The 115,343-nt window shown below is 61.1% G+C and carries 89 protein-coding genes and 5 tRNA genes (1 of these 94 running past the window's edge); 50 read left to right on the top strand and 44 right to left on the bottom strand.

Features of this window, described 5'->3' with window-relative positions:
• Window positions 1–156, bottom strand: the 5' end (the start) of a protein-coding gene (locus ACQRBR_RS08945; RefSeq protein WP_427812807.1) for a polysaccharide deacetylase family protein. 840 nt of this gene lie to the left of the window's left edge; only the first 156 of its 996 coding nucleotides appear in the window; it begins with the start codon at window positions 154–156; the stop codon falls past the left edge of the window.
• An 84-nt stretch (window positions 157–240) separates the two neighbouring features.
• Here ACQRBR_RS08945 and ACQRBR_RS08940 point away from each other — a divergent pair, with 84 nt between their 5' ends.
• The 6 genes from ACQRBR_RS08940 (at window position 241) to ACQRBR_RS08915 (ending at window position 7,293) form a co-directional block, all read left to right on the top strand.
• Window positions 241–1,323, top strand: a complete 1,083-nt coding sequence (locus ACQRBR_RS08940; RefSeq protein ID WP_427812806.1) for a glycosyltransferase family 4 protein — start codon at window positions 241–243, stop codon at window positions 1,321–1,323.
• On the top strand, window positions 1,320–1,760 hold the full coding sequence (locus tag ACQRBR_RS08935) for a hypothetical protein (RefSeq protein ID WP_427812805.1): 441 nt from the start codon (window positions 1,320–1,322) through the stop codon (window positions 1,758–1,760). Before ACQRBR_RS08940 ends, ACQRBR_RS08935 begins: the two co-directional genes overlap by 4 nt.
• Window positions 1,761–1,767: 7 nt before the next feature.
• The gene (locus tag ACQRBR_RS08930; protein ID WP_321127914.1) at window positions 1,768–2,928 is read left to right on the top strand and encodes a glycosyltransferase family 2 protein; all 1,161 of its coding nucleotides are present in this window, start codon (window positions 1,768–1,770) and stop codon (window positions 2,926–2,928) included.
• Between the two features lie 66 nt (window positions 2,929–2,994).
• Window positions 2,995–4,185 carry an ABC transporter permease gene (locus ACQRBR_RS08925; RefSeq protein WP_303879073.1) on the top strand — a complete coding sequence of 397 codons (1,191 nt, stop codon included), beginning with the start codon at window positions 2,995–2,997 and terminating at the stop codon, window positions 4,183–4,185.
• 7 nt (window positions 4,186–4,192) lie between these two features.
• Window positions 4,193–6,142, top strand: a complete 1,950-nt coding sequence (locus ACQRBR_RS08920; protein ID WP_427812804.1) for an ATP-binding cassette domain-containing protein — start codon at window positions 4,193–4,195, stop codon at window positions 6,140–6,142.
• A 143-nt stretch (window positions 6,143–6,285) separates the two neighbouring features.
• On the top strand, window positions 6,286–7,293 hold the full coding sequence (locus ACQRBR_RS08915) for a GNAT family N-acetyltransferase (RefSeq protein WP_321127909.1): 1,008 nt from the start codon (window positions 6,286–6,288) through the stop codon (window positions 7,291–7,293).
• Between the two features lie 126 nt (window positions 7,294–7,419).
• Here ACQRBR_RS08915 and glgP read toward each other — a convergent pair whose 3' ends face one another.
• The 6 genes from glgP to ACQRBR_RS08885 form a co-directional block, all read right to left on the bottom strand.
• On the bottom strand, window positions 7,420–11,667 hold the full coding sequence (glgP, locus tag ACQRBR_RS08910) for an alpha-glucan family phosphorylase (RefSeq protein WP_427812803.1): 4,248 nt from the start codon (window positions 11,665–11,667) through the stop codon (window positions 7,420–7,422).
• 98 nt (window positions 11,668–11,765) lie between these two features.
• The gene (locus tag ACQRBR_RS08905; RefSeq protein WP_303879080.1) at window positions 11,766–12,977 is read right to left on the bottom strand and encodes a glycoside hydrolase family 57 protein; all 1,212 of its coding nucleotides are present in this window, start codon (window positions 12,975–12,977) and stop codon (window positions 11,766–11,768) included.
• A gap of 1 nt (window position 12,978) precedes the next feature.
• A complete protein-coding gene (locus tag ACQRBR_RS08900) occupies window positions 12,979–14,442 on the bottom strand; it encodes a glycosyltransferase (RefSeq protein ID WP_427812802.1) in 1,464 nt (487 codons plus the stop codon).
• A complete protein-coding gene (locus ACQRBR_RS08895) occupies window positions 14,442–16,490 on the bottom strand; it encodes an amylo-alpha-1,6-glucosidase (protein WP_427812801.1) in 2,049 nt (682 codons plus the stop codon). Before ACQRBR_RS08895 ends, ACQRBR_RS08900 begins: the two co-directional genes overlap by 1 nt.
• Before the next feature lie 265 nt (window positions 16,491–16,755).
• A complete protein-coding gene (locus ACQRBR_RS08890; RefSeq protein ID WP_427812800.1) occupies window positions 16,756–18,843 on the bottom strand; it encodes an HD domain-containing phosphohydrolase in 2,088 nt (695 codons plus the stop codon).
• A 3-nt stretch (window positions 18,844–18,846) separates the two neighbouring features.
• Window positions 18,847–19,332: a transglutaminase-like cysteine peptidase gene (locus tag ACQRBR_RS08885; RefSeq protein ID WP_303740349.1), complete on the bottom strand. Its 486-nt coding sequence runs from the start codon at window positions 19,330–19,332 to the stop codon at window positions 18,847–18,849.
• Window positions 19,333–19,891: 559 nt separating this feature from the next.
• On the opposite strand from ACQRBR_RS08885, the gene ACQRBR_RS08880 reads away from it, so the two are divergent.
• The 4 genes from ACQRBR_RS08880 (at window position 19,892) to ACQRBR_RS08865 (ending at window position 27,503) form a co-directional block, all read left to right on the top strand.
• Complete coding sequence (locus ACQRBR_RS08880) at window positions 19,892–21,307, top strand: TolC family outer membrane protein (protein ID WP_427812799.1); 1,416 nt, start codon at window positions 19,892–19,894, stop codon at window positions 21,305–21,307.
• Between the two features lie 147 nt (window positions 21,308–21,454).
• A complete protein-coding gene (locus tag ACQRBR_RS08875) occupies window positions 21,455–23,752 on the top strand; it encodes a type I secretion system permease/ATPase (RefSeq protein WP_427812798.1) in 2,298 nt (765 codons plus the stop codon).
• A gap of 115 nt (window positions 23,753–23,867) precedes the next feature.
• Window positions 23,868–25,412 carry an HlyD family type I secretion periplasmic adaptor subunit gene (locus ACQRBR_RS08870; protein WP_427812797.1) on the top strand — a complete coding sequence of 515 codons (1,545 nt, stop codon included), beginning with the start codon at window positions 23,868–23,870 and terminating at the stop codon, window positions 25,410–25,412.
• 21 nt (window positions 25,413–25,433) lie between these two features.
• Window positions 25,434–27,503, top strand: a complete 2,070-nt coding sequence (locus tag ACQRBR_RS08865; RefSeq protein WP_303879090.1) for an HD-GYP domain-containing protein — start codon at window positions 25,434–25,436, stop codon at window positions 27,501–27,503.
• 80 nt (window positions 27,504–27,583) lie between these two features.
• Here ACQRBR_RS08865 and ACQRBR_RS08860 read toward each other — a convergent pair whose 3' ends face one another.
• On the bottom strand, window positions 27,584–28,180 hold the full coding sequence (locus tag ACQRBR_RS08860) for a hypothetical protein (protein ID WP_427812796.1): 597 nt from the start codon (window positions 28,178–28,180) through the stop codon (window positions 27,584–27,586).
• Window positions 28,181–28,376: 196 nt separating this feature from the next.
• Here ACQRBR_RS08860 and fdhF point away from each other — a divergent pair, with 196 nt between their 5' ends.
• Both fdhF and ACQRBR_RS08850 read left to right on the top strand, forming a co-directional pair.
• A complete protein-coding gene (gene fdhF / locus ACQRBR_RS08855) occupies window positions 28,377–30,407 on the top strand; it encodes a formate dehydrogenase subunit alpha (RefSeq protein ID WP_427812795.1) in 2,031 nt (676 codons plus the stop codon).
• Between the two features lie 2 nt (window positions 30,408–30,409).
• Complete coding sequence (locus ACQRBR_RS08850) at window positions 30,410–32,329, top strand: 4Fe-4S dicluster domain-containing protein (RefSeq protein WP_427812794.1); 1,920 nt, start codon at window positions 30,410–30,412, stop codon at window positions 32,327–32,329.
• 293 nt (window positions 32,330–32,622) lie between these two features.
• Here the strand turns inward: ACQRBR_RS08850 and ACQRBR_RS08845 are convergent, their stop codons facing one another.
• The 4 genes from ACQRBR_RS08845 to ACQRBR_RS08830 form a co-directional block, all read right to left on the bottom strand.
• Window positions 32,623–33,477 (bottom strand): EamA family transporter, encoded by an 855-nt coding sequence (locus ACQRBR_RS08845; RefSeq protein ID WP_427812793.1) that lies wholly within the window; start codon window positions 33,475–33,477, stop codon window positions 32,623–32,625.
• A 112-nt stretch (window positions 33,478–33,589) separates the two neighbouring features.
• The gene (locus ACQRBR_RS08840; RefSeq protein WP_006005256.1) at window positions 33,590–33,829 is read right to left on the bottom strand and encodes a hypothetical protein; all 240 of its coding nucleotides are present in this window, start codon (window positions 33,827–33,829) and stop codon (window positions 33,590–33,592) included.
• 82 nt (window positions 33,830–33,911) lie between these two features.
• Entirely contained in the window at window positions 33,912–34,076 is a 165-nt protein-coding gene (locus ACQRBR_RS08835) for a hypothetical protein (protein ID WP_006005257.1), read from the bottom strand.
• 14 nt (window positions 34,077–34,090) lie between these two features.
• A complete protein-coding gene (locus tag ACQRBR_RS08830; protein WP_168935947.1) occupies window positions 34,091–35,530 on the bottom strand; it encodes a putative sulfate exporter family transporter in 1,440 nt (479 codons plus the stop codon).
• 445 nt (window positions 35,531–35,975) lie between these two features.
• Between ACQRBR_RS08830 and ACQRBR_RS08825 the strand changes: the two genes are divergently transcribed.
• The 3 genes from ACQRBR_RS08825 to ACQRBR_RS08815 all read left to right on the top strand — a co-directional run bounded on the left by ACQRBR_RS08825 (window position 35,976) and on the right by ACQRBR_RS08815 (window position 37,521).
• A tRNA-Pro gene (locus ACQRBR_RS08825) sits at window positions 35,976–36,052 on the top strand.
• 465 nt (window positions 36,053–36,517) lie between these two features.
• A tRNA-Pro gene (locus ACQRBR_RS08820) sits at window positions 36,518–36,594 on the top strand.
• 192 nt (window positions 36,595–36,786) lie between these two features.
• The gene (locus tag ACQRBR_RS08815) at window positions 36,787–37,521 is read left to right on the top strand and encodes a DUF4851 domain-containing protein (RefSeq protein ID WP_427812792.1); all 735 of its coding nucleotides are present in this window, start codon (window positions 36,787–36,789) and stop codon (window positions 37,519–37,521) included.
• A 334-nt stretch (window positions 37,522–37,855) separates the two neighbouring features.
• Here the strand turns inward: ACQRBR_RS08815 and ACQRBR_RS08810 are convergent.
• The 12 genes from ACQRBR_RS08810 to ACQRBR_RS08755 all read right to left on the bottom strand — a co-directional run bounded on the left by ACQRBR_RS08810 (window position 37,856) and on the right by ACQRBR_RS08755 (window position 54,992).
• A tRNA-Pro gene (locus ACQRBR_RS08810) sits at window positions 37,856–37,932 on the bottom strand.
• Between the two features lie 231 nt (window positions 37,933–38,163).
• On the bottom strand, window positions 38,164–39,066 hold the full coding sequence (locus ACQRBR_RS08805) for an NAD(P)-dependent oxidoreductase (protein WP_427812791.1): 903 nt from the start codon (window positions 39,064–39,066) through the stop codon (window positions 38,164–38,166).
• A gap of 65 nt (window positions 39,067–39,131) precedes the next feature.
• Entirely contained in the window at window positions 39,132–40,802 is a 1,671-nt protein-coding gene (locus ACQRBR_RS08800) for a formylglycine-generating enzyme family protein (RefSeq protein ID WP_427812790.1), read from the bottom strand.
• A complete protein-coding gene (locus ACQRBR_RS08795; RefSeq protein WP_427812789.1) occupies window positions 40,792–42,069 on the bottom strand; it encodes an ABC transporter permease in 1,278 nt (425 codons plus the stop codon). Before ACQRBR_RS08795 ends, ACQRBR_RS08800 begins: the two co-directional genes overlap by 11 nt.
• Before the next feature lie 4 nt (window positions 42,070–42,073).
• Window positions 42,074–42,811 (bottom strand): ABC transporter ATP-binding protein, encoded by a 738-nt coding sequence (locus ACQRBR_RS08790; RefSeq protein WP_427812788.1) that lies wholly within the window; start codon window positions 42,809–42,811, stop codon window positions 42,074–42,076.
• A 12-nt stretch (window positions 42,812–42,823) separates the two neighbouring features.
• Window positions 42,824–44,755 (bottom strand): vWA domain-containing protein, encoded by a 1,932-nt coding sequence (locus ACQRBR_RS08785; protein WP_300706145.1) that lies wholly within the window; start codon window positions 44,753–44,755, stop codon window positions 42,824–42,826.
• 10 nt (window positions 44,756–44,765) lie between these two features.
• Window positions 44,766–45,869 (bottom strand): sel1 repeat family protein, encoded by a 1,104-nt coding sequence (locus ACQRBR_RS08780; RefSeq protein ID WP_427812787.1) that lies wholly within the window; start codon window positions 45,867–45,869, stop codon window positions 44,766–44,768.
• A gap of 2 nt (window positions 45,870–45,871) precedes the next feature.
• On the bottom strand, window positions 45,872–48,505 hold the full coding sequence (locus ACQRBR_RS08775; protein WP_427812786.1) for a virulence factor SrfC family protein: 2,634 nt from the start codon (window positions 48,503–48,505) through the stop codon (window positions 45,872–45,874).
• 24 nt (window positions 48,506–48,529) lie between these two features.
• Window positions 48,530–51,652: a virulence factor SrfB gene (locus tag ACQRBR_RS08770; protein WP_427812785.1), complete on the bottom strand. Its 3,123-nt coding sequence runs from the start codon at window positions 51,650–51,652 to the stop codon at window positions 48,530–48,532.
• A 2-nt stretch (window positions 51,653–51,654) separates the two neighbouring features.
• Window positions 51,655–52,971: an SrfA family protein gene (locus tag ACQRBR_RS08765; protein ID WP_321031054.1), complete on the bottom strand. Its 1,317-nt coding sequence runs from the start codon at window positions 52,969–52,971 to the stop codon at window positions 51,655–51,657.
• The gene (locus ACQRBR_RS08760) at window positions 52,968–54,155 is read right to left on the bottom strand and encodes a S1 family peptidase (protein ID WP_427812784.1); all 1,188 of its coding nucleotides are present in this window, start codon (window positions 54,153–54,155) and stop codon (window positions 52,968–52,970) included. The genes ACQRBR_RS08765 and ACQRBR_RS08760 overlap by 4 nt, the downstream gene beginning before the upstream one ends.
• Before the next feature lie 57 nt (window positions 54,156–54,212).
• Window positions 54,213–54,992 (bottom strand): glycine zipper domain-containing protein, encoded by a 780-nt coding sequence (locus ACQRBR_RS08755; protein WP_303879110.1) that lies wholly within the window; start codon window positions 54,990–54,992, stop codon window positions 54,213–54,215.
• A 180-nt stretch (window positions 54,993–55,172) separates the two neighbouring features.
• On the opposite strand from ACQRBR_RS08755, the gene ACQRBR_RS08750 reads away from it, so the two are divergent.
• The 6 genes from ACQRBR_RS08750 to ACQRBR_RS08725 all read left to right on the top strand — a co-directional run bounded on the left by ACQRBR_RS08750 (window position 55,173) and on the right by ACQRBR_RS08725 (window position 61,987).
• Window positions 55,173–56,126 carry a TAXI family TRAP transporter solute-binding subunit gene (locus ACQRBR_RS08750; protein ID WP_204674880.1) on the top strand — a complete coding sequence of 318 codons (954 nt, stop codon included), beginning with the start codon at window positions 55,173–55,175 and terminating at the stop codon, window positions 56,124–56,126.
• A 43-nt stretch (window positions 56,127–56,169) separates the two neighbouring features.
• On the top strand, window positions 56,170–56,679 hold the full coding sequence (locus tag ACQRBR_RS08745) for a DUF1850 domain-containing protein (RefSeq protein ID WP_303740096.1): 510 nt from the start codon (window positions 56,170–56,172) through the stop codon (window positions 56,677–56,679).
• A gap of 88 nt (window positions 56,680–56,767) precedes the next feature.
• Complete coding sequence (locus tag ACQRBR_RS08740; protein WP_303879111.1) at window positions 56,768–58,834, top strand: TRAP transporter permease; 2,067 nt, start codon at window positions 56,768–56,770, stop codon at window positions 58,832–58,834.
• Between the two features lie 633 nt (window positions 58,835–59,467).
• Window positions 59,468–60,778: an ATP-dependent protease ATPase subunit HslU gene (gene hslU, locus ACQRBR_RS08735; RefSeq protein WP_204674871.1), complete on the top strand. Its 1,311-nt coding sequence runs from the start codon at window positions 59,468–59,470 to the stop codon at window positions 60,776–60,778.
• A 301-nt stretch (window positions 60,779–61,079) separates the two neighbouring features.
• The gene (locus ACQRBR_RS08730; protein ID WP_427812783.1) at window positions 61,080–61,808 is read left to right on the top strand and encodes an endonuclease; all 729 of its coding nucleotides are present in this window, start codon (window positions 61,080–61,082) and stop codon (window positions 61,806–61,808) included.
• Window positions 61,809–61,900: 92 nt separating this feature from the next.
• Window positions 61,901–61,987: transfer RNA gene (locus ACQRBR_RS08725), tRNA-Leu, on the top strand.
• Between the two features lie 1,104 nt (window positions 61,988–63,091).
• Here the strand turns inward: ACQRBR_RS08725 and ACQRBR_RS08720 are convergent.
• On the bottom strand, window positions 63,092–63,574 hold the full coding sequence (locus ACQRBR_RS08720) for a hypothetical protein (RefSeq protein ID WP_427812782.1): 483 nt from the start codon (window positions 63,572–63,574) through the stop codon (window positions 63,092–63,094).
• Window positions 63,575–64,172: 598 nt separating this feature from the next.
• Between ACQRBR_RS08720 and fdnG the strand changes: the two genes are divergently transcribed.
• The 9 genes from fdnG (at window position 64,173) to ACQRBR_RS08675 (ending at window position 74,543) form a co-directional block, all read left to right on the top strand.
• Window positions 64,173–67,214, top strand: a complete 3,042-nt coding sequence (fdnG, locus tag ACQRBR_RS08715; protein WP_303879123.1) for a formate dehydrogenase-N subunit alpha — start codon at window positions 64,173–64,175, stop codon at window positions 67,212–67,214.
• A gap of 48 nt (window positions 67,215–67,262) precedes the next feature.
• Window positions 67,263–67,922, top strand: a complete 660-nt coding sequence (locus ACQRBR_RS08710; protein WP_303879124.1) for a 4Fe-4S dicluster domain-containing protein — start codon at window positions 67,263–67,265, stop codon at window positions 67,920–67,922.
• Window positions 67,923–67,990: 68 nt separating this feature from the next.
• A complete protein-coding gene (locus tag ACQRBR_RS08705) occupies window positions 67,991–68,950 on the top strand; it encodes a formate dehydrogenase accessory protein FdhE (protein WP_303740098.1) in 960 nt (319 codons plus the stop codon).
• A 77-nt stretch (window positions 68,951–69,027) separates the two neighbouring features.
• Window positions 69,028–69,408 (top strand): cytochrome c3 family protein, encoded by a 381-nt coding sequence (locus tag ACQRBR_RS08700; protein ID WP_168936419.1) that lies wholly within the window; start codon window positions 69,028–69,030, stop codon window positions 69,406–69,408.
• 313 nt (window positions 69,409–69,721) lie between these two features.
• Window positions 69,722–70,297: an FmdE family protein gene (locus ACQRBR_RS08695; RefSeq protein ID WP_239465054.1), complete on the top strand. Its 576-nt coding sequence runs from the start codon at window positions 69,722–69,724 to the stop codon at window positions 70,295–70,297.
• Between the two features lie 65 nt (window positions 70,298–70,362).
• Window positions 70,363–71,700 (top strand): glycerate kinase type-2 family protein, encoded by a 1,338-nt coding sequence (locus ACQRBR_RS08690; protein ID WP_427812828.1) that lies wholly within the window; start codon window positions 70,363–70,365, stop codon window positions 71,698–71,700.
• A gap of 76 nt (window positions 71,701–71,776) precedes the next feature.
• On the top strand, window positions 71,777–72,178 hold the full coding sequence (locus tag ACQRBR_RS08685; protein WP_040369377.1) for a Fur family transcriptional regulator: 402 nt from the start codon (window positions 71,777–71,779) through the stop codon (window positions 72,176–72,178).
• A 54-nt stretch (window positions 72,179–72,232) separates the two neighbouring features.
• Window positions 72,233–72,421 (top strand): rubredoxin, encoded by a 189-nt coding sequence (locus tag ACQRBR_RS08680; RefSeq protein WP_168936417.1) that lies wholly within the window; start codon window positions 72,233–72,235, stop codon window positions 72,419–72,421.
• 385 nt (window positions 72,422–72,806) lie between these two features.
• Window positions 72,807–74,543, top strand: coding sequence for a potassium channel family protein (locus ACQRBR_RS08675; protein ID WP_168936289.1), 1,737 nt, complete (start codon window positions 72,807–72,809; stop codon window positions 74,541–74,543).
• 231 nt (window positions 74,544–74,774) lie between these two features.
• On the opposite strand, the gene ACQRBR_RS08670 is transcribed toward ACQRBR_RS08675, so the two are convergent.
• The gene (locus ACQRBR_RS08670; protein WP_321031242.1) at window positions 74,775–75,215 is read right to left on the bottom strand and encodes an acyl-CoA thioesterase; all 441 of its coding nucleotides are present in this window, start codon (window positions 75,213–75,215) and stop codon (window positions 74,775–74,777) included.
• 236 nt (window positions 75,216–75,451) lie between these two features.
• On the opposite strand from ACQRBR_RS08670, the gene ACQRBR_RS08665 reads away from it, so the two are divergent.
• Window positions 75,452–76,477: a CapA family protein gene (locus ACQRBR_RS08665; RefSeq protein WP_427812781.1), complete on the top strand. Its 1,026-nt coding sequence runs from the start codon at window positions 75,452–75,454 to the stop codon at window positions 76,475–76,477.
• Window positions 76,478–76,744: 267 nt separating this feature from the next.
• Here ACQRBR_RS08665 and ACQRBR_RS08660 read toward each other — a convergent pair whose 3' ends face one another.
• The 5 genes from ACQRBR_RS08660 to ACQRBR_RS08640 all read right to left on the bottom strand — a co-directional run bounded on the left by ACQRBR_RS08660 (window position 76,745) and on the right by ACQRBR_RS08640 (window position 83,870).
• Window positions 76,745–78,466, bottom strand: coding sequence for an FAD-binding protein (locus ACQRBR_RS08660; protein WP_427812780.1), 1,722 nt, complete (start codon window positions 78,464–78,466; stop codon window positions 76,745–76,747).
• Between the two features lies 1 nt (window position 78,467).
• Entirely contained in the window at window positions 78,468–78,710 is a 243-nt protein-coding gene (locus ACQRBR_RS08655; protein WP_006005330.1) for a 4Fe-4S dicluster domain-containing protein, read from the bottom strand.
• 62 nt (window positions 78,711–78,772) lie between these two features.
• Complete coding sequence (locus tag ACQRBR_RS08650) at window positions 78,773–80,308, bottom strand: outer membrane homotrimeric porin (protein ID WP_303880983.1); 1,536 nt, start codon at window positions 80,306–80,308, stop codon at window positions 78,773–78,775.
• Between the two features lie 145 nt (window positions 80,309–80,453).
• Window positions 80,454–82,154, bottom strand: coding sequence for an FAD-dependent oxidoreductase (locus tag ACQRBR_RS08645; protein ID WP_427812779.1), 1,701 nt, complete (start codon window positions 82,152–82,154; stop codon window positions 80,454–80,456).
• A 42-nt stretch (window positions 82,155–82,196) separates the two neighbouring features.
• Entirely contained in the window at window positions 82,197–83,870 is a 1,674-nt protein-coding gene (locus ACQRBR_RS08640; protein WP_303880987.1) for an FAD-binding protein, read from the bottom strand.
• Window positions 83,871–84,038: 168 nt separating this feature from the next.
• Here ACQRBR_RS08640 and ACQRBR_RS08635 point away from each other — a divergent pair, with 168 nt between their 5' ends.
• On the top strand, window positions 84,039–85,067 hold the full coding sequence (locus ACQRBR_RS08635) for a LysR family transcriptional regulator (RefSeq protein WP_427812778.1): 1,029 nt from the start codon (window positions 84,039–84,041) through the stop codon (window positions 85,065–85,067).
• Here the strand turns inward: ACQRBR_RS08635 and ACQRBR_RS08630 are convergent.
• Window positions 85,064–86,527 carry an SLC13 family permease gene (locus ACQRBR_RS08630; RefSeq protein WP_427812777.1) on the bottom strand — a complete coding sequence of 488 codons (1,464 nt, stop codon included), beginning with the start codon at window positions 86,525–86,527 and terminating at the stop codon, window positions 85,064–85,066. The genes ACQRBR_RS08635 and ACQRBR_RS08630 overlap by 4 nt on opposite strands.
• Window positions 86,528–87,077: 550 nt before the next feature.
• Here ACQRBR_RS08630 and ACQRBR_RS08625 point away from each other — a divergent pair.
• Entirely contained in the window at window positions 87,078–87,281 is a 204-nt protein-coding gene (locus ACQRBR_RS08625; RefSeq protein WP_303880992.1) for a dual CXXC motif small (seleno)protein, read from the top strand.
• Between the two features lie 207 nt (window positions 87,282–87,488).
• Here the strand turns inward: ACQRBR_RS08625 and ACQRBR_RS08620 are convergent, their stop codons facing one another.
• The 3 genes from ACQRBR_RS08620 to ACQRBR_RS08610 are packed head-to-tail and all read right to left on the bottom strand — an operon-like array spanning window position 87,489 to window position 90,047.
• Entirely contained in the window at window positions 87,489–89,039 is a 1,551-nt protein-coding gene (locus tag ACQRBR_RS08620; RefSeq protein WP_427812776.1) for a polysaccharide biosynthesis/export family protein, read from the bottom strand.
• Window positions 89,040–89,055: 16 nt separating this feature from the next.
• Window positions 89,056–89,439: a DVU3141 family protein gene (locus ACQRBR_RS08615; protein WP_303880995.1), complete on the bottom strand. Its 384-nt coding sequence runs from the start codon at window positions 89,437–89,439 to the stop codon at window positions 89,056–89,058.
• A gap of 41 nt (window positions 89,440–89,480) precedes the next feature.
• Window positions 89,481–90,047 carry a hypothetical protein gene (locus ACQRBR_RS08610; protein WP_427812775.1) on the bottom strand — a complete coding sequence of 189 codons (567 nt, stop codon included), beginning with the start codon at window positions 90,045–90,047 and terminating at the stop codon, window positions 89,481–89,483.
• Window positions 90,048–90,237: 190 nt separating this feature from the next.
• Here ACQRBR_RS08610 and ACQRBR_RS08605 point away from each other — a divergent pair.
• Window positions 90,238–90,324, top strand: a tRNA-Leu gene (locus ACQRBR_RS08605).
• Between the two features lie 293 nt (window positions 90,325–90,617).
• Here ACQRBR_RS08605 and ACQRBR_RS08600 read toward each other — a convergent pair.
• The 8 genes from ACQRBR_RS08600 to ACQRBR_RS08565 form a co-directional block, all read right to left on the bottom strand.
• A complete protein-coding gene (locus ACQRBR_RS08600) occupies window positions 90,618–91,736 on the bottom strand; it encodes a hypothetical protein (RefSeq protein ID WP_427812774.1) in 1,119 nt (372 codons plus the stop codon).
• Between the two features lie 294 nt (window positions 91,737–92,030).
• Window positions 92,031–92,828 carry a MetQ/NlpA family ABC transporter substrate-binding protein gene (locus ACQRBR_RS08595; RefSeq protein ID WP_303880999.1) on the bottom strand — a complete coding sequence of 266 codons (798 nt, stop codon included), beginning with the start codon at window positions 92,826–92,828 and terminating at the stop codon, window positions 92,031–92,033.
• A gap of 38 nt (window positions 92,829–92,866) precedes the next feature.
• The gene (locus ACQRBR_RS08590) at window positions 92,867–93,529 is read right to left on the bottom strand and encodes a methionine ABC transporter permease (protein WP_168935775.1); all 663 of its coding nucleotides are present in this window, start codon (window positions 93,527–93,529) and stop codon (window positions 92,867–92,869) included.
• A complete protein-coding gene (locus tag ACQRBR_RS08585) occupies window positions 93,522–94,526 on the bottom strand; it encodes a methionine ABC transporter ATP-binding protein (RefSeq protein WP_303881001.1) in 1,005 nt (334 codons plus the stop codon). The genes ACQRBR_RS08590 and ACQRBR_RS08585 overlap by 8 nt, the downstream gene beginning before the upstream one ends.
• Window positions 94,527–94,773: 247 nt before the next feature.
• Window positions 94,774–95,916, bottom strand: a complete 1,143-nt coding sequence (locus tag ACQRBR_RS08580) for a pyridoxal phosphate-dependent aminotransferase (protein ID WP_300645681.1) — start codon at window positions 95,914–95,916, stop codon at window positions 94,774–94,776.
• 161 nt (window positions 95,917–96,077) lie between these two features.
• Window positions 96,078–96,809, bottom strand: a complete 732-nt coding sequence (locus tag ACQRBR_RS08575) for an SDR family NAD(P)-dependent oxidoreductase (RefSeq protein ID WP_427812773.1) — start codon at window positions 96,807–96,809, stop codon at window positions 96,078–96,080.
• Window positions 96,810–96,958: 149 nt separating this feature from the next.
• Complete coding sequence (ndk, locus tag ACQRBR_RS08570) at window positions 96,959–97,375, bottom strand: nucleoside-diphosphate kinase (protein ID WP_006005360.1); 417 nt, start codon at window positions 97,373–97,375, stop codon at window positions 96,959–96,961.
• A 147-nt stretch (window positions 97,376–97,522) separates the two neighbouring features.
• Entirely contained in the window at window positions 97,523–98,839 is a 1,317-nt protein-coding gene (locus ACQRBR_RS08565) for a M23 family metallopeptidase (protein WP_303881007.1), read from the bottom strand.
• Between the two features lie 155 nt (window positions 98,840–98,994).
• Between ACQRBR_RS08565 and ACQRBR_RS08560 the strand changes: the two genes are divergently transcribed.
• From ACQRBR_RS08560 to ACQRBR_RS08500, 13 genes are all read left to right on the top strand, one after another.
• Entirely contained in the window at window positions 98,995–99,633 is a 639-nt protein-coding gene (locus ACQRBR_RS08560; RefSeq protein WP_427812772.1) for a protein-L-isoaspartate(D-aspartate) O-methyltransferase, read from the top strand.
• A gap of 35 nt (window positions 99,634–99,668) precedes the next feature.
• Window positions 99,669–100,577 (top strand): Mrp/NBP35 family ATP-binding protein, encoded by a 909-nt coding sequence (locus ACQRBR_RS08555; RefSeq protein ID WP_040369252.1) that lies wholly within the window; start codon window positions 99,669–99,671, stop codon window positions 100,575–100,577.
• A gap of 119 nt (window positions 100,578–100,696) precedes the next feature.
• On the top strand, window positions 100,697–101,251 hold the full coding sequence (pgsA, locus tag ACQRBR_RS08550) for a CDP-diacylglycerol--glycerol-3-phosphate 3-phosphatidyltransferase (protein ID WP_006005365.1): 555 nt from the start codon (window positions 100,697–100,699) through the stop codon (window positions 101,249–101,251).
• A 1-nt stretch (window position 101,252) separates the two neighbouring features.
• Window positions 101,253–101,507 (top strand): hypothetical protein, encoded by a 255-nt coding sequence (locus tag ACQRBR_RS08545; RefSeq protein ID WP_006005367.1) that lies wholly within the window; start codon window positions 101,253–101,255, stop codon window positions 101,505–101,507.
• A gap of 1 nt (window position 101,508) precedes the next feature.
• Window positions 101,509–101,838 (top strand): FtsB family cell division protein, encoded by a 330-nt coding sequence (locus ACQRBR_RS08540; protein WP_006005369.1) that lies wholly within the window; start codon window positions 101,509–101,511, stop codon window positions 101,836–101,838.
• Window positions 101,822–102,715 (top strand): tetratricopeptide repeat protein, encoded by an 894-nt coding sequence (locus ACQRBR_RS08535; RefSeq protein WP_427812771.1) that lies wholly within the window; start codon window positions 101,822–101,824, stop codon window positions 102,713–102,715. Before ACQRBR_RS08540 ends, ACQRBR_RS08535 begins: the two co-directional genes overlap by 17 nt.
• A 16-nt stretch (window positions 102,716–102,731) precedes the next feature.
• Window positions 102,732–104,192, top strand: coding sequence for a hypothetical protein (locus ACQRBR_RS08530; protein WP_427812770.1), 1,461 nt, complete (start codon window positions 102,732–102,734; stop codon window positions 104,190–104,192).
• Window positions 104,193–104,268: 76 nt separating this feature from the next.
• A complete protein-coding gene (fbp, locus tag ACQRBR_RS08525; RefSeq protein WP_303881014.1) occupies window positions 104,269–105,273 on the top strand; it encodes a class 1 fructose-bisphosphatase in 1,005 nt (334 codons plus the stop codon).
• A gap of 18 nt (window positions 105,274–105,291) precedes the next feature.
• Window positions 105,292–106,353, top strand: coding sequence for a tRNA (adenosine(37)-N6)-threonylcarbamoyltransferase complex transferase subunit TsaD (tsaD, locus tag ACQRBR_RS08520; RefSeq protein ID WP_168935784.1), 1,062 nt, complete (start codon window positions 105,292–105,294; stop codon window positions 106,351–106,353).
• A 142-nt stretch (window positions 106,354–106,495) separates the two neighbouring features.
• Window positions 106,496–106,819, top strand: coding sequence for a thioredoxin (gene trxA / locus ACQRBR_RS08515; protein WP_427812769.1), 324 nt, complete (start codon window positions 106,496–106,498; stop codon window positions 106,817–106,819).
• A complete protein-coding gene (trxB, locus tag ACQRBR_RS08510) occupies window positions 106,816–107,742 on the top strand; it encodes a thioredoxin-disulfide reductase (protein ID WP_427812768.1) in 927 nt (308 codons plus the stop codon). Before trxA ends, trxB begins: the two co-directional genes overlap by 4 nt.
• Window positions 107,735–108,466, top strand: a complete 732-nt coding sequence (locus ACQRBR_RS08505) for an outer membrane protein assembly factor BamD (protein WP_204625564.1) — start codon at window positions 107,735–107,737, stop codon at window positions 108,464–108,466. Before trxB ends, ACQRBR_RS08505 begins: the two co-directional genes overlap by 8 nt.
• A 98-nt stretch (window positions 108,467–108,564) precedes the next feature.
• Window positions 108,565–110,076 carry a cation diffusion facilitator family transporter gene (locus tag ACQRBR_RS08500; RefSeq protein WP_427812767.1) on the top strand — a complete coding sequence of 504 codons (1,512 nt, stop codon included), beginning with the start codon at window positions 108,565–108,567 and terminating at the stop codon, window positions 110,074–110,076.
• Window positions 110,077–110,271: 195 nt separating this feature from the next.
• Here the strand turns inward: ACQRBR_RS08500 and yihA are convergent, their stop codons facing one another.
• Window positions 110,272–110,940, bottom strand: coding sequence for a ribosome biogenesis GTP-binding protein YihA/YsxC (gene yihA / locus ACQRBR_RS08495; RefSeq protein WP_303881020.1), 669 nt, complete (start codon window positions 110,938–110,940; stop codon window positions 110,272–110,274).
• A gap of 138 nt (window positions 110,941–111,078) precedes the next feature.
• Between yihA and efp the strand changes: the two genes are divergently transcribed.
• From efp to lolA, 3 genes are all read left to right on the top strand, one after another.
• Window positions 111,079–111,636, top strand: a complete 558-nt coding sequence (gene efp / locus ACQRBR_RS08490; protein ID WP_006005390.1) for an elongation factor P — start codon at window positions 111,079–111,081, stop codon at window positions 111,634–111,636.
• Between the two features lie 94 nt (window positions 111,637–111,730).
• Complete coding sequence (locus ACQRBR_RS08485; protein ID WP_427812766.1) at window positions 111,731–114,205, top strand: DNA translocase FtsK; 2,475 nt, start codon at window positions 111,731–111,733, stop codon at window positions 114,203–114,205.
• A gap of 9 nt (window positions 114,206–114,214) precedes the next feature.
• Window positions 114,215–114,886, top strand: a complete 672-nt coding sequence (gene lolA / locus ACQRBR_RS08480; protein WP_168935789.1) for an outer membrane lipoprotein chaperone LolA — start codon at window positions 114,215–114,217, stop codon at window positions 114,884–114,886.
• The last annotated feature ends 457 nt before the right edge of the window (window positions 114,887–115,343 follow it).

Below are 115,343 nucleotides of genomic sequence, written 5' to 3'. Positions count from 1 at the left end.
CCTGCTCAGCGGCGCGAGCCTAGGCAGGAGGGAAACGTTGGAAACGCCACAACCGCTGGTGGCATAATGGCCGGAAAACAGGCCTTCTTCTTCGACATCGAGACTGACGACCACCCGCAGGGGGCTGTCGGATGTATGGGGATGGGGGGTACTCATAAAAAAGACGATACGCCCAAGGCGCGCGCAAGGCAATGCGGCTACGGACTTGCAAATTTGCCCGGAATACATGAGGATGCACCCATGTCTGATAAAATACATGTGCTCTTCGTCATGGAAGATCTCTGTTTTGGCGGTACCCAGCGCCAGATGGTCGAGCTGGCCTGCCGTCTGGACAGGACGCGCTTCCATGTCTCCATGCTGGTCCTTACAGGCAGGACGGACCTTGATGCACAGGTCGAACAGGCCGGTATCCGCGTGGAATATCTGGGGCGCAGCCGCAAGGTAAACCCCTTTTTCTTTGCGCTCATGCCGGCGGCCCTCAAACGCCTGGCACCTGATGTCCTCGTCCCCTGCACGGCCCTGCCCAACATCTGGGGCCGTCTCTGGGGACGGCTGCTGGGTATCCCCATCGTGGGCACGGTGCGTGGCGGTGGAGCGCCGCGCAGGCAGCATGAGCGTTTTCTCTGGCGTCTGACGGACCACATGGTCTGCAATTCCGAGGCGCTCGCGGATGTCCTTTCCGGCCTGGGCGTCCCGGCCGCACGGCTGACCTATGTGCCCAACGGGGTGGACACGGAGCGTTTCGCGCCTGCGCAGCCCGCGCCTTCGGAGCGTCCGCCGCTCATCGTCTGTGTGGCCCGTCTGGCCGAAGATAAAGATCATCTGACCCTGCTGAAAGGCTTCGCTCTGCTGCGTGAACGGCATTCCGGCGTCCGCCTGCGTCTCGTGGGCGACGGCCCGCGGGAAAAGGAACTTAAGGCCTGGGTCGCGGAGCATCTGCCGGACGGGGGCGTGGAGTTCTGTCCCGGCTCCCCGGATGTGCGCGCCCATTACGCGGCTGCCCGCATTTTTGCGCTGACTTCCGTGCGTGAGGGCCAGCCCAATGTGATCCTGGAAGCCATGGCAGCCGGTCTGCCTGTGTGTGCCACGGAGACCGGAGGCATCCCCCGGCTCGTGACCCAGGGGGAGAGCGGCCTGCTTTCGCCGGTGGGTGACAGTGCCGCCTTTGCCGACAACTGTGCCGCGCTGCTGGCTGATCCCGCGCAGGGCGACAGGTTTGGCAGGGCCGGACGGCAGCGGGTGGAGCAGAGTTTTTCGTTTGACGCCATGGTGGCGGCGCATGAAGCCATTTTTATGCGTCTGGCGGCACGGGAGCGGGTATGAAGTATCTTTTGGCCTGCCTGTGTTTGTGCTGCCTGTGCGCATCTCCGCTCTGGAGTCTTGCTGCCGAACCTGCCGGTAGTCCCGGGACCTATGAAGTGACGGAACTCTGGACAGGCGATGTCCTGACAGCCAGTTTCCGCATGGGCATGTGTTTTGCTGCCGATGGCAAGCTGCGTGGGGTCGTCCTGCTCCGTTCCTCCAACGGCCAGGTCGATGTCTATCATGTGTATGGTTCCGTGCAGAACAACACCTTTTCTGCCACGCATGGTTCCGGGCACAAGATCACTGGGCGTTTTTTGTCCGGTGATGATGTCGAGGTCAAGATCCGTCTGGGGAACGGCATGCGCTTTACGACAGTGGCCAGGCGTTCCCGGGATGTCCCGCTGACGGACGACTGTGCGCCCCTGCCTGAAACATCAACGCATCAACAAAATTGAGGTCGTTATGGGGACTACCTTCTTTGTTCTGGCGCTGTTGCAGTGTGCCCTGCTTTTTTTCCTGTCCCGGGTGGGCAGCAGGCTTGACCGTGAAGAACGCAAGCCTGCGCCCCAGCGGACGCACTGGCCCCGCACCGGCCTGATCGTGCCTGCCGGGGGGAACCATCCGCGTATGCGGGAGGCCCTGGAGAGCCTGCTCAAGCAGGATTACCCCGCCCTGTACCCCGTGATCGTCACGGCCACCGCTGATGAACCGGCAGCCGATATCGCGCGTGAGCTGCAGGCCCGCTATCCGCAGCTGCGGCATGTGGTGGCCGGTTTCGCCAAGGGCTGCGGCCAGAAGAACCATAACAGCCTCAAGGGCGTGGAGGCCGTGGAGGATGAAGTCGAGCTGCTGGCCTTCTGCGACAGCACGCACATTGCTCCCCGTGATTTCATTCGCCGTCTGGTGGCCCCTGTGGTGGACGGTGAGGATTTCAGCACCGGCTACCACAAGGTCGTGGCGCGGGATACGGGCATCGTCACCATGGCCTATGCCCTGTGTGTCCAGCTGATGCGCTACCTGCAGGGCATCTCGAGCTTCACCCAGCTGTGGGGCGGCGCCATGTGTTTCCGCCTGTCGGCCTTCCGCCGTTACGGCGTACGCGAGTTCTGGATGACCAATGTGGTGGACGACTGTTCCCTGGCTGACCGGCTTATCCGTCTGGGGGCCCGCATCCGTCTGAGCGGCGACGCCGTTTTGATGACCGAGGCCCGGGAGCATGACCTGGGGGTCTGGCATCATTGGATGGACCGGCAGATCCTGTTCCTCAAGTTCTGTATTCCCTACCAGTGGGTCCTGCTGGGCGTACTGGCCTGCCTTATGCTGCTGCCCGTGCTCTGGGCCGTGTTCGCCGTGCTGGGCGTGCTGGTGGGCAAGCTCTCCTTCGGCTGGCTTGCTGGTGTGCTGGTCTATGCCGCGGCCCTGGCGCTGGTGCTGCGCAGCTGGGCCCATTTCCAGGAAGCTGTTTTTCCTGTCTGGCGCTGGATGGTCGCTTTTTGCGCCAGTGCCTGCATGTTCGTCTGGGTTTATCTGGGTACCATCCTCGCGGAAGGCGTCCTGTGGCAGGGCATCTGGTATGAGGTCGGCCATCAGGGCCGCGTCATCAGGATGCGCCGCCAGAAGTAGGACCTTTTCGCTGACGGTATCTGTTCAGCTATCTACAATCAGGATGCAAGTCCTTATGGTGACAGCATGATTGCAATGTCGGACCTTTTTCGCGTGAGCTTGCGACAGGTCGTCCGCCAGCGTGGCTTTGGCGTGATCCTGTCCATTGCTCTGGGCATCATGGCCTTTATCGCCCTGTCCGTACTGGGGCAGGAGATCCGCTACAAAGTGGGTCAGGACATGGTGCTTATGGGCGGGGTGAACATCATCCGCGTCTACATGGATGATGCGCAATACCCCGGCCAGCCGCGACGCGATTTCTCTCCCCGTACGGTGGAAGCGCTGCGTAAGATCCCCGGTGTGGGTATGATCAGCGAAAACATCCGTAACGGGGTCACGTTCAGCCTGCGTGCCAGTGGGGAACGAACGCTGGGGGTCCACTTTATCGGTGTGGACCAGTATTTTGCGGAGACCTATTCCCTGGAGCTCGTGGCCGGCCGGATGATGTCCGAGGAAGACGTGCGTGGCCACCGGCGTGTCTGTATGCTGGGCCGGGAGGCCGCTACCAACCTGTACGGGGATCCTACCCAGGCCGTAGGCAAGCTGCTTTTTCTGGGCAAGGACGTCATCGAGGTCGTGGGCGTGGTGACCGGCGTCATGCTGGGTGAGTGGAACCAGGGCGGCTTTTTGCCGACCACGGTCATGGAGGACAGAAACTGGGGCTCCGGCAAGATCACCCGGTTGTTCGTCCGTGCCATCGGCTGGGAAGACGTGGCCCCGGTGGTCCGCCAGATTCCTTCTGTGGTCCGTGCCAACCAGGACGCGCCGTATCTGGTCATCTCCACGCAGGATGACCAGCTCGACCGCATCAAAACGACCTTCATGTGGGTCGAGGCACTGCTCTGGCTGGGTATCGTGGCCTCCCTCATGCTGGGCGGATTCGGTATCTGGTACGGTACCTTCGCGGCTGTGCGGGCCCGCACGCGCGAAGTGGGCCTGAAAAAGGCCATGGGCGGTTCGGACAAGGACATCCTGGCCCAGTTCCTGGCCGAGGCCCTGTGCAAATCCGTGGCCGGCGGCCTGCTGGGCATTCTGGTGGGTACCCTTAGTGTCGAGATAGGGGCCTGGTCTCTGGGCACCTCCATCTCGTATCCGCTGCTCGCGGCCAGCAGTGCCGGCAGTATTCTTTTCTCCGCCATCATTGGGGTGGCCGGCGGCCTGTATCCTGCCATTCAGGCCAGTCGCATGGATGTCGTTTCCGCCTTGCGTTTCGAGTAGGTGAACTATGGCGCCGGTTATCATTGCCAAAGATCTGTACAAGTGCTACGCGGGCTTTTCGCCTGTTTTGCGTGGCGTCAACATTGAGGTGGAAGCGGGGGAACTCGTGGCCATCATGGGCCCGTCCGGGTGCGGCAAGTCGACCATGCTGCACGTGTTGGGCATGCTGCATGCGCCTGATTCCGGTACGCTGGAGATCCTGGGGACCAATGTCCTGGAATTCAACCGGGAGCAGACTGCGGCTTTCCGACGGGGCAACATGGGCTTCGTGATGCAGTCGAGCAATATGTTCGACCACTCCACCGTGTTCGAGAATGTGGAATTCCCCCTTATCTATGAGAACGTGCCCCCCGCGGAACGCTGGGAGCGTGTCATCCGGGCCCTGGAGCTGGTGCGGCTCTCCGCCCGCGTCCATTACCGCAGCAACCGCCTTTCCGGTGGTGAGCAGCAGCGTGTGGCCATTGCCCGCGCCATGGTGAACAATCCCCGCATTCTGCTGGCGGACGAACCCACCGGGGCCCTGGATGCCCGTACCAGCCGTGTGGTCATGGACAACTTCCGCACCCTTTGCCACAAGGGCGGAGTCGCCATGATCATGGTGACCCACGACCCCAAGATGGCTGAGTTCTGCGACAGCATCTACACGTTGGAAGACGGCATCCTGGTCTGCAAAAAGCACGAGCCCGTGCCCGTCAGCCCGGATCAGCAGCAGAACCTGCTGGCGGCCCCCACGCCCATTCTTCGTGGGGCACTGGTAGCGGAAAAATTCCCTGAAGCTTCGGGCCGCTGTCTGATGGAAGAGGCCCACCGCATGCATGCGGCCGGTCTGCTTTCCCGCATCTACGCCATCGAGGGGGCCAGCTTCCTCAACAGCGATTCGCAGGGCTACGCCCTACCGCTGCCGGTGCGGCATATCAGCTCGTGGCGCTTCTTCTCCGTCATGCGTATGCTGTTCTCGCACTTGCGCGGCACCTCCGCCACTGCCTGGGAACTGTGGAAGTCCATCCCCTCCGGGAAGGGGAGCTTTTTCCATAATCTCTGGCTCATGGGCTGCGGGGCGCTGCTGGCCCGCTGGTGCCTGGAAGAGAAGATCGAGTTCCTGTACGCCTCGGGCGCCCATGCCCCGGCCTCTGCGGCCTGGGTGGCGGCCCGCATGTTGCAGATCCCCTTTGCCTTTGCCGTACGTACGGCGGACCTTGCCTCGCCGGCCAAGGACTGGCTGGTGAAGGCCGAACAGGCGGCCTTCGTACGCTGCGATACGGAGGCCACGCGCAAGGCTGTCTGCGAATTGCTGCCTTCCGTGGATCCGCGGCGCATCGTGCTCCTGCGTGATGCCCTGACCTTGACCCCGCCGGACGAAGACGTCTCCATGCCGCCGTCCAATGTGCCGGAGCCGCTGCAGCTTCTGGCCGTGGGGACCATGACCAGCCGCAAAGGCTACGATACCCTGCTGCAGGCCTGCCTGGCCCTGCAGAAAGCCGGGATCGATTTCCGTCTGACCTTGGTAGGGACCGGCCCTTGGCGTCTGCGCCTGCGGCTGCTTGCCTGGCGCCTTGGCCTGCGCAAGCTCGTTTCCTTCCCCGGCCAGCTGCCGCACGAGGCCATGACCGACCTGTACCGCCGTACGGATATCTTCATTGCTCCCGGTCATATGACCCGAGGCGGTGATATGGACGGGTTGCCGTCGGCCCTGACCGAAGCCATGGCCTTTGGAGTGGCCGTGGTGGTGAGCGATCTTCCCGGTCAGCTGGAGGTTGTCCAGAACGGCCGCAACGGCATCGTCGTGCCGCAGAATGACGTCACGGCCCTGTCCCAGGCCTTGCTGGATCTGTCCGCCAGTGCGGAAAAGCGCCGCCATCTGGGGGCGGAAGCCTGGAAGCGCATCCGGGAAGTGCTGGACGAAGAGGCCACGGAAGCACGGCTGACCTCGCTGTTCAAGGCGGCCTGCCGCCGCTGAGAGCGTGCTTTTTCCTTTTGACATGGAAACGGCCGGTCCTGTTACGGATCGGCCGTTTTGCCATATCCTGCTGTCAGGGCGACAGGGCAGCAGCATTGCTCCGGGGCCCAAGGCCGATCTTGTCCGGAGCCGCAGAGAACGGCATGGAACTGGAATATATTACTGAAGAAGAGTCTCCCTGGCGGCCTGAGCTGTGCCGCATCTGGGAGCAGAGCGTCGATCTGGCTACACAGCCGGATCCTTTTTGTTGTGCTCCCATTTGGCAGTTGTCCGCGCACAGGGCTTTCGCCCCGGGGCGTCGTGTACTGGCACAGCACACGGAGGACAGCGTCCTTGTTTTGGCGGAAGCCTTCCTGTCTTCCGGGCAGCCCCTCCTGACATCGCTGGAGGCTCACTGGCTCTTTGGGTGTCCTCTGCTGGGGCCGGATGCGATCGGGCTGCTGGCTGAGGCGCTGGCCGTCATGTCGCACAGTTACGGGCATCTTCCGGCGCTTCTTCTGGGAGGGATAGTGCCGGGGAGCAGGAGGGCACGGGAGCTCTATGCCTGCTGTGAGTCCCTGTTCACCATTTATCTGGCCGGTGAGTGCATCCAGGCTGGAGCGTCGCTGGAAGGAGGGCTGGACGGCTTTTTGAGCCGCCGTTCCGCCAATCTGCGCAGCAAGTGGCGCAAATCTTTCCGTAGGGCCGCTGACAGAGGCGTCACGTTCGAGCGCTCCTGTCCTGCCGATACGGCCGGGGCCGACGCCGTCTATGCCCGGATGCTGGCCGTGGAGCAGCGCAGCTGGAAGGGCGTGGGGCACTGCGGCATGACGGAATCCCCGGCCCGGGAGTTCTATGCCGACATGATCCGCCGCCTTGCCGCGCAGGGCACGGCGCGCGTCATGTTTGCCCGGCATGAAGGCCAGGACATCGGTTTCATTTTCGGCGGGATGCTGGGGCCATGTTACCGAGGACAGCAGTTCAGCTATGATGCCGCCTGGAAGGATCTTTCCATCGGCAACCTTTTGCAGGTGGAACAGGTCCGCTGGCTGTGCGAGGAAGGGGCGGTCCGCTACGATATGGGCACGGCCTCCGGGGAGCCCATGGCCTACAAGTTGCACTGGACGGAAGCGCATCCGACTTCGCAGACGTGGTTTTTGCAGCCGCGTTAGGAGGATGCGGCCACGGGCGTGGATATTTCACGGGAAATACCGATAGTGTTTTCCTGCCCGCAAGAACAGGAAAGGGGGATGTCGCAAGCGGCATCCCCCTTTTTGTCATGGCTTGGCCGTGGAGTCCTAGCCCCACAAAACGAGGCGCGTCTCCAGAGGCGAGGACAGGCCTTCGGTGCAGGGCATGACGCGCACACCGTACACATGTATCCCGCTGCGGGAAGGCGTGTAGGTGCAGACAAAGGTCATGGTCCCGTCCACCCCTTCGCTTTCCGGCTGCATCTCCACCACATCGGGCGTTTCCGTGAAGGTGGAGCCGTCGCCGGGGCCGGCCACCAGCTGGACCAGAAGCTCGTCGAGCTTCATGCTGCCGGGATGCACAGTCACGGCCACATGCAGGGACTGGCCGTCCAGCAGGCTGTCTTCCTTGATGCCTTCGATACGGATGGTATCCATCTGCACGGAGCTGAAGCGCACGTTGACGTCCTGTTTCCAGTGGGTCAGATGGCGGGCCAGGGCGTAATGGTTGCTGCGGATCTCCTGATGGCTGGTGGCCGCCGGAATATAGTAGTCGCTGAGGTAATCGCGCAGCATGCGGTGCGAGCTGTACTGGGCGATGAGGGTCTGCATGGCCTTGCGGACGCGCAGCAGCCAGTTGTGGGGCCGGTTGTCCGCATCGCGCTCGAAGTACAGCGGGATCACCTTGTCTTCCAGCAGGGAATACAGGGAGGCCGCATCGTCATAGTCGCTCTGTTCGGGGCCCAGGCTGCCCTTGGCCACCAGGGGGCCGATGGTCCAGCCGTTGGTGCCGTTGTAGCCTTCGCACCACCAGCCGTCGGCCACGCTGAGATTGAGACCGCCGTTGACCGCCACTTTCTGGCCGCTGGTGCCGCAGGCCTCATAGGGGCGGCGGGGATTGTTGAGCCAGACATCGCAGCCCTGCACCATCAGGCGGGAGACCGCCAGGCTGTAATCTTCGATGAAGAAGATCTTGCCGAAGAAGCGGGGCGACAGCATGTGCTGGAAGACTTCCCGGATCAGGCCGATGCCTTGGCCATCGGCAGGATGGGCCTTGCCGGCAAAGACGAAGATGACGGGCTGTCCGTTCTTTTCCAGGATGCGGGCCAGACGGTCCACATCGGCAAAGAGCAGGGTCGCACGCTTGTACGGTGCAAAGCGGCGGGCAAAGCCGATCACCAGGGTCTCGGGAGTCAGCCGGGACGTCATCTCCTGCTGCTTTTCGTAGGGGATGGCGAATTTTTTGAAGAACTCCGGCAAGCTGGAGCGGATGGCTTCCAGCAGGTGCTTTTTCTGGGTCTGGCGGGCCGTCCAGAGATCGGCATCGGGGATGTCCGCGATGCGGGTCCACTTCTGGTCGTCGGGCGTCAGTTCCTGCCAGCCTTCGCCCAGATGCTTTTGCAGCAGGGGGCGCATGGCCGGACCGGCGTAGGAAGGCACATGGATGCCGTTGGTCACGGAGAAGATGGGGATCTCCGCCACCGGGACCCCCTGCCAGCCTTCCTGCCACATATGGCGGGAGACCACACCGTGCAGGGCGCTGACGCCGTTGGCCTTCATGGAATACTTGAGTGCCAGGACGGTCATCTCGAAGACGTTGCGCTCGCTGCCTTCGAAACGGCCCATATTGACCAGGGTCTGCCAGCTGATGCCCACGGTCTGGATGTAGGGCTTGAAGTAGGCTTCCATGCTTTCCAGCGAGAAGCGTTCATTGCCGGCATCCACGGGTGTATGGGTCGTGAACAGGGTGCTGCCGCGCACCACTTCGCCCGCTTCTTCGAAGGACAGGCCGTTCTCCTGCATGAGCAGACGGATGCGTTCGAAGATGAGGAAGGCCGAATGCCCTTCGTTCATGTGATAGGCGGCGGGGCGGATATCCAGGGCGCGCAGCATGCTTACGCCGCCCCGGCCCAGCAGGATCTCCTGCCGCAGGCGGATGTCGCGGTCGGCTTCATACAGGCGGGCCGTGATCTTGCGGTCCTCTGCCGTATTGGAGGGCAGATTGGTGTCCAGAAGGTAGAGGTTGATCCGTCCCACGCGCACCAGCCAGATCTGGACGTGCAGGCGGCGGCCCGGCATCTGGAGGTAGATCTCGCGGGGTTTGCCGTCCTGATCCTTGACCTGCTCTATGGGCAGGGTGGAGAAATCGTTTTCGGGATAGACAGGGGTCTGGTCGCCGTTCTTGTCGATGATCTGGCGGAAGTAGCCGTTCTTGTACAGCAGGCCCACGGCCACCAGCGGGATATTCAGGTCACTGGCGGATTTCAGGTGGTCGCCGGAAAGGACGCCCAGACCGCCGGAGTAGATGGGCAGGCATTCGCTCAGGCCGTATTCTGTGGAGAAATAGGCCAGAGGCTGCTGCGGGGTCAGGGGGCCGAAGCTTTGCGGCGCCTCGGCCATATAGGCATCGAAAGCCGCCATGGTCTGGTTGTACAGCCGCAGGTAGCTCTGCTCGTGGGCTACGATGATCAGCCGTGCCCGGGTGGCTTTTTCCAGCGTGGCGATGGGATTGTGGTTGCTGCGTTCCCATTCTTCTTCGTTGAGGGCCGAGAACAGATAGTGGCATTCGGGATGCCAGCTCCACCAGAGGTTGTGGGCCAGCTCACGCAGGCGGCCGATGGCCGGGGGCAGTGAGGTCAGGGCCGTGAAGCTGTGCAGGTTGGGCGTGGTGGACATGGTGGCCGCCAGCACACGGGTCAGGGTCGTGCTGCCGCCGGCAGGCTGTGAGCTGCGCTGGCGTGCCTTGTCCAGGGCCAGACCGTAGGCTTGTACATAGTAGGGGAAGAACTGCTCCCAGGAGCAGCCTTCGGCCACATGGCGCACCATGTGCCGGTGTTCCTGCATCTGCTCTTCGGGCAGGGAGGCATACTGCAGGAGCACGTCGCGCAGGCTGGCCGCGGTCTCTTCATACGAGGTCTGGCGGCGGCAGATGATGGTCACGCCGTTCTTCTCGCGCTGGCTGGAGCGCACCCACATGCCGAAGCCGGAAAGGTCGGTGGTGACCGTGGGCACGGCATGGGCGGCGCTTTCCTGCGGGGTATAGCCCCAGGGTTCGTACCAGGAGGGGAACACGCCCAGGTCGCAGGCGGCCAGCACCTCTTCATAGCGCATGTTCAGGAAGCCGTCCTTGCCGTCGAGCAGGGCAGGATCGAAGATGACCTGCACATGGTTCTCCGGCCTGTTGTCCAGGCCCAGGCGCTGGCAGGCATTGAGGATGGGGTCGTTGGGCTGATTGTAGACGTGATGGCTGCTGATCCAGAAGCCGCCCTGGCCGGGGAGTTTGGCCGGGTCGCCGCTGACGGCATCGGCATTGACCCCGCTGTGTCCGCCCATGACCGCGCACAGGGCCAGCACATTGGACTGGGACTGGCTGAGGGCCGTATTGACCATGCCGAGGGCATCAAGGAACACGTCGATGCCCTTGTTGTGATACTCATAGCGGCCGGACACGAGGAAGATGCGGGTATCCTCGGGCAGCCGGCGGCGCAGCAGACGGCCGGCGGCCTCCAGCAGCCGCTGCCGGGAAGCCGCGGCCAGGCTCCTGTCCCGGCTGTAGTCGGGGATGACGCGCAAGTCCAGACCGTTGAGGGTCAGCACATCGGGGGTACGTCCCAGGAAAACGCCCGCCTCGTCGGCCGTGATGCGGCTGACGGTGGTGAAGCAGTCGGCTTCGCGTGCCGAGGCCGTCTCCATGGAGCATTTGGCCGTGATGTTGTAGGCCCCGGCCTCATGCTTGGGGTTGATCTGGTGCATCTGCTTGTAGATGTCGAAGCCGGAACCGGCCATGGAGCGCCCCAGCATGGTGGCGTGCGTGGTGAAGACCGTGCCCACATAGGGGGCGTTGGTCTTGAGGTAGAGCAGGCCGCCGCCGCACATCCATTCGTGGAAGTGGGCCAGGGCCGGGCCGTCGGCAGGGATGTGCAGCGCCTTGCAGGCGGCCTCGATCACTTCGCCGCAGGCCGTGCTGAACATGACCGGTTCCACATAGTCCCAGCCGCCGGAGATGGAGTCCACGCCGTAGCGGTTCCAGAGCGAGAACAGCAGCTGGCTCTGGTCGTAACGGTCACGGTATCCGACCAGGATGACTTTGGGGCGGCCGGGGATGTTCCAGCGGCCGAAGCGGCAGCTCAGGTTGCGCCGGTCGGTCTCTTGGCGCAGCTCCTGCCAGCAGGGCTCGTCGGTCTCTTCAAAGTCGGGATTGTTGCCCAGGTCGGGCCCCAGAAGGAAATAATTTTCTCCAAAGGCAGCCAGGGCTTCCAGGATCTTGCTGCTGACGACGGCATAGATGCCGCCGACCTTGTTGCAGACCTCCCAGCTGACTTCGAAGAGGGTCGCGTTTGACAGATCTTGTGACATTGAGACGGATCTCCTTGCATTCATGAAAGCCCCGGGTCTGTCCGGGCCATGCCTTCGCGCAGGGCATGATCCGTCAGGCAGGCCGTGCCGGGAGTGCGTTAACTGCGGGACACTCCGGCAGCGGGCAGGGGGGCATCCAGGGTCAGGCCGAAGTCGGCCAGTACGTTCATGTAGTTGATGTAGGCATCATAGGGGGTGCCGTACGGATTGAAATAGCTGTGCACGTCACCGTCGGCGAACCACTTGGTGCACATATAGTAAAAATGGTCGGATGTCTGCAGGCGTCGCCAGGTGCGCAGCAGGTCCTCGTTGCCGCTGGCCTTCACCTTTTCTTCCAGACGATAGACAGCCGTGATGGCGTCCTGCTGCATGTCATTGCCCAGCCAGGCGGTCAGGTCGCGTTCGGCGTCGGCCCAGGACATGAAATTGTGTACGTCGAGACTGGCCACAGGCTGGAACATGGCCGCCGCTTCGGTGGGCGTCACGAAGCTGAAGCCCGGCAGGGAAAGCAGGACGTCCGGCAGGGCCTCCATGAACTGGAAGATGCCCGTGGATTCCCACTGGTGTTCGCCAAAGGTCTCGTAGTCCATGAACAGGTTGATGATGTCCCCTGCGGCCCCGGAGGCCTGGGCCCAGCTGGCGAATTTTTCCGCCGTCAGCGGGAATTCCGGCCATTCGTGGTTGGAGAAGCGGAAGGCGATGTCGTCGGAAAGGCGGTAGTTCTTGAGCAGCAAGCGCAGGGAGTCGCACCCCGACGGCTTGTAGACGAAGTTGGGGCTGCGCCAGCCCAGCACATGGTCGGCGCCTTCCGCCAGGATGGCCTTGTAGCCCATTTCCTCCACAGTACGGGCCAGAGCGTTGTTGTAGATGAGCTCGGTATTGCGGAACGAGGTGGGCCGCACTCCGAACAACTCTTCGATGCGGTCATCGTGCAGGCGGACCTGCTCCCGGAACTCGTCAGGCGAGTAGAGGAAGGCCAGGGAGTGGTTGTAGGTCTCGGAAAGCAGCTCCACGCAGCCGGTGGCCACCAGCTCCCGGTAGCTCTGGATGACTTCCGGGGCGTAGGTCTCGAACTGGTCCAGGGCCGTGCCGGAGATGGAGAAACTTACCTTGAACTGCCCCTCATGGCGCCGGATGAGCTTGAGCAGCAGGGCGTTCATGGGCAGATAGCATTTGCGCGCCACCTTGAGGAGGATGCCGCAGTTGGCGTTCTCGTCCTCGTACCAGGAATTGGCGCCGATATCGAAGAAGGTGTAGTGGCGCAGACGGTACGGCTGGTGTACCTGAAAATAGAAACAGATGGCGGACATGCTATCTCCTCCCCGCAACAAGCTGGTCGTAGATGGCGCGCAGCTTGGTAGCGGCATTCTCCCAGCGGATGTTCTTCAGTTCTTCACGGCAATTGCGGACTTCTTCGGCGGCCAGCAGGGGATAGGCCAGCAGGGCGCAGATCTTGTTGGCCATTTCCCGCACATCCCAGAAATCGACCTTGATGGCGTTGCGTACCACTTCCGCCACGCCGGACTGGCGCGAGATGAGGACGGGGACGTCGTAGGCCATGGCTTCCAGCGGCGCGATGCCGAAGGGCTCGGAAACGCTGGGCATGACGTAAAGGTCGCTCATGGCGTACATGCGATCCACTTCGCCGTTGCGCAAAAAGCCCGTGAAATGGAATCGGTCCCCGATGCGCAGATGGGCCACACGGCGCACCATGTTGGGCAGCATGTCGCCGCTGCCGGCCATGATGAAGCGTGTGTTGGGCAGGCGGTCCAGTACCAGCTTGGCGGCTTCGACAAAATAGTCGGGGCCCTTCTGGTAGGTGACGCGGCCCATGAACAGGACCCGCTTCTCATGACGGCAGCGTTCGGGGATGACCACGCTCTTGTGGATGTCATTGCGGGAGACGGCGTTATGGACCACGGAGATCTTGTCTTCGGGGATGCCGTACTGCGCCATGACTTCCTGCTTGGTGTAGTGGCTCACGGCCACGACGCGGTCGGCGGCCTCCATGCCTGCCTTTTCGATGTCGGCCACGGTCTGGTTGAGATTGTCGCCGCTGCGGTCATGCTCCAGGGCATGGATATGGGCCACCAGCGGTTTGCCCGTCAGCTGCTTGACCAGCATCCCCGCCGGGTAGGTCATCCAGTCATGGACATGGATGACGTCGAACTCCAGGCGCCCGGCGATGACGGCCGCGGCGCAGGCATAACGGTAGACTTCGCTCATGAGGTCTTCGCCGTAACCGCCGTGCAGTGTCAGGGTCTCGTACTGTTCCCGGGTCTCTGCGATCTCGTGCAGGAGGTGCTCCCGCTCCGGGCCTTCATGCTGCAAGACGGTCCGCAGGGTCGGGTCGGCCAGACGTTTTTCGGAAAGCAGGCGCTGGAGCTCCCGGTGCTCTTTCAGATAGCTGCCGCTGTTCAGATAGGGGCGCAGCGGCGAGTCGATATATTCCAGATGCAGCTTCTCGCGCCAGATCTCTTCGATCTCGTCCCGGAAGCCGGGGACGAGCTCCGTGTACTGACGGTCATGCCATATCTCGCGCACATCTTCTTTGCGGCGGAGACGGGTGCTGCGGGTGCAGACCCTGGTGCCCGAGGCGGAAAACATGGTCAGGCCGTCCTGCAGATGGACGGGACGGTCACTTTCGGCACGGGGCAGGACAAAGAAGATCTCCGTGCCTTTCTTGGCCAGTGCCGTGGCCATGCCCTGGCAGGCTGTGCCCAGCCCGCCGCTCTTGAAGGGGGGGAATTCCCAGCCGAACATGAGGACGCGCATTACCTGTCTCCTTGCAGCAGGGTGTTTTCCCACTGCGCATAGGCCTGGGGAGCCACCTTTTCCAGCCTGTTCAACAGGCGCAGGCATTCGGCCACGCTCCAGGCCTGGGCGATGCAGCCGTTGGGCAGATGCGGCGGGTCTCCGTCAAATATCTCAGAGATGCTCCCGATACCGGCGCCGCCCAGATGGCTGCCGAAGAGGGGCGTCAGGGTATGCAGCAGGTCGCGCGCCGCGCCTTCCTCATCCCAGGCCGCCCGCAGCAGGGCATCGCCGTAAGCGCCCAGAAGCCAGGGCCAGACCGTGCCTTGATGGTAGGCTTTGTCACGCTCTCCGGGCCCGCCTTCATAAAGGGAGCAGTACTCGTTGGCGCTGGGGGCCAGCGTGCGCAGTCCGCAGGGGGTCAGCAGGCACTGGCGTACGCGTGAGACCACGGAGGCGTAGTTGTCTTCTTCGAGGATGGGGAAGGGCAGGGAAACGGCAAACAGCTGGTTGGGACGCACGCGGAAGTCCCGCTCACCATCCCGCCAGACGTCGGCCAGATAGTCGCCCCGGTAATCTTTGATCCAGTGCCGGTGGACGAAGACGGCGCGCATGCGGTCCCGCTGGTCGATGGAATCCTGCCAGTGAGGTTCGTCGAAGCGCCGGGCCAGATGATCGGCAAAGGCCAGAGCATTGTACCACAGGGCGCTGATCTCCACCGGCTGGCCGTGCCGCGGCGTGACGGGCCTGCCGTCGACCACGGCGTCCATCCAGGTGAGCTGGGTCTGTTCGTCGCCCACGTCAAGGAAACCTTCCTCGTCGGCACGGACGAACGGAACCTGTCCCCCGGCATAGGCCCGGAGGATCTCCTTGATGGCGGGCCAGCAGTGTTCTTTCACAAAGCCCATGCGCTGCGGATCGACCTGGAGCAGCATCTGCACGGCCCAGACATACCAGAGGGAAGCGTCCACAGAGTTGTAGGCATGACGGCCGTCGGCGGAAAAAACGTTGGGGATGAGGCCGTCACGCACGGCGGCGCCCATGTTGGCAAGGATCTGTTCGCCCAGAGCCTGGCGACCGGCAAAAAACGTCAGGCCGGGCAGGGCGATCATGGTGTCGCGCCCCCAGGAGCCGAACCAGTGGTACCCGGCCACGATGCTGTCGATCCGGCCGGTAGTGCTGCCGGGCGTGGTGATGAGGAAACGTTTGCCTTCCCGGGCCAGATGCTTTTGCAGGCTGTCCGTCTCGGCTTCTTCCTCGATCCGGCGCCGGCTCTCTTCCTGCCACAGACGTTCGAAGTCATGCCGGCTGTGTTCCTTTTGCAGGCTCTCCGTGGAGACGGTGAGATAGACGGCATGACCGGGAGCCAGGTCCACTTCGAAAATCCCTGGCATGAACAGGTCTTCCTGGAAGGGAAAGCCCCGCTCCTGCTCCACAAGATATTCGATGTTGTAGTACCAGTCCTGGGCCGTCTGCCAGGAGGCAGGGCCGTCCATCTGCAAAAAAAGTTCGGGCAGCTGGGGATCCGGGCGCACGGAAGCTCCGTACAGGGTCGGGGAGACGCTGCTGTCGATGGCTTTGTCGGCGCGGATGACCGTGTGCATGTTGCGGCAGGCCAGCAGGGGCTTGATGCGCAGGCGCAGGGGCGGGGTCTCGGGACTGGCGATACTGGCCTTGTAGCGTATGAGGAGAACGTGCCGTCCCGGCAGCAGCATGAGCTCGCGGGTCAGCGTCACGTCACCGAAACGATAGCGGAAGGAAGGCCAGAGCCCGGCAGAGGCGGCCTGCATGTATTCATGCCCGCGCGGGAAGTACACGCCCGGATGCTTGCGGCAGGAGAAGAAAAACTCTTTGCCTGCCATGAGCAGGGATTCCTCAAGCGTGGAGAGCAGCACATGGCGGCCTGCGGGTCGGGCCAGCTCGGTGACGAACAGGCCGTGGTATTTGCGCGTATTGCAGCATACCAGCGAGCTGGAGGCATAGTCGCCAAGACCGTTGGTCTCCAGCCACTCCTTGCGGAGGGCCTTGCGCAGGTTCTGGCAGGCAGGACGGTCAAACTGGAATTTCATGTATCCTCCTCAACCGGAAAGGATGGACATATCCGCGGAGACCGTGGAGAGGGGCGGGCCGCTGCATCCGCGAAAGTGCAGGGCAGGGAAAGGCAAAGCGGCGTCTTTCCGGGGCTGACGGCCGCTTCATGTTTGGTTTCAATATACGTCAGCTCTTGCGGGGATGTCAAAACAGCTTTCCGGGACAAAGGATACGCACGCTTCCGGCAGAGAGTATGACAAGGGGACGGCGTTTTCACGTCGTCCCCTTGGGTGATCTTTCTGGCTAGGCCTGGGAAGAGTCGTCCTCCCCGGCCAGGGCAGCGCGCAGGTCCTCTGCGGGGATCTCCCGCAATGCCAGCACGATGGCGGGGTCGAAGGCCGGGCTGGACGACATGATGTCCAGGGCCTGGCTGATGGGCATCCCCTGTCTGTAGGCCCGGTCGCTGACCATGGAGCAGAAGGCGTTGACCACGGCCAGCAGGCGGGCATGGGGGTTGATCTGCTCTCCCTTCAAGGCCCGCGGGCCGCTGCCGTCGAACTTTTCGTTCATGTCGTGCAGGGCTTCGGGAACAGGCAGCCCGAAGTTGATCCCGTACAGGACGCGGAAGGCATATTCCGAAGACTGCAGCACGGCCTGCTGCTCCTCGGGGGTGAGCTTGCCGCTTTTGCGCAGCAGGTGGTGCGGTACGAAGATCTTGCCGATCTGCGAAAGCTGGGAGGCCATGCGCAGGGTCAGGACAGCCGTATTGTCCAGCTCCATGTGCTTGGCCAGCAGCTCCGCCACATGCCGCATCTTCCGGGTATGCCCCACCAGGTTGGGGTCCACATATTCCACGGCGCGCACCAGGGCTTCCATAAGATGCTGCTGGCGTTCCTGGGCTTTCTGGGCCTGCCTGCGGAAGCGGGTGATGTCCTTGAAGATGGCCACGACGCTTCCGGGAAGAGCCGCTGCTTTGGCGGCGTCCTGCTCCTGCCTGTCCAGAAAAACGTAGAGGGAGACCCTGTAAAGGTGTTCCTTGCCGTCAGTACCGGGCAGGGCCAACTCCACGCCGTCGAAGGACGGTTCCTTGATCTTGCGCTCGATGCCTGCCTGCAATTTGAGGGCGGCTTCCTGGGGGAAGAGATCCCTGGGGGACTTGCCGGCCAGTTCCTCCTGCGGGATGCCGCCGCAGATCTTGGCAAATTCGGGATTGAAGATGCGGACGCCGTCCGTGGCACTGAACAGGACCAGCCCCAGGCGCATGGAATCGTTGACGCTGTCCAGCACCTGTTTCTGATCACGGATGACCGTGTACAGGGCCTTGAAGTAGGCGGCCGATGCCCGGTGGGCCCGCCCCACCAGGCAGGAGACCCCGAAGGCCAGCAGCAGGCCGATCCCCAGGCTGGTCAGCAGGCCGACGGCATAGATCTGCATGGATTTGTGGAGGATCTCCCGGTCGATGTCCGCAGCGGGCAGGGAGGCCACCAGCATCAGCGTATTGGGCAGCGAGGAGATGAAGGCCAGGGAATAGACGTCACCCCCTCCGGCCATGGCAGGACGCTTTTTGAAGTCCAGCGAGTGGGCGCCGGCCACGCCTGCACGGAGGGGGAGCTGTTGCAGGGCGTCCTCCCGCAGCAGGAAGACGCTGCTCCTGCCCGGGAAAAGGTCCACCAGCTTGAGCTGGCTTTCCTTATCCTGAAGGATGTTCGTCAGGGCAGCGTCCATGGGGAAGCACAGGAGCAGGCAGCCGACGACACGGGGCCTGTCCTTGCCGCTGATCTCGAACAGGGGGGCACCGGCCTGCAGGGCGAAACGGTCCCCATGCTTGTGGATGGCCCCAAAGGAAAGCGTCCTCGATGTGGTGGCCTGCCGGACGAGAAGATCGTCGTCGTGATTGTCGGCAGCGTCAGAGGAGCTGTCCACAATCTTGCGGCCATCGGGCAGAAACATGCGGATGCGGTCAAGATCGTTCTGATAGGCGATGTCCGCCAGCAACTGCTGCATGTATTCGCGCTGGTCCAGCAGGGACAGCTGGTCGCTGTCGGATCCGGGATCGGCAGTGCGGGAGTTTTTGTCCAGCAGGTCAGAGGGTAGGGCGGCCATGTCCGCGGCGAACAGGCGGACGCTCTCCGAAAGGGCCAGCGTGTTGGTCTGCTCCAGCATGGTCCGCCGCCAGTCTTGCAGGCGGATCTGCATGGTATCGATTTTGGACAGGAGGAAGCGGTTCTTGTCCGCCAGGATGGCCTGGGTGCTCCGGTCGACCTGCAGGGAACACAGGGCATAGGAGAGCAGCAGGACCAGCACGAAAAGCACGAGGCTGATACTGATGCTCAGCCGTTTGCTCATGAAGTGATGCGGCTTGGCAGGGAGGTCGGGATCGGGAGTGTACATGGGCTACTCGTTTGTTTTTTTGCCTCGCATGTGGGCCCAGCGTGACTTCTCGTTGAACGAGAACTGCGGAACATAATGTCGCAGGCGCCCCTGGGGCAGGATGGCATTACTGATGTTGTCCAGGATGACGATGTCATTGTCCATGTAGACGGCCAGAACGGCATGGGACAGACGGCGCAGTGTATCGCGCAGGACGACGATACGCAGTTTATCCGTGTCCATGCCCAGCTCTTTGAGCGTGAAATATTTGACGATGGCGTAATCTTCGCAGTCGCCTGATTTTTTAAGGAACAGATTGGGCCAGACCCAGTAGTCGGCCTTACCCCAGTTGGTGATGTCCTCACGATAGGGAAAGCGGTTCCAGAACGTGTTGACATAGCGCAGCAGCTCCATGCCGCTCTTGCCCTGGGCTCCCTGTTTGAAGGAGTCCCAGGTGGCGGTCCGGGTGAAGACCTTGCCGCTGACGAAGATGGGCTCCAGCTCGTTCATGCGGCGGACCTCAGCCCAGGCGGGCAGGCTGTCGAGAGGGCGCCGGAACTCCACGGTCCCGAACAGGGGGATGGAGGCGGCCTGCGCCGGGAGGATGCTGAACAGACAGACTAGAAAAACGGCAAGGCAGGCGGAGATGCATGCGATCCGGTGCGGGCGTATGACCGGAGATCGGAGGGGAGACCGGGCCGGGCAGGATACGGGAACAGAGCGCACAGGAAGCATGGAAAAACCGCCGGAAGGCTGATGTCTGGGAATATGGGGATGCGTTTTTGTACTGCGGGGGACGATCCTTGTCGAGAGATACCGGGAAGGCTCTTTTGCCGGCAAAAGAGCAAGGATTTTATTTTTTAGGAGTAATGTATTAAAATTGCTATATAATATTTTATAGAAGATTTTATGGTAAAATAGAGGGGCGGGATCATTCGCGAAATCAGTGCGTTATAATTTTTTTAGAGATTTTCATAAATTGGCAAAAAAGATCGAAATATTGACTAAATATATCATGCCTGCATAATAGGAGTGCATCTCAAAAAACTGTGAGAGAGGATGAAACATTATGGCAACTCGCAAAACGTGGGGAGCGATAATCGTCGCTGCATGCTGTCTGCTGGCCGGAGGGACGGATACGGCATGGACCCGGGATACTCCGGCACAGGGGAACAGCGCGGCGCATATCACAGTAAACGATACCGTGTACGGTGTGCTGCACAACCATCGCAGCCTGATGAGCATCAAGGAGAACCGTGCGGTCCTGGAGCATGAGCTCAACAAGGCCCGTGCCGGCTTCGGTCCGCGTGTGGACGTCACGGGGGAGATCGGCGTGGGTGTCCTGAGCGACACCACGTCCCGCGGTCTGAACCTTGATGACCAGTGGTTGAGCGTGGGCAGTGTCTCCGCCAAGCTGGTACAGCCCATCTGGGACGGCTTTGCTACGCGCAGCCGCGTGCGTGCCGCCCAGGCAACCCTGGATTCCGTCAAGGCCAGGATCTTCGACACGGCCACGTCCCTTTCCCTGGATGGCATCATCGCCCATATCGACCTGCTGCGCCGTATCAAGCTGGTGGAACTGGCCCGCAACAATGTGGCCCGGCATGAATCCATCCTGGCCCAGGCCCGTGACCGTGCCAGCATGGGGGCGGATACCCAGGCCGATGTGACGCAGGCGGAATCGCGTCTGCAGCGTGCGCATTCCGCCCTGGCCGAGGCGGAAGACGCCCTGCGCGTGGCCTACGCCACCTATTCCCGCCTGACCGGCATCTATACGGTCGGCAAGCTGGATGCGGTGCCCATGCCGGTCGAGATGCCCGATACGGCAGCGGCCTTTATCCAGATGGCAGAAAAGCACAATCCCAAGCTGGCTGCCTACCTGCAGGACATCCGTGCTGCCAAGGGTGAGAAGGAGCTGGCCCAGTCCGCCATGTATCCGACCTTCCAGCTGGAAGCCGGGCCGGAGTACAGCGACCGCGGCGGTGACCGTGACCGCTGGGTCTACAGCTTCGACGTCCTGGCCACAATGCGCTGGAACGTGTTCAACAGCGGTGCCGACGTGGAAGGCATCCGTGCGGCCTCGGCGCGGGAACGCGAGGCCCGGCAGAACCTGTACGATTACATGGATACCCTGCGTTTGGATATGGAGTCCACCTGGAGCAACTATCTGGCGGCCAAGGAGCAGTACAAGTTCTACACCAAGGCCGTGGAAAACAATACCTATACCCGGCAGGCCTACCATGACCAGTTCCTGCTGGGGACGCGCAGCCTGCTGGACGTGCTGGATTCGGAGAACGAACTCTACAATTCCGCCAGTCAGGCCGAGACCGCCCGCGGCAATATCCTCGTAGGGGCTTACCGTATGTGCGCTCTGGCCGGTGATCTGCTGCCCCGTATGGGGGTCCCGGCGGAAGAGATCAAGTCGGGCCCCAAGGAGGCTCAGCCCGTCCAGGGCGAAGATTTTGAAATGGGCTGGTTCAAGTAACCGGGGAGCCCTTGCTTTCCGGGTAGCCCATGACAGCTCCGGCAGTCTGATCTGCCGGGAGGGTTTCGATGCGACAACAGGCAGAGCTCCTCTGCCTGTTGTTTTGCGACAGGACGTCTACAGGATGGACGTCAAAGGATTGTTCATATGTCGGAAAACGGATCCGGGGAAACACGCGGCCCGGAAATGGCAGCCGGAGGCCTGCGGCCTTCCGATGTCGATTTCATGCCGCCTTTGCTGCGCAGTCTTTCCTCCTTGTGCCGTCTCCGGGGCAAGGCCTTGTCTCCCCAGTTCCTGCTGGCCGGGCTTTCGGGCAGTACCGTCTCGGCCCAGGCGTGCCTGCGGGTCGCCCGCAAGGCGGGCCTGACGGGCAGCGTATTGTATCGTCCCCGGCTGGCTGACCTCTCCAACCTGACCTTGCCCTGCATCCTGCTGCTGTCCGGCAACCGCAGCTGTGTCCTGACCCGGCTGGTGCCGGGAGCTCCGGCGGGGGCAGAGGCGGGCGAGACCGGATCCGAGACGGCGCAGGCCGAAGTCATTTTCCCGGAGACGGAAAGCGCCAGCCAGCTGGTGCCCCTGGACGCGCTGCAGGAGGAATATACCGGCTATGCCCTGTATGTGGCCGTTCCCGGCCGTCCCCAGGAGCATGTGGAAAAGCTGCGTCTGGCCAAGGGAAAACGCTGGTTCTGGGACGTGCTGCGCTATTATGCGCCCATCTACCGGCATGTGGCGCTGGCCAGCGTCATCATCAACCTCATCGCGCTGGCCAGTCCCCTGTTCGCCATGAATGTCTATGACCGGGTCGTGCCCAACAATGCCATAGAGACGTTGTGGGTCCTGGCTTCCGGTGTCATCATCATCTACCTGTTCGACTTTTTGTTGCGGGCCCTGCGCACGCACTTCGTGGACGTGGCCGGGCGCAATGCGGACATCGTGCTCTCCAGCAATCTGGTGGACAAGGTCCTCACCATGCGGCTGGAAAGCAAGCCGGAATCTACGGGCTCGCTGGTCAACAACTTGCGTGAATTCGAGCAGTTGCGCGAATTCTTCAGTTCGTCCTCGCTGCTGGCCTGCATCGACGTCCCCTTCCTGGTCATCTTCCTGCTGCTGATCGCCTTCATCGCCGGGCCCATGGTCTTCCTGCCGCTGGCGGCCATGCCCATCCTCATCGGGCTGGGGCTCTTCCTCCAGACCGCGGCACGCCGCTGCGCCGAGCAGAGCTACAAGCAGAACATGCAGAAGAACGCCCTGCTCGTGGAGATGGTCAACGGCCTGGAGACCATCAAGGCCTGCCAGGCCGAGAGCCGGATGCAGCGCCTGTGGGAGGCCGTGGTGGGGCTTTCCGCCAAATCGACGGCGGAGTCGCGCCGGTACAGCAGTCTGGCCGTGACGGCCTCCACCCTGGTGACCCATATGGTCACGGTAAGCATGATCATCTGGGGCGTCTACCGGATCTCGGAAGGCCTGATGACCATGGGGGCCCTCATCGGCTGCAACATCCTTGTGGGCCGGGCCATGGCGCCGCTGATGCAGCTGGCCTCCCTGCTGACCCGCCTGCAGAATTCCCGTGTTGCCCTGCAGGCCCTCGATCTGCTCATGGAGCTGCCTTCCGAGAACCAGTCGGAAAGTTCCTGCATGGATTTTGGCGAGTTGCAGCCCTCCTTCACCGTGGAGAATGTTTCGTTCGCCTATCCCAATTCCATGCGTCTGGCCCTTGAGGACGTGAGCCTGCGCATCAATCCCGGCGACCGGATCGGTATCATCGGGGCCATGGGCTCGGGCAAAAGCACCCTGGCCAAGCTCCTGACAGGTTTTTACCAGCCGCAGAAGGGCAGCATCAAATTCGGGGACGTGGATCTGCGCCAACTGCCGACCACGGAGCTGCGCGGGCGCATCGGCGTGTTGCCGCAGGACGTGGTCCTGTTTTATGGCAGCATCCGCGAGAACATCGTCCTGGGGGACCCCACCATCAATGACCATCTGGTGTTCCGGGCCGCGGCCCTTGCCGGGGTGACGGATTTTGTCCGCAACAATCCCGCCGGTTTCGCGGCCCAGGTCGGCGAGCAGGGCAAGGCCCTGTCCGGTGGGCAGCGGCAGGCGGTGGCCCTTGCCCGTGCGCTGGTCCGCGATCCTGAGGTGCTGATCCTGGACGAGCCCACCAGCAATATGGACACGGATTCCGAGCAGCGCCTGCAGCAGCGGCTGGCAGCCGTTTCGCAGGGGCGGACCCTGATCCTTGTGACCCATCGCCTGAGCATGCTGCGCATGGTGAACAAGCTGGCTGTCATGGAGAACGGCAGGCTGCGGATGTTCGGGCCGCGTGATGCCATCCTGAAGCGCTTGCGCGACAGCGCTGCCGCAGCCAGGAAGCCTGCCCCGGAAAAAGGGCAGGGGGCTCCCGCGGGAGCCGCTGCCGTGAAGGAGGGGAAGGATGGACGCCCGTAAGCCGGATTCCATGACGCAGACTGGTAACCAAAGTGAAACCAGGCCGCCGAAAGACATCTTTTCGTCTTTGCCTCCCGAGACGTCCGTACCTGACGGCCAGCCCCGGAAACGTTCATTGTTCGCCCGCATCTGGCAGGTGTTCCGCCTGATCTTCGTGGGGGATGCCGAACGCGAGCAGCGTCCCGCCACCGGCATGGCGGCGCGCCTACGCGAGAACTTCAGCCAGGCGTCGTCCGCCGGTGACAAGCCCATGACGCGCAAGGAGCTGTTCGCGGCTCTGGACGCTCCTTTGCATGGGCTGATGCCGGATGACATCAATTATGCCAGCGAGGTGGATGCGGCCCTATCCCGCAGGCCCGCGTTCACGGCCCGTGCCCTGTCCGTGGCGGTGGCCTTGCTCGTTGTGGCGCTGCTCATCTGGGCCGCCTGGGCCCCCATCGACGAAGTGACCCATGCCGAAGGTTCCGTGGTGGGCTCCCGGCGCACGCAGTCGGTCTCCAACCTGGAAGGCGGTATCCTCCAGGCCGTGCTCGTCCGGGAGGGCGAGGTCGTGGAAAAAGGGCAGGTCGTGGCCCAGCTGGAAAACGTCATGGCCGAAAGCTCGTACCGGGATGCCCTGTACAAGCTGGTGGAACACCGCTTGGCCATCATGCGGCTGGAGGCCATGCTGCGTGACGAGGAGCCGGTCTTCCCCAGTGACCTGCCTGTCTTCCTCAAGGAGATCCTGGGCGAAGAGCCGGACAGCGTCCTTATGGAGCGCGCCCGTCAGATCGTCGATGACCAGCGGAACACCTGGAAGGCGCAAAGTTCGAAGCTGCGGGCCGAGCTCTCCATGCTGGAGGCCCAGTATGCCCAGCGGCAAAGCGAGGTGGCGGAGCAGCTGGCACGCAAGAAACAGCTGGACGGCAGCCTGGTGCTGGAGACGGAGCAGCGGGATACGGCCAAACGCCTACTGCAGCGCAACAACTACTCCCGCATGGATTATCTGGGGCTGGAGCAAAAGATCATCCAGACCCAGGGCGAGATCGACATGCTGGCCGCGGCCATTCCCAAGACGCAGGCCATGATGGATGAGGCCCGGCAGCGCATCGGCAGCCGGGTGGCGGAAGAGCAGCTGGCCATCAGCCAGGAGATCAACAAGCGGCGCACGGAGCTGGGCTCGGTGCGGGAATCCCTGACCGCTGGCGGCGACCGCGTGACGCGCACCGAAGTACGCAGTCCCGTGCGGGGCAGCGTCAAACAGATACTGGTCAATACGGTGGGCGGGGTCGTCAAGCCGGGCGAGGCCATCATGGACATCGTGCCCATGGACGAGAGCCTTCTGGTGGAAGTGCGCGTCCGCCCGCAGGACGTGGCCTTTTTGCGTCCCGGGCAGGACGTGATGATCAAGGTCTCGGCCTATGATTTCTCCATCTACGGCGGTTTGCCCGGCAAGCTGGAATCCATCAGTGCGGACACCATTGAAGACAAAAAGGGCGATTTCTATTACCTTGTCAAAGTCCGTACCGGAGAGACGGCCATCCGGCGTAACGACGAGATCCTGCCTATCATCCCGGGCATGATCGTGGTGGCCGACATCATCATCGGCAAGAAGACGGTGCTCGACTATATCCTCAAACCTGTGATGAAAGCCAGGCAGAATGCGCTTACCGAGCGCTGATCCCTGCTGTGCGGAGCTTCTATGCGCAATCCTGAACGTGTGTCACTGCGGCCCCTGCTGGGAGGGCTGATACTGCTGCTTGCCCTGACGATCATCGGGGCCACCCGCTTCAACAGTGCGGAACAGCGCGAGATCCTCGACAGGACAGGCAGCCAGCTTTCCGCTTATACGTCCACGGCAGCGGCCATGGTGACGGTATGGACCGGCGTCCAGCGTGATGCTGTGGCGGAGATGGCCCGTTATGACATGCTGCGTCTGCTGGCGGCGGAAATAGCGGAGACGGACCTGCCCGTGGCCTTGCTGCGCGAGCTGGGGGAGACCCCCTGGACGGAACAGGAACATGGTCGGCACAGCGGCCTTGATGCGCGGGACCGTCAGGCCCTGCGCGACATATCGCCCCATGCCACGCTCATCTATCGCAAATTTGTCGAGTTCATCTCCCGGCATGATTTTACCGGTGCGGCCCTGCTGGACAGGACGTTGGAACCGGTCATGCTGGTGGGGCAGGGCTGGCAGGCGGATACCAGGACGTTGCTGAAGCAGCGCCGGAGCAAGGGAGCCTTGTCCGGGGCAGGCATGCTGCCCGTCCGGCTCCAGGGCGAGCGTCTGCTGGTGGATTTTTACTGTCCGGTGACGGCGCCGGGCTATGTTTCGGCGGACGACTCGCCCCAGGGGATCCTGCTGGTCACCTGTGATATCGGCAAGCTCCTGGGTGGGGTAGGCCAGTCCTCCGAACTGGGCTATATGAGCCTGCTGCTGGAGACCGGCGGCGAGCAGGTCCAGGCCATTGGCATGGGCGAGCGTCCGAGCCTCAACCTGGTGACCCTGCCTGCGGGCTTCGGTCAGGACATGACGCCCCGGGACATGGTCTTGCCTGTCATCTCCGGGACGATGGATTGCCTTGTGGTCGGTCAGCCCGTGCCGGGGACGTCCTGGTATGCGGCCGTGGCCTGCCGGGCGGACAGCGTCCGCCAGGAACAGGACGACATGGCCTGGCGCGTCTGGACCATGGCTGGCCTGCTGTTCCTTTGCCTGGCGGGGATCCTGGTCTGGTTTTACTGGTGGCTCGGCATCCGCCGGGAGCGGGGCGAGGTGCGGGAGCTGAAAGATCTGTATGCAACCATGTCCCGGCAGCGCTGTCTGCTGGACACGGTCCTGCGGGCCATGCATTCGGCATTGGCCCTGGTGGATGGTGAAGGCCGCATCGTCTATGCCAATACGGAGTTCGCCCGTCTGGCCCGCTGCCAGGGGGACGTGCTCCATCTCATGCAGGTACGGCATCTTCCGGACTATCTGGCCCGGAGCCTGGAACGCCATGTGGAATTCGTCTGGCGGACAGGGACGGAATTTTCCGACCAGGAAGACATGCTGGTCGAGGGCAAGCTGGTGCACCTCAATGTGCAGTGCCTGCCCTTTGCCGCGGAAGACGGCGCATCAGGGACCGTCGTGGTGGTCTATCGGGATATCACGGCCCACGTGGAGGCGGAGCAGCGCCTTGCCACCATGCTGCGCCAGACCGTCGAGGCCTTCACCCACGCGGTGGAAGCGGTGGACCCCTATTTGAAGGGGCAGTCCGGTCTCACCGGCGAACTCGCCTATCATCTAGCGGCCTGGCTGGGCAAGGACGATCCGGCGCTGGAGTCCACGCTGCGCACGGCGGCCAGTCTGTCCCAAGTGGGCATGATTCGTCTGCCGCACGAGCTGCTGACCAAGGCAGGTCCCCTGACGCCCGAGGAACGCCTGCTGATGGAAAAGCATGTGGATTATGCTGTGGAGGCCCTGCGGGGCATAGATTTCGGCTTGCCTGTCCTGCAGACCATCGAACAGATGCACGAGCGTATGGACGGTTCCGGCTATCCCCGGAAGCTGCAGGGCGAGGCCATCTGCCTGCAGGCCCGCATCCTGGCCGTGGCCAACACCTTCTGCGCCCTGATGCGTCCGCGTTCCTACCGGCGCCGTCATGACGAACCGGCGGCTCTGGCTATCCTGCGCGAGCGTCCCTTCAAGTATGACCAGCAGGTGGTGGATGCCCTGGCGGCGTTCCTGCAAAGCGCGCAGGGCAAGGAATTCGTCCAGATATTGCAGCAATAGCAGCATGAAAAGGGCGGTACCTGTTCCGGATGGGAAGGGTCCCGCCCTTTTTCATACGTTATGCCTGGGGCTGCGCTACCTCAGGGCATCCAGAGGTTCACGCCGTCCAGGGGATGCACGGCACGCCAGCGGCGCAGCTCGTCCAGCGTGTGCACACCGCCTTCCAGAACAGCCTGATAGTACTCCACCCCGTGGATGCTCTCGTTTTCCGGCGTCTCGTATTTGAGGCGCAGGATGGTATCCCGCGTCGCATCGTCCATGTGCCGGCAAAGACGGTCGGCAAAGCGTTCGAAATAGCCGTCGAATGTCGAGCCGCTCTCGATGTGGATGATGTCGATCTGCCAGGGGGCGCCGCCGGGGCGTTGCCAGATGCCATGCCATTCCAGACAGCGTTCTTCTGTTGCGCTGCTGTCCACGAAGTGCAGGCTGTTCAGATAGGGGGAACCGGCCAGGGCCGCCATGACACGGAAGCTGAGGTCGCGGTCCAGAGTCGGCGTGTAGACATGAAAGTCTATGTCCCTGTGCCGGACCAGCAGGCCCGTCCTGAACGAGCCCACGGCATGGACCACGGCGCCAGCCCGGCGCCAGTGTCCTTCTATGTCCAGTTCCACCACGATGTCCCGGGCTTCTGCCTGTGTGGCGCGGGCCATCGTTTGCCAGGGGGATGCGTTGTCCATGCGGGTCTCCTTGTGTGGTGCCGGTCTGTCTTCAAGAAAAGAAAGCCTTTCTCTTTGACATGTTGGGCACCTTTTTTTATGGAAAAAAACGACAAAATTTTCCACTCCAAAGCTGGAAAAAAGGCTCATGCCGGAGTGTGGCGGACAAAGGCGTGCCGTCCCGGCCCGGACATGATGTGATATTGCGGAGAGACTTATGGATATTCGTCACACGGCGACAACCTGCCCGTATTGCGGCTGCGGTTGCGGCCTGACCCTGGAAACTGCGGAAGGCCGCATTCAGCGTTCCGTGCCCACCCCCGACAGCCCGGTCAACCGGGGCAAGCTGTGCGTCAAGGGCTGGAATGTGCATGAATTCATACAGCACCCTGACCGTCTGAAAACGCCCCTGCTGCGTACGGAGCAGGGCTGGCAGTCCCTGGACTGGGAAAGCGCCCTCGATCATGCCGCCGGGGAGCTGGCCCGCATCCGTGACCAGTACGGCCCTGACAGCATCGGCGTGCTGACCTCCGCCCGCTGCACCAACGAAGAGAACTATCTGCTGCAAAAGCTCACCCGTTGCGCGCTGGGGACCAACAATATCGATCACTGCGCCCGTCTCTGACACGGTCCCACTGTGGCAGGTCTTGCCACTTCGTTCGGCAGCGGCGCCATGACCAACTCTTTCGACGAGCTGGAGCAGGCGAGCTGTCTGTTTGTGATCGGTTCCAATACCACGGTCGCCCATCCCATGGTGGGCATGCGGCTCATGCATTGCCATCGTGAGGGCGGCAAACTTATCGTGGCCGACCCCCGCCGGACGGACCTTGCCCGCCTGGCGGACGTGCACCTGCGCCTGCGTCCGGGAACGGACGTGCCGCTGGTCAACGGCCTGATGCATATCATTTATGAGAATGGCTGGCACGATGCGGCCTTCATCGCGGAACGCACGGAGAATTTCGACGAGCTGCGCGAGAGCCTGCGTGAATGGACGCCCGAGCGGACAGAGGAAGTCACCGGCGTGCCGCGTGAGCTCCTGTTCCGTGCGGCGGAGCTCTATGCCCGTTCGGAGACCAGCGCCATCGTCTATTGCCTGGGCATCACCCAGCACCGCTGCGGCGTGAACAATGTCCGTTCCCTGGCCAACCTGTCCATGCTCTGCGGGCAGATCGGTCGTCCCTGTACGGGGGTGAACCCGCTGCGCGGCCAGAACAATGTGCAGGGCGCCTGCGATATGGGCGGGTTGCCCAATTACTATCCCGGCTACCAGTTCGTGGATGACGAGAAGGCCCGTCTGAAGTTCGAGGCGGCCTGGGGACGCTCTCTGTCGCCTTTCCGCGGCCTGACGGCCATGGAGATGATGCACGGCTTGCAGGAGGGCAAACTCAAGGCCATGATCATCATGGGCGAGAATCCCGTGGTCAGCGACCCGGATTCCGGCCATGTGGTGAAAGCCCTGTCGTCGGCGGAGTTCCTGCTCTGTCTCGACATCTTCCCCACGCCGACCACGGAACTGGCGCACATGGTCCTGCCCGGTGCGTCGTTTGCGGAGACCGACGGTACCTTCACCAACTCCGAGCGTCGCGTGCAGCGCGTGCGTCAGGCCATCCCGCCCATGGCGGGACGGACCAACGGCCAGATCATCCAGGCTTTGTCCCGGCGGCTGGGCTATGACATGCACTATGCCTCGGCTTCGGAGGTCTTTGACGAGATCTGCTCCCTGGCGCCCAATATGGGCGGCATGAGCTATGCTCGTCTGGAAGGGAAGGGCCTGTGCTGGCCTTGTCCCACGCCTGACCATCCCGGCACGCCCATCCTGCATCAGGGGCGCTTCACCCGCGGCAAGGGGCTTTTTGCCGCCATCCCGCATGTGCCCCCGGCGGAACTGCCGGACGAGGAGTATCCTTTCCTGCTCAGCACCGGCATGCGCCATGCCCATTATCTGACCGGGACCATGACGCGCCGTTGTGCCATGCTGGAGCGTGAACTGCCCGAGCTGGTGACGGACATCAATCCCGCTGACGCCAAAAAGCTGGAGATCCGCGAAGGCGCCCGCCTGCGCATGGTCAGCCGTCGTGGCTCTGTGGTCTCGCGCATGCACATCACGGACGATGTGCCCGAGGGCGTGGTCTTCGCTCCTCTGCATTTTGCCGAAGCCATGGTCAACCTGCTGACCTGCACCGCTCTGGACCCGGTCAGCAAAACCCCTGAATACAAAATCAGCGCCGTCAGGCTGGAGAGGGTCTAACCATGTCCGCATACTATACCATGAATCCGGCGGACCTGCCCGCCCTGCTGACTGCCTGGCAGTCAGGCTCCCGTGTGCTGTGCCCCTGCAAGGAGCAGGGCGGGACCACTCGCCTGGAGAGCTTTGTCCCGGAAAAGGGTCTGTGCCTCGACTATACCAACCTGGCCATGCCGCCGGTGGACGTCCTGAACGGCTATCAGGATGTGCTGTTCCGCTGGGAAGGCAACGAACGTACGTATGTGGCCGAGCCCGGTGCGGAAGCCATGGCCCCGACGGTCATCTTCGGCATGCGTCCCTGTGATGTGTCCGCTCTGGAATATCTGGATGATTTCTACCTGGGCGAATACCGGGACATCAATTATTCCATGCGGCGCGAGGCCGTCACCATCGTGGGCATGAACTGCCGTACGCCCGGGAAAAGCTGTTTTTGCGCGGCCACGGGCACAGGCCCCTTTGCCCGCAGCGGCTTTGACCTGATGCTGACGCTGGACGGCGATCTGTGCTGGGTGGAATGCGCCACGGACAAGGGCGAGAGCCTTGTGGGGCAGGCCATGGTCTTTTTCCGTCCCGTGACCGAAGCCGCTCTGCGTGCCCGGCTGGGCGAGCTGGAAAAGGAGTGCCGGGACTCTTTCCAGAAGCTGCCCGACCTTTCCCAGATCCGTACGGCCCTGCTGCAGGGCTTCGACCATCCGGTGTGGGAAGAGATCACGCCCACCTGCATCCGCTGCACGGGCTGCACGGCCGTTTGCCCGACCTGCACCTGTTTCCAGTTCAACGAGGAACGTCTGGATGCCCAGTCCGGCCGCCGCGTCCGCGTCAAGGACTCCTGCCAGACGGCAGGGTTCACGCGTAATGCCGGCTGGCACAATCCGCGCAGCAAGGCTGCCGCCGTGCGTCACCGCATCATGGACAAGCTGGTCTACATCCAGGACCGCTTCGGCAAAAAAGGCTGCGTTGGTTGCGGGCGCTGCATCGACGTCTGCCCTGCAGGCATCGACATCCGCAAGATAGCCGATACCGTGGTGAAGGACTGCCCGCCCGAGGGACAGCGCAAGCCCATGCCGGTCTCCATCCCGGAACGGGCGTCCACCCGCATCGACCCCCAGCTGTTCACGCCCTATCCCGCGCGCATCGTGGCCATCCATGACGAGACCCCGGACATCCGCCGCTATGTGGTCCGCTACATGGATGAACGCCTTGCCGAGACCTTCCGCCTGACGGGCCAGTTCTTCATGGTCACGGTCTTCGGCGTGGGGGAAGTGGCCCTGTCCATCCCCTTCGGCGATCAGCACGACGGCCAGTTCGAGTTCTGCGTCAAAAAAGTGGGCAAGGTGACGTCGGCCCTGGCCAAGCTCGGCGTGGGGGATGTCATCGGCCTGCGCGGGCCTTACGGCAAAGGCTTCCCCTACCGTTCCTTTGCCGGTCGGGACGTGCTGGTGGTGGGGTCCGGCGTGGGCCTTGCCCCTGTGCGGACCATCATCGTGCGGCTGCTCCAGGAGCGGGAACGCTACGGCCGTATCGCCATCATCGCCAGCGCCACGCGCTATGAGGGCCTGGTCTACAAGCAGGATCTGAAGGACTGGAGCAAGATCCCCGGCGTGACCGTGCAGTATGCCCTGGCCAAGCCGACGGATGCCGTCCAGGCCCATGTGGGCTATATCAACGACCTGCTGCCGGAACTGGATTTCGACTGGGCCAATGCCCGGGCCATCCTGTGCGCCTCGCCGCGCCGCATCAAACTAGTGGCCCGTGATCTGCTGGGCCTCGGCATGAACGGCAAGGACATCTTCACGTCTCTGGAAACCCACATGCGTTGTGGTGTGGGGAAGTGTGGTCACTGTAAGGTGGGTGCGCACTATATGTGCCTGGACGGGCCCGTGTTCACTTATGAGGAAATGCTGCAGTTGCCGGAAGAGTTCTAGGATCTGCCAATACGTATGAAAAGGGCGGGGACGCGATGTGTCCCCGCCCTTTTTTATGGGCTTGAGCCTGGCCGGGTGCTGCAGACGCTCCCTCCGTTATGCCGGGGCTTGATTTGTGAGCCGGGAATGGAAGCAGGCCGGCGTCCTCCGACAAAGGACGCCCGTAGAGAGGGTACGCCCGGGAAAAGACAAGGCCTTATGCGCCATCAGGCGAGGACGGGATGCCTGTGCGGGGAGCAGCTCTGTTCCTGCCGGTGCCCGAAAAGGCTGGTTTCTCGTATGACGGCGTTGAGCTATTGCTTTCTGATGGTCAGCGTGGAGCCGATGGACGCACTGATGATGGCCGAGAGGGCTGCCCACTGGGCAAGGCTCAGCTGTTCGCCCAGGAAGAGGAATCCGGAAAGGGCGGCAAGCGCAGGCTCCAGGCTCATGAGGATGCTGAACGTGCGCGAGGGCAGGTTCTTCAGTGCGATGATCTCGACACCGTAGGGCAGAGCAGAGGAAAAAATACCCAGGATCAGGGCCAGGGGCAGGATCTCGGGCCTGAACAGATCCATGCCGGAGGAGGCCAGGCCCACGGGGAACATGGCACAGCTGCCCACGAGCATGGCCAGGGCCACGCAGGATTTGTCCAGGCTGCTGCCAGCCTTTTTGCCGAAGATGATGTAGAGCGCCCAGCAGACGCCGGAACACAGGGCGAGCACCGCGCCCAGCGGATCGATGCTGTCCGCGCTCTGGCGCAGGGGCAGCAGGATGGCGAGACCGGCTGCGGCCAGGATGACCCAGATGAAGTCCACCAGACGGCGGGAAGAGAGCATGGCTACCGTCAGGGGCCCGGTGAATTCCAGGCCGACGGCGACCCCCAGCGGGATACGGCTCAGGGCCTCGTAAAAGCAGAGGTTCATGCTTGCCGTGGCCAGTCCGAAAACGGCAATGACTTTCCAGGCGCTGCGGGGGATGGCTTTCTTCCAGGGGCGCATCACCACGAGCAGGATGATGGAGGCCACCAGCAGGCGCAAGGCCGTGGTACCGGCCGGGCCCACCAGGGGAAAGATGGTCTTGGCAAGCGAGGCGCTGGCCTGGATGGAAGACATGGAGACCAGCAGGAGCAGGACAGAAACGAGAGGTGACGTGGCTGAGATGTTCATGGAAGCTGTCCGGCAGCCCTGTGGCAGGTGAGGGAAAAAGGGATAAGAGCATATTTCACCGCAAGGGGAGCACAGTCAGTCCTCCCCTTGCAGGCGTCAGCTCCATGCGGTGCTAGCTTTGCTGTCCCTTGTCAGCGTCGGGAAGCAGGGCAGCTTCCCACATTTCCTGATAATACATGCAGGTACCAGGATTCCAGGCCGTAGCCGTGGCATGGTCATAGCTTTCCGTGATGGGCCAGTCGGTATGGGGGCGCAGGGCTTCCTCAAAGGAAGAGGCTTCCACGATGCCGTCATACTCCAGGTTCAGGGTGTAGTTGGGACCCTTAAGGTAACGCAGATGATAACGCGGCATGATACTTGTCCTTTGTACGCAAGAGCCGGGAAGGGCGCAGGCCCTTCCCGGCATCCTTATTACGTGTTTAGCAGCCCGAGGTCTAGTGGGTGGTCATCACGAACTTGCTGATGAGGAACAGCACCACCAGCAGACCCACGCCCAGGCCCCAGCTCCAGTGGATGAGCTTCATTTCAGTCTCATCCAGGGGCTCGTATTCCATCTTCTGGACTTCTTCGTGGAATTTGACTTCTTTGTCTTCCATCATTGTTCTCCTTTAAACTAGGCGCCAACCACCGGCGGGGTCATGCCATGGAAGAAGGCGTAGGAAATGAACAGACCGACCCAGATGATGAAGCCGAACAGGCAGACGATGTACACGATGGCCAGGCGGCCGATGCCTTCTTCCATCAGCTTGCGGAAGTTGGAAACCATACCGATGCTGAAGAAGGTCATCAGGAAGAAGATGACGCGGAAGCCGTTCATGGCGCCGGACATGGCCTTGCCGACCTTGTGCAGTTCAGGCGTGCTCAGGCAGACGATGAGCAGGACCAGGAAGGTACCCAGGTAACCCAGCACGAAGCGGGGGAAGCGGTCCATGACGTCGCCCCAGGTCATGGTGCGGTCGCCACGGGTCTTGTCGAACTTGGCCGTCCAGATGTAGGCCAGGACCAGAGCCCAGATACCGATGAACATGTCGATGAAGATCTTGACGGTGGTGGTCACCATCACGATCCAGCCGGGTTCCCATTCAGTGCCCAGACCGGCCATCTTGGCCAGGATCAGGGATTCGGTGATGGCACCGGAAGCGATAGCACCACCGTCGGACTTCACGGCCAGGCCCATCCAGCCGCCGGCCACCATGGGCTCGGTGTACAGGAAGGTCTGAGCGATGAAGGGCAGGATCAGCATTTCAATGCAGGTGAACACAACGACCAGGGAAGAAACCATGATCGGGACCACCGGCCGGGCGCGGATGGCGCCACCAGTGGCGATAGCGGCGGACACACCGCAGATAGAGATACCGGAAGCCAGAGGAGCGGCCCATTCCTTGTTGAACTTGAAGTACTTACGGGCAACGTAGTAAACCACGGCCCAGTACAGCAGGTAAGCTTCAACAATGGCGCACAGGCCTCGGAAGATGATGTGGCCAGCAAAACCGGCGGCATCAGCGGCCTTCACGCCCAGTTCGGCACCCAGAACCACGATGGCGATCTTAACGAACAGTTCGGGGCGGCAGGCATCGCGCAGAGAGTCAGCAACGCTGGGGGCAAAGTTACTGATCAGGATGCCCATGACCAGAGCGGCGATCAGGCCGGCTTCGGTGCTCAGGCCCAGAGCCCACGGAATACCCTGCTTAGCCAGCTGAGTGGGGTTAGCAGCGATGTAGGCGTTGGCGCCGGCGGTGTAGCAGGCGATGGCGATGAAGAAGATCACGGTGAAGGAGCCCACGAAGCGGCCCACGTTACCCTTCATCAGTTTGACGCCGATAGCCAGCAGACCGGTCACAAACACATAGGTAGCCAGCAGGGACTGCCAGCCGGCCATCATGCCCTTGGTAGCGGGCTTCCAGGCATCGACGGGGCTATCGACCCACATGCCGATTTTTACCACCCAGCCAAGGAGATCCAGTCCAGCGAACTTGCCAAGGCCCAAGATGAAGATAATGCAGCCAAGCAGCAGGGCTACTTTGTCTTCATTAAAGGCTGATTTGGTTGTCATATCCAACCTCCTGATTACAGGTTTCTCAACCTGGTGAAAAAATCCCTTCCGTGTGACATACTATGAAATAATATGTGACACAAGTAGGGGAAACCGGAAAATCCAGCCGGCATCCTGACCCCCCAGGCTGCGCGGCCATCTGTCTTCTACACAGGAAATTTTTTTTGTCAATGCAGGTGAATGCTTGGTTTTTATGAAAAATATTTTGGCAAAAGAAGGAAAAAACAAGGACTGCGGAAAAAACTCGGGCAATACGGGTTTTGAAAATAAATTGATATCAATGGGTTGTCAGTGTGTCCGGATGTTTATAAGGGGTGAGAAATGCTTCACAATGTAACGAAAGCGGCAGAAACTGCCCCAAATTTTCACAAAAGCAAAATTTTTTTTTCTTAAAAGAATTTTGTGTTGACAAAGAGACGCGTCGAGCGTACTTCTTTTCTCGCGTCGGGATGTAGCGCAGTCTGGGAGCGCACTTGAATGGGGTTCAAGGGGTCGAAGGTTCAAATCCTTTCATCCCGACCAGAAAGCAGAAACCCCAAGGGATTTACGGAAACGTAGGTCCCTTTTCTGTTTTTGATGCTTGAGTATTCGGCCCTGTTTTCGCCCTAAGGGCAGGCAGGTGGAAAAAGCCTGCACTGAAGGATACGGCAGGGCATATGTGCTTCCCCTTGCACGCCGGGCCATTTCTCCCGGAAGTGGCGTGCGGGTGTGCCTTTCTTTGTCGCTTGTGCGACATGTGGAATGTGGACAGCAGGCTGCCGCATCTCCCTGCGGCACGCTGCATGCAGACCTCTATCATATGAAGAGGCGCGATCAGCTCCTGCCGGCATGGTCAGTGCGGGGCGTGCCCCTGCAGGGTGGAAGAATGGAGACCTCCGGTCGGCAACCTTGCCATTTTTTGCACAGAAGGGCTGAGATAGCTATTTTGAAAAAATGTGATGTTTTTATTGACAAGCCTGCTGTCTTCGTCTATCTACATCTTCGCGTCGGGATGTAGCGCAGTCTGGGAGCGCACTTGAATGGGGTTCAAGGGGTCGAAGGTTCAAATCCTTTCATCCCGACCAGAAAGCAGAAACCCCAAGGGATCTACGGAAACGTAGGTCCCTTTTCTGTTTTCTGGGGGCAGGATCTGCTGTTGCAGGTTTTCTGCCTGGATCAGAACCTCTGCGCGACAGGGCTTTTGCTCTGCCATGGATGCGGTTAACATGCTTGCGGCGGACGTATGGCTCCGGTCTGCCAAACGCTCTGGAGGAACCATGAAAATCCTGCTGATAGTTGTTGCCATCATTGCTGTGGCTGTTTTTGTTTTCTTTATGGGGGGACAACCTCCTTTACGGGGAGCTGGGCAGCTGGTTACCTCGGACCAGATGGTCATTATCTCCCGTGCCCGCCCTGCCTTTACCTTTGTTCCGGCTGCGGACATGCAGCTGCAAGGCCTGGGGAACCGGACCCTGCGTCCCAAAACGCGGCACTCCGTGGATGGTGATGCCCGTATCTGGTTCGCTGTGTACAGCAATGGTACCGGCACCCTGGTGACGGCCGTGGCGGACACGGAAGGGACTTGGGAGTGGGAGGCCGCACATCATCCGGCGTTTTCGGCCATCCGGGCACAGCAGTATGCCTATAAGGGAGAGACCCTTTACGAAAGCCTTATGCAGCTGGACGGCGACAGCGATCCGTTCTGCACGGATCATGCTGCCTGCCTTGCGTACAGGGCAAAGCTGCTGCTGAACTTCCGCAAGACCCAGGTCATCATGGAATATCATGAACCTGTCCCGGAAGCTCAGGTAAGGGACATCGCCTTTGACAATGCCGCTCTTAATGCCTTTCAGCAGCGGGCCCGCAAGGCCTGTGAGATCCTGATGACGGACAAGGCCTGGCTGGAGGCCAACGTCAAGGGATTCAAAAAGCTGGATGGCGCCGAAGACCGCTATTCCCGCACGCGCCTTTCCCGCTGGGTAGGCGAAATGGAACGCGAGGGCCGTCCCTAGAAGTTTTTGTTCCTGTGGACGAGGGGCAGCGGAGTTGCTGAAAGCATGGCGGCTGTTTGTCGGTCCCGGATTTCTTGCACCTGCGAAAAAAGCCACGGAGGGTACCTTCGTGGCTTTTTTATATGTGGACGACGGATTGTCTGCTGTCTGCCAGGTTGGCCAGGGCCGATACCATTCCCATAGTCCGGGGAACGGCGGGGAAGGTTTGTCCCGTGTGGTCCGACTTCGCGAAATGGCTGGCAAGCACCCCAGAAAGAGGGAAGAGGAAAATAGCAGATCCCAAAAACAGAAAAGGGATCTACGTTTCCGTAGATCCCTTGGGGTTTCTGCTTTCTGGTCGGGATGAAAGGATTTGAACCTTCGACCCCTTGAACCCCATTCAAGTGCGCTCCCAGACTGCGCTACATCCCGACACAAGAAAAGTCTTCTACGCGCCTTCCCTGATGATGTCAACAAAAAATATCAGCTGCCCCCCAAAAAGTATGCCGGAGCTCCCAGGTCTGCTTGTCGGCAGCAGGGGGGATGAGGCCGGGCTCGTTCCTCTTTCCCAAAACTGCGCATGTCCGCTGTTTCAAGAAAGTCATGGGGAAAAGCGGAAACAGGGGAAGGGCAGGCCTTCCCCCGCGTATTTTCTGCAACCGTCTAGGCGTGGGCCCGCCACTGTTTGCCGGAGAGCTCGGCAAGCACCTGCAGCAGGACCTGCGTCCCGTCCTTACCGTGGCCCTGGGCCTGGGCCATGCGGTAGATCTGTTCAGACAGCGCAAGGCCGGGCAGTACCAGACCCATGCACTTGCATTCCTCCAGGCAGAGACCCAGGTCCTTGACGAAATGGTCCACGAAGAAACCGGGCGCGTAGTCGCATCCCAGCAGACGGCGGCCCAGGGTCCCCATGGCCACACTGCCCGCGCCGCCGGGCACCACCAGTTCCAGCCACTGCTTCACGTCCAGACCGGCTTCCTGCGCAAAGAGCATGGATTCGCAAACACTGAACATGACCCCGGCGATGGCCACCTGATTGGCCAGCTTGGCCTTTTGGCCGCTGCCGGAATCACCGCAGTGCAGGATGGTCTTGCCCATGACTTCGAAGCAGGGACGTACGCGCTCGAAGGCTTCCTTATCGCCGCCCACAAAGATGGACAGGCGTGCTTCACGCGCACCGATGTCACCACCCGTGACAGGCGCATCCAGGCTGATGCAGCCCTTTGCGGCAGCGGCTTCGGCGATGCGCCGGGCCAGTTCGGGGCTGGAGGTGGTCATATCGCAGAGGATGCCGCCCTCGGCCAGGCCGGACAGTGCGCCCTGCTCGCCCAGCATCACTTCTTCCACATCACGCGGATAGCCCACGATGGAGAAGACGACATCGGAATTCCGGGCCACTTCCTGAGGCGTATCGGCCCAGCGGGCACCGCAGGCCAGCAGCCCTTCAGCGCGGGCTTTGGTGCGGTTGTAAACAGTCAGCGGATAGCCGGAAGCCAGCAGATGCCCGGCCATGGCGTGACCCATGACACCGGTGCCGATCCAGCCGAGGCGCAATTTGTCGTTCATTGGCTCATCTCCTCTGTTGCTTGCCGCGATGGCGGCGTGAATGTGACCAGGCACAGTGCCTGGGCTTATTTGCCGGTGCGTGCCTGCAGGATCTCCTGCAGCATGGCTTTGTCTGCGGGGAGCCTGCCTGCCCGTGCGCTCTGGACATGACGGCGCAGCAGCTCCGCATTGCGGCGCATGTTCTCGTTGAACAGGTCTTCCCCCGCATAATCTTTGAGCAGACTGGCAAGCGCCCGCTCGAAATCGTCCTTGTCCAGGCGGGCGGCCTCTTCCACACGGGTCCGGTAGAAGGACAGGGATCGGTCGATACCTGTCTGGAACTGCTCCAGGCCCTGTTCGGCCGTTTTCATGATCCGGCGCAGGGCGGCAAGGGTCTCGCCCTTGGCGGTCCGGCTGTCCCGCTTCATGCTGTCGTACTGGCTTTGCAGGGAATTACGGCGGCTGGCGTAGTTGCGGATGGTCTCCAGCATGTAGACGGCCGTGCGCAGGGTGGACTGCATCTCCAGCTGTTGCTGCTGTTCCTGCAGGATGTTGTTTTCCTTGATGGCCTCGCGCAGGGTCAGCAGGTTTTTGCGGCTGTTGTCGTCAGGCGCGGCGGCAAGGAGCCTGTCCAGCTCTTCCAGGGGATTGCGGCTGGCATCACGGGCCAGGGGATTGCTTTGGCCCGCGGCGTTCCAGGCTTGTTGCAGGGCCGAAGGCCGGTCGCCGCCCGGGGTGTTGATGCCGGAAATGACCGGGCGGAAGCCCAGGTCTCGGGCGTGTGCGGGGCCGTCCGCCAGAAAGAAAGCACTTTCCTCACGACGGCCGGGCATGATCTCCGCCTCGCTGGAAAGGAAAGAACCGCCCTTGCGGACAAAGCCGCCGGCGGAACCGTGTAGACGGCCGCCCACGGAAAAGCGGAACATGTCCAGCGCCATCTCGGCCGCATTGCCCGCCGTATCATATAGGCCCAGCGGGTTGGGTTTGCGCGAGCCGATACGGGCACAGTCTTCGGCGATACGGGCCGCGCCTTCGGGACGGTAGACCGCATAATCGGCCAGAGGAGCGCCCGCAGGCAGGGCAAAGAAATCCTTTTCCATCAGCTGTTCGGGCCCGGCCGTCTGACCGCCGCGGGCCGCGTATTCCCATTCGGTCTCGGTGGGCAAGCGCACAAAGCCCACGTTACGGCTGTCCCCGGCATAATGGGGCAGGGCATCGGCGGCATTCTGCAGCAGCCATTCCGTATAGCGGCGGGTAAATTCCACGGCCTCATACCAGCTGATGTCCGTCACAGGCCGGGCCGCATCTGCCACAGGCGCTTCCGTGCCGTTGCCCATGATGCTTTGCCATTGCAGGCGGCTCACTTCATATTTGGCCACCAGATAGAAAAAGTAGTCGCCTGCCGGAGCCTGGGCACGCCATGAGGCGGGCAGATCGGCCCGGGAGAAGGGCGCGGAGAGGAAGGCCCGGTAGCGGCGGTCGTAAAAGGCACGGTCGCTGTTGGCGGCATCATCGCGGCCGGGCCGGGCGGACATGTCCCAGAGCAGGCCTTTGCTGGGAACGGCCACGAGGCGGAAGGCCATGCTCAGCCCGCCGGGCATGGGCAGGACGATATCGTCTTTGTCCGGGTGCGGGTTGCAGGCATCGGCCGTGGAGACCTCACCGCCCCGTTTGGCCAGGGCAGCGTCGGCGGGCGTTGCCGGCAGGGCTGCCAGCAGCAGGAGGAAAAGGAGCGAAGAGAGCAGCCTAAATCTCACGGATGACCTCCGAAGGTTCGGTACGCGCACCGCGCAGGGACGGCAGCAGGGCTGCCAGCAGGGAGAGCAGGCAAACCAGCACCAGGGTCACGACGGCATGTTCCGGCAACAGGCGGCAGACATGCTCCATATCGTCGAGACCGGCGGCAAATATGCGGTTGACCACGCCCTGGGCAGCCGCGTAGAGGCCCAGCGCCAGCCCCGTGCCCAACACGGCCGTGAGCAGGGCCTGCAGCAGGGGGAACAGCAAAAGCTCCAGCGTGGAAAAACCTCCCAGACGGAGCAGGCTGAGGAGCCGCTGCTTGCGCCGGACGGCGGCCAGAGTGCTGCTGGTCGTAGAGGCCGTGAAGCCCGCGGCAGCGGCGCCGCCGATGAGCAGGAAGATGATGTCCAGGGACATGGAAAGGCGCCTGACCTGGTCGATGGCCTCGGCCTCGGTATGGACGGTGATGCCCTGCTGCTGGAAAAAGTCCCGCAGGGGCGCCACGTCATCCAGACTGCGGGCGTACAGACGGAAGCCCGCATACAGGCGTTCGGCAGGCGGCTGGTCGCCGTCCGCGGCATGTTCCGGGCCGAACAGGGGCACGGCGCGCCCGTCGCGGTAATCTTCCGCCGCTTCCAGGAAGGGCAGGGGCACATAGGCCACATTTTTTTGCTGGGCGGCCAGGGGCAGCACGCCGATGACCTTGAGCGGCAGGCGTACGGCCTGCACCTTGCCGTTACGGGTGCGTTCGAGCCTGCCCGTCAGCTGGTCGCCCGCCCGCAGGCCCAGGCGTTCGGCCACGGGCGCGGAAAGCACGACACCGCTGGCTGCGGCCCGGGTACGCAGACGACCCGGGTGGTCGGGATCGTCCTCGCTGTCCAGCAGCAGGGCCGGTACCGGCAGGGCATGGCGGGCCAGCAGGGGGTCCTCATGGCCGGTGGGCTCCATGGAGACATGCAGGGGCGTCCCCCGCTCCGGCAACAGCTCCACCGTGGCGGCAAGGGTGCGGGTACGGGGCATGACGAAGGCCACCCGGCCATCATCACGCCACCTGTCCATATCGGCGGCGGAAAAATGGCCGCTGCCCACGGGAGAGATTTCCAGCGTGGCGGGGTCGCTGCGCAGGCGTTCGGTCAGGGTCTCCACCACGCCGAATTTGACGCCGAAAAGGATCAGCAGCGGCGCCAGGACGGCCGCCAGCCCCAGGACGGCACAGGCGGAGAGCAGACGCTCGTGCAGGTAATCCCGCAGGGAAAGGTGGCAGATCTGTACAAGGGTATGCATGGCGTTACCGTTGGGGATGGTCGATGACGGAAAGGGGGCCCTCCTCCGTGGTGGAGCAGGCCAGGGGCACCAGCGTGAACCCGGCCTCCCGGGCCATCTGCGGATCGTGGGAGACCATGATCACCGTGGTCCCCTGCCGTCGGGCCAGATCAGCAAAGATGCCCAGGACCCTGCGGGACTGGTCCGGGTCCAGCGCGGCCGTGGGTTCGTCCGCCAGCACGATGGCGGGCCCGTGGGCCAGCGCGCGGGCGATGGCCACACGCTGGCGTTCGCCCACGGAAAGACTGGCGGGCATCTGCAGCAGCAGGCGGTCTATGCCCAAGGCCGTGGCCATGTTCCAGACCGCCTCAAGACGGCGTCCCATGATTCCCAGACAGCGGCAGGGGAGCAGGATGTTGTCGCGGGCCGAGAGAAAGGGCAACAGGCCGCCTGTCTGGAGCACATAGCCCAGATGTTTGCCGCGCAGACGGGCCAGGGCATCGAGACGGCCAGTCCGCCACAGGGCCAGCATGTCCGTCTCGCCATCGGCGGTGTGCAGCAGGAAGCGGGAGCCGTCGCCGCTGTCGGGCCGCAGGATGCCGGCCAGCACGTCCAGGGCCGTACTTTTGCCGCAGCCGCTGGGGCCCGTCAGGGCCAGCAGCTGTCCCTGCCGCACGTCCAGGCTGCGGACATGCAGGCGGAATGCGCCCGCGCCCGGGCGGACGACATGCAGATCACGCAGGGAGAAGACCGTATTTTCCATGCTTCCCCCGGCTTACGGCAACATGGACAGCGGCACGCGGTAGACCCAGTCCCCGGCGTTGCTTTGTCCGAAGCTTTCCCAGTTTTCCCGGTCGCGATCATACTCTTCGTAGCGGGCCAGCCGGGACTTGAGACGGTTGATGAAGGCCGTCTGCTCGCCGATGCTCATGCGGTACCAGTCTTCTTCGCGCAGCAGCATGATATCGCTCTTGTAGGGCAGACCATCCAGGAATTCGGCCAGCACGCCCAGTTCGGCCAGGCTCTTGCCCTGGGTGGGCATGTTGGGATCGCGGGCCATGCGGGCCGAAGCTGACAGGATGCCCTGGAAGAAGTCGCGCGAATCGGTCTTTTTGGTCCGTTCGGCGTTGTCGATGATGTTCTTCAGCTGGGTGCTGAGGTCGCTGAGCTGGTTCTTGGTCAGCAGCACGGCCACTTCCACACTGGGCACCTGACGGCCCTGGGCCAGACGCTTGAGGTCCATGTCCGCGATCCAGGAATCCACCACGGACGGGGCGCGGTTTTCGTTCTTGCGGCCCAGATAGTCCAGCTGCATGGCGTAGCCCAGCCGTTCCGCCAGCTGGCGGGCCTGGGCTTCCTCGGTGGCGGGCACGGCCTCGTCCTTGGGACGGGTCATGATCTTGCCGCTGGCCGTGTTTTTGACCATGTCCACCATAGAGGTGGTCAGGATCTTCGTCACGATGCCGAACTGACGGGCGGCCTCTTTGTGGCTGGAGGCATTGACGGCCTGATAGTTGGCCTGATCGCCGGAAAGGCGGCTCAGGGCCCGGTAGGCCTGCTCGGCATAGGCGTGGTTCTTGCTGCCGCCGGGCGTCTTGACGTGCATGGTGGTGATCCAGATGCCTTTCTGACGGGCAAGGTCGTTCATCTCTGCAGCGCCGAGACGCTGCGAGGCGTACGGGTCATCGCCGCGCAGGGGGCCGGCATCCGTGACCAGCAGGATCAGGCGGGTGGAATAGGGACCCCAGTTGAGAGAATCAATGGCCGTATAGATCCCGGCCAGAGAGTCTTCGTTGAAGTCATGGCTGGAGACGGTCGCCTGTTCCACTTTGGCCAGGCGGCTTTCCAGAGCTTTGCGGTCCTTGGCCGTGGCAAAATCGCTGATGACCTGCGAGGTGTAGCCCAGCTTGGGGGTCTTTTCCGTACTGCTGCGGAAGGCCACAACGGCAAAGCCCACATTATCGGTCATCTTGTCCTTTTCCAGACGGTCATAGAGCTGGCGGATGATGTCGCGGCTCTGGTCGATATAGGGCTTCATGGAGATGGACGTGTCCATGACCAGGGCGATGCCGGTCTTGGGCGGCCCGGCCACTGCGCCGGACTGGCTGCTGCCGGGATCGATGGAGGCCACCTGCAGCAGGTTCACGCCTTCAAAGGCCCGGTTCATGCCAAGGATGGGCATGAGGTAGAAGCGCTTCTGGGCCACGGCCCCTTTCTGTTCCGCCGGTTCCGAAGCCAGGATGGGCAGGCCGGCCGTATCCTTGCCGCCGGCTGCGGCCGCCACAAGGCTGTCCAGCTGCTTTTCCATGTCGGCGGCTTCGCACAGGCCTTTCAGGTCTTTTTCCGTCTTGAAGAAGAGTACGGGATCCCGGCCGGTACGCGGGGTGAACAGCAGGGTCAGGGACTGGTTCCAGTCCGTGGCCTGATCCTTTTTCAGCCAGCCCAGCGGCGCGCGGGTATCAAGGCCCACCTGCAGCCAGTCGCCCTGGCGGGCGTAGACATAGAGCACGGTAAAGGGCACCAGGGCCTCACGCGCGGCCGGAGCGCCGTCGCGGGCTTCTTTCAGAGGCATGGCGCCGGGGTGGGAGACCACGCGCTGATACAGGGTCTTCTTGCCTTCCTGCAACAGGGGGGCCGCCTGCAGGGCAGGCACGGCCACCAGCAGGAGCAGCAGGAGCGCCAAAAAGCGGATGCAGGTTCTGGGCATGGTCTTCTCCTTATTTCCACTCGCGCAGCAGGAGCGAGGCCTCGGCGTTGCCCTTGGCGGCTTCGCCTTCCACATGACGACGCAGGGCCGCCAGCGCCTTGTCCGCTTCCGCATAGCCCTTGTTCTTGGCATTTTCATACCAGTGCTTCGCCTGGCTCATGTCCGCGGGGATGCTGCCGCGCGGCAAGCCCGACTGCGGATCATAGAACTGCCCCACCAGGAACATGGCTTCGGCATTGCCCTTTTGGGCAGCGTCTTCCAGCAGCAGGAAGGCCGCGTCGCTCTCATCGTTGCCGGCCTGGGGCGTACGCAGGGGACGGGCCAGCTCCAGGCTGGTGGCGGGATCAGCCGTGCCGCGCAGATGCTCGCGGGCCTGCTGCAACGGCGCCACCGCGGCAGGAGCCGCCGGAGCTTTCTCCGTCCCGGCCGGTGCCGTCTGCTGGGGCGCTGCCGCCTCCTGCTGGGTCGCCGGAGTTTGCGGCGCCATGGGCGGAGGCGGCGGGGGCGTGGCCCGCAGGAAGAACCACCAGACCGCGGCAGCGGCCAGGGCCAGCAGAACGAGCCCCAGGATGATCCAGAGCAGACTGCCGGAGGATTTTTTTTCTTTCGCCGTCTCCGCAGCGGGCTGATCCATCTCCAGCGGCGCTCCGGCCAGCAGCGGCGAAGGCTCCGCTTCCGGTTCGGGATCGGGGGCCGGTGCGGGCATGGGGGCCGGTTCCGGCTCAGGCTCAGGGAGCAGCACGGGCTGCGGCGCGGGAGCTGCCGCAGGGGGAGCCGCATGTCCCATGCCGTCCCCGCCCTGCATGCGGGAATAGACGAGATCCTGGATTTGGAGGACGCACTTCTGGTCACCGGCCATGAACAGATAGCGTTCCAGCTTGTCCAGATTGTCCACCACGGCGGCACCTACCTGCAGACGCAGGCAGCCGCTGTCATCATCATGGGCATCCACGGGCAGGGAGACGCGGCTTTCCTGCCAGCCGGAAGCGGACAGGTATTTGCCGTCGCCCGAATAGATGGCCACATCGGCCGGGCCCGCACCGGGGGCATCGTACACGCAGATGACGGCCACGCCGGGCGTGCGCGCGGCATCAGGGGCAATGATGGCTTTCATCGTTATCCTTTGAATGCCTGCAGGATGTCATACAGGCGTTTGTTCTGTTGGGGGTTGCGAATCTGCTGGCCGTCGAAGTCCACGTTGGCGGTGATGCCGTGCATCAGGGCGCGCAGCCAGTCGGTATACCACTGCCGGTCGTAGGGGGCCTCCACCTCACCGATGAGCGGTTCGCCCACGGGATCGCTGACGGCCGGGAACAGGACCACGGGCTTGTCCCGGAAGATGATGGTGCGTTCCTGCTCGCTGTTATGGCGCGGATCGAAGCCCAGCCAGTCCACGAAGGCGTTGATGGCGTCGGCGGCCAGACTGGCTTGTTTCCAGAGCAGACGCTCCCGTTCAAGGTTGCTGTAAGCGGAGCAGGCGCGCAGATCCTCTTCCATCTGCTGGCGCACCCGGCAGCGCTGGGCCGAGAGCAGCAGCTCGTGGCAGAACTGGTCCAGCTCGCGCGCGGGCATGGCAAAGAAGGTGCGCGTCTCCGCGTCGGCCGCAAACTGGCGGACCTGTTCCACCCAGGCATCGAACACGGCTTCGGCCAGTTCGGCCGCGCTGTCCTTGCCTGAGACGGGTGCTGTGCCGGGCATCTCGGTGGCCACAGGGGCTTCATCGCCAAAAAGGTCGTCCAAAATGTCCTGTTGCGAGACGCGCACACCGATGGAGGCAGGCGCGGCCCCGCCGCTGTCCGCTTCAGGCATGGCGGAGGTGACCTGCGCACACAGGGCGTACAGATCGTGATCGCTGACCTGCAGGCGGTGGAGCATCTCGCCAAAAGTCTGGCTCTGGGCCACGCGGGCCAGCAAAACGGCCAGATTGCGGGCCAGGGTCTCCTTCTGGCGGCGCAGTTCCTCGCGGTCATCGCTCTGGTAGTAGACGCCCAGCGCCGTCAGGACGCGTTCGGCCTGTTCGTCCAGCCCCACACCGATCTGATGCCGCTTGAGCTCGGGATTGCAGAGGGGGCGCAGACGCTGGCGCAGCAGGCTGATGCCGCCGTCATTGAGCGTCATGGCCGCCTGCCAGACGGCTTCGGGGTCGTCCACATGGCGGCGCACCAGCGGCGAATCCACAAAAGCCCGGCGCACTTCTTCCACATAGGCGATCTGGTCGGGACGGACACCGCTCTCGTTGCCCTGGGCATCGAAGGTGAAGATGGCCTCGCAACGGAAATTGGGGTTGCGCAGCAGGAAGATGTTGCGGAATGGATGCGCGCCGTCCCAGTTGGTGGGCCAGTCATGCTGCTTGCCGAAAAAGTCCAGCAGGGAGGACTGAAGGCGCGTGTTCCAGCGCTGTTCCACGGAAGGCGAGCCGGCTTTTTTCTCGAATTCCATGTCCATCTTGGTGAGCACGAAGAACAGGGAGGGCGCCTTGCCGGCACGATGGGCCGGGTTCTCGCCGTGGGTGGAGCAGATCCAGTCGTACACGGCGCGGGGCAGATCCTGCACCTCCTGGTTGCCGGGGCCGATGCAGAGCAGCATGCTGGTCAGTTCGTGCTCTTCGCAATAGCGCTCGAACAGGTAGGCAACCTTGCCGCGCAGGAAAAGGTTCTGCAGCGCGCCTTCGCGTTCCAGCTCCTTGTCCAGGTCCAGGATCTTGAGACGGGAGCGATAGCCCGGAAAGTCCAGCAGGTCCGTGTAGGAGAAGAAGTCGTCCGGCTGTTCCCGCATGAAGATGGTGATCTCCGCCGTCAGGGCAGTGACCACGGCACGGGGCAGGGCGGCCTTGCGTCCGTCCTTGCCCAGCAGGGTCAGGCGGTCTTCCGCACTGTTTGTCCCCAGCCCGGCCAGCAGGGCCACGTCGATGATGCTGGTCTGGCGCGGCAGCAGGGCCTCCAGCGGGCAGTCGGCCTCGGCCGGATTGCCCAGGGCCTCCAGAGCCTGGCAAAGCTCGAGGAAGAGCTGCTGGAATTTGGGCTGGTTGTTCCAGATGATACCGAAAAGCTCCGCCCGGTAGCTCAGGGGCAGCAGGGGGGCCAGGCTGACGGCCTGTGCCCAGTAGCCCTGTTGCAGCATCTGGACGCGCGGCTTGGAGAGGAAGTTGCGGTTGAGGTATTCGCGCAGGTCTTCCACGTCATCGGCGGTGACGCTGCTGGCGCCGGGCGAAGACTGGCGGGCCGTCTGGGTCAGGCGCTCGAGGGCGGACCGCATGGCGTCGGCATCGGGCATCTGCTTGTGTTCGCAGTCGGCATAATAGGTATTGGCCAGCACGCGGACCACGTCCATCTCGGAGAGCAGGCGCAGCCGGATGGGGAAGTCCGGCGTCAGCCCCTGAGGCGGCGTGGTGGTGAAGCGGGTCACCAGCCCGGTGGATTCCTTGCCGCCTTCGGGATTGATCTCGGTGATGAAATCCGACGTCCGGCCGCAGAAGTCCGCCAGCAGGTCGCCGCGGCTGTCGCGGGCCAGCGCCGAGATGAGGTAGGATTTGCCGGACTGGCTGGGGCCGAAGACGCCCACACACATCTTGCGGCGGGCGGCCTGTTCGCACTTGCCGAAAAAGCGGGCGGCCCGGCGCATCTCTTTTTGCAGCGTGGTGCATTCGCTGCCCACGGTCTCGCGATTGTCGGCCAGCCAGGTGGCGGCATGGCGTGACTGTTCCGCCAGACGGGCACAGCGCGCTGCCAGCTGAATGTCTTGTTCCTGCATGATGATGCTCCTGTCTGTCCGTCGCTAGTTGGCGGCGTTCACGACGCCGGTATCCAGCCAGTAGCCTTCGTCCGTGGGCAGGGTCTGCAGACGGATCTCCAGATCCCGGGGCGAGACGAAGTTGCCGGCATTGTCCGTGATGGCGGTGATGCTGAATTCCCCTTCGCTGCGTTCTTCCCGCTCGCCGTTGCTGACGGGCATGCCCTCATCGTCCAGCATCTCGGCCACGTTGAGGGTGACGTCCACCTTGTAGGGCAGACGACCGGAGGCGCGGGCGCGGGCGTCTTCACTGGCGAAGGTCAGCAGGTGGTAGCGGGTGGCGGGCCAGCGTTCGGCCCCCAGCTGGCGGTAGCCGATGCCGAGCTGGCCGTTGAAGGCCACGGTGCGGTTCAGCTCCACACCGCTTTTGGCGTCCACATCCACCTTGAACCAGACCTTGGGGGCGCGCAACTGGGTATTGATGTCCAGCTCGCCGATATAGCGGGCGGTGGAGGTAAGGCGCAGCGCATTGGAATCGAAGGAAAAGCCTTCGATATGTCCTTCAGCCAGAGCGCAGAGGATGGCGCCCACGACCACGGTGGTCTTGGGATCCTGGATGCGGCCCAGCGTATCGGGGAAAGGATACCAGCTGCCCACATGATAGCGGCGCATGGGGATGATGCGGTCCGGCGGCACGGGCAGCTTGGCCATGACCGTGGAGGCGACCACCTTCCAGGCGCTGGGGCGGCCCGTCAGCAGCAGCATGTCGGTATCGTACAGGTGCACCAGTTCGCAAAGGGCCGAGAGCGTGGGGGCCAATGTCCTCTGGATGGTGGCCTGGAGTTTTTGCGGGCTGACCGTGATGGGCACATCCATGATGGAAAAGTCGTCCAGACCGGGCACCGTGTCGCGCACCAGGGCCGTCACGGCATCCAGGGTGGACTGCTGCGGGCGCAGGGCCAGGATGGCGGGGCGGAACGTGCCGCTCTCCGCCGGGGGCTCTTCTTCCCCGGTTCGGCCGTTTGCCGGGGCATCGCCCACGGCAGGCTCGAAAAAGTCCCCCAGGGTGCAGGTCTGGTCCAGATGGACGTCGCTGTCCTGCTCGCACACGCGCAGCAAACCCAGGGCCACAGGCAGGGCCATCTGCCGCACCAGGCGGATGCGGGTGTTGCGCTGCTCCTGCGACATGCCGATGGTATCGCGGCCGAAAAGCTGGGCCAGCAGCAGGCGCGGCTCCTGGACGCCCCGGGCCTGCAGGGCATCGGAAACGGCCGGGATGACGTGCTGGAGCACCACTTCGCGGGCCACTTCGTCACCGGCGATGTTGAAGCCGTCGCGGAACTCGGTATGCGGCACGATGCGGGCCGTGTCGCCCTCGCCGCTGGCCAGTTCGTAGGTGGTGATGGACAGGTCCGTGGTGCCGCCGCCGATGTCGATGGACGCGATGCGCACGCAGGGATGATCGCTGTAGCGGGCGCGCTTTTTGCCCATCAGGCGGAACAGGTGGTGGGCGTCCCCATGCTGTTTGACGGTAAGCTCGTTGTAGAGCAGCACCAGCTGGGAGCAGCTGGCCTCGTCCCAGTCACAGCGCACCAACGGGCTGGTGCGGTAATCTCCGGACCGGATCCTGTTCTGTTGCTGCGGCGGCACATACCATTCCGACCAGCCGAGGCCTTCCCAGATGACCTTGACGGCCCAGAGCACCCAGCGCCGGAAGATGCGTTTTTCCGCCACGGGCATGGCCGTGGGCACGGTGAAGATGAGGCGGCGCAGACGCCGGGGCAGGTTGGGCAGCCGTCCCCGGGCACGGGTGGCGGGCGAATTGATGGTGATGAGCGTCTGGGTGAGGATCTCGCCCAGCATGAACATCATCAGCGAGGAGCGCGTGAACAGGGACTCGAACACCGGTTCGGGCTGCTGCTTCTTCAGGGAAGGGCTGCGGCGGAACAGGGGATCGTCAAAGCAGGAGAGCGGCGTGCCCTGCGGATTGAGCTGACGGGCGAACAGGCCGCGGTTGACCATGGGCTCGGTGTTGCCGCTGGTGTTGTAGCGCCAGGTCTGCTGCCACGGACGCTCGTCCCACAGGTAGCGCTTGGGGCTGGACATGCCGGTGGTGCCTTCCGCGCAGACGGCCTGCGTGGCCAGACGTGCCGCCTCGGGACCGATGCGCACGGCCGAGGGCCAGGCAAAGGCCGGGGTCTGGCGGCCGGAGCGGCGGCTCAGGGTATCGTTGCCGAAGGTGGCGTCCACGAATTCCACCCGGGTCTCGAACGGATCGGCGTATTCCAGATCGGGCTGGCTCAAATCGCGCAGGCGCAGCACATAGCTCTGGTTGAGGTCGGTGCTGCACTGGGGCGGCGTCTCCACCAGGATGCCCGTGGTGCGGGAATTGCCGATGTCCAGGATCAGGTCCACGTCCACCGGCGTGTCCCGGGCAGGATTGATGACCTGCACGGCCACGTCCTTGACGGCCAGACGCACGATGTCCAGCCAGGTGAGATAACTGGCCAGATGCTTGAGCACATAGGGATCTTCCTCGCCCCAGGCCGCGCCGCGGCGCTTGCCCTGGTTGCGTGCCGTGTACAGTTCCAGCAGCCACTGATCCACCCAGGCCTCGTTGAGGAACCAGGAATTGTCCCGCACATGGTGAGCCAGCATGAAGTGCCCGTGGGCGCTGACATCCTGGGGAGACAAGGCGTGATAACGGTCCTCGCCGGCGGGGCGCTCTTCCACGGTGGTATCGAAGATGATGACCACGCGCAGCATGTTCGGGTCCTTGCTGGAAGGCATGACCCGGGCCCGGGCCCAGTTGGAGGGCCCGCATTCGAAGCATTTGCCGCCGTCGGGCCAGCACTGTTCCAGCGTGCGCAGGAAGGGCACGGGCAGCCACTGGCCGTCCCAGGTCTTGAGCTCTTTAGCGGCCTGCATGGAGTAGGTATCGCCCGTGTATTCCTTGCCGGTCAGCTGGTCGGTGAAGACGTTGTCGCGGTTCTCCAGACAGTGGAGGAAATGCGTATAGCGGCCGCCGCTGCCTTCTCCCTTGAGCTCTTCATAAAAATAGCGGACATGCTTGCCCAGGGCTTCCAGCGGCAGGGCAAAGTCCAGGAACTGGGGACATCCGCCGGGGATGATGCTCACGGGCGAAAGGTAGTGGGGAATGGCATCCATGCTTATTTCCTCTTGAAGTCAGCTTTCCAGCGCAGGTTGCGCTTGCTCTGTTCCACGCCCTGGCAGCGGGTGCTCTTGTCGTTGCCGGTACACTGTACCTGCTGGGGCACATACTGGTTGCCCTTGGGGCAGGGGGCCGACCCGGCCCGCCAGACAAGGCGGTTGCCCTCGAATTTGGCCGTGGCCGGGCCGCTGCAGACCTGGCCGTTCTCTTCGCGCACGAAGCGCCGTCCCTGGCCCTTCTTGTCGAAGCAGTACTCAGCGATGATGGGCGTATTGGACGGATGCGAGAACAGGCCCGTATCACTCTGCCAGCAGCCTTCCAGAAAGCTCAGGTCGTTCTTCTTTGCCGCATCGGCGGGGATGTTCAGGTCCTCGTTCTTGCGGGGCTTGGGCTTCGGTTCGGGCTTGGGTTCCGGTTTGGGCTCAGGCTTGGGCTTCGGTTCCGGCTTGGGCTCGGGCGCAGGCTCGATGGGTTTGTCAGGCACCAGCTGGGGCGTGACCACTTCAGGATCGGGCTTGGGGGGCTCCGGCTTCGGTTCCGGCTTGGGCTGCGGCGGTTTGCAGAGCAGGGCTTTTTCCCGCAGCTGGCGCAGCAGCTCTTCCAGCTCGTTCCGCTGTTTTTCCGCTGCCTGGGTGGCCTGATCGAGACGGGGATCGGCCGCCGGTTTGAGGCAGGAGGCCGGCAGGGGAGAGGGCAGGATGCCCAGAGCCGCCAGCAGCAGCCAGAGCAGGAGCAGGGCCAGCAGAAGCGGCAGCAGCCAGCCAAGGCAGCCGCTGCCGGCAGCGGCCACAGGCACGGCAGCCGCAGCCACGGGGGCCGCCGCGGCTGCCACGGGGATGGCACCGCCCAAACGGGTGAGATCCTGCGGCATGGCGCCGACGGCTCCCGGGGCAAAGCCCCAGTTCACCAAAACAGGCTGGCCGTCCACGGACCAGAGATCGTCTTCATGGGGGTGTTGCAGGACCAGGGCGAGCATCTGGCCGGCAAGGGCCTCGCGGCTTTGGGCGTCCTTTCCCCATTGTTCCGACAGGTGCAGGATGTCCCGGGCCAGTTCACCGGCGCGGGCCCGCAGGCGCTCCGCCTCTTCGGCAGGAAGCGCACTCACCGGGGTGGCGGTCCCGTTCACGCTGGCGTACCAGTCGATGCGCTGCTGGCCGGGATCGTGCTGAGGCTCGGCGATGAGGGCCGCATGGGCCGGGCTCAGGTGCTGGGCGATGATGCTGCTGACCTGAGCGTGGCAGTCTGTGGCGAAGATGCCCTGGCTGGCCAGAGCGCGCATGGCATTGCGCTGGCTGGTAAGCAGAAAAACGCTCATGGTCTCACCCCTTTCTGGTCATCGGCCTTTTCATCTTGTGCCTGAGCGGCGGCAGGCGTTGCTGCGGCCTGGGAGAATCCGATGCCGATCTCCCGCAAATAGGCGGTGATGCTGCTGCCCACGATGGCGATGCTGGACTGGCGGTAGGAGGCATCATCGAGTTTGATGAAGGTATTGATACCCACTACCTGGCCCTGTTCATTGACCAGAGGGCCGCCGCTGTTGCCTTGCGAGACCGTGGCCGTATGCACGACCAGTGGCGGGGTGCGTTCCAGGATGACGCTGACCACGCCTTCCGTGTACACCACCTCGGGCACGGCCGAATCGTTACCTTGCAGCAGGGCCATGAATTTGGGATCGTCGTTGGTCACGGCGCCGGGGAAGCCCCAGGCGCTGACGCGCTGCGTGCGCTCCACTCCGGGGGCGAATTCCAGCGGCGTGATGGCTGCATCGGCAGACAGTTCCAGCAGGGCGAAGTCCCGGCCGCCAGCCGCGCTGCGATGGCGCACGGTGGCCTGCAGGACGCCTCCCGTGGCCTTGTTGATGAGGAACGCCTGGCTGGCATTACCCACCACATGGGCATTGCTCAGCACATGGCGGCGGGAGATGAAAAAGCCGGATCCCATGGACAGGCCCTGCGGCTGCCGGGCCAGCACGAGGACCGTGCCCTGTTCCAGCAGCTGGGCCATGCTGCCGGGACGGGCAGGGGCTTTTTGCGGTGTGGCCGGTGTGCTTTGGGGCGCCGCATCGGACGGGATCTGCAGAGGCTCGCCGGAGCGGCCGCCGGGCACGACACCGGGGACAGCGTCAGGAGGGGGCGGCAGCTGCGCCAGTTTTTCCTTGATGACGCAGGGCTCTTCCTTGAGCAGGGCCCGCAGCTGGGCCAGATAGGCGTCCATCTCGGCATTTTTGGCCAGCTGGGCGTTCAGGGCGGCTTCCTGGGCCTGTTTTTCCGCTTCGGCGGCCTGCCATTGCTTCCAGAACAGCCAGCCGAGCAGGGCCAGGATCAGCAGGAACAGCACGATGCCCCAGAACAGGGGACGGCGGTACCAGGGAACAGGGACAGGGGCGCCCTGGGGGGCGTCCGGATTGCCGGAGGGATTTCCACCGCCGGCGGTGTGTGCGGTGTCGGCGGTATCGGGGCGGGGGACATCAGCGGTGTTTTTGCCGGGATCGTCAGCCATGAGGGTATGCTCCGAAAAAAGGGCGCACTTCTCGTGGGAAAGAAGCGCGCCCTGCTGTTACAGCATCAGATTGTTGACGGTCTGCTCGTACGTGGCCAGACGCATGTCCACGTCCTGGCGGGTACTTTCCAGCTCGCGGCGGGAATTGTTCCAGGCCTTCTTTTCCTTGCGGGGGGCCTGCTGGCGCTGGGAGACCTGTCCCTTGGCCTGAGCTTGGGCCAGGGTCTTCTGGTATTCGGCGTCGCGCTCGATGACATGGTCGGAGGTGAGCTTCAGGATACGGGAGGTTTCCTCAAGGCCGCTACGAATCTCCATGTAGCGGTCCTGGAAGTCCTGCCGGGTGATAGCCCCGGCCTTGTACTGGGCCGCGGCCTTCTTGAATTGCTCGTCATAGCAGCGGGCCGAGAGGCGGGCGGCGGCAGTGGCGCGATCCATGCCTGCGCTGTCCTCGCCCAACTGGGCGGCATAGCTGGCCAGCAGCCGGCGGTCGTTCTCCCGCTGCTGGGACTTGCCGTAGATGTTCCCGCCCACGGCACCCGCAGCACCACCGGCCACAGCACCGGCCAGGGCGCCTTCCACCTTGCCGGTGGCCAGACCGCCGATGAGGGCACCCAGCAGGGCACCGCCCGCGGCACCTCCCGCCGTGCTGTTGGTGACCCTGTCTTCATCGGCCCGCAGCTGGGCCACAGGGGAATAGCACTGAGGGTAATAGTTGACCTGTGTCGTCTGTGCACCGTATTTGCTGGCGCAACCGCTGAGCAGGGCGATGCACGCCACTGCTACGACCAGAAGGCTGAGATGACGCTTGACCATGTGGATCTCCTTGGCTGGATGCATGGTGTCTCGCTATTTCCATAATATGCCCTTGCCGGGGAGCAAGTCAAATGGCGTGCCCTAATGGGGGGTACAGGGCACGGCTGATTTGCCCTTTTTGCGCATTTGGTATATACTCAATGATGGTAGTGAGAACGCCATTTTAGTGGATGCGTTCTGTAACCTCTTTTCGGGAGAAGCCTTATGAAAAAAGTTCTCAGTCTTGTCCTGGCAGCTGGTCTGCTGCTGGCCGCCTCGCTGGCCAATGCCGACACCAAACGCCTGACCCTGGCCACCGGCGGGACCTCCGGGGTGTATTTCCCCCTGGGTGGTGCCATTGCCCAGGTGATCACCAACAAGAGCGGCGGTGCCATCTCCGTGACGGCCCAGGCTACCGGTGCTTCCGGTGAGAACATGCGTCTGGTCCAGGCTGGTGACGTGGACTTCGCCATGGTGCAGAACGACGTTGCCGACTCCGCCTTCAACGGCCTGGCTCCCTTCCGCAGCAAGCTGGACAACGTGCGCGTCATCGGCCGTCTGTATCCTGAATACCTGCACGTGGTGGCCAGCAAGGACAGCGGCGTGAAGGCTCTCGAAGATTTCAAGGGCAAGAAGGTCTCCGTGGGCGCCCGTGGCAGCGGCAACGAAGTGAACTGCCGCCAGATCTTCGGCTTCTACGGCCTGGATTACAAGAACATCGAACCCATCTTCCTGCCCTACGGTGAAACTGCCGACCAGTTCAAGGACCGCCAGGTGGACGGCTTCGTGTTCACCATCGGTACGCCCAACCCCGCCATCCAGGATATCACCACCGCTCAGGAAGTGGTCTTCGTGCCCCTGGCCGGCCAGAAGGTCGACGAGATCGTCAAGAAGTTCCCCTACCTGGTGAAGGACTCCATCCCGGCCGGTACCTACCTGGGCCAGAAGGACGCTGTGCCCACCCTGTCCGTGCAGTGCATCCTGGTGGCCAACAAGAATATGCCTGACGACGTGGCCTACACCCTGACCAAGACCCTGTATGACAACCTGCCCGACGTGGCCAAGGCTCATAACAAGGGTGCCGAGATCTCTCTGGAACACGCCGCCGACGGTGTGACCATCCCCTTCCATCCTGGTGCTATCAAGTACTTCAAGGAAAAGGGCCTGGACATCAAGTAGGCTGAGTTCTCAGGCAATAAACAGTTGATTCGGGATTATGATGATGCGGCGCAATACCATTGCTTTTTTGCTGGTCATGCTGGTCTGTATGACAGGCGTGCTGTGGGTTGCGCCGCATCTTTTTTCCAGTGTGCAGGCGCAGGACGTCCAACGCCTGGTGCTGCGTGACAGCAGCGGCAGGGAACTTTTCAGCCGTCCCGCACCGGACGGTAGCGAGTTTGCCATTCGTTACAGGCATTCCGTCGCTCTCAGTCCGGTGGAGGACTGGTTCAGTGTCAGCGGGGGCTGCATCTATCTGGAAAAAACGGTTTATCAGGATTTCGGGGCCGGACTGCCGCATCAGCCGGGCCCGGGACAGCGGATGTATACGGAAAACGGAAAAGTTGTCATCAGCGGCTATCATATGGCCCTGCCTTCCTTTGATGTGCGCGTGGGACGTGTGGCGAACCACACCTTGCTGCTGCCTGAAGAGGGCGGGGGACAAAAGGAGATTCCGCTGAATTCCCTGCTGGAACCGGGACAAGCCATTACCCTTACAGTCGTTTTACCCTGATAATTTTTGGACATTGACTTGGCGTGAAAGGACACGCCCGCATACTTACACAGGACATGAGAGGATGAGCCACGAAAAAAGAATGCATATGATCGATGAAAAAGGGGCAGGGGGATTTGCCCTGGAAGAAGGCCACAAACTGGATTCCAGTGCTGTGGAAAAGATCCAGGAGACCGTAGACGTCTCCGAGATCGTTGCCAAGTACGACAAGGAATCCGTTTACCGCTCCTTCAAGGGGTGGCTCGATATCTTTATCAAGATCCTTTGTATCGCCTTTTCCGCTTTTCATCTGTACACGGCCGCCACGACGCCCTTCGCGCCCCAGATTCAGCGCGCGGTGCACCTGGGCTTTGTGCTGACCCTGATCTATCTGCTGTATCCTGCCCGCGCCACGGGCAACATGAACAAGCTGGCCTGGTATGACGCCATCCTGGCCATCGCCGGGGCCGTGGTTTGCGGTTACATCGTCTGGCAGTATGACATCATCGTGCTGGATGCCGGTCCGGCCACCGAGCTGGACTTCATCATGGGCTGCGCGTCCATCCTGCTGGTGCTGGAAGCTACCCGCCGCATCGTGGGTATCCCCATCACCCTGGTGGCCGTGGTCTTTCTGCTGTACGCCAAGTTCGGCAACCTGATCCCCGGCATGCTGGGGCATCCCGGTTTCTCCGTGCAGCGTATCGTCTCGCACATGTATCTGACCACGGAAGGCCTGTTCGGCATGCCTCTGGGCGTGTCGGCTTCCTTCGTCTTCCTGTTCATCCTGTTCGGTGCCTTCCTGCATAGCACCGGTCTGGGTAAGTTCTTCATCGACCTGGCCCTGGCCGCTGCCGGCCGCTATGTGGGCGGCCCCGCCAAGGTGGCCGTGCTGGCCAGTGGTTTCTTCGGTACCATTTCCGGTTCTTCTGTGGCTAATACGGTGTCCACGGGTACCTTTACCATTCCGCTCATGAAGAGCGTGGGCTATCGCGGTGCCTTTGCCGGCGCCGTGGAAGCCGCCTCGTCCACCGGTGGCCAGATCATGCCGCCCATCATGGGGGCTGCGGCCTTCATCATGGCCCAGTTCCTGGGCGTCGGTTACGTGGAGATCGCCAAGGCGGCCCTGGTGCCCGCCCTGCTGTACTACCTGGCCGTGGGCTTCATGGTGCACATGGAAGCCAAGCGTCTGGGCCTCAAGGGTATCCCCAAGGAACGCCTGCCCCGCACCTGGGTGGTGCTGCGTCAGGGCGGTTACCTGCTGATCCCCATTATCGTGCTGATCTACATGCTGATGCAGGGGTATACGCCGCTCAAGGCCGCCTACTACTGCATCGTGACCACTGTGGTCATCTCCCTGGTGGCGGAAAACTGGAAGACCTGGCATGGTGCCCGTTACAGCAACGAAAATGTGATGAGCGCCCTGGCCCAGACCAACTTCCTGTCCCTCAAGGGCGTCCTGCAGGCCATGGAAAATGGTGGCCGTCTGGCCCTGGGTGTGGCTGCCGCCTGCGCCTGCACCGGCTTCGTCATCGGTGTGGTGACCCTGACCGGTCTTGGCCTGAAGCTGGCCAACGCCATCCTGACCATCTCGGCCGACAGCTTTGCCCTGACCCTGCTGCTGACCATGCTGGCCTCCATCGTGCTGGGCATGGGTCTGCCCACCACGGCCAAGTACATCGTGTTGGCCACTATCGCGGCCCCGGCCATCATGCATTTTGGTGTGCCTGCCATGGCGGCGCATCTCTTCATCCTGTACTTCGGCATCCTGGCCGACCTGACGCCTCCGGTCGCCCTGGCTGCCTATGCCGCGGCAGGGATTGCGCGATCAGAACCAAACGCCACAGGTTTTATGGCAGTCAAGCTGGCCTTGGCCGGCTTCCTGATCCCCTACATCTTTTGTTACAACCCCGGCCTGCTGATGATCGGTGCCTCCGGTTGGGAAGTGCTTTTCTATGCTTCCACCGCGGCCCTGGGCATCGCCAGCCTGTCCTTTGCCAGCGTGGGTTACTGGCTGCGTAACCTCTACTGGTGGGAACGTCTGATTCTGCTGGCGGGTGCCATCACCCTGATCACCCCCGGTGCCATCACCGACGCCATTGGTTGCGGCCTGCTGGTCGTGATCTATATCAGTCAGAAGATGCTGACCTCGGGCCCTGTGAGCAAGACCGCTGAGTAAGGGCTGCGGTAAAGCAGATAACAAAAAAGGCCGGTTTATCCGGCCTTTTTTGTTTTTGTCGTCTGTTGATATCGTGTTGAGAAGAGAGGAGAGGCAGATACGGCTGCCATACAGTATACTTCAAACAGTCAGTTCTGAAGGAAGCCCAAGATTGGCGCGGCGCGTCCAGATGCCGGAAAGGCCGTGAGGAGCAATTTCGTTTAGGGCTTGTCGTCTTGCTTGTTTTTCTCTGGATCCCGTCCCGGCATCAGGCACCAGACAGCAAGGCCCCCCAGGGCAAACAAGGTCAGGTCCCGATGCGGAAAGGCTGCCAGCGCCAGTAGTATCAGAATGGCCAGCAGGCATAAGCGGCAGGTACCGCGTATCGCCATGCGCAGGAGCAGAAGGAGAACGGTTATGCCCAGCAGGGGCGGCAGCCAGTCCAGCCCCGGAGGTAAAGGAGGAAGGTGGAAAATATGAGGAAGGTGCATGGACCACGATAGGAAAAAAGCAGGTTCTCGGCAATGGGGCCATTGTCAGAGGAAAAATCATGCTCATATATAAGAAGGCATGACTGCCGGAAAAAATCGCCGGACCGCCTGCACAGGTTAGCCGGCTGGAAAATAGAGCGTCGAAGGACGCGCAGGAGATGCAATGAGCACACTCACCCCGCGTGAAATCGTGGCAGAACTGGATAAATTTGTGGTGGGACAGGAACAGGCCAAGCGCATGGTCGCTGTTGCTGTTCGTAACCGCTGGCGTCGTCAGCATCTTCCTGAGGAGTTGCGTGATGAGGTCGCGCCCAAGAACATCATCATGATGGGTCCCACCGGTGTGGGCAAAACGGAGATAGCCCGCCGTCTGGCAAAGCTGAGCGGAGCGCCCTTCATCAAGGTCGAGGCCACAAAATTCACGGAAGTGGGCTATGTGGGCCGCGATGTGGAATCCATGGTGCGTGATCTTATGGAGATCGGCATCAACCTTGTGCGCGAAGAAGAAAATGCCCGAGTCCGAGCCGCTGCCGAAGCTGCTGCCGAGTCCCGCCTGCTGGATCTGCTGCTGCCCAATTCTTTTGGTGGCGATCGTAACGACACCCGCGAAAAGCTGCGCCAGCAGTTCCGCTTGGGCTTCATGGACGACCGTGAAGTGGAAGTCGAAGTGACCGAGCAGCCTGCCCAGGGCATGGACATGTTCGCCATCCCCGGCATGGAGCAGATGGGCAACCAGGTGCGGGACATGTTCAGCAAGGCCTTCCCGCCGCGCCGCAGCCGCCGCAAGATGAAGGTCCGCGAGGCCTACAACGTCCTGATCCAGGAGGAATCCGGCAAGCTGGTGGATCAGGAGGCCTTGGTGGACAAGGCTCGCGAGCGCGTGGAGCAGATGGGGATCATCTTCATCGACGAGATCGACAAGATCGCCAGTTCTTCCCAGAACCGCACGTCCGACATCTCGCGCGAAGGCGTGCAGCGTGACCTTCTGCCCATCGTAGAAGGCTCGGCGGTCAACACCAAGTACGGCATGGTGCGCACGGATCATATTCTGTTCATCGCGGCCGGGGCTTTCCACTTCAGCAAGCCTTCCGACATGATCCCCGAACTACAGGGCCGTTTCCCCTTGCGTGTGGAACTCAATGCCCTGGGCAAGGATGAATTCCTGCGCATCCTGACGGAACCCCATAATGCCCTGACGCGGCAGTATGCGGCCCTGCTGGGGACAGAGCAGATCCGTTTACAGTTCTCGGAAGACGGCATCGAAGAGATCGCCGCGTTTGCCGAAGAGATCAATGCCACCAGCGAGAATATCGGTGCCCGCCGCCTGTACACCATCATGGAAAAGATCCTGGCGGACATCTCCTTTGATGCGCCGGACATGCCCGGTGCGCAGATCGTGGTCAACAGGGCTTATGTGCAGGAGCACCTGCGTGATGTCCGAGAAGATCAGGATCTGAGTCAGTATATCCTGTAACTCTATGATCCCGTTGCCCCGCCTGGGGCAGGATAGGAAAGGGCCTGTCGTTCGCGATGGGCCTTTTTTTATTGATATTTTGCCGGGGGCTTTTTTAAGAGGAGCGCGTCTTGAAAAATAGATATAGATAATCTTATATAGTCTCTAAAAATTGTCCGTAGATTTCACCTTCTGGAAGGGACGTGCCTCATAGCCAGGCCTTGTGCGGACATTTTTCGAGGGTATCGTCATGAAGAGAATTATGTGGTTGCTATGGGCATTGCTACTGGTGCTTCCTGTACAGGGCAGGGCAGCAGGCAATATGCAGAACGAGAGTTTTGCCAAAGCCAAACGGCTGCTGGAGCAGGAAGTCTACTATGACCATCGTCAGACGCTTTATTGTGGCGCTTCCTTTGATGAGCATAAGCAGATCCAGTTGCCGCAGGGATTTACGGCAGATAAGCACCGGAAGCGGTCTTCACGGGTAGAGTGGGAGCATGTTGTTCCGGCCGAGAATTTTGGTAGGGTATTTTTAGAGTGGCGAGAAGGTCATGCCCTCTGCGTGGATCGCAAGGGCAAAGCCTTCAAGGGGCGTGCGTGCGCGGAAAAGGTCAATGCCGATTATCGCCGCATGCAGGCCGATATGTATAACCTGTACCCTGCCATAGGTTCGGTCAATGCCGTACGCTCCAACAAAAATTTCCAGATGCTGGGGCCTGATGTCCCTTCGGCTTTTGGTTCCTGCCCCATGAAGATCAGCGGTAACAAGGTGGAGCCGCCGGAGCGGGCACGCGGGCAGATCGCACGCTCCAGCCTGTATATGGCTGATAGTTATGGCGAGCATTATCGCCTGAGCCGTCAGCAACAGCAGCTCATGCAGGCCTGGGCGCGACAATATCCCGTGGATGCCTGGGAGTGCCGCCGGGCAAGCCGCATCGAACGCTTGCAGGGCAATGAGAACAGGTTCGTCAAGGAGTCTTGCTTGTCTGCGGGCCTTTGGCCGGAGCAGGAGACAGCGTTTTTTCTGGAAGACGATGCAGGCATTTTTTGAAGAAATGCAGGCAACAGGACGTAAAAAACTTGACGAAGACACCTATCCCCTGTAATCTTTAAAAGCTTTGTGGGCTTCTGGCCTGCGACTACGCCGGGATGGTGGAATTGGTAAACGCAACGGACTCAAAATCCGTCGGTGGCAACACCTTGCGAGTTCGAGTCTCGCTCCCGGTACCATAAAAATCAAGGGTTTACGGTTTGCCCGTGAACCCTTTTTTTGTGCCGAAATTTCAGACCTAAGTCCGTGCGCATACATTTGCGGCGCTATTGGCAGCAATTGGCGCGCGTATTGGCAGCAGAAAGGCAAAAATCGAGGCGGGATTTCTCCCGCCGCTTTTGTTAATCCGGCTGTCGTCTGAGGCTTGGTAGAATCGGAATGCGCAGGCGCTTGATCCTGTCCGTTTTGAGGAAGCGGACGTAGGGTAGTGGCGCAGGTTGATTTGCTTGGCCCGCAGGTAGATGTCGTACCGGCGGGAGACAGGCTCAAGCCCGCATCAGGCGCCAAAAGCCCCCGTTCCGTAATGGAGCGGGGGCTTTTATCGTATGCCGCCTGAAAACTCCAGTTTAGGAGGCGGTCTGCAATCCTGTTTCGGATGACTGGCACCGGCACGACGGGCTCAACGTCCCGTCATTGCACACGATGCGCCCCTGATAACATCGCCCAGACACGCCCCCATGCCACGAGCAGCAGCCACGCTGCGCGTTCAGGACCCCTGCCAGCGGGGCGTCATCTCCGTACGAGAGGTCGGAGCCACACTGCGCGGGCTGCGTTTGGGGCATCTTTCCTGCTTCTTCTGCCCATGCCGGCAGAGCAAAGAGCATCCCTGACAGCGCTACTGCACCCAGGATCTTCCAATACACCGTTTTCATCTTCCCCTCCTTTTGCCGCCCCGCCTGCTGGCAGGACAGATTTTAAATATATATTATTAGATATATTGCCACGCAAATTTTGGCGGGGCAACGGGCCCGGAGGAGGGAAGAGCAATGGGGCAGGAAAATAGAAAGGGGCGACCCCTTTCCATTCTGGACAGGGCTCGATGGGGAAAATTTGAAAGGACGCAAGATGCCCGTATACCGCCGAAACGGTATGAGGGTATCCTTATTTATATGATATAAAAGTATTTTTATAGGGACTCAAATCCCGTCGGTGACAACACCTTAACCAAGGCGAGGGAAATCCTGCTTTTTTGAACATCTTGTATGCGTTCAAACATAAACAACGGCCCTCGTCCTAGCCGGGACGGGGGCCGTTACTTGTGCAACGCTGGGGGAGTGCAGCGGCTAGAAATCAGTGGGGAAGAGCTTGCTGTCGGTAGGCTTGAGATTGTCCTTCAGCATCTTCTTGCCGGCATCGAGGGAGGCTCCCATGATGGTGATGACGCTGCCAAGTTTGCCGTTGGAAGTGAAATAGTTGATGCCATTGGCAGGATCTTTTGAAAATTCGACAAGATAGGAATCGCCGGAGGCCACAGGTTCAGAGACCGTGAAACCGGCAGTTTTCATGTTGGTAATGGTCTGGGTCGCAAGATCCTTGGCGGGAAGCGGAACAGGCATGACAGCCACAGTAACAACGGTCTGTTCGGCGGCATTCTGGAGGATGACCATGGTCGCGCCCTGGGCAGACTGCACAGGCTGGGGCTGTGTCCAGCCGGAGGGAAGGTTCAGAGTAAAGTGATCGGTCTTTACTTCAGCAGCCAACGCTGCGGATGCGCAAAGAAGGATACCCAGGAGACAGGTTGCCGTAAGCGTCAGGACTTTCTGCATATGATCCTCCCTAAGAGTTTGAAAAAGCCTAAACGTTTCTTGGTAGATAGGCAACAGGCAGAAGGTAGTCCTTCGAGGGCGGGTCTTTGAGCAAGCTGTCCAGATGTATATGACATCTAAAATAGGCGAGATCTTCCTGGCCGATTGCTGGGACGTGTTCTCACGGTCAGATGCGGGGCTTACAGAAAACATACTGGGCCGCTTACTTTTTCTGCATGCGGCGACGAGCAGTCTATCCATAGGAGGTTGCAAGAGGGCTCGCCGCATGCTTTTTTGAGGAAAGATGGCAGCATCCGCGCGAAGTCAGCCTTGTCGATTTTTCCTGTTTGCCTCGTAAATTCGCAACGAAGGAAGGAGCTTATCCGGGCAGACTTCCTGGTTGAGCGGATGCTCTTGTCCCGTTTTGAACAACGTTGTTTATTTGTCGTATCCCCTTGCTAACTTTCTGTTTCGGTGCTACGGTTTCATAAAATATTTTTTGTGGGGCGTCCCGTTTCAGGAACGCTTCACAGAAAAAACGTGCCGGAGCTCGCAGCCGTCAGGCAAGCACTCCCTCCGGCATGTTCCCTGTTTCATCCTGACCCAGGAGAGGAAGCCTATGAGCTACACACGAAGGGGATTCCTGAAACTGGCAGGCGTGAGTGCCCTCTGTCTCTCGCTCAGCCAGTTCGGTTTCAACCTCGGCGAGGCCCAGGCCTATGCCGGGAGTCTCAAGATAGAAGGCGCGAAGGAAGTCATCACGATCTGTCCGTTCTGCGCTGTCTGCTGTCAGGTCATCGCTTACGTGCGTGACGGCAAGCTCGTCAGTACGGAAGGCGACCCTGACTTCCCTGTCAACGAAGGTGCCTTGTGTGCCAAGGGCGCAGCCCTGTTCTCCATGTACACGAACCCGCACCGCCTCACCAAGCCTTTGTACCGGGCGCCCTACAGTGAAAAGTGGGAAGAGAAGGACTGGGGATGGATGCTGGAAAAGATCGCCCGTCGCGTGAAGGATACGCGTGACAAGGATCTTATCCTCAAAAACAGCAAGGGCCAGACGGTCAACCGTCTGGAAAGCATTTTCATGATGGGCACCTCGCATGCCTCCAACGAGGAATGCGCCGTTATCCATCAAGCCATGCGCGGCCTGGGTGTTGTCCAGATGGACCACCAGGCCCGGGTCTGACACAGCCCCACTGTTGCGGCTCTGGCAGAGTCGTTCGGACGCGGTGCTATGACCAACCACTGGATCGACATCAAGAATGCCGACGTGGTTCTTATTATCGGCAGCAATGCCGCTGAACATCATCCTGTTTCGTTCAAATGGATCATGCGGGCCAAGGACAACGGTGCGGCGCTTATCCACGTCGACCCCAAGTTCTCCCGTACGTCCGCCCGTTGCGATTATCATGTGCCGCTGCGCTCCGGTACGGATATCGCGTTCCTGGGCGGTATGGTCAACTATATCCTGGAATCGAACAGCTATTTCCACGATTACGTCGTCAACTATACCAACGCCTCGTTCATCGTCGGCAAGGGCTATGACTTCAAGGATGGCCTTTTCAGCGGCTATGACGCCAAGGCGCGCAAGTATGACCAGAGCAAGTGGGGCTTTGAAAAGGGCCCGGACGGCGCTCCGCTGCGTGACGCAACGCTGAAGCACGAACGCTGCGTCTTCAACCTGATGAAGAAGCACTATTCGCGTTACACCCTGAAGAACGTCTCCGACATCACGGGTGTTTCCGAAGAGAACCTGCTCAAGGTCTACAAGCAGTTCTGTGCCACCGGCAAGCCGGACAAGGCCGGTACCATCCTGTATGCCCTGGGCTGGACCCAGCATACCGTGGGCGTGCAGAACATCCGCTGCTCCACGCTGGTGCAGCTGTTGCTGGGCAACATCGGTGTGGCCGGCGGCGGCATCAACGCCCTGCGTGGCGAGCCCAACGTGCAGGGCTCCACGGACCATGCTCTGCTGTACCATGTGCTGCCCGGCTATATCGGCCTGCCGCTGGCTCCCTGGCAGACCCTGGCCCAGTTCAACAAGGCCAATACCCCGGTCACCAAGATCCCCAACAGTGCCAACTGGTGGGGCAACCGGCCCAAGTACTTCGCCAGCCTGCTCAAGGGCTGGTACGGTGAAGAGGCGAAACCGGAAAATGACTTCTGCTACGGTCTGCTGCCCAAGGGCGAGCCCGGAGCGGACTACTCGTACATGTATGTCATGGACAAGATGTACCAGGGCAAGATCAAGGGTGGTTTTGTCTTCGGCGTCAACCCCATGAACAGCTTCCCCAACACCAACAAGATGCGCAAGGCTCTGGACAATCTGGACTGGATGGTCTGCGCCGAGCTGCACAATTCCGAAACCACGGACAACTGGCACCGTCCCGGCGTCGACCCCAAGAAGATGAAGACCGAAGTCTTCCTGCTGCCGTCGGCGCATCGTGTGGAAAAGGCCGGTACCATCAGCAACAGCGGCCGCTGGCTGCTGTGGTTCGACAAGGCCGTGGAACCCGCCGGTGAAGCCCGCAACTTCGCCGACATGTTCGTGCCGCTGATCAACAAGCTGCGCGAGCTGTACAAGGCCGAGGGCGGCAAGCTGCCCGAAGCCCTGCTGAAGATGAACTGGCCCGAAAAGTACGACCCCGAAGAATGGACCCGCCGCATCAACGGCTTCTTCTGGGCCGATACCAAGATCGGCAACCGTCTGTACAAGAAGGGCGACCTGGTCCCGGCGTTCGGCAACCTGCAGGCCGACGGCTCCACCTCGTCCCTCAACTGGCTGTACACCGGCAGCTATACGGAGGATGAAGGCAACAAGTCCAAGCGGCGCGACCCGACCCAGACGCCCATGCAGGCCGCCATCGGCCTGTATCCCAACTGGTCGTGGTGCTGGCCTGTCAACCGGCGCATCCTGTACAACCGCGCTTCCGTTGACCTGAACGGCAAGCCCTACAACCCCAAGAAGGCCGTTATCGAATGGGACGGCAAGAAGTGGGTGGGCGACGTGCCGGACGGCCCCTGGGCGCCGCAGGCCGATACCAAGAACGGCAAGCTGGCCTACATCATGACGACGGACGGTTACGCCCAGCTGTACGGTCCCGGCCGTCTGGACGGCCCGTTCCCCGAGCATTACGAACCGGCAGAAACGCCCGTGGCGCAGCATCCCTTCTCCAAGCAGCTGAGCAGCCCGGTCTACAAGTTCCATACCAGTGATATGGACAAACTGGCCAAGGCGGCCGATCCCAAGTATCCCATCGTGCTGACGACCTACAGCATGACGGAACACTGGTGTGGCGGCGGTGAGACCCGCAACGTGCCCAACCTGCTTGAAGCCGAGCCCCAGCTCTACGTGGAGATGAGCCCCGAGCTGGCCAAGGAAAAGGGTATCGCCAACGGTGACGGCGTGATCGTGGAAAGCGCCCGCGGCAAGGTGGAAGCCATTGCCATGGTGACGGTCCGCATCCGTCCGTTCAAAGTCATGGGCAAGACAGTCCATCTGATCGGTATGCCCTTTGCTTATGGCTGGACGACGCCGAAATGCGGCGACTCCACCAACCGTCTGACCATTGTGGCCTGTGACCCCAACACGACCATCCCCGAAGCGAAGGCCTGTTGTGTGAACATCCGCAAGGCGGACAAGTTGACGGAAATTGCTTAACCAGCACCGGGCGTGCCCTTCGGGGCACGCCCCCCAAGGAGCAAAGATATGCCGAAAGCATTTTTAGTCGATACCACACGCTGCACGGCATGCCGCGGCTGTCAGCTTGCCTGCAAGGAATGGCACGATCTGCCCGCCAACGAGACCAAGCAGCGGGGGAGCCATCAGAATCCGCCGGATCTGAACCCCAACAACTACAAGATCGTTCGTTTCCACGAGCATCTGGATAAGCAGGGCAACGTGGTCTGGAACTTCTTCCCGGACCAGTGCCGCCACTGCGTCACGCCCATCTGTGTGGACGTGGCCGACATGGCCGTGCCCGGCGCCATGATCAAGGACCCCAAGACCGGTGCCGTGCTGGTGACCGACAAGATCCAGAAGCTCAGCGAGCAGGACATGGCAGACGTCATCCATGCCTGTCCGTACAATATCCCCAGGTATGACAAGGTTAAAAAGACCCTTGCCAAGTGCGACATGTGCGCCGACCGCGTCGCTGCCGGGATGCTGCCCGCCTGCGTCAAGACCTGCCCCACCGGGGCCATGGCCTTTGGCGAACGGGACGAGATCCTGGCCCTTGCCAAAAAGCGGCTGGAGGTCGTCAAAAAGACTCATCCCAAGGCATTCCTGGCAGATCCTGACGAAGTCAGCGTGATCTACCTGCTTGCGGAGGAAGCCGAGTTTTATCACGAATACGCGACCTTCGGCTAAATGTCGTTGCCTTCTCCCTGTTCCCACCCTCTCTCCGAAGCCCGCAGGCTTCGTTAGCCGGAGTATCCATGGCCGCATCCTGTCAAAGCGTGGAAGAAACCGTCAGCGGTATCCTTGCCCGCCGTCCTGTCCTGTCCCCTGTCCTGCAAGCCTTTGCCCCGCTGCTGGCTGCCCGGGCCGCGCTGCCCGAACAGCTCAAGCCCCTGCTGGAATCTGCCGGCATCCGTCTGCCCGAGATGCAGCGTGAGCGGGCCGCACAGGGCTATCCGCTGCTGGCGGAGATGTCGCTTGCCGGTATCGGGACAGCCCTCAGGGCCGCGGCCGAGACCCTGATCCCGCTGCTTGCGGCCCAGGATGTGGTCAGGCCGCATGAGGCGAAGCTGCGGGCGTTCTTCCTGGATGCTGCACAGGGGCCTGAGGCTCCGGTGGCCCTGGCGGAAGCCGTGCTCAATGAAACGGCCGAGAGTGCCGAAAGCGTGGGAAAGATAGCGGCGCATCTGGATATCCCTGTGCAGGTGCTGCTGTTCGCGTTCAGCTTTATGCTGGGGCCTGTCCTGCGGGCCCTGGTGGAGCTGTCGCCGCATGGGAACGGGAAGGAGGCCCCCTGGAACGTGGAAGGTGCCTGGCGGCAGGGCTATTGCCCTGTCTGTGGATCCGGGCCTTCCATAGCGTATCTGGACCGGCCTGTTTTTGATGAGAAAAACGCGTTCCTGGCGGGCGGTGGCGGCAAAAAGCACCTCCACTGTTCGCTGTGCGGCACGGACTGGACCTTCCGCCGCGGGGCTTGTCCCTTCTGCGGCGAAGAAGGGGCAGGTGTCATGGAGATCCTGAAAGAAGCGGGGAATGCCCTGGGCGAGCGCCTGGACTGGTGCACCCGTTGCAAGACCTACTGCCCGGCGGTTGACTTGCGTGAGCGCGATACGACGCCCGATCTGGACGTCCTGGCGCTGGGGATGCTCCATATGGATATGGTCGCGGCCAAAAAAGGCCTGCAGCCCATCCATCCCGCTTTCTGGAACACGTTTTAGCACGAGCTGCCGTGGCTGCCTTGCGGCCAGCGGTCACTACGAGGTAACGCATGAAACGAGCGCTCATTGCGATATGTATGCTGTCATTGATCGGCGGCGCGGCCACTTGGGCCGTGGCTGGCGACGCCAAGGCTCCGGACAAGCCCATCGAGCTCAAGAGTTCAGAACATAAAAAGATGTGGGTGAAGTTCAACCACGCTACCCATGAGAGCGTGGAGTGCGATGTCTGTCATCACGCGGCCCCCTCTGATGCCAAGGATGCCTATGTGTCCTGTGGCGCAAGCGAAGAATGCCACTCCCTGAAGGGGACGCGGGAGCGTGATCCCCAGAGTCTGTTCTGGGCGTATCATACCAAGAATTCCGAGCGTTCCTGCTATGGCTGCCATACGGCCATGCTGGGACCGGGTTGCCGTCCGTGCCACATGCCTCCCCAGGGCGGCGGCGCCGAAGGAAAGTAAGTCACAGTCTGTCTGCTGCCCCGCAGGGAGAGATCCTGCGGGGCAGTTTTTTCTGGAGTCCGGACGGTTGCCGGGTGCGGCTATGCGCGCTTGATCGTTCCTTTTGGGAAGGTTTTTCCGACCCATGCAGTTTACAGGGCTGCAACAAGCGGGTATCTTTATAAAATAGGTCCTTCGGCACGGCAGGCGGCCTGTCTGGTGTCCTTGCGTGCCTGGACTTTCGGATTTTGGCCTTCCCGAAAGGCCGAAGAGGAAGCCCGCGGATGGTCGGGCAATATGCGGAAGAGTCGCAGGATTTTCAATGGAGACACGCATGCGGATCGGAAAGTGGGATCACGACGCCTTTGTGGCCGTGGTAAAGGATTTTCATGGCCATGTGGCCCCCGGGGTCATCATCGGCGGATATATGGTGGAAATGGCACGGCGTACCCTGCCGGAAGGCATCCTGTACGACGCCGTTTCGGAAACGGTCCAGTGTCTCCCGGATGCCATCCAGCTGCTGACCCCCTGCACGGTGGGCAACGGCTGGTTGAAGGTCTATCATTTTGGTATTTATGCCCTTTCCCTGTATGACAAATATACGGGGGAAGGGACGCGCGTCCGTCTCAACGTGGAGGCACTGGATGCCTACCCGCATGTGCGGGCCTGGTTCCTCAAGGAAAAGCCCAAGCGTGAGCAGGAGCCGGAACTGCTGCGTGAAGAGATCCGTACGGCCGGCATGGACCTGCTCCAGGCCGCTCCTGTGCGTATCCATCCTGACTTTTTGGTGAAGAAGGGCAAAGGCGTCGTGCGTCGTTGCCCGCGCTGCGGGGAATGGTATCCGGCAGTGTTGGGCGATCTGTGCCGTCGCTGTCAGGGGGATGGCCCCTACCTTGCCGGAAAGGAATAGCCCTGTCGTTCCGGGCCCACGGAAAGCATACCGCCGTGGGCCTTTTTTTTTCAGGAGAGATCGTGATGGAACTGGAAGCCCGCAAAGCCGTACTGTATTCCATTTTTGATGCCGGGGTGCGGGCTGTGGCTCCCGATGCGGCCCTGATGCGGCATGTCTGTCTGGAAGGCGACAGCCTGCTTGTGGACGGGAAGCGCTGGCCGCTGCCGCGCCGGGGCCGTTTGCTGGTACTGGGAGCCGGCAAAGGGGTCGCGCCCATGGGCGCTGCCGTGGAAGAACTGCTGGGGGATCGCATCCATAGCGGGCTGCTGGTGGTCAAGTACGGCCACGGTCTGCCGTTACGGCAGATCACCCAGGTGGAGGCCGCCCATCCTGTCCCGGACGCGGCAGGTGCAGCAGCCACGCAGGCATTGCTGGAGCTGGCCGCCGGGACGACGGCAGACGATCTTGTCCTCTGTCTGCTCACAGGCGGGGCCAGTGCCCTGACGCCGGCTCCGGTGCCCGGCGTCACTCTGGAAGATATGCAGCAGGTAACGGAGCTGCTGCTGCGCAGCGGTGCGACCATCGCGGAACTCAATGCCGTCAGGAAGCATCTGTCCCGCTTCAGCGGTGGCCAGCTGGCCCGGGCGGCTGCTCCTGCCGGTGTGGTGAGCGTGATTGTTTCCGACGTGGTGGGGGACGCTCTGGATGTCATCGCCTCAGGCCCCACAGCGCCCGATGCTTCGACGTTTGCGGACTGCATGGACATCCTTGCCCGCTACGAGCTGGCACCGGCCATGCCGCCTGCTGTCCTGGATCATCTTCACAAAGGCTGTCTGCGTCAGGAAGCTGAGACGCCCAAGCCGGGGGATGCCTTGTTCCGGCATGTGCAAAATGCCCTGGTCGCCACCAACCGGCAGGCTCTGGATGCGGCGGCGGAGCAGGCCCGGCAACAGGGCTTCCGTCCTGTCATCCTGACGGACAAAATGGTGGGGGAAGCCCGGGAGAAGGCGGCCCTGCTGGTGGCGCAGGCCCGGCAGATGGCGGCCGAACTGCCGGCGGATGCACAGCCTCTCTGCCTGCTGGCCGGCGGTGAGACGACGGTGACGCTCCGCGGCAGGGGCAGGGGAGGGCGCAATCAGGAAATGGCGCTGGCAGCCAGCCTGGCTTTGCAGGACTGCCCGTATGTCTGCGCCCTGTTTGCCGGTACGGACGGCACCGATGGCCCCACGGACGCTGCCGGGGGATGCGCCTGGGCCGGGAATCTGTCTGTTACGGGAGTGGAACAGGCACGTCATGCCCTAGAAGAAAACGATAGTTATCCGATACTTCACCATTGCGGCGCCCTGCTGCGAACCGGTCCCACACGGACGAATGTGATGGATCTGGCCGTGCTGCTGGTCTGGCCGGAAAAGGCTCAGTAAAAGTTTTTTCTTTGCGGTCATAGCTTGACAATGACAGGTTTAAATAGTAATGTTTATTAAATACTTGGAGTTTGCTATGGCCCAACCACAGACCAGAATGACTAGGCAACGTGCTGTCATCCTTGAAGAACTGAGAAAAGTCAAAACACACCCCACAGCGGATGAGCTGTACAGCATCGTCCGTGAGCGCCTGCCCCGCATCAGCCTCGGCACGGTATATCGCAACCTCGATTTCCTGGCGGATACCGGCGAGATCCGCAGGCTCGAAGCCGCAGGGACGACAAAACGATTTGATGGCGATATTTCCTGGCATCAGCATGTGCGCTGCATCCATTGCGGTCGCATTGGTGATGTCATGCAACCTCTGCCGGTACCCTCTGTGGCAGGTATGCAGGTGGAAGGTTTTTATTCCATCGTCGATTCCCGTGTGGAATTTGACGGTATTTGTGAAGCCTGCGCCGCCAAGGGCTTGAAGTAAGCACACGCTTCCGGGACGGACTTGTTCCGTCCCGATCCTTCAAAGGAGATTGTTATGGCTGAAGCTCAGGACATGTGGCGTTGCCAGATGGTGAATTGCGGTTATGTCTACGACCCGGATCGTGGCGACAGACGTCACAAGATCCCTGCCGGTACCAAATTTGAAGATCTTCCCGATGACTGGCGCTGTCCGGTCTGTGGCGCGGCAAAGAAAAGTTTCCGCCGCCTCTCGGAAGAAAATTAGTCTTCACAGGCAAGGGCGCCCTTCGGGGCGCCCTTTTTCATTACGGGCTGTCGTGGATGTGGGCAGGTATGGGATGGAAGGCATCCGGCATCCGAATGTTTTTATTGGGGCAAGCATTATTCGTGTCGGGTGTGTATCATGAAAACACCGTTTTGTACTGGTAAGTCGCTGCCGTCAGCCTGTGGCGCGCCCCAGAAATGCCGAGAAGGACAGGGCAGGCGTCTCCCGATCTATGAGGAGATACGGGGCTTTCCTGTTCCTGTGCTGTTGTCCCGCTTCGCCCGTCCTATTCCTGCCCGGGCAGGGGCGCAAAGAGGTGCTTGCGTAGCCTGACTGTTTTGGTATCTTCAAAAAATACCTTGTTTCAGCCAACAGACTGGTGCGCATGAAATATCTACCATCACAGATCATGACCTTCCTGCACGAGCGCGGTGCAAAGCACAATATGATCGTGCTGCGGCGCTTCTTTATTACCCTGTGCATCATGATCGCCGCCTACAGTGTCATTTTCCACTGGCTCATGGAATATGAAGGGAAGGAACATTCCTGGATCACCGGGGTCTACTGGACGCTGACCGTGATGTCTACGCTCGGTTTCGGGGATATCACCTTTTCCTCTGATCCGGGCCGCATCTTTTCCATCATCGTGCTTATGTCGGGCGTGATCTTTTTCCTGATCATGATGCCCTTCACCTTCATCCAGCATTTTTACATGCCGTGGCTGGAAAGCCAGAAAAAGGACATGGTGCCGCGCCGTCTGCCTGCCGGGATCAGGGGGCATGTGCTTATCGCCGGAAGCGGTCCCATCACCCTCAACCTGGCCGACGACCTGGCGCGCCATGGTATCCGGCGTGTGTTGCTGTGCAATGATCCCCAGACCGGTCTGGACCTGCTCGACCAGGGCTATGAAGTGGCTGCCGGTGACCATGACGACGTGAAGACCTACCAGAAATTGCACGCCGATACGGCCGCCATGCTGGTGGTCATGGATACGGACATCCGCAGTACCAACATCGTCTTCTCGGCCCGTGAAGCCGCGCCGCAGGTGGTCATCGCCGCGGGGGTGGAAAATCCCGATGCGACGGACATCCTGCGTCTGGCAGGATGCAACAGGGTGTTCCAGTTCCATAATGTGCTGGGTGAGGCCATGGCCCGACGGGTGGTCCGTTCATCCCAGCGGGCCAGCATCATGGGGCGCTTCGGCCGTCTGGTGGTGGCGGAAGCCCCGGTGATGCACAGCAGTCTGGCCGGCAAGACCCTGCTGGACTGCAGCCTGCGCGAACGAACGGGCATCAACGTGGTCGGCGTCTGGGATCGCGGCGCTTTCCAGCTGCCCGGGCCGCATACCATGTTCACGGAAAGCAGCGTGCTGGTGGTGGCCGGTACGGAAAAACAGGTGCGGACGTTCGACCGCCTGATCAGCGAGCCGGAAAAGGCAGAGATGGAGAACGTGCCCGTGGTCATCCTCGGCGGCGGCAGGGTGGGCCTTGCCGTGGCGCGGAACCTGGCGCGCCGCAAGATCCCTGCGGTGATCGTGGACCGGCAGCCGCACATCAATTCCGGCGCCATCCCCCATGTGCACGGGGATGCCGCGGATCTTGCCGTTCTGGAAAAGGCCGGCATCCGCAAGACGCGCACCATCATCATCACTACCCATGACGATGACGCCAATATCTATTTGACCATCTACAGCCGCCGTCTGCGGCCGGACGCCCAGATCCTCTGCCGTGCCTCGCTGGACCGTAACGTCAACGGCCTGCACAGCGCCGGTGCGGACCAGGTGCTTTCCCTGGCTTCGCTGGTGAGCAACAGCATCATCAATCTGCTGGCTCCGGACAAGATGATGATGCTGAATGAGCGCCTGCTCGTCTTCCGCTATACCATCCGCGGACAGCTGCAAGGCAAAAGCCTGATGGAATGCGGCATCCGCAACAAGACCAAGTGCAGTGTGCTGGCCGTACGCGACAATACCGGCACCATGCACGTCAACCCTGATCCGGGCTATATCTTCGCTCTGGGGGATGCCCTTTATCTCATCGGCGACTCGGAGGCCGAGGAGCGCTTCCGCGAACGTTACGGCATCGACAGCAATCTGGCCTGTGCCGATGCTGATTTGAGTTGAGGCATCGCAGCGGCCCAGAGATTTGCAGCCGCAATATGCAGCCATCTGCCATCACAAAGGGAGGGAGATTCGTCTGCCTCCCTTTTTTGCGGCCTGCCCACCGGGAAAAGTCGCAGATGGCCGCCAGTTTTCTTTCGCGGCTCGATGTGCAGCGGTCTGTCCCGCTCTGTCATGGACAGGAGAGCGGGGAAAAACTTACTGAAAACAGGTAGACTTGCCTTTTGGTGACGGCTAGCCCTGCAGGAGCTGCAAGACTTCCTTGTCGTCTGTCACGACCTCAAAGGCCGACTGCAGGGCAGCGGGCAGGCGGGAAGGGCGGCCGGTCGCCATGTCGATATAGACCCAGACCGTGGCCGCTTCGGCCAGGACGCTGCGATCAGCGGCGCGCCAGAACAGATAGCGGCGCAGGCTCTGGCGGGAGGCAAGCTCGGCTACCCAGGTGGCGGCGGTGATGACATCCCCGGCAAGGGCAGGGCGTTTGTAGGTGATGGTATGCTGGCGGACGACCCAGCCGTGCCCTTCAGCTTCGTAGCGTTCCACGCCCCAGCCCTGGACAGTGGAGTGGTTGATGGCCAGATCCTGCATCCACTGCACATAGCACAGGTTGCTGACGCGGTTCTGGATGTCGATATGCTGGGGAGCGACGATGATTTCCTGGGTGAAGATGCGCATGGTTCCTCCTTGGCAGGGCCGGGTGCTGCCTGCCGTGCAGAAGACAGCATATACCTCTCTACGGGGAAAGGCCATGCGCCTTTTGCCTGCCTCTGCTGCCTGCCGGAGAGATTTCTCTTGTCTGTCCCGCTGCCCCGGCGTAGAGGGGAACAGAGATGTATTCGGGACAGGAGGGAAGGAGCATCATGGTACAGCGCATGACCATGGCATGGGTAAAGTGGTTGGGATGTGCAGGCTTGCTCCTGCTGTTGTCGGGGCCGGTCATGGCCGCGGAAGGCGTGCTGGAGATCCTGGCGGCCGGAGATGTGCTGCTGGGTGGCCGGATGCTCGAAGCGCCCCAGGCTGGAGAGCTTTTCGGCCCTCTGACCCGCCGGCGTTTGGAGCAGGCGGACATTTTTTTGTGGAACTGCGAGATCGCCGGTCTTTCTTCCGTCTCCAAGCAGAATACCTTCGTCTTCCATGCCGACGGGCTGCTGTTCCCCCAGATGGCGTTTGCCAATGGTGCTGCCTGTACCGCCAACAACCATGTGTTCGACGGCCTGGAAGAGGGGGCGGCCAATCTGATGGCGGTGCTGGAAGGGGCCCGTATCCGCCACAACGGCCTGCATGACCGCGGCACCTTTGCGCCCCTGTCCCTTTTGCCCCAACGAGAACCGCCGATCTACCTGCTGACGGGATCGCCCATGTCGCAGATAGGCAGCGGGCCCCGGATCGTCACGCTGTCCTATCCCCAGCTGCTGGAAACCGTGCGGGCATTACGTGCCCGGGAGCCGGAGGCCTGTATCATCCTGTATTCCCATGACGGGAACGAAGGTTTTTCCGAGGCTTCGGATCGCCAGCGCCTCTGGGCGGACTGGTTTGCCGCCGCAGGGGCGGACATCATCCTTTTCGCCCACAGTCATTGCTACGGCGGGTTCGAGACCCTCGAGGCCTCGCCGCGCAAGACCTTCGTGGCCTGGGGACTGGGGAATTTTTTGTTCGGCGGCAACCGAGGCTGGCGGAGCCGGAGCGATGTGCGTCTGCTGTCCATCCGTCTCGATATGGCCACCGGCGGCAAATCCGCCTGCTGGCTGTACGGAAAGACCAAAAACTGGCAGTTTTCCTTATACCGCATGGATGAAAGCGTGCTGCGGCAGGTGCAGGATCTGGGGGCCAGGGCTGCCGCCATCGTCAGCCAGCCTCCGATGGAAGGGAACAAACAGGAAAAGGCCGATGAAGGATTCGGGCTGGGCTCATTGTTCCTGTTCTGGAAAAATCTTTAGGCTCTGCAAGGCCCCTGTGGATGACTGAGCAGGACTGCAGCCAGACAGAATGCAGCGCTTTGGAAGGCAGGGAGCCAGCCCATCCTGGCCAGCCTGCTTTGAAAAAAATACATGCAGAGACACGATGCCTGTGTCCGGGGAGCCGGACAGGCATCGGCCAAAACAGAAGGGGCGGCAGGTATTCCTGCCGCCCCTTCGTCTGACAGGAAGCGGGGGTGCCTCCTGCCCGGGGGAGGGCATGGCATCGGGCCGTCTAGGAGGTGGGGATTACTTGGCGCTTTCGCTGGTCGGGAAAGCGAAGTTATCCTGGTAGTACCGGGTCACAGGGTGCTTGTACTTTTCCAGCGGCACGGGGACGCGGAAGAATTCCGGTTTGCTGTCCGCATCCTTGCGCAGGCAGAGCCAGGCCAGCTGGGAATCGTCACGCACGGGGTAATCTTCGCGGTAATGGCCCGCACGGGTCTCCTTGCGTTCCAGAGAGGCCCGGACGTACATTTCGCTGACAAAGGCCACGCCGCGGGTCTCATGCAGCTTGAGCAGGTAGTGGGGATCCGCTGCCACCATGCGCGGCAGGTCTTCTTCTCGGATGCGCTCCAGTTCCTTGAGCGCGGCCTGAAGGCTGCGTTCGCTCTTGAGGATGGAGACCCCGTAGGGGAAGACCGTTTTCTGGATGGAGGTCAGCACTTCCTTGGGAGTAAGACCTTCCTTGCCCAGAGGAGCGAACAGGGCCTGCTGGCGAGCAGTGATTTCCGCGTCGGACAGGTCGCTCTTGACTTCCGGCAGCGTCTGGAGCAGGTGGGCCGCGTTCTCACCGGCCATATGGCCCAGCACGGACGTGGTCATCAGGGCAAAGCCACCGGCGTAGACACCGGGCTCGGTGGCACGGGCCGTACCGGCAGCCAGGAGGCCTTCCAGATTGGTGTTTCCCCAGGCATCGGCCCGCAGACCGCCGTAAGAAACGGTCATCTGGGGCACCCATTCCGTGGAATCCCGGAACAGGTCCAGACCCAGGGCGGAAAGCTTGTCATAGTTCAGCTTTTGCCAGCCGTTCTGGGGGCGCAGCAGGATCAGGTTCTCCTGTTGGATGCGGCTCAGGTCGAAGGTGATGGGACCGCGACCGGCCCGGATCTCCATGGCCATGGCCATGGTGGTGTAGTGGGGGTCGGTATTGGAGCCCAGCACGGGAGAGTAGCGCTCCATGAAGGGCTCGCCTTCGGCATTGACGAAGCGCGCCCCCAGGGGCATCAGCACGGTCTGGCCTTCCCAGCCGAAAAGACGGGGCATGTTCCAGACACGGGCAAATTCCAGGTTCTGCAGGACCGCGCCGGCTTCATAGGTCATCTGCATGGTCTCGCCGGTAGGCGTATTCTTGCCGTACGAGGTCTTCCAGCCGCCCATGCCGCTGGCGGCAATGACCACCCGGGCGTCGAAGCGGTAAAAATCGCCGTTGATGGTATCGAAGCCCAGGGCACCGCAGACGCGGCCGTTCTGCTGCAGCAGCTCGGTCAGCAGGATGCGTCCCACCCGCTCCACGGAGCGCTGCTTGAGCTGGCGCACGATGTTCTTGACCATCAGCTCGCCGCCACGGCCCTTGAGCTGGGCCGGGTACAGCTTCACATGGTCCAGTCCCCGCTGGGGGACGTATTTCATGCTGCCGTCTTCTTTTTTGAAAAATTCGCAGCCGAAGCGTTCGTAGTCATGCAGGCGGTCGGCAGAGCGCTTCAGAATCTCCTCCATGAGGTCCTGGTCGCAGAGACCGTCGAAATAATAGATGAAGTCCTGGACCCACTCATCCACATTGTCCGGGGGAAGAACGGCTTCAAAATCGCCGCCCGCCATGGTCATCAGACCGCCCCAGTCGCGGGGGCCCTTGTCCACGATGCAGATACGGGCTTCAGGGGCCAGTTCGGAACAGCGGTAGGCGGCCCACAGGCCGGCGGAACCGCCGCCCATGATCAGGACGTCCGTCGTGATATGATGCATGTTCATCTTACAGTCCTCCGCCCAGAGCCTTGGGGATATCGGGGAAAACAGGCGGCAGTTCTTCGCGGAACGGATGCACGAAGATGGCGCCTGACGGGCACAGCCGTTCACAGATATAGCAGGTCATACAGTCGTCGGCATAGGCGATGAAAGCCTTGCCGTCCTCACCGAGCCGCAGGGCGTCCAGAGGACACTTTTCCACGCAGGCGCCGCAGCCGATACAGATAGCGGCATCGATTCTTTCGATCATGGTCTTTCCTTTGGGCACGGCCGTAGTGGAGATACGGCCGTGCCATTGTTCAGGAGGGCTGGCTAGAAAGAGTAGATGAACAGCACGCTCACGTTCCAGGCATCACGGATGTCGCGATGGTCGCCGCCGGTCAGGCTCTGGCCCCAGACGTCATCCGACTTGTCCAGCCACAAGGCGATGTAGCTGGCTTCCAGGTTGACCTGCAGGTTGTCATAGATCTTGTATTCGTTGAGCAGGCCGAATTCCAGGGCGTAGTCACGCGTGGTGAGGTACAGGTTCTCGCGACCGACCTTGGTGGTGCCTTCGGGATTGTTGGGAGCCATCCATTCGCCGGTACGCTCGTGGTACTTCTTCAGGATGCCGGGATCGTTGGTACCGCCGAGCAAGCTGATGTGGAAGGTGTGCTTGAGGTCTTCCAGGAAGCTCATGTCTTTCAGGCGGAAGCCCACGCCCCAGGTACCCACCAGGTTGTTGCCGATGACGCGGTCACGTTCGAGGCCATTGATGTCCGGGCCCATGAAAGTGCCGGAGAAGCTACAGGGACCGTAGTCGTTGCTGATGGTGGGCAGGCGTTCGGAACCGTTGCCCACGTTGTCGTCGTCACCGGAGCTGTACCAGCCGAACAGGCCCAGCTTGGTCCAGTCCAGATTGTATTCCAGCAGCAGGCCAGCCAGCCAGCCGGAGCGGTTCAGGGAGCCGTCGTCATAGGTCACATTGCCGTACGAGAAATCCCAGGCGATGCGGAAAGGATCCCATTTGGTGATCTCGCCGCTCAGGCCGCCCCACCAGGCCGTGCCGTAAGCATTGAGTTTTTCCTTGTGGCTCAGCAGGTCGGCACGCAGGGGGAACAGACCGCTCAGGGCATAGCCGCCGTTGACACCGTTGATCTTGTTGCCGACGTAGGTATAGCTCTTGGAGCTGTCATTGCGGAACGTGTTGGAACCGATGGAGGCGAACATGCCCCAGGGGGTCAGCTTGACGCCGTCAAAGGTCAGGGGCACCATCAGGCCGGCCATGTCCATGTTGTCCATGAAATTCTTCTGGTCGCCGTCGGCATTGCCCACATAGTTGTCGTTGTACGGACGGGCCCAGAAGGCCGTCATGGCAGCGTTTTCATTGAAAACGTAGCTGGCGGTGATGGCGGCCACGTCAGACTGGAAGACGGTGGGACCGCCCATGGCCATGTAGGGCAGACCGATGCCCTGGATACCCATGCGCAGTTTGAGGTCCGTATCGGGCACGCGCCAGTCGATGAAGGCACGCTTGAGCTTCACGATATTCTTGTCGGCGCCCATGGCCATGCCGCCCTGGGGATCCTCGGCCTTGCCCCAGATGGACTTACCGATTTCAAAGTAGACCTGACCGGAAAGGTTTTCGTCGGCCACGGCGTCGATGACCAGACGGACACGGGAACGGGCCTCGAACTCGTCTTCGCTCGGGTCATAGCCGGTATGCCCGCCATTGGTGAAGTTACCGTTCTGACCATACTGGAAACTCGCCAGCCATACCCCCTTGGCCTTGAAGTCTACAGCGTGGCTTGCCTGGGCGGCTCCCGTCACCATGGCTGCTGCCAGCAGCAGACACCAGATCTTTTTCATAATCCTTCCTCCAGAGAGACAGTAGTTGTTGGGCAAAGCCCGGAAACTTGGGTGCAGAAACAGACCCGGAGGCGAAAAAGGCGCCTCAGGGGGTCTGGTGCAATCTTAAAAAGGGCGGATCATGCGATCCGCCCTTTCCATCATGCTAGACTTGCATAAACAGGGGGAATGTGAAGCCGATGGCGCTGCAGGGGCAGCTGGTGCGGCAGTTGGCGCAGTGCCAGCACTCTTCGCCATGGACCATTTCGGGCCGTTCCGCTTCCTGGTAGGGACGCATCTCCAGCACATAGCCGGGGCAGTCCTCGACACAGGTACCGCAGGCCTTGCAGTGGCCGCAGTGGAAGCAGCGGGCGGCTTCCTTCTGAGCCTGTTCGATGGTCAGACCCAGGTTGAGTTCGGCAAAAGCCTTGGTACAGGCATTTTCGGCTTCCTTTTCGGAAGGAACGCTCTCATACTGGGCGATGCCGTAGATGTCGGCGTACTGCACCACGTAGGGAGCGGTGTCGCTGCCCATGGCGTCGCAGTCTTCGATCATGTTTTCTTCGTTCAGGACGTAGACGCGGCTGCTGGTGCCGGTCAGCATCTGGTGCACGGCAAAGGCGGCGCGGCGGCCGTCGCCCACGGCGCGGGCGATGGAGGCAGGGCCGGCAGACACGTCACCGGCGGCGAAGACACCGGCCTTGGAGGTGCGCTGGCTTTCGTCCACCTTGATCCAGTTGCGGGGGGTCAGTTCCAGACCACCGGCGTTTTCACCCAGGAAAGCCAGGTCGGTCTTCATGCCCACGGCAAAGATCACGGTGTCGCATTCCAGGACATGCTCGCCACCGGGCACGGCTTCCAGGGTCAGCTTGCCCTTTTCGTCGAAGTGGCAGTCCTTGACTTCGAAGTAGTCCACGCCGGTGACCTTGTCGCCTTCGGTACGGATGGCGGACATGGTGCAGGAATTGTGCACATGCACGCCTTCCTTGGCGGCCAGTTCCAGGTCTTCGGCAGGAGCGCGCATCTCGCCGGCCTTTTCCAGGCAGATCACATGGACGTTCTCGGCGCCGAGACGGCGGGCAGTGAAGGCGCAGTCGAAGGCCACGCCGCCGCCGCCCATGATGACGACATTCTTGCCGATCTTGCCGGTGTTCTGGCCCAGAGCGGCGGCACGCAGGAATTCCACGGCCTTGACGGCCTTTTCGGCGCCGGGGATGGGCAGGCTGTTTTCAGCGGGCACACCGGTGGCCACGATGACGGCATCGTAGCGGGCGGAGATCTCTTCCATGGTGATGTCCACACCCACGCGGGTGTTGACGCGGGCACGCACGCCGGCTTCCAGCACCAGACCCACTTCGCGGTCCACCACATCGCGGGGCAGACGGAAGTTCGGCACGCCGTAGCGGGGCACGCCGCCCAGCAGGGGCTCGGCTTCGTAGATGGTGACTTCGTGGCCCAGCAGGGCCAGGAAGTAGGCGGCCGTCAGACCGGCAGGGCCGCCGCCGATGACGGCAGCTTTCTTGCCGGTGGCGGGACGACGCTTGAAGAAGACGTTGCCGCGTTCGGCAAAGGTCTCGGCAGCGCGTTCCAGGGCACGGATGTTCAGGCAGCCGTCCATTTCCTTACGGTTGCAGGCATCCATGCAGAAGTGGGGGCAGACGCGGCCGGTGATGCCCGGGAAGGGGTTCTTGGCACGCAGGTAGCGCAGGGCTTCGGTGAACTGGCCTTTTTCGATGAGCGAGTTCATCTTCTGGATGGAATTGCCGATGGGGCAGGAAGTTTCGCAGGGCGAGGTGCGGAACTGCTCTTTCAGCTGGGCGCCCAGCACGACGGGGCGCGTTATTTCACGGCTATATCTCGGGGGCATGATTACAAACTCCTTGGAAAGTGCATGAGGATGCCGCGGGCATTACAGCAGCGGCGCCTTGCCCCACTGGAAACGGGGGCCGTCTTCACCGCGGATCAGCAGCAGCGGCTTGGCCATGTCGGGATTCAGCTCGGGGTAATCCCGCAGCTTGTAGACACAGCGGCCGGTCTCCTTGCGTTCCATGGTGGCCTGGATGGCCAGTTCACAGACCGTCAGGATATCGCGGGACTCGTGGCAGCGCATGAGATCGCGCAGGGTGTCGGCGTGCAGGCGGTCGGCCTGGCCGGACAGGAAGCGGATCTTTTCCAGGGCGCGGGCCATGCCGGCCATGGAGCGACGGAAGCCCATGTAGTAGTTCATGACGTTCCGGGTAGCCTGTTCGATCTCCTTGTAGCTGACGCCTTCGTCGGCGGGCACCTGCATGGGAGCGAACACGTCCTTCTTGACGCTGGCGGCCAGATCTTCATTGATCTTGCCGGCTTCGGTGATGCCGGCAGCGCGCATGCCGGCCTGGCGACCGGCTTCGTAGCCACCGCACATGGCGCCGGAGCAGTACAGGAAGATACTGCCGCAGAAGAGGTTGGGCACAGTGGTCTCGAAGGTGTCGTTGACGGCGATGGTGCCGCCGAAGATCAGCTCGCCGATCTCCACTTCCAGCAGCTTGTGCTGGAAGTCGGTGCCGGTGCAGTCGGCCCAGTCACCGAAGGTGGCCTTGTCGCCGGGCATGAGCACATACTGCAGTTCATGCACGACATCCTTGTCCACGTGGCGCATATCCATGTAGAATGGCGGGCCGGACCCCTCCATCTGTTCCTGGAAGGTGCCCTGGATCTGGTTGTTGCGCACGCCGTTTTCCATCATGGGGTCGTACTTACCCATGAAGCGTTCGCCAAGGGCGTTGATTTCATGCGCACCGGAGCTGTTGATGCCGTTCATGCCGGGGCAGCCGTAGCCCTTGGGCAGCATGGTGGCACGCTGATAGGTGTCCAGTTCGGTCACGGCGGCGCCCACATCATAGCCCAGCACCACACCGGCGCTGGTATTATAGGGGTACATCCAGACGTTGAAGGGATTGTGGGTGGAGTTATCCGTGCCGCGCGTGGCCGAACGACCCTGGGCCGAAACAACGGTCTTGGCGCGAACCAGCACGAATTCGCCGGTGCGGACATTCCAACCCAGCGCACCGCAGGCCTTGCCGTTGTCGGTGAGGATCTTGACCGCCATGACGTTGTCGAGCGTATTGATGCCGGCATCACGCACGATGCGGGCCATGGCGCGTTTGATGGTCATGCCGTTGGCGATATGGACCCACCAGCGGCCGGGCTGACCAAAACCCTGGGTGCGCAGGTAGGTGCCGTCAGCCTTTTTGCTGAACTGCACACCAGCCTTGCCCAGCACATCCAGAAAATATTTCATGTGGGCGTACCAGCCGTTCTGCAGCATGGCAGGCGACCAGCCATTGAGGGGCTTGGCGTAGAACTTGATGAGGTCTTCCACGGTGTCGTGGGCTTCACCGGGCTCATCCAGGACGGCCATATAGTGGTCATTGCCGCCGCCGATACAGCCGGAGCTTTCCAGCTTGCCCTTGTCCATCAGCACTACGTCGAGGCCCTGGTCACGCGCGCCGAGCGCCGCACCACAGCCCGAAGCACCGGAGCCGATCACGAGCACGTCGGTTTCCACTAACGTGCCGAGAGGGTGTTTGGTCATCTTCATAGCAATATCCTGGTTGTGATTTTTTAGCGGACAGTCATCGCCGGGCCGGTCGGGCAATCCTCAGTGGCTGGCCCAGCGTTTGTGAATAAAAAATCATGCTAAACTGCTGTATTGTCAAATCAATAAAAATCAAATATTGTTTCAAAAAACTAAACATTGGAGGGCGTGATGATTCCTGAGTTGAATGGCGATTTTCTTCAATGGTTACGCGGTTTTTATTATGTTGCTAAAACGGGGAGCGTGCGCAGAGCTGCGGAACTGATGCACAGAAATCCCTCAACGATCAGTTATCAGCTGCGTTCGCTGGAGACCGAGCTCAACACGGTCCTGTTCGACAGATACAAAAAAAGCCTTCAGATCACCCCTGAAGGCAAAAAACTGCTGGGCTGGACCATCACGACCTTTGAGACCCTGCAGAGCATGCGCTCTGCCGTAGGGACTACGGACGGCCGCCTGCAGGGCGACATCTTCCTGGGGGCGACCCTGCCGGTAGCCATCATGGCCGTGGATGCCATCGCTGCGTTCCGATCGGAGAATCCTCAGGTCAACATCCGCATCCAGCGCGCCCTTTCCTCCGAGATCGTCCAGGCGGTCAAGGAGTCCCGCCTTGATTTCGGCCTGACAGGTATGACGGCCTTGCCCAAGCTGGATACCATGGAGATCCTGCTGAAGGCCCGTCCCTTGCTGGTCATGCGCAAGGACAGCATCTGGGACATCCCCCCCATCCCCACAGAAGCGGATCTGGAGCGCCTGCCCTTTGTTGTTTTCCAGACATCGCTGGAAGAGAGTGAACAGCCGACGCCGACCCTGCAGTACGCGGCACGCCGCCTGCAGAAGAATACCGTCATCAGCGTCAACAACTATCACCTCATCATGCAGTTCGTCCGCTGCGACGTCGGAGTGGCCATCATGGACGAGCTGTGTTACCGGGCGACCATGTTCGGTTCGGACTGGAGCTCCATCGTCAGCTGCCCTCTGGATCATCTGCTGCCCAACGTGCTGTACGGTATACTTGTCCGCAGGCACAAGCATATCAGCCCCCAGGCCCAGGCCTTGATGGATGCGCTGCGGCGGCATTTCATCGAGCTTGCCGCCCAGCCCTTTGGGCCTACCTTCCTTGCCGGACAGACGCAAAAAGGCGGGCAGCCTAAGGCTGCCCGCCCGCGTAGGAAGGCTTCGTCCCGCAAGGGTGATTAGAAGATAGCCTTGCCCACGATGATCGTGATGGCCGCGGTGACCAGATAGGACATGAGGATGACGGCAGGAGCCGTCTTCCAGATGGCCTTGGAATCCGACCACTCGTTGCCGTGCAGCAGGGCTGCACTGGCACTGGCGGCAGGCGTGAGGAAGGCAAAATGCACGCCCATGACCACCATGATCAGCGGAAGTTCGGGGCTGACGTTGGCCGCCTGGCAGTAGCTGTAGATGATAGGCATCAGGGCCACACCCACGGCGCCGTTGTTCATGACCTGGGTCAGCAGGGTAGCGGCCAGGCCCAGGAACAGGGCAAAGGTCAGCGGGGTGCCGCCGGAGATGATGGGATCAAGCGCCATCATCAGGAAGGGAGTGATGCCGCTTTCAGGCTTGGCCATGGCACCGGACAGGGGCTGCACAAAGGCCAGCAACAGCACGATGCCCCAGGTGACGCCGGAGTCCACCATGACCTTGAAATTCAGCAGAGCCTTGCCTTCCACCTTGATGGCCGCCATGACCGTCACCAGCAGGATGACGATACCGGTATTGCCGATGCCCTTGAGGAAGCGGGTCAGGAAGAAGTCCTTGGGCATGAAGTTGGGGGCCAGCAGCAGAATGACCAGCAGGAACAGGAAGGCCAGGATGACCTTCTGCACGCGGGAAAGGACCAGGCTGCCGTCCTTGTCCAGCTTGCTCACATCCAGATGGACGAGCTTGCTCATGTCGGGACGGAAGATGTGCTTGCCCATGACGATGAAGAGCAGCGAGCACACGGCGCAGATAAGCAGGGCGATGAGCATGTACTTGGCGTAGTCGATGCCCACACCGGACATGGTCTCATAGGCGCTGAACACGGTCAGGGCAGCCTGCTTGAAGGGAATGAGGGACATGCCCACCTGGGCAGCGAACACGATACCGAACACCATCATGGTGGGGTAACCGTCGCCCTTCTTGAAGCCGCAGACTTCACAGACACCGTAGAGGATGCTCCAGCCGATGATGGCGGCCGGAGAGGCACTGGTCAGGCCGCCGAGGATGAAGATGGAGCCCAGGAAGGTGTAGGTGAATACCCAGGGCCGCCCGGCAACGAACTTGCGGGTGATGAACCACAGGGAAATGAACTTGGACAGACCATAATGGCTGATGGTGGCGCAGAAGACGAAAATGAAGAACATCATCTGGACCACAGGGTCACCGAAGCTCTTGTTGAGCAGCATCATGGGCTTCATGCCGCCGATGAGCATCAGGGCCAGCAGGCCGGCCAGACTGGGCCAGACGATCTCGATACAGACCCAGCCGTAGAGCACACCCAGGAAAATACCGATGAGATTCATCCCCAGGGGCGTCAGCGGTTCCACGGGCGGTAGCTGGCCAAAGCCGAACATGATGAGCAGACAGACGACAGTGTGCAGATAATAGGCAGGCGCCGAGAAGCGCTTGGGGGTGGATTCTTTTCCAGCCATGATGAGTTCCTTCTTGAGAGATCGCTACATACCGCCGCAAAGGCGGCTGGTCCTTCGGTCATCCAATACAGGAGGGGACATGTCTGTCCGCATACCATGCGCCCCGCCGTTTTCTCCCTGTATGGCCGTTGCCCGCGGCCATTATGTGAAAAAGTTATCATGTCAGGCGGTCTGTTTTGTCAATTCAATAAAAAAATATTTTTGTTTGATAATTTTAAACAAAAATGTCAGGACTTCAATAAAAAAAGTAGTTATTTTACATTGTTATATATTTTATGAAGCAAATTTACCGCTATTCCAGAAAATTGGCTGCCATCCTGGACGTGAACGCCCGAAAAAAAGAGAGATCCCGATACAGTAATTTTTTTAAGATATTTTATTTATTTGATTATTTTTATTTTATAAATTATGGTCAACCATAATTTCTGCGAACGGGCCTGCGAAGAAACGCGGATAAGCAAGTGTGCAAAAAAGAACAATTGACAGGTGCTGCCAGTCCCGGCATAAGGGGCGGCATCGTGTGCGTTCCTCAGCACACAAGGGAGGAAACATGTCTTATTTTGCAGCCCGGCAGGCCCAGACGACATTGTCCTGTCCTGAATGCGATCACAAGCTGGAGATCGCGCGTACCTGCCACGAGGCCTTCATGCGCTGTCCTTTCTGTGGCAAGCATTTCCCGCTGGAACAGTTCATCAGTCAGGCAGACGAGGCCATGGAGCGCTTCCTCGAAGGCCTGTACTTCGACCGTATCTAGGCGTGAATCGGCATCAGAGGGCAGCTTTTCTGCTTGCGCTTGCGCTGTCCGGCGCCGCGCATGCCGTCATCCTGCTGTGTACCGGCATGGGGATGCTGTTGGCAGGATAGTCCGGTAAGGGGATTTGCTGCTTTTCCCGGTTACAAAAACAGCCCGCATGGAGTGAACCATGCGGGCTGTTTTTGTGTTTGCAAAGGAAAGGATGGCTCAGTAAAGGGTGGGCAGGCCCAGGATGGCACGGGCCGAAACGGCCACCTGCATCATGACTTGGGAGATGTCCTTGACGGCCTGCATGTTTTTGGAAGCCACCCGCGGCATGACAAGGATCTGGTCCCCGGGCCGGATATTGTCGCCATCATGGCTTACCGAGCCGTTGGGATGCATGACAAGCACGGTGTCCTGGTCCGCACGGCTGTTATAACCGCCGGCGCCCTTGATATAATCGTCCAGGTCATTGTTTTTGCTCCAAAGCATGGCCTGGGGCATCATGACTTCACCGCTGACGAGGACCACATCGCTCTTGGCCGGGATGACGATGACATCGCCATCTTCCAGCGTGATGTCGCCGATCTTCTGGCCGTCGCTCAGGACGACGACGCCTTCCGGTTCCACGGCTTTGGCCCGCTCCACGAATTTGGCGATCATTTCCGCTTCCTTGGCGCGGATCTGGGATTCTTCCGTGCTGGCCGATGAGGCGGTGAGGGCGGATTCTTCCAGACGGCGCAGGCTGTCGGCAATGGCTTTCTTCTGGCGTTCGGCCACGCTCTTGCGCTTGATGTACATGCCGTTCAGGTCCGCACGTCCCTGCTCGACAGCGATAAAGTTGCGCACCTCGTCCAGGCGTGCGCCGCGGCGCACAGGGAAACGGCTGGCTCCGCGCACGGCCCCTTGTACCGTGACCGTTATGGTATTGCCCGCGGCATCCGCCAGCAGCTCGATGGTATCTCCGTCCGCCAGCTGCAGGCTGGCCAGTTCGCCAAGGGGCAGATACGTATTGTAGGGCTTGCCGTTGCGGACACCCTTGATGGCGATATGTGAAGCGCTGCTGTCGGGGTCCACCAGCTTCAGCAGGCTGGCTCCCGAGGTCTTGCCTTCCGGCAGTTCAAAGCGGGCGCTGGTGCGTACCTTGCCCGTGACCGTGACCGTGGGCCCCTTGTCGGGGACCACGATGATGTCGCCATTCTGGAAACGGATGGGGGGCATGCTGCCTTCGCGGATAAAGGGATACAGGTCCACTGTTGTCACGACCTGATTGTTGCGGCGAACCTGGATGTTTCTGTAGCTGCCCCGTCCGGCATCGATACCGCCCGCCTTGTCCAGATAGCTCAGCAGAGGGTCGGCCGCCGAACCGCTGTAACGACCGGGCTTGGGGACATTACCAGTGACGAACAGGGTGATGGGCTGGGCATCCATGGGAGCCAGATAGATCTGGCTGTCGGCATGGCCGGAGGCCGCCAGCTTGCTGCGCAAGGCATCCTGCAATTTGTCCTGGGCCAGACCGGTCACGTTGAGCTGTCCGACTTCGGGGATGTCCAGCTGTCCGGCAGGGCTCACTTCAAGGATCGTATCCACATTGAGGCTTCCGCCCCACAGGCGCAGCACGACCCTGTCGCCCGGTGCGATGGCGCCGGCGGCACCTCCCTGGCCGAAATTGCCCTGAAAAAGATTGGCCCCGTAGGGTGCCGGAGCATCAGCGGCGCACACGCCCTGCGGCAGGAGCAGCAGGCACAGCAGCAAAAGAAGTACAGGCTTTTTCATAGTAACAGATCCGGACTTATTTCTTGTCCCCTTCCGTCTGGGAAGCCGTCACGACAGCGGGGCGCATGCCCTGGCCCCAGACGCGGGGCGCCAGCCGCCACTGGCCCTGGGCATTGCGGCAGGCAACGATGATCTCGGCTTCATTGAAATTGTTGCGGACAGTGGCGCGCTTGCATTCTTCACCGGCCGCGGAGAAGAAGCTGTCTTCCATGCTCACGCGCACATCCGTCCCGAAGGCGGGATCGGAAAGGGTCGTGATATCACCGGGCACGGCATTGGCCATAAAATTTTCCACAGGGCTGGGCTTGTATTCGGGCGTTTCGGGAGAATCGCCCAGCAGGCCGCAGCCATTGAGGGCCAGACAGGTCGTCAGCATGAGGAGGGTAGAGAGACGTTTCATGAGTTCTCCTGGAGAGGGAAGGCCGGAATCGGACCATTGCGTCAGCCTTGGACAGGCTGACGCGCGGGATCCGGCATTCGGGGTGAAAAGGGCAGGGGAAGCTCCAGATTGATGAAGCGTTCCCGCACGATAGCTTCCGGAATATGGATGGCGAGCTGCTTCAGGTCCTCCGGAGCGAGCGTTACAAGCCAGTCTACGGCCTCCCGGGCCATGACGAGCCAGTGGTCCAGCGGCAGGAAAAGGACCGCCGGACAGATCTTATACAGATAAAGGCCCGTATCGAGCAGGACCAACGGGAACAGGCTGCAGGCCACAGGCCGCCGTGGCCGGGGCAGAAGGCAGCCTTCTGCTCCGCAGGATTTGCAGCCTCTGTCGTCCAGGCAGGCCGTATCAGGGGCAAGCAGAAAAAAGTCCCTCTCCAGATGGGCATGCTGCTGCGCAGGCAGCAGTTTCATGGGGAAAGGGGTCGCGCAGTCCTGAGGGCCGCAACAGTATCGGCAGTCCCGGCAGTAAGCATTGCTCAGAATCCCCTGATCGAAATGGACATCCCGTTGCAGGGGAAAACGCTGACGCCATTGCTGCCAGTAATGCCAAGAGCTTTTTTGCATGGAGATCCTCCGGCAGTTTCAGCTGTGCCGGGACAAAAATGTCGATTATCCCGATGCGGAACATCTGTCAAATATCACTCTATCAAGCTGAAAATAAAGAATAAAAAAATCATATTCCCGCAAAACAGAAAAAGGTGTGCAAAAAATGCTTGCCAGACGGGAGCTGATGGCGTAAATAAATTTCTGTTGTGCCGAAGTGGTGGAATTGGTAGACACGCTAGGTTCAGGGTCTAGTTCTGGCAACGGAGTGGGAGTTCGACTCTCCCCTTCGGCACCAAGTGGAAGCAAAGGCTGGTAGCAATACCAGCCTTTTTTTGTTGTGAGTTTTGACCTTCTGCATGCCGCAGGCGTAAAATAGAAAGCCCTCTCGCCGTTCAGCCTGCCGTGGTTTGGGCGCAGCAGCGTCGCAGACTTTTTCGAACATCCCCACCAGTCTTGTTGTGTGATGCGCGGGCAGGCGGGCATGTGGTAGCCTGCCGTACAGTACATGCCCTGGGGCGGTGCATGAAATGCCATAAAAGAGCTCTCCTCGAATGAGGAGAGCTCTTGCTGTTCCTGGGACATCCAGCCTTATTCCGCTGCCCGCAGACGACTGGTGATGTCGTCGAACTCCTGCCGCAAGCGCGCATCGTACAGCAAAGAAAGGTCAGGCGGCTGGAAGGCGAAGATGCGAGAAAAATCCGCTTCCGACGTGTGCATCATCCCCAGCAGGTCGCTGCTGGTCTTGACGGTCCGATAGGTATTAACGGCCACCTTGAAGGATTTTTCTGCCCGTTGCAGCAACTGCTGCAAATGCTTTTTCTGGCGCGACAGATACTGGTTGTAGAGGTCCACGGCATCCAGCGTCCTCTGGTTGGCAGCGATGTTCACTTCCAGGATCTTCCTGTCCGTCTCTTCTGCCCCGGAAAGCAGGCTGCGGGCGTGTTCCTGCAACTGGGCGGCTTCTTTCCTGATCTTTTCCAGACGGCCGAGGTAGCGGCTGTCGATCTGCTGCAAGGCCTGTTGCAGGGCGTAGACATAGACTTTGTTGCACATCATGTAGATGCCCGTATAGGTCTGGAGCAGTTCCACAGATGCGTCCGGGGCCGCCAGCTGATTTTCTATGCTGCGCTGGATGGCGCTGATGTTCTCGGCTACGGCCATGATGCGGGCGGTATCCTTGCCGTCGGCCGCGCTCAGCATGGTTTCCAGCTGCTCACGGCTGACAGGCAGGCCGCGGGCGGAGATCTCGGCAAAGATGCGTTCCTTGTCCGCCTCCAGGCCGTGTTCCAGCTCCGTGATCTCCTTGCGCAATCCGGCGATATCTTCCTGCAGGCTGCTGCGTGTGGCCTTGAGCGGGTTCCAGTGTGAAGAAGGTGCGGAAACGAGCTCCTGCTGCAAGGCGGCTATCTTCTGGCGCTTTGCAGCTATCTCGTCCCGGGCGGCATCCCGGCTGGCGATGAGGTCCAGAGCCTGGGAATCCGCGAGGATGGCGAAACATTCGGAGACGATGCGCTGAAATTTGGGATCGCGGAACGTCAGGACCTCGGCCCAGCTGCGTTCGGAGGGGTCCTCACCCGAGGCGATGATATCCACCCCGTCGTGCAATAGGGGGACGGCATCGTCCCAGATGTCGACGAAGGACCGGGCGGCAGAGACAGGCTGGACATGGAGCAGGATAGCCAGCAACAGGAGCAGGGCCGGGCGCATGCGCTCTCCTTTGGAAAAAGTGACTGTAGAGGAGAAAGGGTAGCAGGCAGAGGGGATGGCTTCAAGGGGAGGGGGACGCGCTTCGAGCAGGGGACCTGTCTCCGGGAATTGCACGCATAAGCTGGAGAGCGGCAGGAAGAGCATCCGCGGATGAAAAGCTGACTGTTGTCTTGATGTCGCGGACGGCAGGTGCCTTGCCTATCCGCAATATCTTCGGGCAACACTACGGAAACGTGGAGCCATGAAAAAGGCCCCCAAGGAGGGGGCCTTCATAGATGACGTTGCGGTCCTGGCCTAGTGGGTGGCCAGCACGGCGCCTTCGTACTTGGTCTTCATGAATTCCTTGATCTTGTCGCTGCACAGGGCCTTGTACAGAGCCTGCAGTTCAGGACGCTTTTCATCGCCGGTGCGGATGGCCAGGATGTTGGCGTAGGTGGTGGCAGCGGCGGAGTCGGCAGCTTCCACAGCCAGGGCATTGGCCACCTTCAGGCCGCCGAGGATGGCATAGTTGCCGTTGATGATGGCGATGTCCACGTCAGGCAGGGCGCGCACCAGCTGGGCGGCTTCGATCTCTTCGATGCGGAGCTTCTTGGGGTTGTCCTTGATGTCGCGCACGGTGGCGGTCAGGCCCACACCGTCCTTGAGGGTGATGAGGCCCTGGTCCTGCATGAGCAGGAGGGCGCGGCCTTCGTTGGTGGCGTCATTGGGCACGGCCACGATGGCCCCCTTCTTGAGGTCCTTCAGGCTCTTGCTCTTGCCGGCATAGATGCCGAAGGGCTCATAGTGCACGCCGCCCATGGAGGACAGCTTGGTGCCTTTCTGGGCGTTGAAGTCGTCCAGATAGGGCTTGTGCTGGAAGTAGTTGGCGTCCAGATCCTTGCTGTCCAGAGCCACGTTGGGCTGTACATAGTCGGAATATTCGATGATCTCCAGATTGATGCCTTCAGCCTTGAGCATGTCTTTGGCGGCATTCAGGATCTCGGCATGCGGCGTGGGAGAGGCGCCCACCTTCACGGTGGTAGCGGCCTGGGCATGGCAAACCAGAGTACCGGCGGCCAGCATGGCGGCCAGCGTCAGCAGAAGTTTTTTCATGGGAAAAACCTCGGGGAAAGGGTGATAGAAAAAGCGGATTAAGACCCGCGTTTGTCGCTGCGTCGGGTGGCCCAGTTGCCGAAGCTCTGGAAGATCTGCACGATGATGATGAGCAGGATCACCGTGGCGATCATGATATCGGTCTGATAGCGGTTGTACCCGTACATGATGGCCAGCTTGCCCAGACCGCCGCCACCGACGGCGCCGGACATGGCGGAGTAGCCCAGGATGGTGATGGCCGCCACGGCACTGCCGTTGATGAGCGAGGGCATGGCCTCGGGCAACAGCACCTTGGTGATGATCTGCCAGGTGGAGGCCCCCATGCTCTGGGCGGCTTCCACCACACCGTTATCCACTTCCAGCAGGGAGGACTCGATGAGACGGGCCACGAAGGGCGCCGCGGCGATGACCAGAGGCACGACTGTGGCGTTGTTGCCGATGGTGGTCCCCACGATGTAGCGGGTGAAGGGGATGACGGCGATCATCAGGATCAGGAAGGGGAAGGAACGGGTCAGGTTCACCACCACATCCAGCACGCTGTAGACCACGGGATTGGGACGGATACCGTCTTTGCGGCAGATGACCAGGACGACGGCCATGACGATGCCGAAGACATAGGAAAAAAACGTGGAGACGATGGTCATGTACAGGGTGTCCACCACCCCTTCCATGAGCATTTCCACAGTGGCCTGATCAAACATGCTTCATTTCCTCCAGCAGGATGTTCCTGGATTTGGCGAATTCCAGGATGCTCCGGCGCGATTCCGGACATTCGGGCAGCTGCAACACCATCTGACCAAAGGCGATACCGCCGATGTCGCGGGTATCGGCATACATGATGTTCACGGGGCAGTGGCATTCCAGCACCATATTGGCGATGACGGGCTCGAAGGAGGAACGGCCGTTGAAGATCAGGCGGTAGAGGTTCTCCTGAGGCAAGTTCTGCAGGGCCTCAGGCATGACCAGGCGGCGTGCGGCCTCGGTGCGCGGGTGGAAGAATACCTCTTCCACTTCGCCGTGCTCCACGATCTTGCCGCGGTTGATGATGGCCACATGGCTGCAAATTTTTTCGATGACGCTCATCTCGTGGGTGATGATGACCGCCGTGATGCCGAGATCCCTGTTGATGTCCTTGATGAGGGACAGGATGGAGTCCGTGGTGGCCGGGTCAAGGGCGGACGTGGCTTCGTCGCAGAGCAGCACCTGCGGATTGGTGGCCAGGGCACGGGCGATGGCCACGCGCTGCTTCTGACCGCCGGAGAGCTGCGAAGGATAGGAATCCATGCGGTTGGCAAGGCCCACCAGATCCAGCAACTCTTCAGCACGCTTGCGGGCCTGGGCCTTGTCCATGCCGATGAGCTCCAGAGGAAAACAGACATTCTGGCGCGCCGTGCGCTGCATGAGCAGGTTGAACTGCTGGAAGATCATGCCCATGGAACGCCGGGCAGCGCGCAGCTCGCTCTCCGACAGACGGCACATGTCCTTGCCTTCAAAAAAGATGGAACCGCCCGTGGGACGTTCCAGCATGTTGATGCAGCGGACGAGCGTGCTCTTGCCGGCACCACTCTTGCCGATGACACCGAAGATGTCCCCTTTGTTGATGGCAAGATTGATGCCCTGCAGGGCAAAAACATCCGTATTTTTGCTGCGGTAACGTTTTTCCAGATTGACGATATCGATGATCGGCGCTTCGGCCATAGTGCCTCCCCTTTGATTCCCCTGTCGGGGGTATTCGAGGTTAGCATATCTTCCCCCGCTCGCAAAGAAAAAAGATGCCGAAAAATGTGCTGCGCAAGGCTTCGGGCAATGGCGCGGGGAAGGGCAGGGCGCAGAAAAAAGCCGTATCCTGTCAGGACCGGCACGGTGACGACATGGGAGGAAGGAGCGGGACATGCAGGGACGAAGCAGGGGAAAGGACTCTCCTTCCCCTGCTTCATCCAAAGTGCTAGCGCTGGCGGATATAGGCTTCCAGCCGACGCATGGCTTCGGCCAGATTGTCGATGGAATTGGCGTAGGAAAGGCGCAGGAACCCTTCGGTCTGGCTGCCGAAGTCGATACCGGGGGTGATACCGATATGGGCTTTTTCCAGCAGGTCGAAGGCCAGTTCCATGGAGCTGCTGCCCAGATGGCGGGCATTGATCAGCATGTAGAACGCCCCCATGGGCTCCACGGGGATGTTGAAGCCCAGGCGCTTCAGTTCGCCCAGCAGGAAGCGGCGGCGTTCGTCGTAGGTGGCATGCATGCGGGCCACGTCTTCATCGGCACAGGTCAGGGCCGCGATACCGGCTTTTTGCACCGCAGAATTGGTGGACAGGAAGAAGTTCTGCATCAGGGCCTGCATGGGGCGCACGAGATCGCGGGGCACGATGAGGTAGCCCAGGCGCCAGCCGGTCATGGCGTAGGCCTTGGAAAAACCGCCGATGACCACGGCATTGTCCGTGTACTCCAGGATGGAGTGCTCTTCCGCATCCCCGTAGGTCAGGCCGTGATAGATCTCGTCGGAAACGATCATGGGGCCCAGTTCGGCCAGGGCGCGCATGCGCTCCGGCTCCAGCACGATGCCCGTGGGGTTGCAGGGGGAGTTGATGAGCACGGCCCGGGTGCGCGGCGTGATCTGTTTGGCCACGTCTTCGGGACGGAACTGGAAGCCTTCTTCCTCATGGGTCAGCGTCCAGACGGGCACCCCGCCCGCATAGCGCACGAAGTTGGGGTAGCAGGCATAGCCGGGATTGGAGAGGATGACTTCGTCGCCCGGATCGAGCAGGGCGGAGAAAAGGACCATCATGGCCGGGGAAGAACCGGGGAAAATCAGCACCTGGTCGGGATGCAGGCTGACACCATAGCGCCGCTTGTAATAGGCGCACAGATGCTCGCGCAGCTCCACATCGCCCAGGGAGTGGGTGTAGTGAGTCTGCCCTTCGTCCAGGGCCTTGAAGGCAGCCTGACGGATGCACTCGGGCGTATCGAAATCGGGTTCGCCCAGTTCCAGGTGGATGATGGAAGCACCCTCCCGTTCGAGCTTCTGGGCGCGTTCCAGCACTTCCATGGCCAGAAACGGCGTGATGCCGCGTACTCTCTCGGCTATCATCATATATCCTTTGTTCTTCCTGCCATCGGGCAGGCGGGTTCCGCGCCTTACGCGGCCGGTATCCGTGCCGCGGTGGCGCCGCAGGGCAGACAGCGTGCCCTTTCGTATGTCATCCGGGCCTCATATCAGGAGGGGCGGCAAAAAGGAAGAGGCCCTTCCGCTTATTCGGTCCAGAGGGGATCAGTCTCGGGATAGATCATGCGTCTGGTCATGCCGCCGTCCACCGGCAGATTGACGCCATTGACGAAGCCGTTCTCCTCCCTTGCCAGGAACAGACAGGCATTGAAAACATCTTCCGGCTTCCCCACACGTCCCGACGGGTGCTGGCTGTGGTCGCAGGGGCTCAGGCTGTCGTAATCGTCCACCTGTATCCATCCCGGGCTGACGGCATTGACGGTGATGCCCGTGCCGTGCAGCGACACGCACAGGCTGGCGGTCAGGGAGACCAGACCGCCCTTGGAGGCGCCGTAGGCTTCCCAGCCGCATTCATTCTGCTGGTAGCGCGTGGAGGCGATGTTGATGATGCGTCCATAGCCTGTTCCCCGGCAAAGGCGGACAAATTCCCGGCAGCAGAGGAAGGCGCCGCGCAGATTGGTCCCCAGGACGTCATCGAATTCCTTGGCTTCCAGCAGGGGGAAGGGCTTCTGGAAACGACTGACGGCTCCGTTGTTGATGAGGACGCGAGGAGTGCCGAGCGTCTGGGCGATGGTATGAAAAACAGAGGTGATGGCAGCTTCATCGCGAAGATCACAGGAAAAACAGTGAATGTCCGGGTGGGGGCTGCTCATGGGTTGGATGTCCAGAGCTGCGACCACATACCCCTTGCGGGCAAATCCTGCGCACAGGTGACGTCCTATACCGGCGGCACCGCCGGTGATGATGGCAACGGGCATGGTCCCTCCAAAAAATTTTGCATAAGGAAGAATGGGCATATCACCAATAGCCGAGGCCCCGGCAGCCCGCAAGGTCGCAGAGCAGGGGAGAAAAACAAAAAAGCCCCCGATCCGCCGAGGACCGGGGGCCAAACGGCAACCAAAGATGCTTAGCCGGTGATCTCCAGGGCATTGAAGAAGTAGGCCATTTCGTAAGCGGCAGTTTCCGGCGCGTCAGAGCCGTGCACGGAATTGGCCTCGATGCTTTCGGCGTACTTTTTGCGGATGGTGCCTTCCGCCGCATTGGCAGGATTGGTGGCGCCCATCAGTTCCCGATAGCGGGAGATGGCCTTGTCACCTTCTAAAATGGCGCAAACCACAGGGCCGGAGCTCATGTATTCCGTCAGGCTGGCAAAGAAAGGCCGTTCCTTGTGCACGGCATAAAAGCCTTCGGCCTGCTGGCGGGTCATGCGGATCTGCTTCATGGCCACGACGCGCAGACCGGCGGCCTGGATCATGGCAAGGATCTCACCCTGCAGGTTACGGGCAACGGCATCGGGTTTGATGATGCAAAAAGTACGTTCCATGGAATCTCCTGTGGATAAATGAGAAAAAGCGGCAATCCTTATTACATAAAATATTTCATAAGACAAGAAGTTTCTGGTGCTCCAAAACAGCTCGACATCCATGCAGGCATAAAAAAAGCCATCCCTTGCGGGATGGCTTTGCGAGCCTTACTGGGCGTTCAGGCGTCCGGTGATGTTATCCTTGATCCACTTGGGATCTATCCATTCCAACGGGGTGACTTCCACGCCACCGACCAGCATGCCGAAGTGCAGGTGGTCGCCGAAGGCCAGGCCGGTGCTTCCCGTCTTGGCGATGATGGCACCCTTCTGGACCACATCACCCACCTTGACGTGGATTTCGCTCAGATGGGAGTAGAGGGACATGAGACCCAGACCGTGGTCAATGACGATGAGGTTGCCGTAAATGCCAAGCTCACCGGTGAAGACCACACGGCCGCTATTGGCTGCGGGGACTTCGGCATTGCGGACCGAGGCCAGGTCAAAGCCCAGATGGTAGGATTCGCCCACCTGCTTGCCCTGATAGGTGAAGTAGCGGTGATCGCCAAAACCGGCACGGGCCGCGGAGCGGGGCAGGCGCTGGAACGTCCCGTCCCAGAGCATGGCCGCTGCGGTGTCCTTGCGCAGGGCACGCAGGGTCTCGACATTGGCCGCGCGGACCTGGTTGTTGATATAAAGGTATCCTTCCAGTTGGTTGGCGGCGTTGGGGGCCAGATAGCCCAGCTTGCTGTTGACGCTGGCCAGGAAGTTGTCCGAGATGCTGATGGTGTCGCTCTTAAAATTGCGTTCGTAGGCCAGCAGGCCCAAACGGCTGCGGGTCACGTTGCCGGCCATGTCCGTAGCGGTCAGCTCCACGGCATTTTTGTATTCCACAGCGGTCATGGTGTAGGGGAAGGGGAAGAAGCAGATATAACTGCCGTCCTTCTGCAGGAAGCCGGGGACGAAATATCCCGCCACCAGCACACCGCTCTGGGTGACTTCTTCGTCGATGGTATAGCGGATGGCGGCGGCACCGCCGCGGCGCACGCTGGGCGGCAAGGTCTTCACGGAGATGCGCGGCGGCTGGGTGTCCAGACGCATGGCCAGCACTTCCGTCCGGGTGTTGCCCTGGCCAAAGCCCGCCAGGGAGGCGTCCGTCGCCTTGATCTCCAGCTCGAATGCACCTTCACGCAGGCCGGCATTCTTCAGCGAAACCTCGACAGTACGCTGGGGCAGGTATTCTTCGAAATGTCGCTGGAAAATGGGGGTGACCACATTGTTGCGGCGCACGCCCACCGAGATGGAGCGGATGTTCGAAGGGTCCGCCAGCGTTATCTGCAGGGGCGTGTGGGGAGAGACCCGTCCGGTATCGGGCACGATGGCGATGGACGGACCGTCCATATCCTTGAAAAAGATGTACCCACAGGCAATCAGCGCGATCAGGATGAGCAGGCTCAGGATAGTGGAGAAGAAATTTTTTTTGCGCATGGAGACTCCTTTCTCATACAAGCGGGAGTGTTGCACGTTTCAGGGGAGTTTTCAAGGAATAGGCCCCGCTTTGGCGGCATTTGACTTGGGGGGCAAAATTTGTTCTTTCTTCGCCATACGCAAAGGACAAAATGAGCATGATGGCAAGAGGTACCGTGATAGATCCCAGACGCCTGCGTCTGCGCATGGTCCGGGAGCTGGCCGCCAGGGGCATAACGGACGGACGCGTCCTTGATGCCATGTCGCGGGTCCCCCGGCATCTTTTCGTGCCCGAGGGGCTGCGCTCGCGGGCCTATGAGGACTGTCCGCTGCCCATCGGCTACGGGCAGACCATATCCCAGCCGTCCACGGTGGCCCTCATGTCTCAGATGCTGGAGACTTCGCCCGGCATGCGCGTGCTGGAGGTCGGCACCGGTTCCGGCTACCAGGCGGCGGTGCTGGCCGCCATGGGCTGCACGGTCTATACCGTGGAGCGCCTCAAAGAGCTGTACCAATCGGCCCGGAGCCTCTTGCAGCAGCTCGATCTTCGCGCTATTCACATGCAACGAAGCGATGGAACGCTGGGCATGCCTGCCGCCGCCCCGTTCGACCGCATCATCGTCACTGCCGGAGGTCCCCAGATCCCCCGCCCCCTGCTGGAACAGCTTGCCGTGGACGGCATCATGCTGATCCCGGTGGGGGCACGGCCCCGCACGCAACGTCTGATGCGCATCATGCGCCGTCAGGGACGGCTTTGCAGCGAGGACCTGGGCCCTGCCGTCTTTGTGGATCTGGTGGGCGACCATGGTTGGTAAGCCCGCCTGTTGTCATACCCTGTAAAGGAGATATCATGTCTTCCTGTTCTTCCTGTTCCTCTGCGTCGGGCTGCTCTTCCAAGGGTAACCCCGGCGGCGCCGGTTGCATGGAATCGGCCATGGCCCGGCAAGACCAGATCATTGCCGACCGCCTGGCCCACATCCGGCACAAGATCTTTGTCATGAGCGGCAAGGGTGGCGTAGGTAAAAGCTCCGTCACCGTCAATACCGCCGCGGCCCTGGCCCATCGCGGATTCAAGGTCGGCATTCTGGACGTGGACATGCACGGCCCCAGCGTGCCCAACCTGCTGGGTCTGAAGGCTACCATCGAAATGAATGAGAAAAACGAACTCATCCCTGCCATGTACAATGAAAACCTGGCAGTCATTTCCATGGATTCCTTCCTGCAGGATCGTGACCAGGCCATCCTGTGGCGCGGCCCCAAAAAGACGGCCGCCATCCGCCAGTTTCTCTCCGACGTGGCCTGGGGCCCGCTGGATTTCCTGCTCATCGACTCCCCTCCAGGAACCGGTGACGAACATATGACCATCCTCAAGACCATCACCGACGCCCAGAGCGTCACAGTGACCACCCCGCAGGAAATCTCCCTGGCCGACGTGCGCAAGGCCGTCAACTTCCTGCAGGTCGCCGAAGGCAAGGTCCTGGGCGTGGTGGAAAACATGAGCGGCCTGGTCTGCCCCCATTGCCATCAGGAAATCGACCTGTTCAAGAAGGGCGGCGGTGAAGAGCTTGCCAAGCATTACGGGATCCCCTTCCTGGGTGCCATCCCGCTGGATCCGGCCACCGTGGTGGCCGCCGACCGGGGCGTGCCCGTGGTCTATCTTGAACAGGATTGCCCTGCCAAGCAGGCCTTCCTGCATCTGGCTGACGCCATCGCCCAGGCTGCCGACAGCGGCGCCGCGAAGCTGGTCAGCAAGAGCTAGGAGCTCTTTGGGGGGTGGCTCGTCCACCCCCTCAGGATACCTGCGCGTTTTTTCCTTTTCTCGGGGGCGCGTTTGTGATACCCGTTTTCATGTAGTCCTGTTTCCCGGTCGGTGAGAATATGTTCAATCTTGCGAATAAACTGACGCTGTTGCGCATGCTGCTGGTCCCGCTCGTCATCGTGCTGCTGTATTTCCAGGGCCCGGTGACCTGTGTGCTGGCCGCGCTGGCATTCATTGCCGCTTCCATCACGGACTGGGCCGACGGTTACGTGGCCCGGCGCAACAACATGGTCACCAGCATGGGCAAGTTCCTTGATCCCCTGGCGGACAAGGTCCTCATCTGCTCCGTGCTCATCATGTTCTGCACCCTCGGCTGGGCTGAAGCGTGGGTCGTCATCCTGATCGTCTGCCGTGAGCTGGTGGTCACGGGGCTGCGCGCCATCGCCATCGATGAAGGGATCGTCCTCGCTGCCGACAGGTACGGGAAGCTCAAGACCGTCCTGCAGATCGCGGCCATCATCCCCATGCTGCTGCACTATCCTTACTGGGGCGTGCGCTTGTGGCCCATCGGGGAAGTCATCCTTTATCTGGCGCTCATCATGTCCGTGGTATCCTGTGTGAATTACTGTTACGGTTTCTACCGCAAGATCGCCGCAAAAAACGCTGCCGAATAAGATGAGTACCCTGCAGTTACGGCTGAAAAACTGCATCCAGACCATCCTTGAGCTGGAGCCACAGATCGGTGCTGATCTCTCCGATCGCTATTTTGTTGAAGAATTCATGGCATTACGGCGTTTTTTGGATAGTGTCGAGCAGATGCGTCTTGGAGAGGATGACGTGGAGCGCCTAGAATCCGCCACAGCGACTTTTCTGGAAGAGCTGGGGCTCTCCCGGCGTACCTGGCAGAAACAACGGCGGGTCTTGCAATAAGATGGTAGCTTGGCGGGTCATAGTTCTCGTGGCTGTGTGGGGGATCAACCTCATCATTTTTTGCCACATGATCTGGGGATCTGAAGGGCTTATCGCTTATCGTGAGCTCAAGCAGAAACATGCGGCCATCGAGGCCGAGATCGCCAGCATTGATGCGGAGAACCGCTCATTGAGCCGGGATATCCGTCTGCTCCAGACGGATGAGCGCTATGTCGAAAAAATGATACGCCAGAGGCTGCACTACGTTCACGAGAACGAAGTGCTGTACCTTTTTGGTGATTCCTCCGAAAACCGGGAGAGCGGGGCGGCCACGCATGATGGACAAAATTGAATGGTACAGGGAAGTGCTGGAGCTGGAACCCAGCTCCAAGCTGTTTTTCCCTCTGGCTCGCCTTCTGGTGGAAGATGGGCAGCCTGAAGCCGCTCTGGAGACCCTGCGCCGGGGCCTGGAGCGCCATCCCGAATTTCTTGAAGCCCGGCTCTTTTATATCGAGCAGCTCTACCATCACGGACAGCCTGAAGCCTGCGTGGCAGAGGTGACGGAACTGGGGCAGCTTTTTGCCTCCTATCCCGGCTTCTGGCAGGCCTGGGCGGCCAGCATGCTCGGCAGTGGCTGCGGGGATGTGGCGACGGCGCTACGCTTTCTGGCGGCTAGTTTCGCAAGCCGTCCGCTGAACCTGAACGAAGTGTTTGAGCGGGGCCTGCGTTCCTTCATGCAGGAGGCTCAAAGCAGCGACCTGCCGCGCGGCAAGGCCCTGGCTGACCTCGCTGTCATGGGCCCTGAGGACATGGACGCGCCGGTGCATGGTGCCGCTATGCCTGCGGCCATGCCTTCCGATGCCGGGATGGCGGATGAAAACATGTCTGCTCCCTTTGCTGTGGAGCGGGACAGTCAGGAGCATCCTCTGTCGCAAACGGCTCCGGACAGGCCTCTTTCCCTGCGTACCCGGTCCATGGCGGAAGTCCTGGCCGAGCAGGGGGATCTTCAGGGCGCTTTAGATATTTATACCGAGCTGGCTGCGGCCGCCGCCGGCTCTCCCGAACAGGAAGTCCTGCAGCAGCGTATCGCCATGCTGCGCACTCAGCTTGAGGGCGCTGCTGCGGAAGATCTCGTTCCGCCTTCGCCAGACATGGCCGCAGGCAAGGACAAACTCATCAGTATGCTGGAAGCCCTGGCCGAACGCGTGGAAGCCAGGGCCCAGAGTTAAGAAGCAGGAGTGCGTGGTGTCCCATTTGTTTAGGCGTTGTTGTGTACTGCTTGCCTCTGCCGCCATGGTGGCAGGCTGCAGTTCCTATCAGCCCACCAAGAATGTCTGGAAGGGTACAAAGGATGTCTGGTATACCTATGTCAGCCCTCCTGCATCTGTGGATTATGGTGAAAAAGGAGATCTTTCCCCGCGTGCGCTGGCGCTCACCAATTGCATGATGGGGCTGGATGTGGAGCTGGGCCGCTTTGAGCGGACCATGCTCAATGCGGACAAACCGCCGACGCGCCAGTGGTTGGACAGTCTCTTTGCCGCCCACCCCTGGCTGGACGGTTTTGCCGGCGTCAAATATGACGGGACCCTGCTGGGGCAGGAGCCTGCCAATCCTTTGAAGCAGCTGGATTTCATCCCGCTGCTGTATGAAGACAAGAAGCAGGGCAGCCGCGCCCTGCGTGCCGATGTGCAGCAGACCCCCATGGGGCCGGAAGTCATGTTGGCTGCCCCCCTGTACGATGGCGTGGATTTCCTCGGCATCGTCGTGGCCTATTTTGACATGCGCAACCTGGTGCAGTATTCCGGCAACCCCCAGGACATGGTCATCCTCAGCCCTCAGGCGCTGCTCTGGCCCGGCAAGTATGACTATGCGGCGACCCCGCTCGCTTCGGTGAACTGGGAAGAGACCGTTGCCAAAAGCTCTTCCGGCACCTGCACCAACGCGACGGGGAGCTTCTATTACATGGTGCGCTATCTGGGCAATCTGCCGCTGGTCTTTGCCGTGCCGGAATCCGGTACCTTCCCGCAGGGGAACGGCAGCGTGGACCAGGGCCTGCCCTTCTTCCCCAAGGAAAGGGAAAAACTTCCGCCGCCGCCCATGCCCGAACGCAAGAAAGACAGCAGCAAGACGACGCCTGCCTTTGGTGCTTCCGAGGATGCCGTTGACAGCTACGGTGATGCCGGCGGCATGCCGCCGCAGGATGTGGCCCCTGGTGCCAACATCGTCCAGCCGCCGCAAGAAAGTGCTCCGGCACCTTCCCGTGTGCGTGAACGGCCGCTGGCCGGCGAGAACGTGAAGCCGCGTCCGCGCAGACGGATCGTGATCCCCGATGAGGCGCTCACGGTGCCCGAACTGCCTGAAGAGACCGCGCCCGCGCCGCAGGTGCGCATGCCCAGTCCCTTTGGTCCTCGGGGCGGCGCCAAGCCGGCAGCCGAGCAGGGCGAAGCGGATACGGCTGCCCCGACAGCTCCGGCTGAGTCCGCCGCTGATACGGCGCCCGCAGCAGAAACGGCTGCTCCCGCGGCTCCGGCTGCTGCCAAGCCCGCAGCTTCCGAAACGCCTGCTGCGGCCCCGGCAGAGACGGCAGTTCCTGCGGCAGAACCTGCTGCCGAGCCTGCAGCGACACCGGCAGCTGAAGAGCCTTCAGAGCCCAGACGCCCGGCCCTGCTGCCTGGCGGGCGTCCCAGCCCCTTCGGTCCCAGGTAGTCATTGACAGCAATCACGCAGTGTGCGCCGCTTCGGCGGCGCACACGCTTTCATATCCAGTGTAAGGAGGCTTTTCATGGCCGACATTACCGTTACCGAACATCTTCTGCTGCATCAAAAACGCTCTCCCCAGGCTACCGGCCAGTTCACCGGTCTTTTGTATGACCTGATCCTGTCCGGGAAGACCATCTCCCGGCGTATCAACAAAGCCGGCCTGCTGGATATTCTCGGCGGCACAGGCGAGGTGAACGTCCAGGGCGAGAACGTGCAGAAGATGGACAGCATCGCCAACCGCATCCTTCTCTACCGTATGGAACGCTGTGGTGCCCTGTGCGCCATGGGATCCGAGGAAGAGCCGGAACTGGTGCGCGTGGGCCCGGAATTCCCGCGCGGCGATTATATCTTGATCTTCGATCCGCTGGATGGTTCGTCCAATATCGATGTCAACATCAACGTGGGCACCATCTTTTCTATCCTGCGCCGTCCTGCCGGCAGCACCGGTGAAGTCTCCCTGGATGAAGTTCTGCAGCCCGGCATCCAGCAGGTGGCCGCGGGCTATATCCTGTACGGTCCGTCCACCATGCTGGTGTTCAGCACCGGTCAGGGGGTGCACGGCTTCACGCTGGACCCCGGCGTCGGGGAATTCCTGCTTTCCCATCCTGATATGCGCATTCCGGAGCAGGGGCACATCTATTCCGTCAATGAAGGCAACCGGAACAACTGGGACGAGCCCGCGCGTGAGGCCGTCGAATGGTTCCATACCTGCAAGAGCCCGGAAGGCAAGGATTATTCCGCCCGGTATGTGGGCTCGCTGGTGGCTGACTTCCACCGCACGCTGCTGTACGGCGGCATCTATCTCTATCCGCCGGACAAAAACAAGCCCAACGGTAAACTGCGCATGATGTGTGAAGCCGCCCCTCTGGCATTCCTGGCCGAGCAGGCCGGCGGCAAGGCCAGCGACGGTCGTCGCCGTATCCTTGAGCGTCGCCCCGAGACCCTGCACGCACGTACGCCCCTGTACATCGGTTCGGCCCGTGACGTGGAGGCTGTGGAGGCCATCTACGCCAAGTATCCGGACTAGTCCGAGTGGGAGAAGACCTTGCTGTGCCTCGGCATTGAAAGTTCCTGTGATGAAACCGCACTGGCGGTGGTCCGGGACGGTGTCCTGCTGGATGCCGTCCTGGCCAGCCAGGCTGATATCCATGCCCTGTTCGGGGGTGTCGTCCCTGAACTGGCTTCCCGCGAGCATTACCGCTATCTGGGGACGCTGTTCGACCAACTCATGCAGCGCCTTGACCTGCGTCCGTCCGATCTGGATGTGGTGGCGGTCTCCCGGGGGCCCGGCCTGCTGGGCAGCCTGCTGGTAGGCGTTGCCTTTGCCAAGGCGCTGGCGCTGGGGTGCGGAGCCCGCTTTTTGGGGGTCAATCACCTGCATGCGCATCTGCTGGCCGCAGGGTTGGAGAACGAACTGCGCTTCCCCGCGCTGGGATTGCTGGTCTCCGGCGGGCATACGCATATCTATCGCATGGAATCGCCTTCCCGTTGCATCGTCCTGGGCAAGACACTGGATGACGCGGCAGGTGAGGCCTTTGATAAGGTCGGAAAGATCCTGGGGCTGGCCTATCCCGGCGGCAAACTGATGGATGCCCTGGCCCGGCAGGGCAGGGCGGATGCCCGTCTGTTCCCGCGTCCGTATCTGGATAACGACAACCTGGATTTCAGCTTCAGCGGCCTGAAGACCGCTGTGACCAGCTATGTGCACCAGGTGCTGCCTGACCAGCCCTGGCCGCATCCCTTGCAGGATACGGCAGATGCCCCCCAGGCTTTGAAGGACTGCTGCGCCTCTTTCAATCTGGCCGTGGTGGAGACCATCGCCACCAAGGTGGAGCGGGCGCTTGCCGCCAACCCCGATCTGGATCTGCTGATCATGGCCGGAGGCGTTGCCGCCAACAGTCTGCTGCGTGAGCGTATGGCACAGCTGATGGAAAAACGGGGCGGACATACCATCATGCCCGGCCGTGCCCTGTGCACGGACAACGCCGCCATGGTGGCCTATGCCTCCTGGCTCATCGCCAGGGAAGGCTGGCAGCACGATCTGCGCATGGAGACCATCCCGCGGGGCAAGGCGATCCCGGACGATATGTTTTTTCGGGAACTCTAGATATTTGTCACCGTTTTTGTGTCACCGTCTTGACAGTGGCGGTTGAGGCAACTAATCTTTTGGCAGCCGTGGCAGCTCATCTGCGATGGCGGGATCCGTCCGTTTGTGACGGGAATTTGCTTATTTTTTAAGGAGAGACACTATGGCCGAACAGATTTCTGATGCCACTTTCGATAGCGTTGTCCTGAATTCCAATATCCCTGTCCTGCTGGACTTCTGGGCCCCTTGGTGCGGTCCCTGCCGCGCTGTGGGCCCCATCATCGATGAACTGGCTGCCGAGTACGAAGGCAAGGTCCGCATCGTCAAGATGAATGTTGACGAAAACCCGGCGACGCCCACCAAATTCGGTATCCGCGCCATCCCGACTCTGATGCTGTTCAAGAATGGCCAGGCCATCGACCAGGTGACCGGTGCCGTCAATAAGGACGCCATCGTCAACATCCTGCAGACCAAGGCCCTGGCATGAGCTCCTTCGATGCTGCAGTCATAGGCAGTGGCCCTGCCGGGGTGACGGCGGCGCTGTATCTCGTCCGTTCCGGCTGCTCCGTCATCCTTTTTGAGAAGATGGCAGCCGGAGGACAGATCCTGCAGACCGAGGCCCTGGAGAACTACCCCGGGTATCCCAAGGGTATCAAGGGCTACGAGCTGGCCGACCTGTTTGCCGCCCATCTGGAAGGCTTGTCGGTGACGCACAGCCGGGATGCTGTGGAAAGCGTCAGCGGCGAGGCCGGCAATTTCGTCGTGCAGGCCGGTGGCAAGGAGCACAGCTGCCGGACGGTCATCGTGTGTTCCGGCGCACATCATCGCGAGCTGGGGCTTGCTGATGAAAAGCGTCTGCAGGGTCGTGGGGTTTCGTATTGCGCCCTGTGCGACGGCAACTTCTTCCGCAATGCGCCGGTCGCCGTCGTCGGCGGCGGCAATGCTGCGCTGGAAGAATCCCTTTATCTGGCCAAGCTGGCTTCCAAAGTCTATCTGATCCATCGCCGTGACGAGTTCCGCGGGGCGAAGATCTATCAGGACAAGCTGGAATCCATGCCGGACAAGGTGGAGCTGGTGCGCAGCAGCGTCGTGACCGCCCTCCATGGAGAAAACGCCCTGACCTCCCTGAGTGTCAGGGATCTGAAGACGGACGAGATCCGTCAGATCTCCGTCGAAGGGCTGTTCATCTATGTCGGTTTTGAGCCGGCAACGGCGTACCTGCCCGCCGCGCTGGAACGTGATGCCCAGGGCTTCATTGTGACGGATACGGAAATGCGGACCAGCATCCCCGGTATTTTTGCCGCCGGTGACGTGCGTTCGAAGCTGTGCCGTCAGGTCATAACTGCCGCCGGTGACGGTGCAACTGCTGCGCAGGCAGCTTTCGTCTTCCTGGAACAGCTCCATGTTTAAAAACTATCTTCGCTCTCTGACTCTGGCTTTGGCCATCTTTTCGCTGTCTGGCTGCGGCATCATCGATATGATCTACCTGCCTCCGGCCGAGGATACAGCGCAGGAGATATTCGAAGCCGGCAATGACGCCATGAGCGAAAAGAATTATGTGCGCGCGGTCGAACTGTACAACAAGCTGCGGGATACCTATCCCTTCAGCCCCTATACGGTCGACGCGGAGCTGGCCCTGGCCGATGCCTATTACCTCGATGAGGAATATGTGCTGGCTGCGGAAACATACAAGGATTTCGAGTCGCTGCACCCGCGGCATGAGGCGACCCCCTACGTCATCTATCAGACGGGCATGTCGCTCATGAAGCAGTTCCGGTCCATCGACCGGGCAACGACGATCCTGCAGGAAGCCCACGAATACTTCGCACGGTTGCAGCAGGTCTATCCTGATTCTCCCTATGCCAAGGATGCTGGGGAAAAGATGCATACCTGCCGCCGCCTGATGGCCGAGCATGAACTCTATATCGCCGACGTGTTCTGGCATATGGAAAAGTATGGTCCTGCCTGGCGGCGCTATGAATATGTGAGCGAGAACTTCCCGGATGTTCCCGAAGTAGCCTCGCATGCCAAGGAAAAGTCCTTGGCGGCATACCACTACTACAAGGAAGAACAAGGCCGCCTGACCCGCGAAAAGCGGCAGGGCAGCTGGCGAAACTGGTTCACCTGGCTGTAAGAACAAAAAAGCCCCGCTCGGGGCTTTTTTGTTCTGCAGGGAAAATGACTTCCACTCCCGCTTTCCGGGATGCGCACCGGTACTAAGGAGACCGGCGCATGACTGTGCTGCAGGAGCTTCCGGCCTGGCTTGGGGACGCTCTACCGCATGAAGACAAGGATGGAATGACGATGAATGAGGAACACAGTCAGGCCAAGAACAGGGCTGCTCTGGTATCCCTGCTGGCGGCCTGCCTGCTTACAGCCATCAAGCTGGCTGTAGGTATCTATACCAACAGCCTGGGGATCCTTTCCGAGGCATTGCACAGCGGGCTTGACCTGCTGGCGGCGGCCATGACCCTGTATGCCGTCCGGCTCTCCTCCCGTCCTGCGGATGCCCGGCATCCTTACGGGCATGGCAAAGTTGAGAACCTGTCGGCACTGGGCGAGACAGTGCTGTTGTTCGTTATCTGCGTCTGGGTCGTCTATGAAGGTGCAGGTCGTCTGCTCTCGGGCGATACGCCGGTAGCCCCTTCCATCTGGGGCATCATCGTGATGGGTATTTCCATCGTGATCGACGTGAACCGGGTGAGGGTGCTGAAAAAAGTCGCCAAGGAGACACGGAGCCAGGCACTGGAAGCCGACGCCCTGCATTTTTCGACAGATATCCTGTCTTCTGCTGTCGTCCTCGTGGGGGTAGGGGCCGTCTGGCTGGCCGCCAAGCTGCAGCTGCCTGAACCGGTACACAAGGTCCTGGTGCAGGCGGATACCGTTGCCGCCCTCCTGGTGGCGCTGATTATTTTCCGGGCTAGTCTCCATATGGCCCGGGAAGCCATCAATATGCTCATGGACAGCGGTTCTACGGAAGAACAGCAGGCCATCTGTGAGGCAGTGAAGCATCTGCCGGGCGTCCAGGACGTGCAACGTGTGCGTTTGCGTTCCAGCGGTCCGCATTATTTTGTGGATCTGACCGTGGGGGTCGACCCGGCCATACGCGTCAGCGAAGGGCACAAGATCGCCCATGATGCCGAACTAGCTGTGGATGCCATCTTGCCCGGCGCGGATGTCACGGTCCACGTGGAGCCTGTGCGTTCCGGCCAGAAGGAAGATCCTTTTACTGTGGTGCAGCGGGTGGCCTCCATCCAGGGGCTGGCCATCCATGATGTCCAGATCCTGCGCAGCGGGGCGGGGACGCTTGTGGAGGTCCATGTGGAAGTGCCGGGACAGGAAGCGTTCTGCGAGGCCCACAAACGGGTCCGTGCCTTTGAAGAGGCGTTGCATTCTGCTCTGCCGCAGGCCGGGATCGTTACCCACATCGATCCTGAAGAACGGGGAGACGTCCAGGAAGAAGCAGCTCCTGCCCAGACCGCCGTGGCGGAGCTGGCCTGGAAGGAAGTAGAGCAGGCCGTTGGTCGCGAACCCCTGCTGTGCTGCGCCCACGGCTATCATGCCTACACCTTGCCGGTGTACGGATTGTGTATCTCTTTCCACTGCTGCGTCCGGCATGAGCTGAGCGTGGAAGAAGCCCATCAGCTGACGGTTCGTCTGGAGAAAGAGCTGCGCGAACGTCTGCCGCTGCTGGGGCGCATCCTTATCCATCTGGAACCGCCCAGGACGGAAGCCGCCCGCTAGGTGAGTAATGAGCGAAAGGAAAGAGGCAGGAAGATGCATGGACATTTTCCTGCCTCTTTTTTAGTGAAGCGATGTTTGTCGTCCCGTTCAGGAAAAGTACCTCTTCTTGGGACGGAGGCCTTTCACCAGAGGATGGGACCTGAGAAAGAAGTTCTTTTTGCGGCCCAAAGGAAGGCTTTGGGCTTCAAAGGGTCTCTAGGCCTTTTCTTCCGTTCCGGCGGTCGTCCGGGCAAGAGCTTCGGCCAGCGATGCCGTCACGGGCTGGGTGGGCTCTTCTTCAAGGATGACCGGCGCGCAGCCCGAAGCTTCGATAAGGCGCTGCCACAAGGCATCCATGCCCATGCGCTTGCTGGAAGAGGTGATGACCGGTTTGACGCCGACGATCTCGCCCCATTCCGCCTGGCGTGCCGCACGTTCCCGCTGGTTGCACTTGTCGGCCTTGGTCAGGATGGGCAGCAGGGGAAGCCCGCAGGAACGGGCGAATCCGGCTAGATCCAGGTCCAGTTTCTGGGGGGGCAGACGGCTGTCCAGAAGCAGGGCCAAAGCGCGCAGGTTCTTGCAGGTAGAAAGATATTTTTCCAGCAGGGTCGCCCAGCTGCGGCGTTCGCTGTGACTGGCCCGGGCATAGCCGTAGCCCGGCAGGTCTACCAGAAAAAAGTTGTGGGGCTGTACCCGGTAAAAATTGATGGAGCGGGTCTTGCCCGGCGTGGCGCTGACCTTGGCGAGCTTTTTGCGCACGGCCAGAGCGTTGATGAGCGAGGACTTGCCCACGTTGGAACGGCCGGCCAGGGCTACCTGGGCTTCCGGGACATCCAGAAGTTGCTGGAGGGTGTAGACGGTGCTTTCTAGGGTAAGCGTCGGCATGGTGTGGACCTCAGGCACAGCTTGACAGTAAGGGGTATTTTCACAATAATCCGCAATTCACTAAGCGTATACTAGCCGTAGCGCGTTTTTTTTGCAAATGGCCGGAAAAAGGCCACGTGCACGGCAGCAGGAGGAAGAATGTATTCGACGACTGATTTTCGCAAGGGCCTCAAGATCGAGGTGGAAGGCATCCCCTACGAAATTGTTGACTTCCAGCACTTCAAGCCCGGCAAGGGCGGTGCCATGGTCCGCACCAAGCTGCGCAACATCCTGACGGGACGCATCCAGGACATCACCTTCCGTTCCGGCGAAAAGGTGGGCAAGCCCGACATGGAGACCCGCGACATGCAGTTCCTGTATCGCCAGGACGACGAGCTGATCTTCATGGATATGACCACCTACGAACAGCTTCAGGTCTCCACCTCCACCACCGGTGGCAAGGAAGGCTTCCTCAAGGACGGCCAGGAATGCCGCGTGCTCCTGTACAAGGGCAATCCCCTGGATATCGATATCCCGCTGAGCCTGGTGCTCGAAGTGGTGGAGACCGAACCCGGCGCCAAGGGCGACACCGTGAGCAACGTGACCAAGCCCGCCAAGCTGGAGACCGGTATCGTGGTGCAGGTGCCTATCTTCGTGAACGAAGGTGACCGCATCAAGGTCGATACCCGTACCAAGGAATACCTGGGCCGCGAATAGGCCTTTTTGCAAGATACGCGAGGGTAGACATACGGACGCACGCAAGTTCAGCCGCGAACTTTTTGGGCTTTTCCTGCTTTTCTGGGCACTGCTGATGCTGCTCAGTGTGGTGACTTTCAGTGCCAATGACCCCAGCCTCAACCATGTGGTCAGCAGGCAGGCTGAAGTCAGCAACCAGGCGGGACTTTTTGGTGCCTATACTGCCGGCTTCCTCAATGATGTTTTTGGCATAGGCGCCTATATCTGGCCTCTGGTCTTCGGGGCCCTGGGCGCGTCCTGTGTCTCCCCCGCGTATACCATCAGCTGGTGGCGCTGGTGCGGCCTTTTTTTGCTCACCATCTGCCTGCTGGTCGTGGGGGCCGCATGGGATCTGTCCCTTGGCGATATCGCCGGTGGTGGGATGATCGGCGGCACCCTGCACTCCAATTCCAGCTATTACCTGAGCCCCGGGGGCTCGGGGCTGGTCTGGTTCTTCATTTTTCTGGTCGGCGTCCAGCTGACCTTCAACTTCTCCTGGTTCTCTGTAGGGGCTCTGTGCATGGCCCGCATCCGCGAGCGTATCCTGCAGAAAAAACAGGAAGAAGAGCACAAGCCCGAGATCGTTACTCACGGTCAGGAGCTTGCCTCCCTGCCTTTCCATAAGCGTATCCTCGCCGGTCTGAAGCAGAAGACGCCGGGCAAGGGATCCGATTTCTGGCGAGCCCTGCGTGATAAGCTGGGCAATATCCGTCCCGCCAAGGAGCCCATGCCGGAGATCTATCCTGTAGAGCCCGAGGAGGTCGCCCAGCCTGCTGCGCCTGCCGCTCCCGTCAGGGAGCATGCGCCGGTTGCCACGCCCGTCTCCGGGCCTGATGACGATGATGACTTTTTTGCGCCGGCGGCTCCCCGTCCGGTCATCGTAGAGACGCCTTCCGTCGTCCCGGCTACTGAGGATGACTCCGCCGCCGGTGACATTGCCGCGAAAGAGGCTTCGGCACAGGAAAGCAGCGGGCAGGATGCTACCGCGTCCGCCTCTGCTGAACCAGCTCCTGCAAAGCAGGATGCTGCTGCAGCCCCCAAGGCCGCTCCGGCGGCTCCTGCAGCATCTGCTCCCCGGTCGACGGCGCCTGCCCCGCAGGAAAAGCGTCCCCGTGCGCCCATTCCTTTGCCCAGTCTCGATCTGCTGAGCCTGCCCTCCAAGGATGCCCCCCGTGTGCGCCGGGAGGATCTGGAAGCCCGCGGCAAGGCGCTGATGGAATGCCTGAAGGATTTCGATATCCAGAGCGAGCTCGTCCGCATCACGCCCGGGCCTGTGGTCACCATGTACGAGGTGCGTCCGGCTCCCGGTATCCGCGTCAACCGTATCGCCAATCTCAGCGACGATCTGGCCCTGGCCCTCAAAGCCATCGCCGTGCGTATCCAGGCCCCGATCCCCGGATCGGATACCGTGGGTATCGAGATCCCCAATGATGACCGGGAGATCGTCAATTTCAGAGAGCTGGCCTCATCGGAAGATTTCCGCAAGGGCTGCGGGCCCCTGACCATGATCCTGGGCAAGGACATCGCCGGACGTCCCTTTATGGCGGACCTGACCAGGATGCCGCATTTGCTGGTGGCCGGTGCCACCGGTGCGGGCAAGAGCGTCTGCCTCAATGGTATCCTGCTTAGCCTGCTGTACCGTACGCAGCCTGAAGAGATGCGTCTGCTCCTGGTGGACCCTAAACGCATCGAAATGGCCATGTACGCCGATGAGCCGCATCTGATCCATCCGGTGGTGACGGAGATGAGCGAGGCCAAAAACGCTCTTGACTGGGCCGTGCATGAGATGGACCAGCGCTATGAGGCCATGGCCCGCATGGGCGTACGCAACGTGGCCTCCTATAATCAGCGCCTGGCCAGCTACAACGGTCAGCTCCCGCCGGATTTGGCCGATCTGGAGCCCTTGCCCTATCTGGTCATCGTCATCGACGAACTGGCTGACCTTATGATGACGGCTGCCCGCGAGGTGGAGACCAGCATCGTGCGTCTGGCCCAGCTGGCCCGTGCCGCGGGCATCCACATGATCCTGGCCACCCAGCGCCCCAGCGTGGATGTGGTGACCGGCCTGATCAAGGCAAACTTCCCCTGCCGCATCTCGTTCCAGGTCACGTCGCGGCATGATTCGCGTACCATCCTGGACCAGGCCGGTGCCGAGCACCTGCTGGGCCGCGGCGATATGCTGTTCAAGCCCAGCGGCGGTCGCTTGCAGCGTCTGCACGGTCCCTTCCTGAGCGATGAGGAAGTACAGAACGTCGTCGGCTACTGGAAGCATCACCTTGTGCCCAGCTACAAAGTCAGCTTTGCGGACTGGAACGCTGACGGTGCGGCCGGTGGCAGTGGTGGCGGCAGCGGCGCAGGGGATGTGGCTTCGGATCCCCTGTACGCGGAGGTTCAGGCTTTTGTGACCGAACAGGGCAGGGTGTCCATTTCCCTGATCCAGCGACGCTTCAAGATCGGCTTCAACAGGGCCGCCAATATGGTGGAACAGCTGGAGGCCGACGGTATCATTGGCCCCGCTGACGGCAGCAAGCCGCGAGCCGTGGTCAAATAGGAGGTAACAATGCGCATGATCAAATCTCTGGTGCTTGGTGCCGTATCCCTGCTGGCGCTTGCCTCATGGGCGCAGGCCGCCGATCTCGTAGGGGACCTCAAGCAGCGTTATGACACTTTGCAGTCTTTTTCCGCCGAGTTCGAACAAAAGCTTACTCATAAGGAAAGCGGGGCTGTAGAGACTCGTTACGGGACCTTGCACTTCAAAAAGCCCTTGCTCATCCGCTGGGAGACGAAGAAGCCCATCAAGGAGACCCTTGTGGTCACGGGCAAGGAAATCTGGGATTACATCCCGGAAGAGGAGGTGGCCTATCGCTATCCTCACGATCTGGTGCAGGATTCCCGCAGCATCATCCAGGTGCTGACCGGCCAGGCCGCGTTGAGCAAGGATTTTGACATCAAGGAAGAAGGTTCGGAGAATGGGATGCGGAAGATCCGCCTGTACCCCAAGGATCCGACGCCCCAGATGGTCGAAGCCCTGATCTGGGTGGATGCACAGACCTTTATCCGTCGCGTGGATCTGGTGGACTTCTACGGTAACCATAATGATGTGAATTTCACCAAGTTCATTCCGGACGTCATGCTGGGAAGTTCCACCTTCCAGTTCACGCCGCCCAAGGGGGTCGACGTGGAAGACCGCACGGATAAAGCCAAAGTGCAGGAGCGCGAGCTTTTCAAGTAGTGCCACTGTGCGAAATAAATACAAAGGCCCCATACGGGGCCTTTTTGTTTTTTGTCGGTCATTGCTGATTTCCCTGCGTTGAGTCTGTTGAACGGGATAGCCTTCGGTAGAGGCCCTTGCCTGGTGCGGATTTTTTTTCTGGCAGAGGGAAAGGAAAATGTCTGTTTTGGGAAGATGCAGAGGGTCCGTCTTTGCAGCCGGGCGTAGAGAGAAAAAAGATATGGATTATGGCAGTTACTGATGGCTGATTATTATAACGTAAAAGGAACAAAATCAGGCCGGCCTCATTTTGAGTTGCTGTACAGCTGAGAGCAGAGTTTTGAGAGTAGAAATATAGTGTGCACAAAAAAGTAATTTGTCTTATTTTTATAAATGGTTAAGTGTAAAATTCGACTAATATTTCGTAAGATGACAAAATTTTTTGCGGAAAAATGCTTGACGGTGGGGTCGAAAAGGT

Source organism: Desulfovibrio sp. SGI.133, assembly GCF_050313955.1.
Lineage (GTDB): Bacteria > Desulfobacterota > Desulfovibrionia > Desulfovibrionales > Desulfovibrionaceae > Desulfovibrio.
The sequence above is the reverse complement of the archived record's forward strand: the minus strand, read 5'-3'. Positions and strand labels throughout refer to the sequence as shown.

Coding starts and splice junctions, on each gene's coding strand:
- ACQRBR_RS08585 (WP_303881001.1), bottom strand. CDS start 94,526: ATGGCCGAAGCGCCGATCATCGATATCGTCAATCTGGAAAAACGTTAC.
- ACQRBR_RS08635 (WP_427812778.1), top strand. CDS start 84,039: ATGATTCCTGAGTTGAATGGCGATTTTCTTCAATGGTTACGCGGTTTT.
- glgP (WP_427812803.1), bottom strand. CDS start 11,667: ATGTCACAAGATCTGTCAAACGCGACCCTCTTCGAAGTCAGCTGGGAG.
- ACQRBR_RS08795 (WP_427812789.1), bottom strand. CDS start 42,069: ATGCATACCCTTGTACAGATCTGCCACCTTTCCCTGCGGGATTACCTG.
- ACQRBR_RS08885 (WP_303740349.1), bottom strand. CDS start 19,332: ATGAACGAGCTGGAGCCCATCTTCGTCAGCGGCAAGGTCTTCACCCGG.
- ACQRBR_RS08850 (WP_427812794.1), top strand. CDS start 30,410: ATGTCCGCATACTATACCATGAATCCGGCGGACCTGCCCGCCCTGCTG.
- ACQRBR_RS08615 (WP_303880995.1), bottom strand. CDS start 89,439: ATGAAACGTCTCTCTACCCTCCTCATGCTGACGACCTGTCTGGCCCTC.
- lolA (WP_168935789.1), top strand. CDS start 114,215: ATGCGCATGATCAAATCTCTGGTGCTTGGTGCCGTATCCCTGCTGGCG.
- ACQRBR_RS08645 (WP_427812779.1), bottom strand. CDS start 82,154: ATGCCCCCGAGATATAGCCGTGAAATAACGCGCCCCGTCGTGCTGGGC.
- ACQRBR_RS08815 (WP_427812792.1), top strand. CDS start 36,787: ATGAAAATCCTGCTGATAGTTGTTGCCATCATTGCTGTGGCTGTTTTT.
- ACQRBR_RS08555 (WP_040369252.1), top strand. CDS start 99,669: ATGTCTTCCTGTTCTTCCTGTTCCTCTGCGTCGGGCTGCTCTTCCAAG.
- ACQRBR_RS08755 (WP_303879110.1), bottom strand. CDS start 54,992: ATGCATCCAGCCAAGGAGATCCACATGGTCAAGCGTCATCTCAGCCTT.
- ACQRBR_RS08830 (WP_168935947.1), bottom strand. CDS start 35,530: ATGACAACCAAATCAGCCTTTAATGAAGACAAAGTAGCCCTGCTGCTT.
- ACQRBR_RS08670 (WP_321031242.1), bottom strand. CDS start 75,215: ATGCGCATCTTCACCCAGGAAATCATCGTCGCTCCCCAGCATATCGAC.
- ACQRBR_RS08775 (WP_427812786.1), bottom strand. CDS start 48,505: ATGCAGGAACAAGACATTCAGCTGGCAGCGCGCTGTGCCCGTCTGGCG.
- fbp (WP_303881014.1), top strand. CDS start 104,269: ATGGCCGACATTACCGTTACCGAACATCTTCTGCTGCATCAAAAACGC.
- ACQRBR_RS08720 (WP_427812782.1), bottom strand. CDS start 63,574: ATGCAGAAAGTCCTGACGCTTACGGCAACCTGTCTCCTGGGTATCCTT.
- ACQRBR_RS08675 (WP_168936289.1), top strand. CDS start 72,807: ATGAAATATCTACCATCACAGATCATGACCTTCCTGCACGAGCGCGGT.
- ACQRBR_RS08690 (WP_427812828.1), top strand. CDS start 70,363: ATGGAACTGGAAGCCCGCAAAGCCGTACTGTATTCCATTTTTGATGCC.
- ACQRBR_RS08590 (WP_168935775.1), bottom strand. CDS start 93,529: ATGTTTGATCAGGCCACTGTGGAAATGCTCATGGAAGGGGTGGTGGAC.
- ACQRBR_RS08630 (WP_427812777.1), bottom strand. CDS start 86,527: ATGGCTGGAAAAGAATCCACCCCCAAGCGCTTCTCGGCGCCTGCCTAT.
- ACQRBR_RS08865 (WP_303879090.1), top strand. CDS start 25,434: ATGCGCAATCCTGAACGTGTGTCACTGCGGCCCCTGCTGGGAGGGCTG.
- ACQRBR_RS08595 (WP_303880999.1), bottom strand. CDS start 92,828: ATGAAAAAACTTCTGCTGACGCTGGCCGCCATGCTGGCCGCCGGTACT.
- ACQRBR_RS08540 (WP_006005369.1), top strand. CDS start 101,509: ATGGTAGCTTGGCGGGTCATAGTTCTCGTGGCTGTGTGGGGGATCAAC.
- ACQRBR_RS08505 (WP_204625564.1), top strand. CDS start 107,735: ATGTTTAAAAACTATCTTCGCTCTCTGACTCTGGCTTTGGCCATCTTT.
- ACQRBR_RS08500 (WP_427812767.1), top strand. CDS start 108,565: ATGACTGTGCTGCAGGAGCTTCCGGCCTGGCTTGGGGACGCTCTACCG.
- ACQRBR_RS08835 (WP_006005257.1), bottom strand. CDS start 34,076: ATGATGGAAGACAAAGAAGTCAAATTCCACGAAGAAGTCCAGAAGATG.
- ACQRBR_RS08620 (WP_427812776.1), bottom strand. CDS start 89,039: ATGAAAAAGCCTGTACTTCTTTTGCTGCTGTGCCTGCTGCTCCTGCCG.
- ACQRBR_RS08745 (WP_303740096.1), top strand. CDS start 56,170: ATGCGGCGCAATACCATTGCTTTTTTGCTGGTCATGCTGGTCTGTATG.
- ACQRBR_RS08920 (WP_427812804.1), top strand. CDS start 4,193: ATGGCGCCGGTTATCATTGCCAAAGATCTGTACAAGTGCTACGCGGGC.
- ACQRBR_RS08935 (WP_427812805.1), top strand. CDS start 1,320: ATGAAGTATCTTTTGGCCTGCCTGTGTTTGTGCTGCCTGTGCGCATCT.
- ACQRBR_RS08740 (WP_303879111.1), top strand. CDS start 56,768: ATGATCGATGAAAAAGGGGCAGGGGGATTTGCCCTGGAAGAAGGCCAC.
- ACQRBR_RS08925 (WP_303879073.1), top strand. CDS start 2,995: ATGATTGCAATGTCGGACCTTTTTCGCGTGAGCTTGCGACAGGTCGTC.
- ACQRBR_RS08545 (WP_006005367.1), top strand. CDS start 101,253: ATGAGTACCCTGCAGTTACGGCTGAAAAACTGCATCCAGACCATCCTT.
- ACQRBR_RS08765 (WP_321031054.1), bottom strand. CDS start 52,971: ATGAGCGTTTTTCTGCTTACCAGCCAGCGCAATGCCATGCGCGCTCTG.
- ACQRBR_RS08640 (WP_303880987.1), bottom strand. CDS start 83,870: ATGAAGATGACCAAACACCCTCTCGGCACGTTAGTGGAAACCGACGTG.
- ACQRBR_RS08930 (WP_321127914.1), top strand. CDS start 1,768: ATGGGGACTACCTTCTTTGTTCTGGCGCTGTTGCAGTGTGCCCTGCTT.
- ACQRBR_RS08880 (WP_427812799.1), top strand. CDS start 19,892: ATGGCAACTCGCAAAACGTGGGGAGCGATAATCGTCGCTGCATGCTGT.
- ACQRBR_RS08705 (WP_303740098.1), top strand. CDS start 67,991: ATGGCCGCATCCTGTCAAAGCGTGGAAGAAACCGTCAGCGGTATCCTT.
- ACQRBR_RS08695 (WP_239465054.1), top strand. CDS start 69,722: ATGCGGATCGGAAAGTGGGATCACGACGCCTTTGTGGCCGTGGTAAAG.
- ACQRBR_RS08660 (WP_427812780.1), bottom strand. CDS start 78,466: ATGAACATGCATCATATCACGACGGACGTCCTGATCATGGGCGGCGGT.
- ACQRBR_RS08580 (WP_300645681.1), bottom strand. CDS start 95,916: ATGATAGCCGAGAGAGTACGCGGCATCACGCCGTTTCTGGCCATGGAA.
- ACQRBR_RS08840 (WP_006005256.1), bottom strand. CDS start 33,829: ATGCCGCGTTATCATCTGCGTTACCTTAAGGGTCCCAACTACACCCTG.
- ACQRBR_RS08685 (WP_040369377.1), top strand. CDS start 71,777: ATGGCCCAACCACAGACCAGAATGACTAGGCAACGTGCTGTCATCCTT.
- ACQRBR_RS08860 (WP_427812796.1), bottom strand. CDS start 28,180: ATGGACAACGCATCCCCCTGGCAAACGATGGCCCGCGCCACACAGGCA.
- ACQRBR_RS08485 (WP_427812766.1), top strand. CDS start 111,731: ATGCTGCTCAGTGTGGTGACTTTCAGTGCCAATGACCCCAGCCTCAAC.
- ACQRBR_RS08845 (WP_427812793.1), bottom strand. CDS start 33,477: ATGAACATCTCAGCCACGTCACCTCTCGTTTCTGTCCTGCTCCTGCTG.
- ACQRBR_RS08680 (WP_168936417.1), top strand. CDS start 72,233: ATGGCTGAAGCTCAGGACATGTGGCGTTGCCAGATGGTGAATTGCGGT.
- ACQRBR_RS08770 (WP_427812785.1), bottom strand. CDS start 51,652: ATGGATGCCATTCCCCACTACCTTTCGCCCGTGAGCATCATCCCCGGC.
- ACQRBR_RS08890 (WP_427812800.1), bottom strand. CDS start 18,843: ATGTACACTCCCGATCCCGACCTCCCTGCCAAGCCGCATCACTTCATG.
- ACQRBR_RS08790 (WP_427812788.1), bottom strand. CDS start 42,811: ATGGAAAATACGGTCTTCTCCCTGCGTGATCTGCATGTCGTCCGCCCG.
- ACQRBR_RS08565 (WP_303881007.1), bottom strand. CDS start 98,839: ATGCGCAAAAAAAATTTCTTCTCCACTATCCTGAGCCTGCTCATCCTG.
- ACQRBR_RS08915 (WP_321127909.1), top strand. CDS start 6,286: ATGGAACTGGAATATATTACTGAAGAAGAGTCTCCCTGGCGGCCTGAG.
- ACQRBR_RS08750 (WP_204674880.1), top strand. CDS start 55,173: ATGAAAAAAGTTCTCAGTCTTGTCCTGGCAGCTGGTCTGCTGCTGGCC.
- trxB (WP_427812768.1), top strand. CDS start 106,816: ATGAGCTCCTTCGATGCTGCAGTCATAGGCAGTGGCCCTGCCGGGGTG.
- ACQRBR_RS08600 (WP_427812774.1), bottom strand. CDS start 91,736: ATGCGCCCGGCCCTGCTCCTGTTGCTGGCTATCCTGCTCCATGTCCAG.
- ACQRBR_RS08575 (WP_427812773.1), bottom strand. CDS start 96,809: ATGCCCGTTGCCATCATCACCGGCGGTGCCGCCGGTATAGGACGTCAC.
- ACQRBR_RS08805 (WP_427812791.1), bottom strand. CDS start 39,066: ATGAACGACAAATTGCGCCTCGGCTGGATCGGCACCGGTGTCATGGGT.
- ACQRBR_RS08535 (WP_427812771.1), top strand. CDS start 101,822: ATGATGGACAAAATTGAATGGTACAGGGAAGTGCTGGAGCTGGAACCC.
- pgsA (WP_006005365.1), top strand. CDS start 100,697: ATGTTCAATCTTGCGAATAAACTGACGCTGTTGCGCATGCTGCTGGTC.
- ACQRBR_RS08625 (WP_303880992.1), top strand. CDS start 87,078: ATGTCTTATTTTGCAGCCCGGCAGGCCCAGACGACATTGTCCTGTCCT.
- ndk (WP_006005360.1), bottom strand. CDS start 97,375: ATGGAACGTACTTTTTGCATCATCAAACCCGATGCCGTTGCCCGTAAC.
- ACQRBR_RS08780 (WP_427812787.1), bottom strand. CDS start 45,869: ATGAAAGCCATCATTGCCCCTGATGCCGCGCGCACGCCCGGCGTGGCC.
- ACQRBR_RS08700 (WP_168936419.1), top strand. CDS start 69,028: ATGCTGTCATTGATCGGCGGCGCGGCCACTTGGGCCGTGGCTGGCGAC.
- ACQRBR_RS08730 (WP_427812783.1), top strand. CDS start 61,080: ATGCAGAACGAGAGTTTTGCCAAAGCCAAACGGCTGCTGGAGCAGGAA.
- ACQRBR_RS08905 (WP_303879080.1), bottom strand. CDS start 12,977: ATGTCCGCCATCTGTTTCTATTTTCAGGTACACCAGCCGTACCGTCTG.
- ACQRBR_RS08785 (WP_300706145.1), bottom strand. CDS start 44,755: ATGCCCAGAACCTGCATCCGCTTTTTGGCGCTCCTGCTGCTCCTGCTG.
- ACQRBR_RS08655 (WP_006005330.1), bottom strand. CDS start 78,710: ATGATCGAAAGAATCGATGCCGCTATCTGTATCGGCTGCGGCGCCTGC.
- ACQRBR_RS08900 (WP_427812802.1), bottom strand. CDS start 14,442: ATGCGCGTCCTCATGTTCGGCTGGGAATTCCCCCCCTTCAAGAGCGGC.
- trxA (WP_427812769.1), top strand. CDS start 106,496: ATGGCCGAACAGATTTCTGATGCCACTTTCGATAGCGTTGTCCTGAAT.
- hslU (WP_204674871.1), top strand. CDS start 59,468: ATGAGCACACTCACCCCGCGTGAAATCGTGGCAGAACTGGATAAATTT.
- ACQRBR_RS08610 (WP_427812775.1), bottom strand. CDS start 90,047: ATGCAAAAAAGCTCTTGGCATTACTGGCAGCAATGGCGTCAGCGTTTT.
- ACQRBR_RS08760 (WP_427812784.1), bottom strand. CDS start 54,155: ATGGCTGACGATCCCGGCAAAAACACCGCTGATGTCCCCCGCCCCGAT.
- ACQRBR_RS08710 (WP_303879124.1), top strand. CDS start 67,263: ATGCCGAAAGCATTTTTAGTCGATACCACACGCTGCACGGCATGCCGC.
- ACQRBR_RS08895 (WP_427812801.1), bottom strand. CDS start 16,490: ATGAAATTCCAGTTTGACCGTCCTGCCTGCCAGAACCTGCGCAAGGCC.
- ACQRBR_RS08650 (WP_303880983.1), bottom strand. CDS start 80,308: ATGAAAAAGATCTGGTGTCTGCTGCTGGCAGCAGCCATGGTGACGGGA.
- efp (WP_006005390.1), top strand. CDS start 111,079: ATGTATTCGACGACTGATTTTCGCAAGGGCCTCAAGATCGAGGTGGAA.
- yihA (WP_303881020.1), bottom strand. CDS start 110,940: ATGCCGACGCTTACCCTAGAAAGCACCGTCTACACCCTCCAGCAACTT.
- ACQRBR_RS08940 (WP_427812806.1), top strand. CDS start 241: ATGTCTGATAAAATACATGTGCTCTTCGTCATGGAAGATCTCTGTTTT.
- ACQRBR_RS08875 (WP_427812798.1), top strand. CDS start 21,455: ATGTCGGAAAACGGATCCGGGGAAACACGCGGCCCGGAAATGGCAGCC.